Origin of the sequence: Fredinandcohnia onubensis (assembly GCF_002734285.1) — a bacterium.
Taxonomy (GTDB): domain Bacteria; phylum Bacillota; class Bacilli; order Bacillales; family Bacillaceae_L; genus Ferdinandcohnia; species Ferdinandcohnia onubensis_A.
This window is the reverse complement of sequence record NZ_NSEA01000023.1, coordinates 1-115,343: the sequence shown is the minus strand read 5'-3', so window position 1 is coordinate 115,343 and position 115,343 is coordinate 1. Positions and strand designations below refer to the sequence as shown.

95 protein-coding genes and 1 tRNA gene (1 of these 96 running past the window's edge) are annotated in these 115,343 nt (G+C 36.5%); 25 read left to right on the top strand and 71 right to left on the bottom strand.

The annotated features are described in order from the left end of the window. The 3 genes from parE to ytvI form a co-directional block, all read left to right on the top strand. On the top strand, positions 1-837 hold the final stretch of the coding sequence (gene parE / locus CKJ95_RS20230) for a DNA topoisomerase IV subunit B (protein WP_180271614.1). It extends 1,146 nt beyond the left edge of the window; only the last 837 of its 1,983 coding nucleotides appear in the window; its start codon lies beyond the left edge, outside the window; it ends in the stop codon at positions 835-837. 6 nt (positions 838-843) lie between these two features. After that, entirely contained in the window at positions 844-3,288 is a 2,445-nt protein-coding gene (parC, locus tag CKJ95_RS20225) for a DNA topoisomerase IV subunit A (RefSeq protein ID WP_099355264.1), read from the top strand. A gap of 156 nt (positions 3,289-3,444) precedes the next feature. Beyond that, positions 3,445-4,500, top strand: a complete 1,056-nt coding sequence (gene ytvI, locus CKJ95_RS20220; RefSeq protein ID WP_099355263.1) for a sporulation integral membrane protein YtvI — start codon at positions 3,445-3,447, stop codon at positions 4,498-4,500. A 30-nt stretch (positions 4,501-4,530) separates the two neighbouring features. On the opposite strand, the gene CKJ95_RS20215 is transcribed toward ytvI, so the two are convergent. Further along, the gene (locus CKJ95_RS20215) at positions 4,531-5,712 is read right to left on the bottom strand and encodes an alanyl-tRNA editing protein (protein ID WP_099355262.1); all 1,182 of its coding nucleotides are present in this window, start codon (positions 5,710-5,712) and stop codon (positions 4,531-4,533) included. A gap of 135 nt (positions 5,713-5,847) precedes the next feature. Here CKJ95_RS20215 and CKJ95_RS20210 point away from each other — a divergent pair, with 135 nt between their 5' ends. Next, positions 5,848-6,105 (top strand): hypothetical protein, encoded by a 258-nt coding sequence (locus CKJ95_RS20210; protein WP_099355261.1) that lies wholly within the window; start codon positions 5,848-5,850, stop codon positions 6,103-6,105. 95 nt (positions 6,106-6,200) lie between these two features. Here the strand turns inward: CKJ95_RS20210 and CKJ95_RS20205 are convergent, their stop codons facing one another. Further along, positions 6,201-6,545, bottom strand: coding sequence for a hypothetical protein (locus CKJ95_RS20205; RefSeq protein WP_099355260.1), 345 nt, complete (start codon positions 6,543-6,545; stop codon positions 6,201-6,203). 364 nt (positions 6,546-6,909) lie between these two features. Between CKJ95_RS20205 and CKJ95_RS24100 the strand changes: the two genes are divergently transcribed. Beyond that, positions 6,910-7,170, top strand: a complete 261-nt coding sequence (locus CKJ95_RS24100; protein ID WP_099355259.1) for a site-specific integrase — start codon at positions 6,910-6,912, stop codon at positions 7,168-7,170. Here the strand turns inward: CKJ95_RS24100 and CKJ95_RS20195 are convergent. Continuing rightward, positions 7,121-8,389, bottom strand: a complete 1,269-nt coding sequence (locus tag CKJ95_RS20195; protein WP_099355258.1) for a hypothetical protein — start codon at positions 8,387-8,389, stop codon at positions 7,121-7,123. The genes CKJ95_RS24100 and CKJ95_RS20195 overlap by 50 nt on opposite strands. A 598-nt stretch (positions 8,390-8,987) precedes the next feature. Here CKJ95_RS20195 and CKJ95_RS20190 point away from each other — a divergent pair. Continuing rightward, positions 8,988-9,464, top strand: a complete 477-nt coding sequence (locus CKJ95_RS20190; RefSeq protein ID WP_099355257.1) for a YkyB family protein — start codon at positions 8,988-8,990, stop codon at positions 9,462-9,464. 260 nt (positions 9,465-9,724) lie between these two features. Here CKJ95_RS20190 and CKJ95_RS23955 read toward each other — a convergent pair whose 3' ends face one another. The 23 genes from CKJ95_RS23955 to CKJ95_RS20070 form a co-directional block, all read right to left on the bottom strand. Beyond that, positions 9,725-10,129: a hypothetical protein gene (locus tag CKJ95_RS23955; protein WP_257215879.1), complete on the bottom strand. Its 405-nt coding sequence runs from the start codon at positions 10,127-10,129 to the stop codon at positions 9,725-9,727. A 57-nt stretch (positions 10,130-10,186) separates the two neighbouring features. Continuing rightward, positions 10,187-10,423, bottom strand: a complete 237-nt coding sequence (locus tag CKJ95_RS20180) for a hypothetical protein (protein ID WP_099355256.1) — start codon at positions 10,421-10,423, stop codon at positions 10,187-10,189. Between the two features lie 458 nt (positions 10,424-10,881). Then, a complete protein-coding gene (locus CKJ95_RS20170) occupies positions 10,882-11,859 on the bottom strand; it encodes an acetylxylan esterase (protein ID WP_099355254.1) in 978 nt (325 codons plus the stop codon). Between the two features lie 254 nt (positions 11,860-12,113). Beyond that, complete coding sequence (locus CKJ95_RS20165; protein ID WP_099355253.1) at positions 12,114-13,574, bottom strand: CoA-acylating methylmalonate-semialdehyde dehydrogenase; 1,461 nt, start codon at positions 13,572-13,574, stop codon at positions 12,114-12,116. A 165-nt stretch (positions 13,575-13,739) separates the two neighbouring features. Beyond that, on the bottom strand, positions 13,740-14,669 hold the full coding sequence (locus CKJ95_RS20160; RefSeq protein WP_099355252.1) for a carbohydrate ABC transporter permease: 930 nt from the start codon (positions 14,667-14,669) through the stop codon (positions 13,740-13,742). Between the two features lie 64 nt (positions 14,670-14,733). Beyond that, complete coding sequence (locus tag CKJ95_RS20155; protein ID WP_099355251.1) at positions 14,734-16,065, bottom strand: ABC transporter substrate-binding protein; 1,332 nt, start codon at positions 16,063-16,065, stop codon at positions 14,734-14,736. Positions 16,066-16,113: 48 nt separating this feature from the next. Next, on the bottom strand, positions 16,114-16,947 hold the full coding sequence (locus tag CKJ95_RS20150) for a carbohydrate ABC transporter permease (RefSeq protein WP_099355250.1): 834 nt from the start codon (positions 16,945-16,947) through the stop codon (positions 16,114-16,116). A gap of 17 nt (positions 16,948-16,964) precedes the next feature. After that, a complete protein-coding gene (locus CKJ95_RS20145) occupies positions 16,965-18,005 on the bottom strand; it encodes a zinc-dependent alcohol dehydrogenase (protein ID WP_099355249.1) in 1,041 nt (346 codons plus the stop codon). A gap of 24 nt (positions 18,006-18,029) precedes the next feature. Next, a complete protein-coding gene (locus CKJ95_RS20140; protein ID WP_099355248.1) occupies positions 18,030-18,686 on the bottom strand; it encodes an orotidine 5'-phosphate decarboxylase / HUMPS family protein in 657 nt (218 codons plus the stop codon). Positions 18,687-18,699: 13 nt separating this feature from the next. After that, a complete protein-coding gene (locus tag CKJ95_RS20135) occupies positions 18,700-19,518 on the bottom strand; it encodes a BtpA/SgcQ family protein (RefSeq protein ID WP_099355247.1) in 819 nt (272 codons plus the stop codon). A gap of 46 nt (positions 19,519-19,564) precedes the next feature. Beyond that, complete coding sequence (locus tag CKJ95_RS20130) at positions 19,565-20,662, bottom strand: M42 family metallopeptidase (RefSeq protein ID WP_099355246.1); 1,098 nt, start codon at positions 20,660-20,662, stop codon at positions 19,565-19,567. A 23-nt stretch (positions 20,663-20,685) separates the two neighbouring features. Next, positions 20,686-22,212, bottom strand: a complete 1,527-nt coding sequence (locus CKJ95_RS20125) for an FGGY-family carbohydrate kinase (RefSeq protein ID WP_180271613.1) — start codon at positions 22,210-22,212, stop codon at positions 20,686-20,688. Positions 22,213-22,273: 61 nt separating this feature from the next. Further along, complete coding sequence (locus tag CKJ95_RS20120; protein WP_099355244.1) at positions 22,274-23,020, bottom strand: DeoR/GlpR family DNA-binding transcription regulator; 747 nt, start codon at positions 23,018-23,020, stop codon at positions 22,274-22,276. Positions 23,021-23,946: 926 nt separating this feature from the next. Beyond that, positions 23,947-25,083 (bottom strand): M20 peptidase aminoacylase family protein, encoded by a 1,137-nt coding sequence (locus CKJ95_RS20115; RefSeq protein WP_257215878.1) that lies wholly within the window; start codon positions 25,081-25,083, stop codon positions 23,947-23,949. After that, the gene (locus CKJ95_RS20110) at positions 25,061-25,906 is read right to left on the bottom strand and encodes a GNAT family N-acetyltransferase (RefSeq protein ID WP_099355242.1); all 846 of its coding nucleotides are present in this window, start codon (positions 25,904-25,906) and stop codon (positions 25,061-25,063) included. Before CKJ95_RS20110 ends, CKJ95_RS20115 begins: the two co-directional genes overlap by 23 nt. Continuing rightward, entirely contained in the window at positions 25,884-27,491 is a 1,608-nt protein-coding gene (locus tag CKJ95_RS20105) for an N-acyl-D-amino-acid deacylase family protein (protein WP_099355241.1), read from the bottom strand. The genes CKJ95_RS20110 and CKJ95_RS20105 overlap by 23 nt, the downstream gene beginning before the upstream one ends. Before the next feature lie 64 nt (positions 27,492-27,555). Continuing rightward, positions 27,556-29,043, bottom strand: a complete 1,488-nt coding sequence (locus tag CKJ95_RS20100) for a M81 family metallopeptidase (protein ID WP_099355240.1) — start codon at positions 29,041-29,043, stop codon at positions 27,556-27,558. A 187-nt stretch (positions 29,044-29,230) separates the two neighbouring features. Then, complete coding sequence (locus CKJ95_RS20095) at positions 29,231-30,370, bottom strand: sugar ABC transporter substrate-binding protein (RefSeq protein WP_180271611.1); 1,140 nt, start codon at positions 30,368-30,370, stop codon at positions 29,231-29,233. Positions 30,371-30,375: 5 nt separating this feature from the next. Further along, entirely contained in the window at positions 30,376-31,386 is a 1,011-nt protein-coding gene (locus CKJ95_RS20090; protein ID WP_099355238.1) for an ABC transporter permease, read from the bottom strand. A gap of 27 nt (positions 31,387-31,413) precedes the next feature. After that, a complete protein-coding gene (locus CKJ95_RS20085) occupies positions 31,414-32,928 on the bottom strand; it encodes a sugar ABC transporter ATP-binding protein (RefSeq protein ID WP_099355237.1) in 1,515 nt (504 codons plus the stop codon). Between the two features lie 26 nt (positions 32,929-32,954). After that, complete coding sequence (locus CKJ95_RS20080; RefSeq protein ID WP_099355236.1) at positions 32,955-33,803, bottom strand: serine hydrolase; 849 nt, start codon at positions 33,801-33,803, stop codon at positions 32,955-32,957. A 119-nt stretch (positions 33,804-33,922) separates the two neighbouring features. Continuing rightward, positions 33,923-35,053, bottom strand: coding sequence for an o-succinylbenzoate synthase (gene menC, locus CKJ95_RS20075; RefSeq protein ID WP_099355235.1), 1,131 nt, complete (start codon positions 35,051-35,053; stop codon positions 33,923-33,925). A 29-nt stretch (positions 35,054-35,082) separates the two neighbouring features. After that, positions 35,083-35,943 (bottom strand): MurR/RpiR family transcriptional regulator, encoded by an 861-nt coding sequence (locus CKJ95_RS20070; RefSeq protein WP_099355234.1) that lies wholly within the window; start codon positions 35,941-35,943, stop codon positions 35,083-35,085. Between the two features lie 241 nt (positions 35,944-36,184). On the opposite strand from CKJ95_RS20070, the gene CKJ95_RS23590 reads away from it, so the two are divergent. After that, complete coding sequence (locus CKJ95_RS23590) at positions 36,185-36,331, top strand: hypothetical protein (protein WP_180271609.1); 147 nt, start codon at positions 36,185-36,187, stop codon at positions 36,329-36,331. Positions 36,332-37,511: 1,180 nt separating this feature from the next. Here the strand turns inward: CKJ95_RS23590 and CKJ95_RS20060 are convergent. Continuing rightward, entirely contained in the window at positions 37,512-39,311 is a 1,800-nt protein-coding gene (locus tag CKJ95_RS20060; RefSeq protein ID WP_099355232.1) for a hypothetical protein, read from the bottom strand. A 1,122-nt stretch (positions 39,312-40,433) separates the two neighbouring features. Here CKJ95_RS20060 and CKJ95_RS23585 point away from each other — a divergent pair. The 3 genes from CKJ95_RS23585 (at position 40,434) to CKJ95_RS20050 (ending at position 44,633) form a co-directional block, all read left to right on the top strand. Continuing rightward, the gene (locus CKJ95_RS23585) at positions 40,434-40,571 is read left to right on the top strand and encodes a hypothetical protein (RefSeq protein ID WP_180271607.1); all 138 of its coding nucleotides are present in this window, start codon (positions 40,434-40,436) and stop codon (positions 40,569-40,571) included. A 1,699-nt stretch (positions 40,572-42,270) separates the two neighbouring features. Beyond that, positions 42,271-43,152 (top strand): NAD(P)-dependent oxidoreductase, encoded by an 882-nt coding sequence (locus tag CKJ95_RS20055; protein ID WP_099355231.1) that lies wholly within the window; start codon positions 42,271-42,273, stop codon positions 43,150-43,152. Between the two features lie 29 nt (positions 43,153-43,181). Next, positions 43,182-44,633 carry an aldehyde dehydrogenase gene (locus CKJ95_RS20050; RefSeq protein ID WP_218962767.1) on the top strand — a complete coding sequence of 484 codons (1,452 nt, stop codon included), beginning with the start codon at positions 43,182-43,184 and terminating at the stop codon, positions 44,631-44,633. Between the two features lie 246 nt (positions 44,634-44,879). On the opposite strand, the gene CKJ95_RS20045 is transcribed toward CKJ95_RS20050, so the two are convergent. The 6 genes from CKJ95_RS20045 to CKJ95_RS20020 form a co-directional block, all read right to left on the bottom strand. Then, entirely contained in the window at positions 44,880-45,683 is an 804-nt protein-coding gene (locus CKJ95_RS20045; protein ID WP_099355229.1) for an SDR family NAD(P)-dependent oxidoreductase, read from the bottom strand. After that, positions 45,667-46,713: a hydroxyacid dehydrogenase gene (locus CKJ95_RS20040; RefSeq protein ID WP_099355228.1), complete on the bottom strand. Its 1,047-nt coding sequence runs from the start codon at positions 46,711-46,713 to the stop codon at positions 45,667-45,669. Before CKJ95_RS20040 ends, CKJ95_RS20045 begins: the two co-directional genes overlap by 17 nt. A gap of 271 nt (positions 46,714-46,984) precedes the next feature. Then, positions 46,985-47,746 carry an SDR family NAD(P)-dependent oxidoreductase gene (locus CKJ95_RS20035; protein WP_099355227.1) on the bottom strand — a complete coding sequence of 254 codons (762 nt, stop codon included), beginning with the start codon at positions 47,744-47,746 and terminating at the stop codon, positions 46,985-46,987. Positions 47,747-47,763: 17 nt separating this feature from the next. Next, complete coding sequence (locus CKJ95_RS20030; protein WP_099355226.1) at positions 47,764-48,966, bottom strand: homocitrate synthase/isopropylmalate synthase family protein; 1,203 nt, start codon at positions 48,964-48,966, stop codon at positions 47,764-47,766. A gap of 196 nt (positions 48,967-49,162) precedes the next feature. After that, entirely contained in the window at positions 49,163-51,088 is a 1,926-nt protein-coding gene (locus CKJ95_RS20025; protein ID WP_099355225.1) for a TRAP transporter permease, read from the bottom strand. A 39-nt stretch (positions 51,089-51,127) separates the two neighbouring features. Next, positions 51,128-52,147 carry a TAXI family TRAP transporter solute-binding subunit gene (locus CKJ95_RS20020; RefSeq protein WP_180271605.1) on the bottom strand — a complete coding sequence of 340 codons (1,020 nt, stop codon included), beginning with the start codon at positions 52,145-52,147 and terminating at the stop codon, positions 51,128-51,130. A 348-nt stretch (positions 52,148-52,495) separates the two neighbouring features. Between CKJ95_RS20020 and CKJ95_RS20015 the strand changes: the two genes are divergently transcribed. After that, positions 52,496-53,371 (top strand): LysR family transcriptional regulator, encoded by an 876-nt coding sequence (locus tag CKJ95_RS20015; protein WP_099355223.1) that lies wholly within the window; start codon positions 52,496-52,498, stop codon positions 53,369-53,371. Between the two features lie 451 nt (positions 53,372-53,822). On the opposite strand, the gene CKJ95_RS20010 is transcribed toward CKJ95_RS20015, so the two are convergent. The 3 genes from CKJ95_RS20010 to CKJ95_RS20000 all read right to left on the bottom strand — a co-directional run bounded on the left by CKJ95_RS20010 (position 53,823) and on the right by CKJ95_RS20000 (position 57,457). After that, positions 53,823-54,812, bottom strand: a complete 990-nt coding sequence (locus CKJ95_RS20010; RefSeq protein ID WP_099355222.1) for an LAGLIDADG family homing endonuclease — start codon at positions 54,810-54,812, stop codon at positions 53,823-53,825. A 157-nt stretch (positions 54,813-54,969) separates the two neighbouring features. After that, complete coding sequence (locus tag CKJ95_RS20005) at positions 54,970-57,078, bottom strand: fibronectin type III domain-containing protein (RefSeq protein ID WP_099355221.1); 2,109 nt, start codon at positions 57,076-57,078, stop codon at positions 54,970-54,972. Then, positions 57,062-57,457 carry a fibronectin type III domain-containing protein gene (locus CKJ95_RS20000; protein ID WP_099355220.1) on the bottom strand — a complete coding sequence of 132 codons (396 nt, stop codon included), beginning with the start codon at positions 57,455-57,457 and terminating at the stop codon, positions 57,062-57,064. Before CKJ95_RS20000 ends, CKJ95_RS20005 begins: the two co-directional genes overlap by 17 nt. A 575-nt stretch (positions 57,458-58,032) precedes the next feature. Between CKJ95_RS20000 and CKJ95_RS19995 the strand changes: the two genes are divergently transcribed. Then, the gene (locus CKJ95_RS19995) at positions 58,033-59,259 is read left to right on the top strand and encodes a Bcr/CflA family multidrug efflux MFS transporter (protein WP_099355219.1); all 1,227 of its coding nucleotides are present in this window, start codon (positions 58,033-58,035) and stop codon (positions 59,257-59,259) included. Positions 59,260-59,464: 205 nt separating this feature from the next. On the opposite strand, the gene CKJ95_RS19990 is transcribed toward CKJ95_RS19995, so the two are convergent. The 12 genes from CKJ95_RS19990 to CKJ95_RS19935 all read right to left on the bottom strand — a co-directional run bounded on the left by CKJ95_RS19990 (position 59,465) and on the right by CKJ95_RS19935 (position 75,076). Next, the gene (locus tag CKJ95_RS19990) at positions 59,465-60,619 is read right to left on the bottom strand and encodes a Na+/H+ antiporter NhaC family protein (protein ID WP_257215877.1); all 1,155 of its coding nucleotides are present in this window, start codon (positions 60,617-60,619) and stop codon (positions 59,465-59,467) included. A 173-nt stretch (positions 60,620-60,792) separates the two neighbouring features. Beyond that, positions 60,793-62,328 carry a carboxypeptidase M32 gene (locus tag CKJ95_RS19985; RefSeq protein ID WP_099355218.1) on the bottom strand — a complete coding sequence of 512 codons (1,536 nt, stop codon included), beginning with the start codon at positions 62,326-62,328 and terminating at the stop codon, positions 60,793-60,795. Between the two features lie 295 nt (positions 62,329-62,623). After that, complete coding sequence (locus tag CKJ95_RS19980; RefSeq protein WP_099355217.1) at positions 62,624-63,448, bottom strand: TPM domain-containing protein; 825 nt, start codon at positions 63,446-63,448, stop codon at positions 62,624-62,626. Next, positions 63,442-64,521: a hypothetical protein gene (locus CKJ95_RS19975; RefSeq protein ID WP_099355216.1), complete on the bottom strand. Its 1,080-nt coding sequence runs from the start codon at positions 64,519-64,521 to the stop codon at positions 63,442-63,444. The genes CKJ95_RS19980 and CKJ95_RS19975 overlap by 7 nt, the downstream gene beginning before the upstream one ends. A gap of 35 nt (positions 64,522-64,556) precedes the next feature. Then, entirely contained in the window at positions 64,557-65,846 is a 1,290-nt protein-coding gene (locus CKJ95_RS19970) for an SPFH domain-containing protein (RefSeq protein ID WP_099355215.1), read from the bottom strand. Positions 65,847-66,068: 222 nt separating this feature from the next. Further along, positions 66,069-67,226: a pyridoxal-phosphate-dependent aminotransferase family protein gene (locus tag CKJ95_RS19965; protein ID WP_099355214.1), complete on the bottom strand. Its 1,158-nt coding sequence runs from the start codon at positions 67,224-67,226 to the stop codon at positions 66,069-66,071. A gap of 176 nt (positions 67,227-67,402) precedes the next feature. Beyond that, complete coding sequence (locus tag CKJ95_RS19960; protein ID WP_099355213.1) at positions 67,403-68,077, bottom strand: serine/threonine protein kinase; 675 nt, start codon at positions 68,075-68,077, stop codon at positions 67,403-67,405. Between the two features lie 157 nt (positions 68,078-68,234). Continuing rightward, positions 68,235-69,050 carry an alpha/beta hydrolase gene (locus tag CKJ95_RS19955; RefSeq protein WP_099355335.1) on the bottom strand — a complete coding sequence of 272 codons (816 nt, stop codon included), beginning with the start codon at positions 69,048-69,050 and terminating at the stop codon, positions 68,235-68,237. A 111-nt stretch (positions 69,051-69,161) separates the two neighbouring features. Further along, positions 69,162-70,373 (bottom strand): ABC transporter permease, encoded by a 1,212-nt coding sequence (locus tag CKJ95_RS19950; protein ID WP_099355212.1) that lies wholly within the window; start codon positions 70,371-70,373, stop codon positions 69,162-69,164. Then, positions 70,370-71,050 carry an ABC transporter ATP-binding protein gene (locus CKJ95_RS19945; RefSeq protein ID WP_099355211.1) on the bottom strand — a complete coding sequence of 227 codons (681 nt, stop codon included), beginning with the start codon at positions 71,048-71,050 and terminating at the stop codon, positions 70,370-70,372. Before CKJ95_RS19945 ends, CKJ95_RS19950 begins: the two co-directional genes overlap by 4 nt. After that, a complete protein-coding gene (locus CKJ95_RS19940; RefSeq protein ID WP_257215875.1) occupies positions 71,034-72,311 on the bottom strand; it encodes an efflux RND transporter periplasmic adaptor subunit in 1,278 nt (425 codons plus the stop codon). The genes CKJ95_RS19945 and CKJ95_RS19940 overlap by 17 nt, the downstream gene beginning before the upstream one ends. Before the next feature lie 269 nt (positions 72,312-72,580). Then, a complete protein-coding gene (locus CKJ95_RS19935) occupies positions 72,581-75,076 on the bottom strand; it encodes a DEAD/DEAH box helicase (RefSeq protein ID WP_099355209.1) in 2,496 nt (831 codons plus the stop codon). Positions 75,077-75,217: 141 nt separating this feature from the next. Here CKJ95_RS19935 and CKJ95_RS19930 point away from each other — a divergent pair, with 141 nt between their 5' ends. The 3 genes from CKJ95_RS19930 to CKJ95_RS23580 all read left to right on the top strand — a co-directional run bounded on the left by CKJ95_RS19930 (position 75,218) and on the right by CKJ95_RS23580 (position 76,761). Next, positions 75,218-76,369, top strand: a complete 1,152-nt coding sequence (locus tag CKJ95_RS19930) for a glycosyl hydrolase family 18 protein (RefSeq protein WP_180271601.1) — start codon at positions 75,218-75,220, stop codon at positions 76,367-76,369. A 55-nt stretch (positions 76,370-76,424) separates the two neighbouring features. Then, on the top strand, positions 76,425-76,559 hold the full coding sequence (locus CKJ95_RS23950) for a hypothetical protein (protein ID WP_257215874.1): 135 nt from the start codon (positions 76,425-76,427) through the stop codon (positions 76,557-76,559). Positions 76,560-76,623: 64 nt separating this feature from the next. After that, on the top strand, positions 76,624-76,761 hold the full coding sequence (locus tag CKJ95_RS23580) for a hypothetical protein (RefSeq protein WP_180271600.1): 138 nt from the start codon (positions 76,624-76,626) through the stop codon (positions 76,759-76,761). A 34-nt stretch (positions 76,762-76,795) separates the two neighbouring features. On the opposite strand, the gene glgA is transcribed toward CKJ95_RS23580, so the two are convergent. The 15 genes from glgA to gndA all read right to left on the bottom strand — a co-directional run bounded on the left by glgA (position 76,796) and on the right by gndA (position 94,584). Continuing rightward, on the bottom strand, positions 76,796-78,232 hold the full coding sequence (gene glgA / locus CKJ95_RS19925) for a glycogen synthase GlgA (RefSeq protein ID WP_099355208.1): 1,437 nt from the start codon (positions 78,230-78,232) through the stop codon (positions 76,796-76,798). A gap of 12 nt (positions 78,233-78,244) precedes the next feature. Beyond that, positions 78,245-79,351: a glucose-1-phosphate adenylyltransferase subunit GlgD gene (gene glgD, locus CKJ95_RS19920; protein ID WP_099355207.1), complete on the bottom strand. Its 1,107-nt coding sequence runs from the start codon at positions 79,349-79,351 to the stop codon at positions 78,245-78,247. Positions 79,352-79,375: 24 nt separating this feature from the next. Further along, the gene (locus tag CKJ95_RS19915; protein WP_099355206.1) at positions 79,376-80,530 is read right to left on the bottom strand and encodes a glucose-1-phosphate adenylyltransferase; all 1,155 of its coding nucleotides are present in this window, start codon (positions 80,528-80,530) and stop codon (positions 79,376-79,378) included. Continuing rightward, entirely contained in the window at positions 80,527-82,470 is a 1,944-nt protein-coding gene (gene glgB, locus CKJ95_RS19910) for a 1,4-alpha-glucan branching protein GlgB (RefSeq protein ID WP_099355205.1), read from the bottom strand. Before glgB ends, CKJ95_RS19915 begins: the two co-directional genes overlap by 4 nt. Before the next feature lie 460 nt (positions 82,471-82,930). Beyond that, positions 82,931-83,944 carry a glycoside hydrolase family 15 protein gene (locus CKJ95_RS19905; RefSeq protein WP_099355204.1) on the bottom strand — a complete coding sequence of 338 codons (1,014 nt, stop codon included), beginning with the start codon at positions 83,942-83,944 and terminating at the stop codon, positions 82,931-82,933. A 293-nt stretch (positions 83,945-84,237) separates the two neighbouring features. Then, positions 84,238-84,759 carry a hypothetical protein gene (locus CKJ95_RS19900; RefSeq protein ID WP_099355203.1) on the bottom strand — a complete coding sequence of 174 codons (522 nt, stop codon included), beginning with the start codon at positions 84,757-84,759 and terminating at the stop codon, positions 84,238-84,240. Next, complete coding sequence (locus tag CKJ95_RS19895) at positions 84,749-85,132, bottom strand: hypothetical protein (protein WP_099355202.1); 384 nt, start codon at positions 85,130-85,132, stop codon at positions 84,749-84,751. Before CKJ95_RS19895 ends, CKJ95_RS19900 begins: the two co-directional genes overlap by 11 nt. Before the next feature lie 263 nt (positions 85,133-85,395). Then, positions 85,396-86,373 carry a ring-cleaving dioxygenase gene (locus tag CKJ95_RS19890; protein ID WP_099355201.1) on the bottom strand — a complete coding sequence of 326 codons (978 nt, stop codon included), beginning with the start codon at positions 86,371-86,373 and terminating at the stop codon, positions 85,396-85,398. A 201-nt stretch (positions 86,374-86,574) separates the two neighbouring features. Further along, positions 86,575-87,549: a LarC family nickel insertion protein gene (locus CKJ95_RS19885; RefSeq protein WP_099355200.1), complete on the bottom strand. Its 975-nt coding sequence runs from the start codon at positions 87,547-87,549 to the stop codon at positions 86,575-86,577. Next, the gene (larB, locus tag CKJ95_RS19880; protein ID WP_099355199.1) at positions 87,550-88,305 is read right to left on the bottom strand and encodes a nickel pincer cofactor biosynthesis protein LarB; all 756 of its coding nucleotides are present in this window, start codon (positions 88,303-88,305) and stop codon (positions 87,550-87,552) included. It lies immediately after the preceding gene. A gap of 87 nt (positions 88,306-88,392) precedes the next feature. Then, positions 88,393-89,865, bottom strand: a complete 1,473-nt coding sequence (locus CKJ95_RS19875; RefSeq protein WP_099355198.1) for a gluconokinase — start codon at positions 89,863-89,865, stop codon at positions 88,393-88,395. A gap of 114 nt (positions 89,866-89,979) precedes the next feature. Next, positions 89,980-90,780: an ATP-dependent sacrificial sulfur transferase LarE gene (gene larE, locus CKJ95_RS19870; RefSeq protein ID WP_099355197.1), complete on the bottom strand. Its 801-nt coding sequence runs from the start codon at positions 90,778-90,780 to the stop codon at positions 89,980-89,982. An 81-nt stretch (positions 90,781-90,861) separates the two neighbouring features. Then, the gene (locus CKJ95_RS19865) at positions 90,862-91,632 is read right to left on the bottom strand and encodes an SDR family oxidoreductase (RefSeq protein WP_099355196.1); all 771 of its coding nucleotides are present in this window, start codon (positions 91,630-91,632) and stop codon (positions 90,862-90,864) included. Positions 91,633-91,703: 71 nt separating this feature from the next. After that, positions 91,704-92,972, bottom strand: coding sequence for a lactate racemase domain-containing protein (locus CKJ95_RS19860; RefSeq protein WP_099355195.1), 1,269 nt, complete (start codon positions 92,970-92,972; stop codon positions 91,704-91,706). A gap of 199 nt (positions 92,973-93,171) precedes the next feature. Further along, positions 93,172-94,584: an NADP-dependent phosphogluconate dehydrogenase gene (gndA, locus tag CKJ95_RS19855; RefSeq protein ID WP_099355194.1), complete on the bottom strand. Its 1,413-nt coding sequence runs from the start codon at positions 94,582-94,584 to the stop codon at positions 93,172-93,174. 337 nt (positions 94,585-94,921) lie between these two features. On the opposite strand from gndA, the gene ilvD reads away from it, so the two are divergent. Beyond that, on the top strand, positions 94,922-96,601 hold the full coding sequence (ilvD, locus tag CKJ95_RS19850) for a dihydroxy-acid dehydratase (RefSeq protein WP_099355193.1): 1,680 nt from the start codon (positions 94,922-94,924) through the stop codon (positions 96,599-96,601). Between the two features lie 173 nt (positions 96,602-96,774). Continuing rightward, positions 96,775-97,317: a transcription repressor NadR gene (locus tag CKJ95_RS19845; protein WP_099355192.1), complete on the top strand. Its 543-nt coding sequence runs from the start codon at positions 96,775-96,777 to the stop codon at positions 97,315-97,317. A 381-nt stretch (positions 97,318-97,698) separates the two neighbouring features. Here the strand turns inward: CKJ95_RS19845 and htpG are convergent, their stop codons facing one another. The 3 genes from htpG to selB form a co-directional block, all read right to left on the bottom strand. Then, the gene (gene htpG, locus CKJ95_RS19840) at positions 97,699-99,579 is read right to left on the bottom strand and encodes a molecular chaperone HtpG (RefSeq protein WP_099355191.1); all 1,881 of its coding nucleotides are present in this window, start codon (positions 99,577-99,579) and stop codon (positions 97,699-97,701) included. Positions 99,580-99,702: 123 nt separating this feature from the next. After that, positions 99,703-100,617: a CBASS cGAMP-activated phospholipase gene (locus CKJ95_RS19835; protein ID WP_099355190.1), complete on the bottom strand. Its 915-nt coding sequence runs from the start codon at positions 100,615-100,617 to the stop codon at positions 99,703-99,705. A 103-nt stretch (positions 100,618-100,720) separates the two neighbouring features. Further along, positions 100,721-102,592, bottom strand: a complete 1,872-nt coding sequence (gene selB / locus CKJ95_RS19830; RefSeq protein ID WP_099355189.1) for a selenocysteine-specific translation elongation factor — start codon at positions 102,590-102,592, stop codon at positions 100,721-100,723. Positions 102,593-102,728: 136 nt separating this feature from the next. Here selB and CKJ95_RS23575 point away from each other — a divergent pair. Further along, positions 102,729-102,825: transfer RNA gene (locus tag CKJ95_RS23575), tRNA-Sec, on the top strand. A 98-nt stretch (positions 102,826-102,923) separates the two neighbouring features. Here CKJ95_RS23575 and CKJ95_RS19825 read toward each other — a convergent pair. Next, positions 102,924-103,949: a PTS transporter subunit IIC gene (locus tag CKJ95_RS19825; RefSeq protein WP_099355188.1), complete on the bottom strand. Its 1,026-nt coding sequence runs from the start codon at positions 103,947-103,949 to the stop codon at positions 102,924-102,926. Positions 103,950-104,348: 399 nt separating this feature from the next. Here CKJ95_RS19825 and selD point away from each other — a divergent pair, with 399 nt between their 5' ends. From selD to CKJ95_RS19800, 5 genes are all read left to right on the top strand, one after another. Next, on the top strand, positions 104,349-105,401 hold the full coding sequence (gene selD / locus CKJ95_RS19820) for a selenide, water dikinase SelD (RefSeq protein WP_099355187.1): 1,053 nt from the start codon (positions 104,349-104,351) through the stop codon (positions 105,399-105,401). A gap of 78 nt (positions 105,402-105,479) precedes the next feature. Continuing rightward, on the top strand, positions 105,480-106,373 hold the full coding sequence (gene phnD, locus CKJ95_RS19815; protein ID WP_099355186.1) for a phosphate/phosphite/phosphonate ABC transporter substrate-binding protein: 894 nt from the start codon (positions 105,480-105,482) through the stop codon (positions 106,371-106,373). 11 nt (positions 106,374-106,384) lie between these two features. Beyond that, entirely contained in the window at positions 106,385-107,140 is a 756-nt protein-coding gene (gene phnE / locus CKJ95_RS19810) for a phosphonate ABC transporter, permease protein PhnE (RefSeq protein WP_099355185.1), read from the top strand. Between the two features lie 55 nt (positions 107,141-107,195). Beyond that, entirely contained in the window at positions 107,196-107,933 is a 738-nt protein-coding gene (gene phnC, locus CKJ95_RS19805; RefSeq protein ID WP_099355184.1) for a phosphonate ABC transporter ATP-binding protein, read from the top strand. An 85-nt stretch (positions 107,934-108,018) separates the two neighbouring features. Further along, on the top strand, positions 108,019-109,119 hold the full coding sequence (locus tag CKJ95_RS19800) for an AI-2E family transporter (protein WP_099355183.1): 1,101 nt from the start codon (positions 108,019-108,021) through the stop codon (positions 109,117-109,119). A gap of 46 nt (positions 109,120-109,165) precedes the next feature. On the opposite strand, the gene CKJ95_RS19795 is transcribed toward CKJ95_RS19800, so the two are convergent. Genes CKJ95_RS19795 through CKJ95_RS19785 form a run of 3 tightly spaced genes read right to left on the bottom strand, consistent with a single transcriptional unit; the run spans position 109,166 to position 111,077 of the window. After that, complete coding sequence (locus CKJ95_RS19795; RefSeq protein ID WP_099355182.1) at positions 109,166-110,173, bottom strand: LLM class flavin-dependent oxidoreductase; 1,008 nt, start codon at positions 110,171-110,173, stop codon at positions 109,166-109,168. Positions 110,174-110,187: 14 nt separating this feature from the next. Then, complete coding sequence (locus CKJ95_RS19790; protein WP_099355181.1) at positions 110,188-110,472, bottom strand: DUF3219 family protein; 285 nt, start codon at positions 110,470-110,472, stop codon at positions 110,188-110,190. Positions 110,473-110,474: 2 nt separating this feature from the next. After that, entirely contained in the window at positions 110,475-111,077 is a 603-nt protein-coding gene (locus CKJ95_RS19785; protein ID WP_099355180.1) for a class I SAM-dependent methyltransferase, read from the bottom strand. Positions 111,078-111,215: 138 nt separating this feature from the next. Between CKJ95_RS19785 and CKJ95_RS19780 the strand changes: the two genes are divergently transcribed. Continuing rightward, a complete protein-coding gene (locus tag CKJ95_RS19780) occupies positions 111,216-111,539 on the top strand; it encodes a LapA family protein (RefSeq protein WP_099355179.1) in 324 nt (107 codons plus the stop codon). 29 nt (positions 111,540-111,568) lie between these two features. Here CKJ95_RS19780 and CKJ95_RS19775 read toward each other — a convergent pair whose 3' ends face one another. Continuing rightward, complete coding sequence (locus CKJ95_RS19775; RefSeq protein WP_099355178.1) at positions 111,569-113,767, bottom strand: ATP-dependent helicase; 2,199 nt, start codon at positions 113,765-113,767, stop codon at positions 111,569-111,571. Between the two features lie 145 nt (positions 113,768-113,912). On the opposite strand from CKJ95_RS19775, the gene fumC reads away from it, so the two are divergent. Next, positions 113,913-115,301, top strand: a complete 1,389-nt coding sequence (gene fumC / locus CKJ95_RS19770) for a class II fumarate hydratase (protein ID WP_099355333.1) — start codon at positions 113,913-113,915, stop codon at positions 115,299-115,301. The last annotated feature ends 42 nt before the right edge of the window (positions 115,302-115,343 follow it).

The following is a 115,343-nucleotide window of genomic DNA, read 5'->3' as shown; positions in this document are numbered from 1 at the left end:
TCGGTAAAAGCTGCTCAAGCAAGAGAAGCAGCAAGAAAAGCAAGAGAAGAAGCAAGAAGCGGAAAGAAACGAAAGAAATCAGAAGCGTTATTAAGTGGTAAACTAACTCCTGCCCAGTCTAAAAATCCCGATAAAAATGAACTTTATCTTGTCGAAGGGGATTCTGCTGGAGGGTCTGCCAAACAAGGACGTGACCGTCGTTTCCAAGCAGTTCTTCCGTTAAGAGGTAAAGTTATTAATACAGAAAAAGCAAAGCTTGCCGATATCTTTAAAAATGAAGAGATCAATACAATCATTCATACAATTGGCGGTGGCGTTGGAGCTGATTTTACTATTGCTGATATCAATTATGATAAGATTGTTATCATGACAGACGCAGATACCGACGGTGCACATATTCAAGTACTGCTTTTAACCTTCTTTTATCGATATATGAAGCCATTAATTGAAGCGGGTAAGATATATATTGCGTTACCACCGCTTTATAAGGTAAGTAAAGGAACAGGTAAGAAAGAAGTCATTGAGTATGCATGGAATGATAATGAATTAAAGCATGCCATCGCTAAAGTCGGAAAAGGGTATATGATTCAACGCTATAAAGGTTTAGGAGAAATGAATGCCGACCAGCTTTGGGATACAACAATGAACCCTGAAACGAGAACGCTAATTCGAGTCCGTATCGATGACGTAGCAAGGGCTGAACGAAGAGTAACAACACTAATGGGCGATAAGGTTGAACCGCGCCGTAAGTGGATTGAATCAAATGTTGCCTTTGGTCTTGAAGATGATTCGAATATTTTGGACAATGAAAATTTATCGGTCGTAGAAGGGGAGTAACAATAAATGGTACAAACAGAACAATACCGTGATCTACCTCTAGAGGAGGTAATTGGAGATCGCTTCGGTAGATATAGTAAATATATTATTCAAGATCGTGCTTTACCAGATGCAAGGGATGGTCTTAAACCCGTTCAAAGGCGAATCCTTTATGCCATGCATGTTGAAGGTAATACAGCTGAAAAAGGTTTTCGTAAGTCGGCTAAAACGGTTGGTAATGTAATTGGTAACTACCATCCTCACGGTGACACATCTGTATATGATGCGATGGTTCGTCTAAGTCAGGATTGGAAGGTTCGGAATGTCCTGGTGGAAATGCACGGAAATAATGGTAGTAATGATGGTGATCCACCAGCAGCTATGCGTTATACGGAGGCACGTCTTTCAAGTCTTGCTTCCGAGCTTTTACGTGATATTGAAAAAAACACAGTTGAATTTATTCCGAACTTTGATGATACAAGCAAAGAACCAGTCGTATTACCAGCGATGTTCCCAAACTTACTTGTAAATGGTTCTACTGGAATTTCAGCAGGTTATGCTACAGATATTCCGCCTCATCATCTTGGAGAAGTTATAGATGGTGTCATCAAGCGTATAGACAATCCAGACTCAACTGTTGATGAACTCATGGAAGTGATTAAGGGCCCTGATTTCCCAACAGGTGGTATTATTCAAGGGATTGAAGGGATAAAGAAAGCCTATGAAACAGGAAAAGGTAAAATCATTGTCCGTGGAAAAGTAGAGATTGAGGATCTTCGCGGTGGAAAACAACAAATCGTTGTCACTGAAATACCATATGAAGTGAATAAAGCAAATATGGTTAAAAAAATTGACGAGATTCGTTTAGACCGTAAAGTAGAAGGTATAAATGAGGTACGTGATGAAACTGACCGAACAGGTCTAAGAATCGTGATTGAATTGAAAAAAGAGGCAGACGCACAAGGAGTGCTAAACTTCCTCTATAAAAATACTGATCTTCAAATAACCTATAACTTTAACATGGTTGCTATCATGGACAGACGACCAGTATTGATGAGCCTGCCAAAAATATTGGATGCGTACATTGCACATCAAAAAGAGGTTATTACCAATCGGTCGCATTATGAACTAGAAAAAGCACGTGAACGTCAGCATGTTGTAGAAGGTCTTATTAAGGCATTATCCATCTTAGATGAGGTTATTGCGACAATTCGTGCTTCAAAGGATAAAAAGGACGCGAAAAATAATTTAATCGATAAATTCGGATTTACAGAGCCGCAATCTGAAGCAATCGTTTCCTTGCAATTATATCGCTTAACAAACACTGATATCACAGCACTTCAGCAAGAGTATGATGAGTTAAATAAAAAGATAAGTGAATTAGTAGAAATTCTACAAAATGAACGCAAGCTTTTTCAGGTCATAAAAAATGACCTGAAGCGAGTTAAAAAAACCTATGCAGATAATCGTCGTTCAAAAATAGAAGACGAGATTGAAGAAATAAAGATTAATCTTGAGGTTTTAATCCCATCTGAGGATGTAATTGTAACTGTCACCCAGGACGGCTATGTTAAACGGACAAGCCCTCGATCATATGCTGCATCAAACGGCCAAGATTTTGGTATGAAGGATACAGATCGACTGTTACACAAATTTGAAATCAATACAACCGATACATTATTGCTCTTTACAAACAAAGGGAATTATTTATATATTCCAGTTCACGAATTACCCGATATAAGGTGGAAAGATCTAGGACAACACGTTGCCAATATCATAAGTATTGATCGTGATGAATTCATTATAGAGGCATTACCTGTTACGAACTTCGAGTTGCCAGAATATCTACTCTTTATCACCAAAAACGGTATGGTGAAAAAGTCAGAGTTAACTATGTATAAAGCACAACGTTATTCAAAACCACTCGTTGCAATTAATCTGAAAAACGATGATGAAGTTGTATCTGTTCATATCACAAACGGCAATATGGATGTCTTCTTAGTTACGCATCTAGGGTATGGACTCTGGTTTGGAGAAGAAGAAGTCAACGTTGTTGGTGCAAGAGCAGCAGGTGTTAAAGGTATCAACTTAAAGGATGGCGATTATGTTGTTGCCGGTTCGGTAGTACCACCATCAACGCCAGCTGAGATAAGTATTGTTACACAACGTGGAGCAGTCAAGAAGATGAAAATCACAGAATTCGAAAAAGCAACAAGAGCAAAACGTGGATTAGTTATGCTTCGTGAGTTGAAAAATCATCCACATCGTATTTCAGGCGCACATTTAGTAACAAATCAAGATGAACTTTTCCTTAAGACACAAAACGGAAAAATCGAATCAGTCGAAATAAAATCCTTACGTCCAAATGATCGTTATAGCAACGGTTCATTTGTAGTTGATACAGATGAAGCGGGAGAAGTAATTGATACATGGATTGTCACAAATGAGGAAAATTCTGACGAAATAAAATAATGATCGAAAAGCAGCTACTTAAGGGTAGCTGTTTTTGATTATGAAATAATATTGTTAACTAGAAGTATCTATTTTGAAAAATATTTATATTTTAAATATCCCTGCTTTACTGTACAATAATTTTATAAGGATTAGAGAGTAGGTAATTTTGCGAAAATGGTAAAAAAATATATTAATAAAAGAAATATTCTCCTTCTCATAGTAGCAATTGTTTTATTGTATTTATTACCAATGTCAATTTCATTGATTTTGGCCTTTCTAACTGCTCTGTTATTAGAGCCATTAGTAAATTTATTAATCACAAAATACCGATTTAAACGGATTTATTCGGTTACAGTAACGTTTGTTATTTTTATGGTGTTCGTTTTATTTTTGGGATACTTATTAGTCAATGTCATCATTAATCAAATGATTACAGTCGTAAAAAATATACCGTTTTATGTTTCAAGTATTGATACAGACCAAATTATTGCAACCTTTGAAAAGTTTGAAACTTATTTTGAGGATTTACCTAAGGAAGTCTTGGATTCTATTATGAATACCCTGTATTCCTTCCAGGATTTATTAATCGTTGCAGCAAGGAATTTAACAGAGGGGACGTTTAGTTTCGTTTCAAGTCTTCCTCAGCTATTATTAGAGCTAATTGTTTATTTAGTGGCAGCTTTTCTTTTCATGAATGATCTACCTGGAATTAAAAACAGGCTTAAAGATATGCTGCAAGAAAGCTCTATTGAAAAAATGAAGATTGTAATAACCCAATTAAAAAAGATATTTGTAGGCTTTTTAAAGGCTCAGATAGTTCTTAGTGGAGTAACTTTTGTTGTTACATATATTGGGCTTTGGATCTTAGAAGTTAAGTATCTTCTAATTGTATCCTTGCTCATTGTACTGGTCGATTTACTACCTATATTAGGTACAGGATCGTTTATCGTTCCATGGGCCATTTTCGTATTAATCAACGGAAATACGAAGCTTGGAATTGGATTATTTATTCTTTTTGTACTTATAACCGTGATTCGAAAAATTATTGAGCCGAAGGTTTATTCGCAAAGTTTCGGTATCAGTGCTTTAGCAGCACTCATCAGTATGTACCTAGGGTTTAAAATAATCGGCATTGTTGGATTACTACTTGGTCCACTATTAGTGATTCTTTATGATTCTTTAACAAAAGCTGGTGTCATTAATCTAAACTTTAAATCAGATAAACTATAGAAAAAGCTACCATTGCAGGTAGCTTTTTTCTTATAAAGATTCTTTTATTTTTATTTCTAAAAAGCTTTTAAATGCCTTCATATCTTCTAAGTTATCGAATGCGGCTTGTGCGGTTGTGTTATTGCCGCCACCTTTTCCATTAAAATTTCCAAGCTCTTGTTTAAATAACTTTCCACACTCAATGGGAAGCGTTCCATTATGGGAGATAAGTAGTTTATTTTCTAGTGTAGATGTAAAAATCACACATTGATTGGACGCTTCATTAATTTGTTTTGCAATTCCTTGAAGTTCTTTTAAAGCTTTTTCATCGAATGATTGGCTAATGATTGAATCATTATGAGATTGAATAAGTTCTTGAGCTAGGTACTGATTAAGTTTCCCTTTTAACTCCTCGATTTCTCTCTGGAATTGTTTGTTATCTGTTTCTATTTTAGTAATTTTTTCGATTAGCCCTTCGCGATTCGTGCTATGTTTGTTTGCTAAGGTTGTCAAAACACTATGTGTTGCTTGATAATCCTCTAAAGCACGGCTACCGAAAATAAAGTATACACGTGTATTTCCTTTGCTTTTTTCCGTTTTTAAAAGCTTCATAAGTCCTAACTCGCCAGTTCTTGACACATGTGTGCCTGCGCATGCAGATGTATCGATACCATCAATTTCAACAATGCGCATTTCATCACCTTCAACGTCAGGTGTTTTTCGAAGGGGAAGGGTACTCACTTGTTCTTTAGAAACAAAATATGTTCTAATTTCGCGGTTTTCATAGATAGCTTTATTAACCTGCTTTTCAATATGTAGGAGCTGATCAGCATTAAATTCTGGGATACTTAAATCAATTGAAACGGTGTCTTTCCCTAAATGGAAGCTTGATGTGTGTGCATCATATTCTTCAATACAGATGGCTGATAACAAATGCTGGCCTGTATGTTGTTGCATATGGTCATATCGTAGTTTCCAGTCAATTTGACACTTTACAGTCCGGTTTTCAGGGGGATGGGAGAGTTTGTGGTATACCTCTCCGGCTTCTTGATAGACATCTAATACTTGAATATGATCAATCTTTCCAGAATCAGATGGCTGCCCACCACCTTCAGGATAAAAAGCAGTTTCCTCAAGTGTTACAAGACAGAAGTCATCTTTTTTTATAATATTTGTTACTGTGGTTGTCCAATTTGTTAAGTATGGATTTTCATAATATAGCTTTTTGGTCATCAAATTCTCGATCCTTTCAATATAGATAATTAAAACATACAAGAAAAGAAATAAAGATTCAATGATTAAAGCTGTTAGTTGTTATAAAGAAGAGGGATGAAGAGCAATTTAATGATAAGAAAGGTGGAACAATGAATGGATGAGAATAAATTGATTATGGGAGAAATTGAAGAAGAAGCATTTGTGTTAACGCAATTCAAGCATATGACTACCCAATCTGTAATAAGCAAGGAGAGGCTAGGAGCGATTTGTGATTACTTATCAAGAAAAGTAGATAGTGGGGAAAACGAGCATTATATTACGTTAAATGATCAGATGCCGATTAGGCTTAATCAAGCTGAGATGAAGGAGTTATTAGATGAATTTATAGAAATTCGTGGGAAGTTAAATTAAAAGACGGGAAGATAAGGATTAGCAGAAAAGTTAAAAGTTTAACATAATAATATTATGTAAACTAAAATCCAAGGAAATACGAGGGAGGGCTGGAATTAATCATTATGATATTTTTTAATGATAAATTCCATTCCGATTTCAATTAATGTGTTTGCATGTGTATGAAGTCTACGTGCACGATCTTTTAGTTGTTCATATTGTGAATTACTAAATGTTGTGCCCATTTTGATGCGATCTTTAGGTTTAACTGGGGATTTATATTCTTTAGGTTTCTTATAAGTATCTAATACGTAATCAATTCCTTCAGTTAGTAATTGATTGAACGGAACTTGTTTATGGTTTGCTATTTCTTTAATTTGTTCAAGTAAACTGCGGCTAACAGTAGTATTTTTGGTAACACGATCGGCATTATGGTGTCTAATTTTGCTTTCATAAGGCATTTGTAGATCAGCTCCTGAGTGAAATTATATATGTAGTTAGATATGTAAGTTAATGAAGAACGCAATTAATAAAGCTTATGGAATTTGTGTTAACTTGATTATATCATGGATTTGCTGTTAAATTTACGGTTTTATCTAAGTTCCTAGAATAGATATTATGTCTACTAGCTACAATCTGCATCAGAACAATAACAAATGACTTAACTTCTTATAATAATGGATATTGTGAAGTTGGCTCCCCCTAACTTGACGATAATATGTTGGAGTGTCCGGATAACTTCCGGTACCGCTCTGATAACTCCTAGGGTCGGGATTTAATGATACGGTGCGTCCAAATAATTTACTTTTTTGGAGGTCGATCCCTATGGATTTGCAACAAGCTGTCGATGAATTTCTGCTGTATTTAAAAGTGGAACAAAATTATTCAGAATTAACCATTCTTAGTTACGATTATGATTTGACACTGTTTCACCAATTTTTGAAGCGTCACAACCGTTCTTGCAATTTGCAAGAGCTCAATCGTTCTATTGTGAGACGATTTATCCAGGACCAGACGATGAACGCAAAAATGAAGCCTAGAACCATGCAGCGTAGGATTTCTGCCTTAAAATTGCTAAGTAAGTAAATTGTCTAATATACTTTATATTGTTCAGTGAAAGCCAAACAGCAATCCTTTCTTCACCAACAGATTGTGGAGAACAAGATAAGCAGCCAAATCCGTTCTTAGCACTCTTATAAGTTTTATAACCTACATAATTACATTCCTGACATTGATACCTTAGTGGACTGTTACCATTCTTATATTCAAAATCCAATAAAGTCAAATTTAGCTTTAAAAATATTGATTGCCGTTCTTCTAATGTTGGTGATTCAAGACCTGAACATTTACGACACCTTTTACCACTTTTAAAGTTATTAAATTTCATAAAAACTGTGTGATTTTCAGGACACCTTAAATGAAGTTTTTCACTTGCTTTTTCATAAGTTGTAGAGACTAATCTCCACCCTTTAGATTCTATAAATTCTTTTACTTCTTTATATGGCAATCTTTGATTTTCGGATATTTGATTATCAGCACAACCCCTACATCCTTTACCTGCTTTAAGGTTTGAAACAGTTTTGTCTCCCATATAGCCACATAATAAACAAATATACTTCATGGACGTATGTGCATTGATATATGCTTTTTCGTTTAAAAGTAAATTATTTTCAGCAAACAATTCTTTTACTTCTTCAAACTCTAAGGGTAAAATTCCAGCACATTTTGGACAGCCCTTTCCACTTTTCGCATTTGCTAGACTTTTATTATTTTTATATCCGCACTCAATACATTCATATAACAATTCTTCATGAAAAGATTTGTATTCTTTCTCCGTTAAATCTAAACCAACTTCTAAGAAGATCTTTTTCGCATCTTTTATAGTATATTTAATAAGATTTTTACGCTTCTGTATTTCTCCACAATCTAAGCAGCCAAACTCACTTTTTATTATGGATGCATACGTCCTTTCGTCTTCTTTTTTACATAAATTACATTCAAATTTAATTGGTAAAGTGCGTTTAACATAATCAGTCGATAGTAACCTTACTTTCCTTTTTAATAATTCTTCTTTTACTGTTTCAATAGAAAGCCTTTTAGAAACACCTGCTTTTTTCTTTCCACACTTTGGACATCCTTGTTTTCTGTATACTACTTTACCCAAGGTTTTCTTGTCAGTATGACCACATATATTACATAGATAATCCATCTCAGTGCTAGTATTTTTAAATTTTGTTGCTAATAGTGTAAGACTCAGTTTTTCAAATTCTTCTTTTGCTAGTTCTAAGTTCCATTGTTTTGCCATAACGTTCTCCCAAACTATTTATTTCACAAAAATCGCCTAATTTTAAACAAAAAAATAGGCGATTTTGTGTTTTTAGGAAATAGCATTAATTTATTAAAGCACTACACTACATTTAAGTGAATTTCCCCACATTATAGAGTATTATTCAAAAAAGTTTCTTATAAATCCTCTTTATTGTAATATGATTAGGTACTCAGAATCGGTGTTCTTAGTACTTTCCATTAACTTTTATTATGAAGACTATCTCTATGAGCGGGTTATAAAAGATTTTGTGTTTTTAAGAAGACAGCTCCTGATAAGTTGATACCTGCTTAACTTTTATTTGATTTTTAAGTTAACCCTTATTATAAATTCGTTAAATAAAATGGCCACCATATTATCAGTAATCTGCTAAATTTTATCGATTGTCAGCCTTATCCTAATTCCCATCTCTTTTTATCGCATATTCCGACAATTATTTACTTATATTGTGAAGAACTTAACAGAATGGTTAACTGTATTGATGTATATTGTTGAATATAAAGCTTTATTGAATATCCACATCCTCAGATTACCTCGTTGTAAAACTCATTAATAACCTCAAGGGAGATCGTTGCCCATGTTATTCTCAGTAGAACAAATCGCAGAATCAATCCACGTCATTAACAAATATGCAAAAAAAGATGGTGAATTTTACGATTTTTATCATCTAAAAGATGAGATTCTAAAAAAATTAATTAGTAAAGGACAAGCCAAAAAAATAGGATTGGATAATTACAATGTGCGAAATGGTGAAAGTCACGTCCTTACTCCTGTTCAGGTCGGCTCTTTTTACTTTCACACAACCCCAACAGATGAAGATTTAAAAAAACTACAATTCTTAAAGCTTAGAAAAAGGCTCCGGAACCCGAATGTACATATGGATATTAAAGTTGCGAGATATATAATCCTCACTTATCTTAAAAACAATCATTCCCATAATGAGTTTAATAATAGTTATAAACCAACACAAAAAATTCAACCTTTTCAGACTGCACCTGCCAACAAAAGTAGAGTTTCCAATGAAATGCGGTCAACTTCTCAATGGTTTCTATAAGTAAAATTTGTTCCTGAATCCAACTTTAATCTACTTACTACTTGTTTTTTAAACTACTGTCTTTTCGACTCTATATATTCAATCTTGCTCTTCTAACATGGAGTTCGCTAGATTTACATACCCGCTCCTCTGTTTAAAATAGCGGAGCGGGATGTTTAGTTAACTTATTTCTAGGTAAGCTTATTCTTAAGTCGGTATTACAGTATGTATTGATTTTTGCATTTAGTATCAACAGGTTCAACATCCATACTAATCATATCCTATTTTTCTTTGTGTTCTTCGATGATCTGAAGTGTTCTGTTTATTCCTACATTGTATATCAACAGTTTTAAAAGATTTTCCCGCTCCGAATCTTCAACAAAAAATTTTCCATTGTAAACTTCCATTTGTACGGGAGACAAATTACTGTATAAGTTGTAATCAACTAATTGCCCCTCTTCTTTAAATTTTAAATCAGTATGCACCTGGTCCCCCTTCCTTTTCTTAGGTCGCATATTTGCAATCCTTTGGATTTTTTCTATGCTTTCTCCTGTTTCTTTTGAAATTATTTTTATTTCTTTATCTTCATTTAGCATATCGAAAACTTTTACAATCAATTCTAAAGTTTCTCTTCTGATTTTTTCATCGCGCTCACGATAGAACTTTTCAAAAGGTGAAGCACCCATTCTAATAACCTCCTTAGTAGTTTTTGTCCCAATAGGGTTTTTATTTGAAGGTTTTTATCAAAATTTGGTGTAATCGTAATACCAAACCCTATCCGAAATTTTTCTAATCCAGCCCTTCTCTACAGCTTTTTCCCAACGTCTTATAGCTATTTGATTTAAAGCCTCAATTTCGCCTACACTTCGAGCTCTTGAGCGCTTTCTTCTCCTTCTCAAATGTTGAGCAATGATTTGTTTAGCATTTTTTCTTTCAGCTTCAATAACCTTCTCAATTTCTTCTAATCTAATCGTTCTCATTAAATTCATTCCTCTTCATTTTCCACTTCTTATAAACTCCTTTACAAGTATTCTCCAGTTCTTTTGATATCATTATATACTTTTTTAAATGCTATTAAATAAGTTCAGTTCTAGAAAACTTGTGCCTGTAGAGTTAATCATGAGTACCATTAAAACATACCATTGTAATAATTTTGGGAAATTGGGATTATCATTGACAAAAGATTTATTCATGCTTTCGAAGGTTCTTGATTTCGATCTTAACTATATTTGGATTTTTAAAGGGGATATTAAAAGTTTGTTTCAAAGAAAGAAAGTGCTTGTTGCAATGTTAAGTTTGAGGAATTGGAAAAGGTCGTAAAAAAAAGTGGATAGGAATAAAAAGTCAGAACGAAACGAAAAATCATTCTATCACAGAAAAAAGATACCATTAATTGAAAACAATTTGGTATCTTTTCTTTATATTCCTGATATCGATATCAACAATATTTTTCTACTTTACTTAGGAAAGCTAATTTTTTCTCTTCATGGAATGGAATTGCTTCATGGGCAAATTGCGGATAAATTTCGATATGCTTTTCTTGTGATGCCAAATGATTATATGCTGCATATACAGTAGAAGGAGGTGTAATCGAATCCTCCAATGCAACGGCCATTAAAACTGGACATCTAATTAATGGACAAAAATGAACACTGTCGATATATCCTAAAGTCTTAACCACTTGTTCATATGTCTGATATTGAGGATCATTTAGTTTAAAGTATTTGATAATTTCCAAATATGGGCCAGTTAAAGCCACTTCCAAGGCCCTTTCAAAATTGGATAGAAAAGGGTAATCAACTATGGCAAAATCGATGGTTGGATTTAATCCTGCTGTCGCTAATGCTAGTCCTCCCCCCTGCGAAGCACCCATCACTCCAAGGATACTTGGTTCTACTGGGAATTCATCCGACCTCAACCAGTTTAGTTGTATCAAACAATCCCGGTAAACATTAGTATAGTAATAGTTTTCTGCTTCTAAAATTCCCTGTAGCATCCACCCTTGTACCCTGCTTCCATTTGTGTATTTGGCATAATCCGGAGAATCTCCTTGACCACGAACATCAAAGGCAACGACCGCGTATCCAAGTGTGGTCCATTTTAAATGATTTACCACCTCCCCACGGTATCCCGTATACCCATGGAAACACAATACTACTGGACAATTATCTACACCTTTTGGTTTTATTAACACCCCTTTTAATGGAGTCTCATCAAAACTAGTCAAACAAAGATCAAATACATCCACCGTTTTCGCTGAATAGTCACGCTCACTTATAGTTACAGATGGGTGAAAATTATTTAATCGCTCTTTCTGTTTCCGCCAAAACCAATCAAAAGATTCTGGCTTATTCGTTAATTCTGGTTTATAATTCTTTAACTCTTCTAAAGAAAAATCTACAATGTTTCTCCCCATTTTCTCACCTCTATAAATATTTTTTTGGAAAGGTGTGGAAAGTTCCGATTTACACAATTTTGCAGAACCTGTTCTTCTATTAAATTAATTGCTTCACCTAATTCCCCATGGAATTGTCAGGAGCTAGTTTGAAAGAAAAAATATATAAAAAAGGTGCAACAGACAGAATAATTCCGTAGTTGCGCCCTTTTCCATGCGAAAAATTTCTATTTGTTCTCTTTTTAAGAAGCGGTTCCAAAATTATCTCTTAGATTTTACACCCATTTAGTTGTAATTACTTTTTTTCGTGTGTAAAACTGTAGCCCATCTTTTCCATTAGCGTGAAGATCACCATAGAAGGAATCCTTCCATCCAGAAAACGGAAAAAATGCCATTGGTGCTGGAACCCCGATATTAACTCCTAGCATACCTGCATCGATTGTTTCACGGAATTTACGTACACTCCCACCATCTTTTGTAAAAATACAAGCACCATTAGCAAAGCGTGATTGATTTGTTAATTTAACTGCATCTTCTAAATCTTTTACACGAGCAACAGATAAAACTGGTGCAAATATCTCTTCCTGCCAAATTTTCATTTGCGAAGTAACGTTATCAAAAATTGTTGGTCCAACAAAATAACCTTTTTGTTTTGCCTCTTTATCATTTCGTCCATCACGGACTAATTTTGCCCCCTCATTTTCTCCAATTTCAATATAGTTAAGTGTCCGTTCTTTATGTTGTTCACGAATTACTGGCCCTAGGAACACTCCCTCATCTAATCCATTTCCAATTTCTATTTCATTTGCTTTTTGTATCAATAATTCAATAAGCTCATCAGCAATAGCTTCTTCTACAGCAACGACAGATGCCGCCATACAACGTTCTCCAGCAGAGCCAAATGCAGCATTGATAATTTGCGTAGTTGCATTATCTAAATTTGCATCTCTTAAAACAACAGAATGATTTTTCGCTCCTGCAAGTGCCTGAACTCGTTTTAAATTATCTGTCCCTCGTTTATAAACATATTCCGCAACTGGTTGAGATCCTACGAAGGAAATGGCTGCTACTTGTTTATGATCTAGCAATCCATTCACCACATCATGAGCTCCATGGATGATATTAAATACTCCCTTCGGCAAACCTGCTTTTTCAAATAACTCAGCCAAACGATTAGCAAGAAGCGGAGTACGTTCCGATGGCTTCAAAACAAAAGTATTACCCGTTGCGATTGCCATTGGAAACATCCAACAAGGTACCATCATTGGAAAGTTAAACGGTGTTATTCCACCAATCACTCCAATTGGATATCTATATACACCAGATTCTAAATCGGTAGCTATAGATGGAAGCTGTTCTCCCATCATGAGTGATGGAGCACCTGCAGCAAACTCAACATTTTCAATACCACGTTGCACTTCCCCATATGCTTCTATAAAATTCTTCCCGTTCTCAATTGTTATTAATCTTGCAAGTTCATCCCAGTTATCTACCAATAATTGCTGATATCTAAATAGGATACGAGCTCTTTTAGGTACCGGTACATCTTTCCATATCTCGAATGCCTCTGCAGCTACTTTTACCGCATGATCTAAATCCTCCTTTGTAGAAATTGGAACCTGAGCAATCACTTCACCTGTTGCAGGATTATATACTGGCTCCCATATATCAGTCTTTGATTCGATCCATTCTCCGCCTATATAGTTCTTAATCGTTTTTACTGTTGTTTGTATCACCTTATACACTCCTATGAAATAAGTTATCTTAATTCATTAACATCGTAACTACCTTACAAGTAATTAAGCCTATAATAGGTCAATAAAATTGAGTCAATATTCTATTGATTGCATAGCCATTATTTCTACTGACCCACTATATTATGGCTTTCAAATTTTGAAATCTTATAATTGATCCTGTTGAACTTTACGTAATATAACCATAGATGATGTAAAAATAATGATAAGCATTAACACTGATAATGCGGAACTATATCCGATTTCTAAATACTTAAATGCATGAAAGTATGCATGTAAGTTTAGTGTCTCAGTACTATTTCCCGGACCTCCAGCGGTCATTACAAATATCGTTTCGAACCTTCTAATTGCGTCCATTGTTCTAAATAATACAGCAAGCCAAATAATTGGTTTTAACAGTGGCAATATTATATGATAGAAAATTTGGAATGTTGTTGCCCCATCAATCTTTGCAGCCTCTATCGGTTCTTTTGGTAAGGATTGTAGTCCTGCAATAAGTATCACTGCAACAAATGGCGTTGATAACCATAAATCTGTCAAAATAATACTTGGCATGGCATATGTAGAACTGCCCAACCAGTTAATTGGACTAATTCCAATTAACGATAGAAAATAATTAATAATCCCCATATCTGTATTAAAAAGCATTCTCCAAGTCATCCCTACAACGATTGGGGTTGTCATCATTGGAATCAAATATAAAGACCTGAGTAATTGTACACCCTTAAATTCTCTTGATAGTAATAAGGCTATCCCTATACCCAATATTAATTGACCAATTACGGTTGCTCCTACTTGGTAGATTGTTAGAAGAATTGCGTTCCAAAAATTCATATCAACAATCATATTCATAAAATTGCCAAGACCAATAAAATCAATATCAGTAGGTTTAGCCAAGTTCCAATCTAGTAAACTCATAAATACTGATACGATAAGAGGACCCGCAGTTAAGGAAAATAGTATGAGAAACGGTGGACCAATTAAAAGATAGTATACAGAGGCTGAGTCACTACGAAATGCATCGGTCCACTTTCTCCATATATTTGTTTTCTCTATCAAAGTATTTGCTTTTTCCATCAATCCTCAACTCCTACTTTATATCAACCGAGGAAGGCTATAAACCAATCTCTAATCATGCATTCTAATCTTTAATAATTTTCTTTACTTCTTCATTTGCTTCAATCATTGCTTTTTCAGGTTCGGCTTCATCAGCTATTATTTTGGACAAAGCAATAGATAATGCGTTCCTAATTTCAGGTCCTTCTGGAATAAGTGGAGTATATTCTGTAATAGCATGTTCAGAAGCTTTCAATAAAGCTTTAGTGAAATTTGGGTTGAATGCTTCTGCTATTTTTTCATCTAATAGTACGTCAGAACGTGTTGGCGAGCCATTTGTTCCTGAGAGAGCTTGCTCTAACACAACTTCTTTACTAGTAATATATTTCATTAATTCCCATGCAGCTTCTTTATTTTGTGCATTTTTAGCCATAACAAAAGACCAAATTGAACCTACCGTATATTCATCTGATGTACCTTCCATAACATGGTAACCAACATTACCAGCAATTTTAGATTTTTCAGGGTCTTCTAATGGAGGTCCTAGTACAGCTCCATCCATCCACATGGCAGCTTTACCTTGTTGCATTGCTTGTTGTGCTTCAGCAAAAGAATAATTACTTATGCCAGATGGGGTATATTTCATTAACTCATCATAATACTTTGCGGTTTTAATAGCCGGTTCCGCATCTAATACTGCATAGTCATCTTTTCCTTCTACGTCAGTCCATTTACCGCCGCTTAAGAACCACAGCATTAACCAAGGAAAACCATTATCTCCACCTTCACGAGTACCACGTATAACAAAACCAGCTTGATCTTTTTCTGGTTTATGCAGCTTTTTTGCATACTCCAGTAACTCATCCATATTTTCTGGTCCTTTATTTGGATCTAAACCCGCTTCCTCAAACATCTTTTTATTATAAAACAACATATTTGTACCAATTTGATATGGTACTCCATAAAGCTTATCATCAAAACGAAGTGCATTTAGAGTTTTATCTGAAAAACCGCTTTTATATTCTTCGGACGTTGTTTCAGGGTTATTCATTAAGTCATCTAATGGATTTAGCCAACCTGCGGAGGTAATCTGACTCCAATTACGGGAACTTACCATAAATACATCATAGTCTGCAGTTCCGCTTGATAAGGTTAAGATTGTTTTTTGCTCCATACCTGATTCAGGTAATATATCGACGTTTACCTTAATACCAGTTTTTTCTTCAAACTCAGGAATAAATCTTTGTTGTAAATCTTCTGTTGAATCTGACTTGGATAATAGAATGTTAACTGTGCTACCTGATAGGTCTTTACTTCCTGATTCAGTTGAATTTGAGTCTGTACTTGAGCAGGCAACTAAAAATACTAACAAAAGAAGTAAAAACAATGTACTAAATTTTCCAAAAACTTCTTTCATATAACTTCCTCCCTTTTTTATCAAAATTTGCTGATTACCCTAATTTAACTATTTAGAGGATCCCTGTGTGAGTCCACTAATTAGTCCTTTTTGTGCAAACATAGTGAATATTAGAACTGGCAAAATAACTAATATACTTGCAGCAGCTAACTCTCCCCAGTTAATTCCCTCAAAACTTATAAAACCTTGTATTTCTACAGAAGCTGGCCTAGTTTCCCTACCTGAAATTATCAGAGCATAAAAGAATTCATTCCATGACATGATAAAAGAGAATATTGCACAAGTTGCTATACCAGGTAAACTTGAGGGAATAACCACTCTGAATAATGTCTGTATTCGAGTACAACCATCTATTCTAGCCGCTTCCTCAATCTCGATTGGAATTCGTTTAAAGAAACCCATCATTAACCAAGTTATAAATGGGAGTGTAATTGTCATGTAAACTAATATCAAAGCAATATGGGTATTTAATAATCCTATTTGCCTTAATATAATATAAAGTGGTAAAGCAAATCCCATCGGTGGTGCCATTCTAGCTAGAATGATCCATAGTCCCATAAAATTACCTATCTTAGTATTATTTCTTGCCAAAGAATATCCACTTGTAATACCAAAAAATAGAGAAAAGAATGTTGTTCCAAGGACGACTATTAAACTATTTAGATAACTTTTAACAAAAGTAGGCTGTGATAAAACCTTTTGGAAATTCTCAAAAGTGGGCTCGAAAAACCAAACTGGTGGATAGGCAAATGCATCTGCTCCAGTTTTTAATGCTGTCATTAATAGCCATACTAGAGGAAAAAGCGCACCGATTACAATTACGTAGGTAATAGTATTTAAACCATAATGAACGCTTCTTTTTTTTATTGCACCTATACTCATTAATTATCTACCTCCTTTTATGGCATAATCATAACTTTAACTGCATTTTGATTTTCGTCTGTTAAAATATCGAATCCTTGTCGAGTTTCTTGCAGTGGTAGTTTGTGTGTAATGATAGGGCTTACATTTATTTTTCCAGATGAAATTAAATCAACAGCTGTTTGTGCCTCCCAATCTGCCCCTGTACATCCAATTAACTGTAGCTCTTTATGTAATACAGGTAACAAATCAATTCCAACTGTTTTTTGTACAGCGCCAAAAAACATAACTGCACCTTTTCTTTTCACCATTTCAATTGCCTGTCTATAAGTAGGTTCAATTCCCACCGCTTCTACAACCACATCAGCTCCTATGCTACCTGTAACATCTAAGACCTCTGAAACAGGATTAAGATCAGTTACATTAATGGTTATATCTGCCCCTAACTCCTCGGCAATTTTTAGTCTAAACTCACTCTTATCCGTAATAATTACCTTCCCAGCTCCAGCCAACTTCGCGGCCTGTAGGATACACAGGCCTAAAGTACCCGCACCTAACACAACTACTGTACTTCCTAAATCGAACTTAATCCTATTCATAACATGAAGTGCATTTGAAACTGGCTCTACCATAGCCCCTTCTTCCAAGCTTACGTGTTTAGGAAGAACAAATACCTGACTTGCATTAACTGCAACGTATTCTGCCATAGCCCCTTGTAAAAAACCTCTCAATGATGATCCTATTATACTTTTATTCTGGCAAACGGTGTACCAACCTCGTTTACATTGATAACAAGTACCACATACTTTTTGAGGATCAATTGCAACTCTGTCACCTTTCTTTAGACCTACAACATTTCCACCAACTTCTTCAACAATACCGGCCGCTTCATGCCCCATTATTAGGCCGGGAATTCTGCCTTTGTGATCGGGATCAAAGAATCCATGTACATCAGAACCACAAATACCAACAGCTTTTACATTTACTAATACTTGATGATCTTCAATATGGGGGCGTTTAAGTTCTTCAATCTTAATCGTTTTCTTTCCTTCTACTTCTCTAATAATTGCTGCTTCCATCAACTTGTACTCCCTTCGGTTACATCATAAAATGATATTACGTGATGCCTCTTTTGTTTGTACGATAAATTTTTTTAATGCTTCTGTTGGATTTGGAGTCGAAAGTAATGGATAACCTTGAACGATTACCTTTGCCCCAGCCTTTACTGCTTGAATACTTTCCTCAAGGTCATATGTTGCATAAGAAACTGGAATATCCACCAACTCTACTACTCTCTTTAGGTCTTCTATTGGTGCAACTTCTAAATTCTTTTTCTGATCTACACCAAAGTGTACCATCAAGTAATCTGCACCCATTTCTTTGTATTTTATAGCATCATCCGCTATATTTTGAACATTGAATAAATCGATTGTAGTTTCAATCTGACTTTCTTTGCCATATGAAATTGCCTCAGAAATTGTTGTATCCGGTACTAGCCCAGTAACTGTAATATTATGGGCACCCAGTTTCTTTGCTATATCGATATACCGTTTTGAACCAGCCATTACCATAAAATCTACTAAGATATAGTGTTCAGGAAATTCTTTTGCAAGAACCTCTATCGACCTTACACCTTCAAACTTAATTAATGGGTTTCCAACTTCTAACCAATCAGCTCCGGCTTCTACTGCACAGTGTGCTAACCTAAGAGCGTCATCCATTATTGTAGTATCTATAGCTATTTGAACAATTGGTTCCATATATATCAATCCTTTATCCTACAGTTTGGAATCGTATTTGTTTCACTTTGTCCATAAATTCTTTTACTCGATTAACATCTACATGGTTTTCAAATACACCATCATATTTAAAGGTTGTTGCAGTAATTGCACCATCGGCAATTGATAATTGTTCTTCGAGGTTACTTAGTTTAACTCCAGTGTTTGCAAAGATGACAGTATTAGGTACAGTTTCTTTTACGCGTTTTAACAATTGCGAATCTGTCTCAGCTCCAGCTGTTAGGCCAGAAACACATAATGCATCTGGTCTATTATTAAAGACCGTTGATTTCGCAATACTTTCAATATCTCGATCCGCAAGATATCTAGCTGCTTCAGGGACAATATTAAAAAGTAATTTTACATCTTGTGCGCCTATTCTATGTTGATGTCTAATCGTTTCCCCGACATTTGTATTCCATATACCAAAGTCACTAGCATAAACCCCTGTAAAGATTTCCCTAACAAACTTTGCCCCAGTTGCCACAGCCAAATCCAGTGATTTCTTAGCATCCCATAATACGTTTACTCCAAATGGTATACTTATTTCTGTTTTTAACTCCCCAATAACTCGTGCCATCGATGCAACCGTTTCCGTTTTTACATCTGTTAAATAAGGGAGACTAAATTCATTTGAAAACATCACTGCATCAACTCCACCTGCTTGAAGTGCATGTAGATCTTTTCTAGCCATTTCAACTACATGTTCCATCCCTTTTTCTTTATCAAAATGTGGATCTCCTGGTAAAGGTAACAAATGACACATTGCAATAATAGGCTTTTCCGTTCCAATTACATCTTTTAACCAACTCATAATTTTCTTCTCCTTTTTTAAAGAAATATTATTAATAAAACAAATATTACCCACGACTTAAATCAACTGTGTTTACTGAAAAAACAAGCTTTTCGAGTAGTTGAATTAACTGGTCAACATCCCTCAAATCTACAGATTCAATTGGTGCATGAGAATACCTAGCTGGGAAACCTAAGTCAACTACCGGAATTCCTCGGTTCTCTAACTGTGTAAATGAGGCATCGGTAAGTATGCCTATCATTGCTGATTGTTGCAATAGAATGTTATTCTCATTTGAAATAGTTTTAATATGTTCAACTAATTTTGGATTTGGTATCACCCCTCCCAATGTCCCTCTACCATGAAAAGTATACATTCCTATGGTAGGACCTCCACCCATTTGGATATCCCATTCTCCAGCAAACTCTGGGGTGTCACTTGCTATCGAAATGTCCACAGTAATTGCAAGATGTGGATCAATCTCTCGAACCATAGGAAGAACACCTCGTAAATTAAATTCTTCTTGTACAGAAAAGACAATATATAATTCACATGGAATATCTTTTGTTACAATCCGTTCAGCTAACTCTATTAGAGTTAGGCAGCCTACTCGGTTATCTAAAGAATTACTAAAAACAATAGTGTCATTATTAAAAAATTGTCTTGAATATGCTACAGGTGTCCCTACACTAATTCCAGCATCTAATACTTCTTGTTTAGAGCGAAAACCAAAGTCAGCATAAATCTCATTCACAGGCAATACACGGTACTTTTCCTCTTGTTTAGTAACATGGTGTGACTTTGTTCCGATTAGACCTTGCAATCTACTATTACCGACTTCAATAAGTACTGATTGACCAGCAAGACTTTTTTCTGGTATTCCTCCTAGTCGCTCTAGTCTTAAAAAACCTGAATCCTCTACTTTTTTTACTATTAGTCCTAATTCATCCATGTGAGCAAAAATCATAACTCGAAAAGGATTCTCACTTTTAGCGTTATTCATTTTTATGGATACGTTTCCTAAACTGTCTACCGAAGAATCCAATGATAATTGGGAGAATTGCTCTCGAACATATCGAATGACTGAATCTTCGTAGCCAGATAAGGCCACTATTGATGTTAATTCTTTTAATCTATGTATCATTCTTTGCATATTTTGAACCATATTTACAACCTCCAAGAGTATGTTTAAAGCGCTTCCATTAAATCTTTATTTTTTACATAAAGGGCCTTATAAATATCATAGTAGTGCTGATAGAGTCCTAGATTTGCATCATCGGGATTTATTACAGAATCAATACTTACCCATTCAACTACATCTTCAATATTTTTATACCATCCCATAGCAAGTGCACATAAAAATGCATTTCCATATGAAGCACCGATAGTGACTTTTGGTATAACCTGCTTAATCCCACAAATATCACTTACGGTTTTTAACCACAGTTTACTTTTTACACCTCCCCCAACAGCAACAATACGTTTAATATTTAAGTTTAGCGCTTTCATTTCATCAAAATTATGACGAATTGAAAATCCAATGCCTTCCAATATTGAACGGTACATGTCTGATTTGGTGTGGTATAAGGAAAGACCAAACATTATTCCTTTTGCATTAGCATGATGTATAGGTGTACGTTCTCCGCTAAAATAAGGGAGAGTTACTAACCCATTGGAGCCTGGTGGGCTTGTTTCTGCTGCTTGTGTTAATTGTGTATATGCTTTATCGATATTTTTTTTATCCCTATTTAATTGAGTTTCACCCATCAATTGGTCTATAAACCATCTGGTAATAGAACCTGCTGTTGAAGTTCCTCCTGTAACAGTATTTAAATTAGGGACTGCATGTAAACTAGGCCATAACTTCTTTGTTATAGACAATGAATCGGAAACTAGAGTAAAAAACGTGGAGCTGCCATACATTAACATCAAGTCTCCCTTATTAACCGCTCCGACGCTAATTGATTCTGATAATGCATCCGCAGTTCCAGCAATCACCTTTGTCCCGATTGCTAGGCCTGTTTCTTCAGCTGCTTTTTCTGTAATACTACCGACTATTTCATGACTCCATACTATTTTCGGAAGTTTAGGTAAATCTGTGACATACTTTGATGTTTCATGATCCCATTTCATGTTGTGAATATTGAATAGAGGAGAGTAAGAGGCTGCAGTATAATAATCTATGGTGTATTCATTTGTAAGTTTGTAAGCAATGTAACCCGTTCCACTTAAAAACTTATACGTCTGTTCGTATGTATTTGGTTCATTATTACGAATCCACAATATTTTAGGTCCTGCTGATTGAGAGCTGAGTGATTGGTTAGAGGTAGCAAAAACCTTCTCCTCACCAATTTTTTTGTTAAGATATTTAATCTCATCTTCTGACCTTGTATCTACACCGTATAATATTGCTTTCCTTAGAGGTTGACCTTTGGAGTTAACTGGTAATACTGCTGGAGCGATAGAACTAGCACCAACAGCATTTATTTCTGAAGGGTGAATGGAAAATTTTCCACGAGCATCATTAATAATTATCTGACATATTGTCTTGAAATCATGCCACCATATATTCTCAGCATCATGTTCAGCCCATCCTGGTTTCGGAACTTCCATTTTATGCGGGATCGATGTTTGAGTTATTATGTTTCCAGATCGATCTACAAGTACACCTTTTGATTCATAGGTGCCAATATCTATTCCTAAAACATATGACATTTCATAATTACCCCCCATCAAATAAAATACTTTCATTTCTTATCTTTATACTGATGTGTATCTATACAAATGTTAATTTTCCATTAAAATCCAAATCAATTTGTGCACCATTTTCAACTTTATTGGTAACGATTTCATCTATTTCGTTAATATCACAAATATTTACTAGAGATGACTTCCCTACTTTGGATTTATCAACTAGTGCTATTACTTTATTCGAACGTTCAATAAAAGCACGTTTAACTTCGGCTTCCTCAACACTATAGTCTGTAGGACCTGCTTCGTTACTTAAACCGGCTAAACCTAAATAGAATTTATCAAAGTTAAATTTTTTGATTGTATCCAGTGCAATACTACCAATCATAGACATTTCTGACTTTCTCATTAGTCCTCCAATCATGTAAACTTCATGACTACTTTTAGAAAGAATAGCAGCTTCTTGAAATGATGATGTAAAAATAGTTAGTCTTTTCTTATTCAAAAGTTCTTTAGCCAATTCAACTGCGGTTGTACCTATATCGAGCGCAATAACTTCGCCTTCATTTATTTGTTCAGCAGCGTATTTCGCTAACTTCTTTTTCTCTTCAATGTTATGATCAATTCTATGGCTATACATTGGTTCCATACCCAATATCGGTAAAGATGCTTCACCTCTGTTTCTAGCAATTAATCCCTTTTCATTTAAAATGGCTAGGTCTCGCCTAATAGTTACTTCTGTAACATTAAATTTTTCCGCAAATTCTTCTACAGAAACTGGAGATTTTTTGTTTAAATATTCTAATATTTGATTTTGCCTTGAAGATACCATTGCTTACTAACTCCTGACATGAATTATTTATTTTAAATTGTTTGAATATATTATCTATTTTAAAAATTACCATATCGAACAATTAAAGTCAATTAATAATCGAAAAAAAACATAAAAAAATCATATACCGAACAATTAAGAACATTTTTAAAAAAATATTGTTTCTTAAAACAAATACTATCCGTTTGTAGGAAAATATATTTCTTACCTAATATGTAAGTAAAACTCTATATTTGGTGGTAAATCGAATGTTCTCTTCTAATTTACTGTTATCTGGTGTTGTTTCGAACAAAGATGCTTTTCTTGATCATTTATTTGATTAAAATGTTCAAATGTAATTTATTTCGAAAGGATATGGTCATAATCTTATTTTATAACAAATACAAGCTCGTATAATCTTATAAATTATAGAGTGCCGATATAATTTTGAAATCGAGAGTAAAGAAAACGTTCGTTTAACAGTTAATATATAAGTAATAGTGCTTTATTTGTCTGTTATAAAAAAATAAACGTTAATCCTTCTTTAGGATTAACACTAGATAAACAAGTTCATATATCCTCTGTTCTAGGAACTTTCAACCTTCTTAAATGGTTGCTTATAAATGATTGTAAATTGTATTCAATAGTAAAGCGGCATGTAAACCCCCTGCTGGTACTAAAGCATTCCCTTTCGTTTTTCTCATCATTTTCTTCCTCTTCCTATGCGTTCCCTTTCATTCCATAAGGAAACCCCCCTCCTCTATGGTCCATAGCAGGAGTGGGTCAATGATATAGAATGATAATGCACTTACAATATTAGATTCACTAACCACAGTATTTTAATTTTTCTGTCACATTAAATGTTAATTAGGTTTGGTGAAACTTGCCCCTGGCGTTGAAAAAATAATAGACTGATTCTCTGTTCGTTGTGTTGCTGAGTAAATGTCTCACTTTTCATATAATTTGAGGAGCGATATTGCAAGGATTGCGGTACCGTTTTTAAGAGCATCTAGATTGAATGACATATTGGGGTGGTGGAGTCCTGGCTGAAGGTCGGTGCCTAGTCCTACCATGGATGCTTTTATTTTTGGTAATTTTGTGGTAAAGAAGTGGAAGTCTTCGCCTCCAGGAGTTACAGGAGGCGGAACGAGACCTTCATCTCCTAGCACTTCAATGATTGCAGATTGTATCACATCCTCCATTTCTTGATTGCGGTTTGCCGCCGCCATTTTTGCTTTAATTTCGTAGCTTACTTTAGCCCCATTTGCCTGTCCGGCATAATCAATGGCTGTATATAGTTTCTGCAAAAGTTCCTCCATTGCTTCATTTGTTTGGGAACGAATGTCTATACTGAATTCAGCATCATCAGGGATAATGTTAATATTAGATCCGCCAGCATTTACCTGGGTTACCTTAACAGAGCTTGGAGTGGTTGGATCTACCTTTATCGAATTGACCGCGATGATAATTGCTCCTAAGGAATCTACCACGTTAATTCCGTGATTTGGCCTTGCCCCGTGTGCCTGAATCCCTTTGATATACCCTTTTATTAATGTAGCAGCACCGTGGTATATGGCAGGCGAAGCTTGATTAAAATCCATCTCGATCTTTGGACGGACATGAATGCCCAATAGGTAATCAACATTGTCCAATGCGCCTTCTTTTACTAGAGTCAACGCCCCTTTACCCGTCTCCTCAGCTGGTTGGAAAATGAATTTTACTGTTCCTTTTTTTGGCTTAAATCCGATTTCTCTTAAACATCGAGCAGCAGCCAGCACCATTGTCATATGTGCATCATGGCCACAGGAATGATTCGCCTGCCATTCACCGTTCACCTTTTGCCAAAGTGCATCCATATCTGCTCGTAAAGCAATTGTTTTACCTGGCTCTTCCCCAACCCAATTCAACACGACTGCAGGATGTTCCTCAAATGTTTCAATTTGAAAATCATAATCCTTTGTTTGCTCTATAATATAATCCTTTGTTAGGTTCTCATGCCAACTTATCTCAGGATTACCATGAAAATGTTTGTATGTTTCTAAAATGTATGCCTCATGCTCATTAACCCATTGTTGTATTTTCATAGTTATCCCTTCTTTTTTCTAAGACGTAGTATCCCATATGCTCATCTATTAATACACCTATGATTATATATTGTTCGGAAAATAAATGTGTCATCGATTCTCGAACCTTCATTCTCCATTGTAAGGCAATTGTTGGGTTCTCAGCTTTGATTTGTTGAACGTTCTTTGGAATGGGAATTAAAACCTCATTTTTAACATCGGTGCAATATTTTTGATCCGGAATGGAGACTTTACCAACCGAAGAATAAGCATAATATAGAGGATAGTTGGACCAATGTGGATGAGAATTTTTACTACCTTTTGATGCCTCTATAACCACAGATGACTGTAGGTTCCACTCTAATAGCAGTCGGTCAGATGGTATCCCTTTATTAATTCGATCGTCCATATTTCCATAGTAAGATTTAATATATTTTCCAACCATTCCACCGAGTTTCGTTAAGTTTAGATACCCATTTTTAATTTCAAGAGGGTCAAATGTCCAAATGATTTTCTCATACCCTTTTTTTAATGCCCATTCTCTTTGTTTGAATTTTAATATTTCCCCCAAACGTTGATTTCGATATCCATTAGTGACACCCATCATATGTGAAACTAAGTAAGGTCTTTCATTGATATTTTCAAATCCTGGGAAACCGTAACAAAACCCAATCACTTGGTTATCGTTGAGTACACCGATAACAGAGCCTCCATTATGAATTGCGGCTACAAGCTGAGGGACGGAGGAAATTACTCCATCCCCCCATATTTCTTTTTGAAGATTTACTATTTGTTGAAGTTGATCTACCTCCGTTATGTGCTTATAGTGTAACACTTGCGGCATAAGAATCTTCCCTTCTTAACACTTTGCCAGCTGTAGTTCCTAAAAATTTACCGTTTTCAGCAGCGAGTTTACCGTTTACAAAAACAAAGTGAATTCCTGTTGGTTCCTGTAATGGATCATTATACGTTGCCTGATCACGAATTTCCCCTGGAGCGAAAATAACAATATCCGCCGCATAACCTTCTCTTAGTAATCCTCTATTTTTGAGTCGCAAAAGCTGTGCAGGTGCTCCTGTCATTTTTCGAATCGCTTGTTCAAGAGAAAGAGCTTGCTTTTCTCTTACAAAGTGTCCTAGTACCCTTGGGTATGTACCATATAAACGTGGGTGTGGCTTACCTCCAAAGATACTATCAGAACCTACAATTTGTAGAGAATGCTTCATTCCCTCAGTAATAAGCTCTTCATCTCCCCAGTGCACGAGCATAGTTATCCCAGCGTTTTCTTCAAGGAGAAGCTTAATGGCTGCATCTGCTGGATCCAGATCTAATTTATATGCAATGTCTACCATATTTTTACCTTCAACCCACTTATTTGCTTCCGTAGATACTGATGTTAAGGTAATATTTTCCCAGCCACAATTTAGTACCCAGTTTTCATAATCTGCATTGTTTTCTAGTTCATCCTTAATTTTTATTTGAATGTCTGGGTCTTGCAGCTTTTCTAGTAACTCTACTGTACCCCCCATATGCATAAAAGGAGGTAAAATGGCATGGAAAACGGTTGATCCAGCTGCATAAGGGTATTGGTCAAATGTAACTTCAATTCCTTCTATCCGGGCTTCCACCATTTTATCTAACGCCTTGGTATAATTTGCTCTGTTCAATTTTCCAGCAACCTTAAAATGAGAGATATGAAGTCTTACACCAGATTGTCTTGCTACATCAATTACTTCATCTAATGCTTCTAGTGATTTATTACTTTCGTTACGGATATGAACAACAAAACAACCTTTATATTTAGCAGCACCTTTACAAATTTCTATTAATTCGTCCTTACAAGAATACAAATTAGGAGGATAGACAAGTCCAGAAGATAAACCAAACGCACCTTGTCTCATCCCTTCTTCCACAAGTTCTCTCATTTGGACCATCTCTTCTGGAGTAGCCTTGCGTCCCTCAAATCCCATAACTAAGGTCCGAACAGCTCCGTGAGGTACTAGATAAGTAGTATTACCTGCTATCTTAGATTCTTCTAGAAATCCTAAGTACTCAGTGATTGAATTCCATGGCCAATCTCCAATATCTCCGTTTAACCCTTTTAATTGTTTTTGCCAGAGTGGTTTTGTTGTCCTCGAAACAGGTGCCACAGAAATACCATCCTGTCCTAATAATTCCGTTGTAATACCTTGGAGAACTTTTATCTTATGAATCTCTGGTCTTGTAATTAGAAGATCAGAGTGTACATGGGTATCTATAAAGCCTGGAGTTACAGCCATATTGCTTGCATCAACAACCCGTTTCGCTTTCTTACCGCCTAAATCCCCAATTTCAGATATGACCCCATCCTTGATTCCAATGTCTGTTTTTGTCCAGGGGTTTCCTGTACCGTCATACATTTTTCCATTTTTTATTATAAAATCAAACATGAATAACCCTCCTAGTTAACATTTTATTTTTATTTCAAGCACATGCACTAAAAATGAATATTTTCTAAGCAGTCGGTAACCCAGCAGCAGCGTTTTTTACTTCATCAATTGGATAAACTGGCCGTTGAATATTTTTATATTTAAAGCTAGTAAAATCCATTGTGGTCAAACCAGGTGAATCAACCGTTATAATCTTTTTACTAATTGGCTCAAATGCTGCTCTGAAATGCTGGCTAGACTTGAGTGCAACGATTTTATAAGTGGAAACATCTATCCCATGCAAAAGGAAAATTTGTTCATCTAACACCTGTGATTTTACTGAACAAACAATAATGTCAACACCATTCACTTGAAGTCTTGCAGATTTCCCTAGATTTACTTGTAACCCTCCCCACATTGGAGATGATTGAGTAAATTGACCATCTGTGACACTTTTCACATAGGCTATTATTTGTAACGGCTTCCCATGAAGTGAGTCTGTTTTTCCACCAAGCTCTACTTCAATAAATGATCCCACTCCGGCTTTATGAGCGGCTAGGGCAACTTCCTGATCAAAAACATATCCAAAGCATGCCTTTTCTAAATTCATAGACAGCATCGCTTCCAATAGATAGGTGCCATCTCCTGGAGTTCCGCCGCCCGGATTATCAGAGGTTTCATTGATTACAACAGGGTACCCATTAAAAGCTAATGCCTGTTCTATCCCTTCTCTCGGAGACGGTATATCTAAAAAAAAATGTTCTCTCATTTCCCAAACTTTCTGAGAAACATCCTTTGTGATTTGATTCGCAAGGTCACAATTGTTATTGGTAATCGTTAAAACTGAAACACCATTTATGGACGTATCGGTGTATGGAAATCCATGAAAGAATGTACAGTCGATTACTACAGGTTGAGCTTCCCAATTCCAGCATATCTGATTAATATCTTTAACAGGAGATAAGTTAGAAGTTGATGTAGGAATGATAAGTGGTAATTTCTTCATACTCATAACCGGTTTAATTTCTTTCTTAACAATCTTAACAGCAATATCAATTGCCTCATTGCCACGTTCATAAGAATCAATATGTGGATAAAAATTCACTCCTAATAAAGCATCAGCTTCCTTTACCATTGTTTCAGTCAAATTTGCATGTAGATCTAATGTGCAAATGATTGGGATTGAGTATCCAACCACTTTACGCACCTCGCACAATAGATCTCCTTCCATATCTTCAATTCCTTCTACAACACCCGCTCCATGAAGGTTTAAACATATGGCATCAGCTTCTTCATTTATAATTCGTTGGATAAGTTCTTCTTTTAGTTCTTTATAAGTTTCTTGAGTAATTAGGCCAGATGGATATGCCATCGCCGAGAGAGTTGGAATGATTTCAATATTTAATTCTTCTGCTCGATCAATCATTCCACCTAAATAATCCCTTACCCTACGATGACTATCAATTATTTCCTGTCCTGATTTCCATTCCCAAAGTTGAAATGTATGCTTCGTTGTTTTATCAACTGCGAAGGTATTTGTCTCATGTGAAATTTGCCCGATAATGAACTTCATTTCATCCTACCCCTTATATAGACTTGGTTATCATTATTTAAAAAGAAATTTATTAAAATGCGGCTAATCTCTTTCCATTCTATTAAAAATACTACTGGGAATATGAACAACGTCATACTCCCATTATCTGATTCAAATTATATGTGCATTTCCCTATAAAAAATCTGTCATATATAGATGTTCTAATTTATTCAAGTCCCTGTATATTACCAAACAATTGTAATACCTCTGCATCTTTTAAGTAACTATTGTCCTCAACTAGTGGTGGTAATGTCTCAGCCTTCGGTCCGTTTGGATAATACTCATCTACATTTTCCTTTGTTAAAACAACTTGTGGTGCTGGAGTTAGTTCTGGTGGCTCTGCGCCATTCACAATGGCGACTCCCATTGCGATTAGGTATTGGCCCCATTCTGACATGAAGATACTACCTTCCGCCACCCAGTTTGGATTATCCCTTAACTGCTTTAAGGCCTCTTCACTTCCACCAAGTCCTGCAACAATGGTATTGTCTTCTCTACCTGCCTCTTCGATTGCACGTAGTCCACCAATTGTGGAATCATCATTTACAGTATAAAATAAAATATTACGATCTTTTGGTACTGTTTGAAGCACATTTTTCACAGATGTGTAGGTTGCTTCTAGTTCTGACTTGCCATCAACTTGAATAAGATGGTCTCCCACTGTTGTAGTAGTTGGTACAATTGATTCTGGTTTAACCTGTTCTAAGCCAAGCTCATCAGCAACTGTTACATAAAAATAACGAACACTGTTATTTACTTCATATCCTGCAGTAGCACTCTGAGCAATGATTACCGTCGTATTTTTTGCGTTCCAGCCTCTTTCTTTAGCGGCTTCTGCTACAATTTTACCTGTATCAATACCTAATTGCTGGTTACTTAAGTTAAACCAATGACTCCCTGGTACGGGAATATTTACCGCTATACTTGGAATTCCAGACTCATCAAATACTTGTTGAATTGATTTACCTACACCTTCAACTCCATTGTATTCAATAATTAAATCTGGCTTATCTTGAACCATTAATTTTGCGTTGTTAAGAGCAGTTGGACCATCAAAGTTATTATTATACGTTTTAAGTTTGATACCAGCTTTTTCAGCTGCTGCTTTAACACCATTTCCTAACTCAACGAACATTGGACCAGCTTCTGTTACGTTAGCAAACGTAAAGTAAAGCTCATCATCACTTCCAGCACTTTTTGTATCTCCTTCATTTTCTGAAGATGTAGATTCCTCTGAAGAACACGCAGCCGTAAATAGTAACGAGAAAATAACCATGGACACTAACAGGAATTTTATCTTTTTCAAAAACATTACCCCCTATTAAACTTTATTTTTGTATTTAGAAAATCTCTTAAATTATTAAAATTGATAGCTAATAGAAGTACAATACCAGTTACGATTTCTTGATAAAAAGCTTGAATTTGCAAAATTGCCATTCCGTTTGTTAGTGTCCCTAAGATAAGAACCCCAACTAACGTTCCGATAATTCCACCTCGGCCTCCTGCAAGAGAGGCTCCGCCTAAAATAACTGCGGTAATTGACTTAAGATTTGTTTCAACTCCCATTGTTCCAGAACCAGCCATTAATTGACTTGCAAGAACAATTCCAGCAAATGCGGCCAGAAAGCCACAAATGATAAAAACAATATTGATATTTAAATTAACTCGGATCCCCGCCAATCTACTAGCTTCCTGATTTCCACCAATGGCATAAAGGGATCTTCCAAAAGACGTATATCGTAAAATAAAGAATCCAACTGCACTAAAGACGATAAGGATTATAACGTGAATTGGAATACCAAACACCTTATCTGCTATCACTGAAGCATTAGGGTTTTCTAGGATTGTCGTTAAACCTCCAGTTATTACTTTTGCTAATCCTGCAGTGATAGAAAGCGTTCCTAGGGTTGTGATTAATGGATTAATTTTAAACTTAGTAACAAATACCCCATTGATTAGTCCTACCAAGCCTCCAACAATAACTACAAGTAATATTGCTGTTATCGTATCAAGCCCAGCATTAGATAGAGATACAAAGAGCACCCCTCCTAAAGGGACAATCCCACCAACGGATAAGTCAAATCCCCCTGTGATTAGAACAAAAACTTGACCAATTGCAACAATTCCTAGTACTGCAATGTTGTCTAAGATGTTAAGAGCATTTGATGTACTAAAGAAATTTTCAGTTGTAATACTAAAGAAAAGTATAATAAAAAAATAAAAAGCAAATAATCCAATCGCCTCAATACCTATACTACTCGATAATAACTTTTTACCATTCCCAGGGTTATTGGTACGTATCTTAGTAACATCTGTATTCATGCTTTTCTCCTCTCCTCTAACGCTTGATTAATCTCCTGCTGCTAGTCTTAGCGCTTCCTCTTCTGTTTTTCTTTCACCCTTTAGTTCCCCCACTAACTTTCCGTCTCGCATGATAATAAGTCGGTCGCAGACAATAATTGCTTCCTCTAAATCTGAGGTAACTAATAGTGTAGCCGTACCATCTGCTGCTATTTCACGAAGTCGTCTATGAATCTCTAATCTTGCTCCAATATCTACACCACGAGTAGGTTCCTGTAACACCAAAATTTTAGGATTCATCGCTAATCTACTTGATAAAAGCACCTTTTGTTGATTTCCTCCACTCAGTTCTCCTACGTTTTGCCATAGACCAACTGTACGAACATTAAATCGCTTAGAAAGAGATCCTGATACCTCATTCTCTTTTTGGAAATTTACAATACCAAATTTAGATAACACATTTAGTATAAGAAGGGAAATATTCTTTTTAATTGACATACCTAATACTAGCCCTTGTTTCTTTCGATCCGGTGGTACATATGCAATTTTTTTACTCTTCGCTTCGATTGGAGTTTTAATAAGTTTTCTTTTGTTACCTTCAATTTCAATTTCACCTTTAATATCAGGTCTTAATCCGACAATCCCCTCGGCAATTACTTCAGCTCCACAGCCTCTAACTCCAAATATTCCGACAATTTCGCCCTTTGATACGCTAAAATTTATATCTTTAAGTTTAGGTAATCCTTCCCAATTCCATTTATTTACTGAAAAAACGTGGTTTACATCTTGTTCATCCATAAATTGAGTGGTCTCTAATTCTTCCTTTTGCTGACCTAACATATGGAAAATGAGCGTTTGATGATCTGACATTTTTGTTTGTTCCGAAGCCACAAACTTTCCGTTTCGAAATACATCAATTCGATCACTATAGCGGAACACTTCATCCATTCGATGAGATATATAAACAACCCCTACTCCTTTTTCCTTTGCTAGCGTACCAACCATCTTAAAAAGATTATTACTCTCATTTTCCGTTAACGAGGCTGTAGGCTCATCCAATAAAAGTATTTTGGCATCCTTGGATAAAGCTTTTAAAATCTCAACCAGTTGTTTATCAGCCAGTTTTAATTCTGACATTTTCTTCTCTACATCTATCTCAATTCCGAACCTCTTAGCTTCTTCTTTTGTTTTCCTAATAATTTCCTTGTGTGATACAAATCCACTTTTTTTCGGCCACCTTCCAAGCAAAATGTTTTCAGCAACCGTCAATTCTGGAACATATGCCAATTCCTGCGGTATAAATGCAACACCGTGCTTTAAGGCATTTCTAGGAGGAAACAATATAACCTCCTCACCATTCATGACAATCTTTGCACCTTGATCAGGCTCAATTACACCTGCTACAATTTTTGAAAAGGTAGATTTGCCTGCACCATTCTGTCCAATCACAGCTACAGTTTCCCCAGCCTTTAATGTAAAAGAGACATTTGAAAGCACAGTTGTAGGACCGTATGTTTTGGATGCATTTCGTATTTCTAGTAAATTATCACTACCTGAAGCCATTCTATTACTCCCTTCTGATTTCTTGGCTACTGGCGACTCAAGTAAGAGAAAATCTCTTTTCCTAGCTTACCTATCAACACCGCAGCTTCATTTTCAGGATTAAAAGCTCGATCAGCACAATTCTTTGAAAATACTGTAAAAACGTATTGTTTATTTTTAATAAATATATAGCCTACATCACAACGTACTCCCATGAAAAATCCCGTTTTGTTTGCGATTTGGATATCTTGCGTAACACCTAATTCCTTAGCGTACGGATTGTAAGGGATATATCTAGGAAATAAGTCCAAATATTGCTGTCTAGCCATAATATCAATCATGACATCTTTGATTTCCGGTTTGAGGATTTTATTATTCAATATCTTTTCAAGATAATCTACAAATTCAGCAGATGTCGAAACAGCAAGGTTTTCAACGTCTTCCCCTATCGCTTGAAAGTCAATTATATTTCGGAGCTCTGTATAAGTATATCCATACTTTTTGATATGAGTGTTTACAACGTCAATTCCACCAACTAATTCCAATATCATATTTGTTGCGGTATTATCACTTAGAATGATCATGGCAGTTGCAACATCTCTAATTGGATATTTAGAGCCAGGGGTAAATTCCTTTATAACACCTGATCCACCAACTTGATCTCCTGCTCTCATCTCAATCAAATCGGTTAGAGAGTATTGGTCATTTTGTACTTGCTCAAGCATCGCTCCTAAGATAAATACCTTAATTGTACTGGCGGTCGGAAATACTTCATTTTCATTATACGAAATAATCTTGTCACCTTGTCTACTTCGTACTTCCAAAGATATTGATCCACTAAAATCTTCAAGCAGTGAGTCAATGGACAGTCTTAAATTTTCAAATTGCTCAATCATTATTATCGCAACCTTTCTTTTTGTAGAGTATTTAAATTTATCGTCGTGGAATATCAAGGTGAAACATTTTATAGTCTTACTTATGGAGTATTCGTAATTAGTTAATAAGAGGCAATATTCTAGAAGATGGATTTCTCTCTCGTGATAGTTTCTTTTGCTGTTACATACGATTCAAAAGATTCTGAATTTATTTGGTAGCCAATTCCTGGAGATTCTGGTACTGCTAATGTTCCTGGTTTCGAGAACGTAACTTCAGGATCAACAATATCTTTATACCAGTATCGATTTGATGCCGATGTATCGCCTGGTATTGTAAAATTACTTAAAGAAGAAATTGCAATATTATGCGCTCTACCAATTCCCGCCTCAAGCATTCCACCACACCATACCGGTATATTATAAGTTTGGCATAGGTCATGAATTTTCCTAGCCTCAGTCAAACCTCCAACGCGCCCAACTTTTATATTGATTATTTTACATGCACCCACCTCAATTGCCTTTCTAGCATCCTCAAAAGTATGGATACTTTCATCTAAACAGATTGGAGTCGTTACTTTCTCTTGTAATTTGATATGGTCAATAATGTCGTCATGAGCTAAAGGTTGTTCAATCATAAGTAATTCGAACTGATCTAATTCTTTTAATATATCAATATCCTGTAACGAATAAGCAGAATTAGCGTCTGCCATTAATGGAACATCAGGACCAAATCTTTCCCTAATGGCTCGTATCGGTTCCACATCATAGCCTGGTTTAATTTTTACTTTAATTTTTTTATATCCATTTTGTATAAAACTCTCAACCTGGTCTAATAATACTGAAATGCTTGGTTCAATTCCAATGCTAACTCCTGAATCAATTTCCTTTTTTGTTCCACCTAATGCTTCAGAAAGAGAAATTCCCTGTTGTTTGCTATACAGGTCCCAAATGGCACCTTCTAGCACAGCTTTCGCCATTTGATTCCTTCGAATCGATTTAAACAAATCATGCAATTCAGCCGGATGAGTAAGATTTTTCAACTTTAAAACTTTTGGAATGAGAAATTCTTTTAGCATATATAGAACAGTGTCTGTTGTTTCCTCATTATAAATCGGATAAGGTAAGGTAACACTTTCCCCATAACCAATATTTTTATCACCGTAAACGCTCAGGACAATAAAATCCTTAAATCGCAATGTACCAAAACTTGTTGTAAACGGTAATTTTAATGGCATTTTCAGTCGATTAATTTCGATTTTTTTTATTTCCACACATTTCATCCTTTCTAAATGTTTTATTGTTAATCTACATCTACAAAAAAGCCCTGACTAAATTGCTCGTACTGGTATAATCTCTTCTGAACATTTTCCTTATCCATTACAGCAACCCCACTAATAAGTACATTAAGTAGAGAAAAAATGGCCGACATTCCCTTTAATGCACTTGGAGTTGGTGTTACTACCTTCAAAATATGATCAGCATAAATGGCAACCGGTGAAAGTTCATTATCAGTAACAACAATAATTACAGCTCCTTGTTCTTTTGCTGCTTTTACGAACCGCAATGTTTCCTGCGAATACCTTGGTAGGGAAATGGCAATAACAACACTTTTTTCTTTAAACTGCGAGATCAATTGAACGGTATTGTCCGTTTCACCCCTATACAGATAGGCATCTCCCAAAATAATATTTAGTGAGTAAGCCAACCAACCCGCAGGTGCATGAGAACTTCTAAAGCCCACTATAAATCTTTTCTCTGCTCCTATGATATTTGTAATAACTGTTTGTAAGCATTCCTCATCAACTAGATTAAGAGTTTGCTGTATAAACGTAATATCTTCAGTCATGGTGTCCTTGATTAATTGGTTACTCTTACTAAGCGCGTCAGTAGAGCTAAGAAAGTTCTCTATTGGCCTCTTTTGACTATTAAGAAAAACAGATTCCTGAACTACTTTTTGCATTTCACTAAAACCAGAGTAGCCTAATGAGTAACTAAAACGAATGACAGTTGCCTCACTCGTCCCCGTCAAATCACCTAATTCCTTAGTTGTAACAAATGCTACCTTTTCCAAATTTTCAATTATGTATTTCGCAACAATCTGCTGCCTTTTTGTCAAGTTGTCAAAATTCTTTCTAATGTTATCTTTTAAATCAGTCATCATATAAAAAGGTTCCTCTCTGCCATGTCAGTTAAATCATTAAACTGATTATTGAAGTCAACACTTCACTATAAAATAAATTTTGGAGTATTTATTTCATTTTTTTTAGTATACAACTGTATATTTAACAAAGTCAATAAGAAAATTTATAATTATCAAAAAATTAGCACGATCGAATAAGTAAGTATGGTCTAGGTATTACCAAAATGTTAGATTGCGCTAAGCTTTTTTAGTAAGAGATTATATGAATATGTTAAAGGACGAGAAAATTGCTGCCAAACAAAAGAATAGCAAACTGTTAGTGATGACACTTTCTATACAGGGAAAAACTATTGAAGAAACCGTTCATAATATTAAAAAGAAAGTAAAGAAATCGAAGTTTGTTCGATAAGGTGAATGAGGAGATGTTATTGGATAACCTAATAAAATAAAACATTTGTAATAACTTTTTTAACCTTTTATTCAACAATAGTTTCATAAAATATAATGAATGTATAAAAATAAGCGATACCTTTTAGTTATCGCTTTTTCATACTCTTTATAACTATATAAAGGTGCTATCTTCCAAACCATTAAATTCTATTTTTCCATCTATCCCATAGTTCTCGAAACAATATATTATGTTTTATCATAACAGCATATCCAAAAGCCAAGACGACTATTGATACAGGTTGAATCGTAATCCCGACAATAATATTTATTACCATTATATATGTAAGTGCTATCGGAAAACAGATTCCCAAAATATTTATGCATAAAATTAATTTTTGTAAATCCATATGTATCCCTCATTTTTTTCAATAACCTTTACTAATAATTTTTTCTCAAAATCACGAAAAATATACTATATGTTTATTCTTAAACCTTAAGAATGTAAATGTATTCAAGTTTACTGTAATTCCATATTAATACAAAAAAGCAAAAAGAAGAGGTAGGGCATTTGCCCTCCTCCCTGTCAATCCTGATAATAGCTGTAAAGCTCTTCTAAGGTAATGCTAATTCCACCTTTGATAAGTCTTTCCCTCCTACTATTAAATAGGCTTTCTAAAATCTCTTTCTTATCCTTAAACATTCCAAAATTTATTTTCTTGTGACAAACTAAGCAGATTGAAACTATATTAGCATGGATGTCTAGACTGTTTTCAAACCGATCCTGATACTGCATTGGTATTAGATGATGTGCCTCTACAAAATTATTTCCATTAAACTTAGAAATAAAATGCTTATGCTGATTGTCAAACTCTCATGCACTTTTAACTTTAAAAAAGTAAATGCTTTATTATACTAGTAGGTCACATAAGGAAAGTTATAAGAACTCCCCGATTTATATTGTGAAATGCAAAATCTAAGAACTGCTTATATTGGACCAAGAAGATGATATGAAAGTCGCTCTACGCCATAGTTATCGACCTAGAATGGTTTTTGAGATTAACGGTGTGTAGCGGGTTTTGAAAAGATTCAATAAAACAATGTGTTTTGTGTTGGATGTAAAACTAAAGGATGATAGAAAAACTCAAGTGAGGGATATTAATATGCCTCGCTTGAGTTTTTAATATTGTTATAGAGAATTTTCACTTAGGGTAGAATCCTGACCAAGGTGTATCTGCACCTTTATAGCCATCGCATCCTTCACTAGCCTCAACTTTTATTCCATCGTTCTCTAACGTAAAGTCAATTTCACAACCATTAGAATCCGTAGGGTAAACGGCGTGTTTTCCTTCTGTGAATTTAGCTGTTCCTTCTAGTAAGCCTGCGCGTTGTCCTGAATTAACATTTAAGATAAAATCAATAGTTCCTGTCTCTTGGTTGATAATTTCTAAACGTCTATTGCCTTCTTCGTTCTTTAATCTATAATCCCCTATCCATTCACTAGAAGATTGGACGACTTTCTCCTTGGGCTTTTCAGCCATCACAACTGGTGCTCCATCTTTTACTTTCGAAATATTAATGTGTCCATAAGGAGTCGGAGGATCTATGTCCAAAGCAACCCAAAAACCTAGGTCGAATGATGTATTTGTATTTCCCCAACTCTTACTAGTTCCTAAATCCTCCGTGCTGGTATTGTTGGTAGGATCATAATCTTGAATTACTAATTGATATAGTTCCTCAAATCCATCTTTTACTAATTCGATGTTATCGAAATCATCAATATTGCATTCTTGATTTACATTAAAAGTATGGAAAATATTTTCTAGTTTATTATTTTTAAAATAGAGGTTTAAAATATCACCCTTTATACAAGGGGTTGTGCTATAGAAGTTAACCTCTTGAGATAGATTTATTCCTCCCCATTGGTCTTTCTCTTCTTTGAAATTAGGAAATATTGATTTTACTTCATTAAAGCTCATGCCCCAATGTATTTTAAGCAAAGAGTCTTTTACATTCTGTGAAGTTGAGGTTTGTGTTCCTTTTGCTAATTCTTCAATAGCGCGCCCAAAGTTTTTCAACATTGTTTTTTCTGTTTCCTCATAACTACTTACTAAAGTTTTAGCATATTCAGGATAATACACTGGTTCTTTATCATCGAGTACAAGATAGATATCATAGGCTAATTCCCTTACTCTATCAGTAATAATGCCCATCCCTTCAAATTCTTCGTTGGCTAAATCTGGCCCGTTGATATTTCCGAAAGCTCGAGGAATTTGTCCTTTTGTAAATTGAAATGTAGAATACGTTCTAGCGTATAACGTGTTTTTATTTGTTTTGCGGCCATAGAATATAAGTTCATCATTCTCTATTTCCACTGAGATAGGTATCTTGGTGCCATTAATAAACCCACTCCACACTCCATAGGGAATCTCTTCGTATTCATTTTTCATAAAAGCATATGACATAATTTTAATGGTTCTGTATGATTTTTCCTCATCTGCTGAAACTAAGTATAAAGGGTCAAGAATTAGATTTTCTATGGTTTCTCCTTTTTCCATTCCATCCGCAATGTATTTCATAAAATCAGCGTATTTTTTATTATCTTTTAATAACTTGCTAAGAGTTTCTTCTGGAGTCATTCTAATCCCCAAATACGTCCCCTCTTTAATAGCTTCAGATAAAATAGCTAAGTCATCTAGTCCATACCAAACGTCTACTATAAGACCTCCTAAGGGAAGGTTTTTAATTGCATTCGTTATAGAGATTTCTGTCTTGTTAACTTGTTCAATTGACCAGGAATCTCTTCCAAAGTAATTAGGATAAGGTTTAACAGCGATGTTGGCTTCATTTAATAATTCCTCAATTGATATTTCTTCTTTCTTGTCTACTGCCTTTTCTTCTTTCTTCTCATCGTTTTTGACTTCAGATTTGTTTGAGCAGCCGGAAATCACTAAAATTAAAACGATTGCTAATAGTAATAAACATGATACTTTAGTCCTCATTTGAATCCCCCTGATAGAATGATAGTTATTTATATAAAAATATTCCATGCTGTAATTGGAAATACCTTCTTACAAAGATTAAATATGGAAATAATATTTAATGAAAAAAGGGGGTAATTATCCTACCTTCTTAAATGTTAGCCTACATATTTATATATATATATAATCTGATGTAATTCTTTTTTTTGAGACTTTCTCATATTCTACTGAATCCTCTGAAGGAAATTCACTGGTAAAATGACTTATAAAGGACTAAATTTTCGTCCAGTACTTCATTCCGGCACTTTTTAAAGCGGTCTCCCACCTAGGGGATGTGTCCATTGGCTAGGATTGATTTTACACTTGTTAGAGGTGTTACACCGTAAAAAGTCATAGCGCCAAATTACCATAATTATTTCTGTTTTTGATTACACTTTTTGGAGGCCCCAGTTTGCCCGCGGAAACCAACAATCCATTATTATCAGACTTAATAAATAAAAAAATAAATAAATGGGCGAGTTCAAATTACTTTTCAAGGACTTTTCGGACAGCCTCTTAATAAGAATATAGTTCACAAGGCACTTATATTTGTACCTCAAAAGTAAACAAACTTTTATTTCTCCTCCAAATATTTTATATAAGCTACTATATAACCTGGCCCTAAGGCAGTTCGGTTAATAGTTAATAAGATAGTTTTTGAGGTGGATCGGTTTAAGTTTCAATTGATTTTCATTATAGAGATAGAGTAAGCATTGTTTTCGATATTTCGCTTAAATTCAGCTTTTAATATTTTTTTATTATTAAAGGAAGTGTTTTTTTAACTCCAATAAAGATAATTTATTATGTATAAATCTCCTTCTGATTTATACCATTTCACAATACCCTTTCCAGAAAATAATAATGTACGCCTTACATTCAAAATGACATAATCATTTTCTTTATAAATAGTTCCCTTTGCTTCGTCAATCGGAAGTTCATTCAATCTTAATTTTATTTGGTTTATTATAAGTCCTGTTCTTATAACCCATTTTTTTCTAAGTAGCTAAAAGTAATGGGAATTTTACAACTTCCTTTAACAAAAAATATAACAAATTATTACATTATGTTTTATAATTATCACATATCTATTAGGAGGTGACGAATATGGGATGGTACGATGACTGTGAACGTTGCACTGGCGGAGATGAAATGAGATTTACAGAATGCGAATATCACCCTGGGTACAAAACAGTATGTAATGAATGTGGTTGGTGCCAAAAATGCGAACAATATGAGGAATGAATAAGAAATTTGATTATAGTGTTTTTTTACAGTTATCCGAGCAATCCTGATGCATCCACTGCTAAAAAAAGAGAATATACCAAAAATAAGTTTATAAGGGAAATTGAGTTTGTAAATAGGGTGTATTGTAATCTGTTAAATTAAGCAAAGATGTATACGTGTGAGTACATCTTTTATTTGCTGACGAATCTTGAGCCTTACCATATCATCAAATAATTCCCTGAAGGAAACTTTAGTTATTTTCTGCTATTGCCTATTAAATATGTAGACTATTATTTTTACGTGTATAAAATATAACTCTCAGTTTTTCTTCAACCAGGTAATCATTTTTATTTCTAGCAACGATAGGGAGGTCATACTCATTTTCGGTCGATCTTTGGTAGTTAATTGCTTTCACCCGTGTTCGATGGTAAAAAGTATTGATACGGTGCATGTCATCGCCCTAATTTGTTGAATTAAAAATGCGCTTGGTACTAATGACAAGCGTATTTTCTTTAGATTTATATTTTTAGCAAAACTTTTCTGCATAGGTTTTTCTTCAGCCTCAAATTATCTTTATAAGGTTCTACTCCTTGATTTTAGAACTGATTGAGTCAATTTTTACCGGGCTATACCAGGGGGTAAACCTTATAAAGAAATCAACAAAATCATATTCTTTCCATTTATATATAACTTTCTTTGTTCCCTTAACTTTCTCCTTTTTTGTCTAAAAATGCGATTCTCCTCCATACATATTCCTATACCAATATACAAAATTTCCTCATTAAAAAGCGACACAATTAATGTCGCTTAAGTCGATATAATGTTGATTATGTAATTAGCGCTTTATTTTAACCTTTTATACCTGAAGAATTTTACAAGCTTTAGTATGTATTTATTATCTACTGGCATTAGCGAGTAACAAAAGAATGGGAAAACCCCACTCTTCTCCTTTCTTTTTCTTTTGAGTAGAGTACAAACGATTCGACTCTTCATGATAATATTTCGCTTCATTAAAAATCTCCTCAATTGATCCTATCTCATTAGCATAGTTGCAATAAGCAACTCCGTTTGCATGCTATTTAGATTGCTAATCTAAGGTGAGCCGTGTCAATCTGATTGTCATTCGTTCTTCACTCTCTGTGGTTTTATCAAATCGGTTCTTGTCTAATTCTTCTAATTCGCATCCTCAAAAATACATAATCGATATATTCTGTAACTGCTATCAATGACAAATTGTTAAATTAGTTTTTTCTTTATTATGCATTTACTTGTCTCTTTCTTTACAGAATAGTATATAACCTCTTCGTACTAAATCAAATAAGACATCTTGTAAATTCGGGTTCGAAACAGAGTCCATAAGTATTGATTGTGTAATCATTACTGAAAGGGCATATAATCAACTTTGATAATTCACTGTTAAGGATATCGTTAATAGAAAAAATGTTAGAAGTTTCTACTTCATTTGTCTCATTTTACTGTAATTAATAATACTGTTCTATTTGAATTTAAATTTGTGGATTAGAATGGCTTCTTTTAGTTGGCTGTTTTGCTCTACAGGTAGAAGCTCCCCCCTAGTCCCTTTTTCCCCGCATTGTATAAGATTCTTTTATATCATAATATAAAAACTCTAAAATTTTAATTATTAGAAAACTCAGGTAAAATTATAGTAATTCCAATATCTATTTTCTAATTTGAAATCTTTGGGGGTTTATTTTATATGACAAAAATCGTTGGAGTTGTTGGGTTAGGCAATATGGGTGGTGCCATTGCTGAAAGACTTTCTACGTCATTCTCGGTAATTGGATTTGATATTGATATAAAAAAAAGGACTGAAATGGAAGAAGTAGGAGTACATACCGTGGATTCACTTGAAGAACTTGCTCCTAAAGTGGATGTCCTAATTTTGTCTATGCCTCGAGCCGACATTTCTAGTAAAATTGTATCAACTGCCAGCCCAATTATGAAAGTTAATTCAATTATCGTTGAGACAAGTACAGTACTGCCTAGTCAAGTCCAACAAATGAGGAAGGCTAGCTCTTCAAGTGGTATTAGAATAATAGATGCAGCCATTCTTGGTGGAGTAGAGCATATGAAAAACAAAAAAGCTGACTTGCTTGTTGGAGATTCTGACGATGTTTTTCCAGAAGTAAGCGATGTTTTGAAAGCGATATCGAAAGATGTTCAATTAATGGGTGGTCTTGGTGCGGGGGTGGCAGCAAAGATAATCAACAATGGTGTTGCCCATGCTGTTATGAGCGTGATTGTTGAATCAGCAGCTCTAGGAGTAAAGCTTGGTATTCAACCAGAAAAAATTTATGACCTACTCAGGGGTGAAACTGCATTGCTACGTCCATTAACACACCGTTACAAAGAACGAATTCGCAATTCTAAATATGAAGGTGGTATGTCAACAGCTAATGCAAGAAAGGATTCCACTCTTTACCTCAATCTTGCACAACAACTTAATGTTCCTTTATTTTCAGTCCAAGGTGCTCATACTGTTTACGAAATTGCTCAACAGGCTGGTTACGGTGACTTGGATTACGCAGCCATTGCAAAGCTATGGGAAAAATGGAATGACATTGATTTTACAAACTAAAGGAGGTTTTTTAAATAAAAACGTACAAAATGCTTATCAACGGGGAATGGAAGGAAAGCTCTGAACAAACAAGCCATCCTGTAATAAATCCATATAACAAAGAAATCTGGGGAACAATTCCACAGGCAAGTAGAATCGACATCAATTATGTAATTGACGCTGCAAATAAGGCTTTTCATACTGTATGGAAAAAGAAAAGTGGTTATGAAAGAGCAAAGCTAATGTTTAAGCTTGCAGACTTAATAGATGAAAATACAGATAGACTAGCGTTCCTAGAAACAAAGGATAATGGCAAAGTGCTACGAGAAACAAAAAAGCAAGTTCCTTTTGCAGCACGTATGCTCCGCTTTTATGCAGGTTACGCAGATAAAATTTACGGCGAGACAATTCCTGTTGATAATTTAAATTTATTCGACTACACGTTGCGTGAGCCAGTCGGAGTATGTGTTCTAATCACTGCTTGGAATTCACCACTCCAATTATTAATGAATAAATTAGCTCCCGCTTTAGCAGCGGGAAACTGTGCAATTGTTAAGCCTTCCGAGCACGCATCAGTCACGACATTATTGTTTGGCCAATTAGTAGAGCAGGCAGGGTTCCCTCCTGGTGTAATAAATATCGTAACGGGTGATGGACGTGTTGGTCAAATGCTTACTGAGTCTGGTAAGGTGCAAAAAATTAGTTTTACAGGAGGTACTACTGCTGGGCGTTTTATTGGAAAGAGTGCAGCAAACAACTTCATTCCATTAACATTAGAGCTAGGAGGAAAGTCTCCAAACATTATTTTTGAGGATGCCAATTTAGATAAAGCCGTACCTGGTGCAATGGCTGGGATTTTTGCATCAAGTGGTCAAACCTGTATCGCTGGTTCACGACTTCTTGTACAAGAGTCGATTTACGCTAAAGTTGCAAATCGACTTGCGGAACGTGCGAAAAAAATTCGCCTTGGTGATCCGTTAGATGATAGCACTGAAATGGGACCAGTTGCGAACGAAAACCAATACAACTCCATTACCAATATGCTTAAGGATGTTGAAGAAGAGGGTGCAAAGGTAATTGTAGGAAATGAGGGTTCTGTCCCTACTAATGGATACTTCATTAAACCTACGATTCTTGTAAATGTAGAAAATGACATGAAGGTAGCGAGGGAAGAAATATTTGGCCCAGTTTTATGTATGATTCCTTTTAAGGATGAGGCAGAAGCAATTGCAATCGCTAATAATTCAAATTACGGACTCGCCTCAGGAATTTGGACGACTGATTTATCAAGAGCTCACCGTGTTGCAAAACAACTCGAGGCAGGTACTGTATGGGTTAACACCTATCGTACAAGTGCAGCTCAAGCACCGTTTGGTGGCATGAAGCATAGTGGTTTTGGCCGTGAAAGAGGCTGGCATTCGCTCCAAGATTATACACGTGTGAAAAACGTTATGATTGACCTGTCAGATAATATCCAGGATCCATTTTCAATAAATGTATAAGGTTTTTTATCCCCTTACAGCTTCTATATTGGAGCTGTAGTTTTTTTTCTTTTAACACTTACTATTTTTCTCGTTATTTAACTTCCCCAATTCACAACTCAAAAATTTCCGTGATACTTTTCAAAAACATTAAAACCCCACAGGGATTCCTATGAGGTTCTGGCTCGATTCAAATATTATCTCAAGTTCTACCTTGCACTTATGTAGCATAATTAATTAATAATTCTATTTTTCTTTCGTGTTTTTTCAGATCTTCTCTCCAATCCGTTTTCGATTTGCATAGTAGTCCTGTATATTATACCACCCTAACATGCTTCCACCATCTACATCTAAAGATACTCCACAAATCATATCCGCTTCGGGAGATGCTAAGAATAGAACAGCATTTGAAATATCCTGTGGTGTACATAACCGACCATAAGGAATTGATTTTACTCTTTTTTCTAATGTTTGTTCGTCAGTGATAGATTCATATAAAGAAGTAAGTGTTCCTCCTGGACAGACACTATTTACGTTAATACCAAATGGCGCTAGTTCGTAAGCAAGATGACGCGTAAATCCAATCACACCTGCTTTTGATGCCGTGTATGCACTTCCACTTGCAAAGCCAATTCGTTTTCCAGCAACTGATGAAATGTTAACAATTTTTCCAGAACCTTTTTTCTTCATTTGCTTTGAAACCACTTGTGAGCATACAAACACTCCGTTAAGATTTACATCGACAATCCGCTTCCAATCTTGTACAGGTATATCCTCTGTTGTTTGTGGATTTGTGATTGCTGCATTATTAACTAAAATATCAATTGTACCCCAATATGTTACAACCTCAGTTACTGTGTCAGTCACTTGTTCATGGTCACTCACATCGACCTTATAAAACGAGATTTTTCCATCCTGATTGTGGATTTGTTTTACCAACTTCATACCATTTTCCTCGTCTGTATCAAATACCGCAACCTTTGCTCCTTCTTTGCAAAAATTTAATACAATGTCTTTACCGATTCCTTGTGAGCCACCAGTAATAATTACTACCTTATCTGTGAATTTCACCTAAACCACCACCATAAAAGGTTTTATCTATATGTTTTTTTTGCCATTTATTAAGTGCTGCTGGGTTTACCAAGAAATCTGGTTTCTCTCCCTTTAGAGCCGTTAAGCAGTTGATTGAGCTTTGAACAGAAATCCGATGTAATGATTCAAACGTATAACCGGCGACATGTGGAGTTAACACGACATTGCTCATGTGTAAAAGTGGACTATCAAGGCTGATTGGCTCTTTTTCGAATACATCCAATCCTACTCCTGCAATCACTCCTTTTTGCAATGCATCAATAAGTGATTTTTCATCAACAATTGGACCACGTGATGAATTAATTAATATCGCAGTCTTTTTCATTAATGCTAATTCATTATGACCAATTAACCCTCTTGTAGAATCCATTAAAGGAACATGCAATGAGACAACATCCGACTCTTTTAATAAAGTCTCTAAATCTACTAATGTAGCACCGAGTTTGGTTGTTACCTCCTCAGTTGCATAAGGGTCATACGCAAGAATTTGAACATCCCAACCACTTAACCTTTTTACAAGTTCTTTCCCAATTGCTCCAATACCTACAACCCCAACTGTTTTACGATATAATTCGCTACCCATTGTTGAAGCGTCTCTCCAGTTACCGGCTTTTAGGTAGTCAAAATTACGGGGTACCTTCCGTAACACAGAAAGAATCATCGTAAAAGCATATTCAGCTACAGTCATATTATGTACGGGTGCAGTTGTTACGAGAACACCATTATCCGTTGCAGCCTGAACATCAATATTGTCAACACCTGTACCATATTTACAGATGACACGTAGTTTTGGACTTGACTCTATGACTTTTCTTGTGATTTTTTCACGTGCCATCCCTAATACTGCATCAACATCCTTACAAAGTTCGATTAATTCTAATTCAGAATAACCACTATCAGCAGCAGACACAGGGGGACCAACAACTACATCATAACCCTCTGTCTTGAAAATATGATAAGTGTCTGCCATATCATCAATTGGTTCCATAATAAATACTTTTTTTGTCACTACTTTTTCTCCCTTTCTATGTAACAAAGAGATATTTTATTGACCCTCTGTTATTTGAAATTATTTTTTTCCTTTTTTACAAACCATAATTTGTGATCTGCAATTCTTCTAAGTCATTCATTTCTTATATGCCAATAACCTAGAGTTTACTGTTATGTTCATTTATTCTTTCGTTTTTTTAAAAATATTCAAAATTATGGGGTTCTTAAAGTAAAGGGTGAAAAATGGCCATTTCTGTACGCCATTCAACACCCTTTGTAAATAAAAAAAATTAGAAGCCCCCACCGTTTACATCCAAAACTACGCCAGTGATGTATGAAGCTTCATCTGAACTTAGAAAAAGTACTGCCGCAGCTTGTTCCTCTGGAGTGGATGTCCTTCTTAATGCTACATTTCGTAAAATTGATTTTGTATCTCGTGATTCCCAAATTTTCGCTATCCGTTCACCACTTTTGCAATAGCCTGGTGCTACCGCATTTACTCTAAACCCTAATGGACCAAATTCCTTTGACATATGCTTGGTTAAACCAATAACTCCCGCTTTTGCAGCACTATAATGTGGCCTCATTGACTCATTTGGAACGATGGCTGATTGAGAAGCCATGTTAACGATAACACCTGTCGAATCATTATGCATATGTTTACGCAAAAATGTCTGTGAACAAAAAAATACACTTTTCGCATTTAAGTCAAATACCTGGTCCCACATTTCTTCCGTAATATCGAGGAGATGAATCGAATGGTTCATACTGCCCCCAGCGTTATTTACTAAAATATCAACTTTTCCAAACTCATCCCAGGCTGAATTGATAAGCTCTGTCACCTGAGAACCTTTCGTAACATTACATACTCTCCCTATGCAGGAACCAGGATATATTTCATTTAGCTCATGGGTTACAGTTTTGAGGTAATCATCGTTTATGTCAATTGCAATTACTTTTGCACCTTCAGATAAAAATGTTTCAACAATTGATCTCCCAATTCCAGATCCTCCCCCTGTCACAATAGCAATTTTATCTTGCAGTCTACCCATCTTTCTACCCCCTAGGTTTAAAGATTATGTGAAAGCTGAACCTCATGATATAGGTCTAGTAGTTCTTCATTTGTTAATGCTCTTCGTTTCTCAATCGCAAAATTCTTTACTTTATTCAATAATACAGTACCGTTAACAGCAGTCTCATCTACTTGTAATTCTTTTAATTTATGTAGAAGAGATACAATACCGCTACCCTTTCCGACTACGATTTCGCGCTTTTGGCCAACCCTTTCAGGACGGATTGCCTCAGCAACAAAAGGTTCCTCTATAATCCCTGCGACAATCATACCGGATTCATGTCGGAAGGAGTTCTTCCCTACTACTGCTTTGTGTGGCTGCAATGAAATACCAGTAATGCTCTCAATTTTTTCTGAAACTTCCTTAAGCTTTGATAGATTCACCTTTGTATTTACTCCATATAACACGTCTAATGCAGTTACTACCTCTTCTAATGCAGTGTTTCCAGAACGTTCTCCAATACCGTTCATAGTTACAGATGCCACCTCTGCACCTGATGATAATGCAGCAATCGTGTTTGCAGTTCCCAATCCGAAGTCATCATGACAATGAACCTCAAGCTCAACATCATAAATATTTTTTATATAACGAGTTAGATAACGAAGTGATTCTGGATGAGCAGATCCTACTGTATCAACAATGCGAATTCTGTCAACTGTACCTTCCGATTTTAGGGCTTTCAAAAATCTTTCATAAAAGTTCAAATCAACACGCGTAGTATCATAAGGACTTAAAATAACATATAATCCTTGTTCCTTAGCATAGCTAGTCAAGGATAAACATATATCAATGTATTTCTCATCTGACCATTTTAGTTTATGTTTTCGTTGTAAATCACCTATTGGTAGGCTGATTGACACACCCCAAGCTCCCAAGTTGCGGACCTTATCAATATCTGTCTTCGTTGCTCGGGCTAATGCGGTTACCCTCGCATCTAAACTAGAGGAAGCAATTCTTTTTACAGCTTCCGCATCATCTTCTGAAACAGCAGGCATTCCGCTTTCTATTTCATTTACTCCTAATTCATCTAAAAGCTTTGCAATGCGAACTTTATCATCTAATGAAAATGCCAGCCCTGCCATTTGTTCCCCGTCTCGTAATATACAGTCAGATATTATGACCTCTTTTGGAAATAAGAAAGACTTTTCTACTTCTTTTAAGTGATTAATCGGGCTTATGGCTTTTAATAAATGTTCCATAATTAGTATCTTCCCCTCGTTTTATTTGGCATTGTATTACTGTGAACATATAGCGTATAATCGCAGCCTCTTTTTTGAAAATTGCAAAAGGAGCAAGTTTCCTTGCTCCAAATGTTATTGGTAGTGGAGCTTTTTAGAGTCTTATATCAACAGCAATACAATACCTAATTAATAGTTTTATTGATTAATTATTCTGTTACATTACAGATTTATTTTCATAGCTCACTAGTCTTTTTCTTCCATATATTTGTGATGCGAGTAGTCCTCCAAATAACAAATAACCAATTATATCTGTAAATACACCTGGATACATTAATGTTAAGCTAGCAATTCCGGCAATTATTCGTTCTAGGACATTTATTTCTTTTAAGAAATAAGCTTCAAATGTAACAGCTAGCATAAACATTCCCAAGAAGGAAGAAATCGCAACTGCAATGATTTCTACTGGACTACCTTGTAATAATAATTCAGGATGATATACAAATAAGAATGGAAGGATAAACCCTGGTAAACCGATTCGTATCGCCGTAATTCCGGTCTTGATATAATTTGAGTCTGCAATTTTTGATGCAACTAAAACTGCCGCACTTACAGGCGGAGTGATATTCGCTAATATTGCATAATAGAAAATGAATAAATGTACTGATAAAAGTGGGAATCCTAGTTCAGTTAATGCAGAAGCACCTATAACAGCTACTAAAATATAAGAAGCAGTTGTTGGTACTCCCATCCCGAAGAAGATCGAAATTAACATGGTTAAGACTAGCGCTAAAAGTCCCATACCACCAGAAAGGTCCTTGATAAAATACACAATTTTAAATGCAAGACCACTCATAATGAATGCCTGAGACACAACTCCCATTGCAGCGCACGCCGCTGCAACGCTCATTGCATTTTTCGCACCTGAAATCATACCTTCTTTAATAAAATTCCAAAATTCCTGGGTAAGAACATAATTTTTTGTTTCAATCGTTCTACGAATTACAACTACTGCTATTAGTATGATTACTCCCCAAAAACCTGCTCTCATGACAGACATACCTGATACCATGAAGTACACGATAGCAATCAATGGTATAAGGAAGTGAAAGCCCTCTTTTAAGGTTTCTTTCACACTAGGTATTTCACTATCATCTACTTTCTTAAAATCATGCTTTAATGCATGAAGGTGAATTGTTGTGCTCACTGTAAAATAATAGAGTAAAGCTGGTAAAATGGCCGCAATTGCTATTTGAATATATGGAATGCCAGTAATACCAGCCATTACGAATGCCCCAACACCCATGACAGGCGGTAAAATCATACCCCCTGTTGAGGCAACGGATTCAACTGACGCTGCCATTTTTGGAGAATATCCTGCTTTTTTCATCAATGGAATTGTAAATACACCAGTTGTAGCAACGTTTGATACGGCACTTCCGTTAATTGAACCTACTAAACCACTACTTATAACAGCTGCCTGTGCTGGGCCAGAACGGGATTTCCCTCCAATTGCCATTGATAATTTTATAAAGAAATTACCAGCACCACTTGCATCAAGCATACCGCCAAATATCATGAACAACACTATAAATGTAGCAGATACATCTAAAATTGAACCGAATACACCACTTAGGTTGGTCGTTAAAGATGTGATTAATCTTGGCCATTCTATACCAGCATGGTAAAAGAAGCCCGAGAAAAGGTATCCAAAACGGACATATAAAATACTAATGATAATTAGTATCGGTAACGCAATTCCAAAGGTTCTTCTTGTCGCTTCTAAGATAACAACAAGTAAGATTGTTCCAATTATCACATCAATCGTATTTATTATTCCCGCTTGAGTAATTAGTCGATCAAAATTAATCAGTATATAGATACAGGATATAACGCTTCCTGTTAATAAAAGTGCATCAATGATTTTAAATAAAGTGTTTTTCTTACTTGTTAACGCCCATATGAACACTAAAGTTAGTGCAAAAACTAAGTGAATGGCTTGGTGTTCGACGGGAGAAAATGTTGGTCTAATAACCGCTATGAGTTGGTATAAACTCATAGTGAAAGCTAATATTCCAAAAATGGTCATTAAAACTTTCTTATTCACATTATTGTCCACTTGCTCGATGTCAGAATTTAACACTAACAAACTCCCCCTTTCCTATGTTCTAGAACTGGATTATTACTTTCTTGCACCTTCTAAATAGCTTTCATTCCATATGCCTTTTTCCTTATAGTATTTAGCAGCACCTGGATGTACTGGAACCTCTTTTGGTAATCCCATTAATGCGTTTTCTAATTTCATTTTCTTAGCAAGGTTGTGATATGACCCAACTTCTTCCAAGTTTTCGTAAATATTTTTAACGATACGATATGCAACATCATCAGTCATTCTTGAATCAGCAAATTCAATTGAAAATGATGCTAGTGTATGGAAATCTTCGTCAATTTCAGAGAATGAGCCATCTGGAATTACTACTGGGCCGTAGTCAGGGTATTGGTCGAAAGCTTTTTGAAGGATTTCAGTATCCATCGGTAAAATTCTATAGTCGAAAGATTGATCAAGCTGTTCTAAAGATGGACTTGGAATTCCTAAACTACTAAAGTTTCCAATTGCATCAACTACACCGTCTTTTAATGCGTCTACTGCTTCGTTATATCCGAGATTTATTACTTCGATTTGATCAAATACTCCGTAAGCTTCTAAAGCTGCCTTTGACATTTGAGTAACCCCAGCACCTGGAGGTCCTGTTGATACCTTTTTCCCAACTAAATCTTCAACTGATTGTATTTCGCTATCCTCTGGAACGATAAATACTAATTCATTGGAGTACATTGTGAATAGACTCCAAAGCTCAACTGGATCTTCGCCTTCAAAAATATCAATACCCTTAGTTGCCTTATATGCATCTGTTACGTGAGCAATATCAACCTGTTCTTTTGAAATCAAGCGTGGGTTTTCTGAAGAACCGCCAGTTGCTTGAACAGAAATTTTAATATCTGATTCCTTACCACCAATTACGTTTGCAATTGCTGTTGCAATCATTTGAGCATTCGATCCTAGTGATGCAGCACCCCAAACAAGGTTTGTTGTACTACTAGAGTCTGATTCTCCTCCATTTACCTTATCCCCCGAACAAGCTGATAGAACCAATCCGATTAAAACTAATAAAATGAGATTAATTTTCGCAACCTTTTTCAATGTTTTTCCCCCTATTTTTTTAAACTATTTTTAATTCCTGTTTCCTTAATGTTGAAATCGTTTTCAATATTCACTAGAATTTATTCATTTTCCCTAATCTAGTTTTTTACCTAATATGTTAACCCCTCCTCCTTACAAAAAAGAAAATTATAACTTTTTTGATTATTCCCTCTGTTTATCATAGTATAATTGTCTTATAATTAAAAATAGATTATTTTTAATTGATTCTATAAAAATTTTTTATAGATTCCAAGTTTAAAAGTTTTTACACAAATACCTTTTCTGTCTTTTTTAAATTTGAGAAATACCCTTCTGGGTATGCAGTTTAGAGAAGTGAGGTGACAAGTAATGGAAATGAAAGACTGGCTTATTTTAAGTAAACTTGGAGAGAAAAGGACAATTTCCGAGGTTTCAAAGGAAGTATTTATGTCACAACCTGCACTAACATATCGTATAAATAATATCGAAAAGGAGCTCGAGCTTAAACTTTTTACGCGTAATAAAAAAGGTATTGTACCAAATAAACAAGGTGAGATTATCATCAACTATGCAAAAAAAATGATTAGTGAATGGGAAAATGTAAAGGCAAATATTTACTCCTCTGCAAAATTGGTGAAAGGTATTCTTAAAATTGGGGCATCCCCCGCTATCTCACAATTTATTTTACCTAAACTCTTATCTAGTTTTATTACAGATTACCCAGAAATTGAATTTAAATTAGTGACAGGGTTTAGTGATGATTTAACTGAAAAGTTCTCAACAAATGAAATTGATATCGCTTTTCTACGAGATAATATCTCCATTCAGAAAAAGAAGAAGCTTGTTTCAAAGGAGCATATTTACGTTGTTTCTTTAGGAGAAATTGATATTACGGATTTGCCTAATCTAACAAGAATTGAATACACTACCAATATCTCATTACGTATGTTAATTGATCGATGGTGGGAGGAGCGATACAACATTCCTCCTAAAAATACAATGAAGGTGGACGGGCTTGAAACGAGTTTAAAGTTTATAAGAGAAGGGCTCGGCTATGCGATTCTGCCCGGCCTATGTCTCAGCGAATCACCTGATCTTAATAAAGTAAAAATGCAATTTATAAATCGTACTTCACTCGAACGAAGCACCTGGCTTTATACCTCAGAAACATCCAGCCAAAAAGAAATTATCGAACTTTTTTTAGAGTACATGGACAACTTCGGTGCTTTCAAACAAACCTGGTAGTTAGCACAAGTGGCAAGGGTGCCTATTGGTCATAAAGGTCCCCTCATTCTGCAGTAATACTTTCAAACATTGTTTGTGAGTATTACAAGCAGAATTTTGTATATATAAGTAAAAATATGTCAATAATTGAAAGAGTTATGTCTTATCCAACCGTACCGCATAACTTTTAGAGGCGCACCGTATAATTCCCTATCCCGCACTGATAATTATAGGAAGTGGAGAATAATTCGATTTTCGTTGAAATCTAATAGATATTATGTCTACTGTGAAAATGATTAAGAAATCATGAGGATTTTGTAGAACAATAGAAAAACATCGCTTATTGCGATGTTTGGTTAAATACATATATTAATTTAAATACCTCTTCCTTTTAAATCTAAACATGTTCAATCATAGTATTGAACGGTTGCAACTAATATGCATAGCGCATGGGCGAAATAATGTTTTAAATCTAGTAATCACCCTCATTTTCAATTTGTTTGATTAATTCCCTAAACTCATTATCTTTTTTTATCCACTGATGAAATGTAGCCATACTTATTCCTACCTCATCGCATGTGAATTCTTTAGAGTTATTCGAGGCAAAGGTATTAATAAATTGTAATTTTCTTTCTTTAACAGCCACCTTCGTGGATTTAAGTTTGGAGTTTTCTAACTCGCTAGCACTTACATCTTTATCTGGAAAGCTATCATATTTTCTTTTTAAGTAAATTTCCTCATCCTTATATATCCAATTGTAAAATTCTTTAACAGTTTTTCTACCGCTGATGTATAAGCGATAGAATTTGCCTTTTGCAACAATCCGAGGTTCAAAACTTTTTTGATCTAAGATTTTGTTTAATCCCTTCATAAATTCGAGAGAACCACCCACAAAACTTATTAAATATCCTCTTGAATAAATATTCCCATCCCCATCAAAATAACCTCGAACAAAATGATGAATGTATTCATCTGGAACATGAGGGAAAGGTACGGTTAACGATTTGTTTTGTGTTATTCCGTGGATATTGATTAAATCTTCTTTTAGAATTTTGCTATTTAAGTTTAAAAGAAATACACCAGTCTTTTTATTTTGTTGTAATGGATAATTAGATCCTAGTTCTATTTTTATTTTTTCAAGTATCTCAGGCTCTTTTTGCGATATTGTTACTGTTTGAGTTGCTCCGGATATGCAGCCGTCTGCTAGGATGAACCCTAAAATATAGGCCATATTATTTGACCATTTTTTAAAATAATGTTCATTAAGAGTGTATTGGCGTTTCCAACTACCAAATGGTCTTAATTCTACATGATGTTCCGATAGGATTTTTCTTATGTATCTAGGCGTCACGCTTGCAAGCTTTGCAATTTCAGAAGTCTCGCACCCCTCTTCATACAATTTGATTATCCCGTCATATTCTAAAGTTCTTTTAGTTTTTGGTCTTCTATTCATTTCACTCATTGCATCATCTCCTTAACTATAAGAAACATTTGTTCTATAATATAATTATAAGAACAAATGTTCTAAGATGCTACACTGAAATTATGAACTTTTTTGTCTACAAAAAAGCCAACGTCAATAAATATGACGTTGGCTAGCCAGAAATTTGCCACATGTACTAATTAGATTTAGCTTGCTCGTTCTTTGCTTTACCAGGAATGAGGTGAACATCTACACTTGGTCCGAATCCACTCCATCTATAACCTGAGACTTCGACAAGACCGTTCGGTAGCACATCTGAGAGTCTTTCTCTCTTAGAATATTTAATACCGCGGCCAACTGCTTCCACTTTAAAGGTGTAGCGTTTTCCTTGTTTTAGTCCTGTTACGGTATAGCTAGTATCAGATGTTGTCATTTCCGAATTAATCGGTGTGAATGTCGCGCCATCAGGTTTGATAGCTTGACTGTTCACATATACTCGGTATCCGATTACATCTTGATTTTTTGCTTCTGCTTCATTCCACGAAAGAGAAACACTTGTTCCATCTGTATTAATCTTTGCTTCTAAGTCCCCTTCAAATGAAGGTGCCCCTATTGGATAAGGTTTAGCAGTTTCAAACTCTAGAACACTATTATAAGGAGATTTGTTTCCAGCAAGATCTACTGCTTCAACCTTAATATTGTATGCTTCGCCAGGTTCAAGACCTGTTAGTGTGTATTTATTTGATGTTGCAAATCCATGTTTTTTTCCATTTGCGTAAATATTATAACCGGCTATACCAGTGTCGTCGCTAGCTGCATCCCAAGTGATAGAAGTCCAAGTAAACCCAGTATATACAACATCTACTGCTTTCCCACCAAAAGTATCACTAGAAGGAATCTTAGTAGTTGATTCTGAAATCTTTGTATTCTCAGGTAAAACTGGAGCTATTTGGTCAGCTTCACCACTTGTTTTCACCTTGACTTCCGGGCCATTAGAAGTTCGATTCCCAATAGCATCAGTAGCTTCAACTTTAAATGTATATTCTTTAGCAGGAGTTAGCCCATCAACAGTAAAACTTGTTTGATTAGTTGTTGTATAGTCTTCATTGAGTTTTTCACCATCTTTATAGATGGTGTACCCCGTAACTCCTGAATGATCAGTTGCTTCATCCCAAGTTAATGTAACACTTTTTCCGTCAGGAGAAGATTCGGCTTGAATACCTGCATTCTCAGACCATACGGGTTGTTGAGCTGCATCTGCTGGAGCATCTGTCGTATTCTCAAAAACAAGTCCAGTAGAGTTATTGATTCTCCATGGATTTCCACCATTATCTTTAACATTTGTAAAAGTTACATTAATAAATTTGAAGCCTTTTGCGTAATTCATATTAACAGAATAAACATTATCGAATTTCACATTTTTAAATGTAATATTTTCATGATAAACTTCACCAGCATCATTATTACCATTAACGAGAATAGATTGTTTTTTACTTCCGCCTTGATTTCGAACCGTTGTATCTACAATCTCCATATCTCTAAATTGCGAGATGATCTCCGCTGGTTCGTATAAGATTGAAGCATTTGCATCCGTATAGGAAGATGTGAAGACAAATGGACCATCTCCATCAATACCTTCTAAGGCATTGTTTCTAAAGAGGATATTTTTTGCCCCACCACCCATTGGTGTATTTGTTTTACTACGTAAACCAACATCCGTTTTATACATGATATTATCTTCTACTAAGAAATCCTGGATCCAACCACCTGTATGACTACCGGTAACAACCCCACCGTGCCCTTCGCGAATATAGTTATTAAATATCCAAGCATTTCCTGTAGGTTCACTATTGGATGCTGCTTGTCCCATACCTGATGCGAAATTAATAGCATCATCACCAGTATCAACAAAGTTATTGAATACCATGATATTTTGAGAGTCACCGAACTCGTAACCATCCGCATTATTTCCATCATATGTTTTAGAAATGGTTCCATTTATAACGATATTTTTACTATGAAGGTTTACAATCCCATGATTTGCAGGATTTAGCTGTGTAATGCCTTCATAGTACATGCCATCTACGCCACGTACAGTAATCAGATTTGAACGTGCAGCATAAGCAGATTTCACATTCATCCCTAATTCTTGTGCATCATATGATTGGTTTGCAGCTAAAATTCCAAAAGTATCATCAGACTCAAGATCTAATGGGCTCATTTTGCCATTTTCTACTTTTACATTCCCGGTTACTTTTGAATTATTCCCTGCAACGTAACGTGGTAATTCATTCCCTAAACTCATAGGATTTATTAGGTTTAAGATTATTAACCTGAAAATTATGGATTAGAATCTTCTCGTGAAAATTATCCTTATCAATATTCTCATAGAAATTATCAATATAGGCTTTCGCTGGTCCACTATTATCCTCTAAAGCGCTTCCAATTTTCTTCTTATTCATGTAGATATTAAAATCAACGATGTCATTGTAGTGCTCAGGCTTTTCCCAAACAAGAGTGATGCTTTCCTCATCATAAGCTAGGTTTGGAATCTGTAAATTGACAGGTGAAGAAGGTGCATTTGGAGATGCCCCCTTTTTTGAATCTGCTGCCACTACATTAAAGCTACTTGAAACGAATAAAAAAGTAAGAAATACAGATAAAATTACCTTAAAGCTCTTCAAATACTTTTCCACCTTCCCATATAATTAGTAAATAAAAACTTCCTGCCCTCCTTTTTTTAAAAAAAAATTTATATAAACTTTTTAAAATGCTGAATGCATTTAAAAGCTTATTAAAAGGGAATTTAGGATTTCACAACCATGTTAATCTCTTCCATATAAGTACGTATACAATCATTTTATTGAATATTTAGATAACTATGGTTATTTTCTCCTGTGCAAAAAGTCCTGTATGAGGAAATGATTACTACTAATGAAATGACTATTATTAACCTGTTGCATTGACATGGACTTCATGAAGGAGTATATTTGCTTTCACTTTCGCCTCGGCTACTTACCAGTAAACCGAACTAAATCGAGTCTATTTTAAAGTTTCCATGTCAAATTTCGGAACAAAAGTTTGTTCTAGTTTTCTTGGCACTCTTCCTAATACAATATTTAACAATTTATCTATTTAATTCTTGAAAGTTCCAAAAATTGACGTATGAATCAGTTGCTTGTTATTATTAGGAAATGTACATAGTGTACGGAAGGGACACTTTTCGAGTCCTAATAACTATACGAAAGGCGAGAACAACATGAACAAACCTACAGGAACGAAACGTTTGCAACTTGCATTACTTTTAGGGTCACTTGGACTTCTAGGACCATTCACGATTGATATGTATTTACCATCATTTCCTACGATTGTGGAGGATTATGAAACGACTGCATCATTAGTCCAAGTCAGTTTAACGACATGTTTGTTAGGACTAGGATTGGGACAATTAATTATTGGTCCAATGAGTGATGTACAAGGTCGACGAAAGCCATTGCTGATTTTTCTCATCATGTATTTGATTGCTTCCGTCATTTGTGCTTTTGCCCCATCTATTTATCTATTTATTGTAGGTCGTTTTCTACAAGGATTTGCAGCAGCGGGTGGTCTTGTAATTTCAAGAGCCATTGTCCGGGATATTTATAGTGGCAGAGAATTAACTAAGTTTTTCTCCTTATTAATGTTGGTTGGTAACCTTGGGCCAATTGTTGCCCCAATCGTTGGTGGTGGCGTTCTTTCAATCACTGACTGGAACGGTGTTTTTATTGTATTAGCAGTTGTGGGCTTTGTGTTATTTCTCGTAATCTCTTTTAATCTCGAAGAATCATTACCTGTGGAAAAGCGAGTGCCAAGTAATCTAACTCAAGTATTAAGTAATTTTGGTTCGTTATTTAAAGACCGAGAGTTTCTAGGTTATGCACTTACACAAGGCTTTATCATTGCTGGAATTTTCGCTTATGTGTCGGGTATTCCATTTGTTTATCAGAATATATATGGGGTATCTCCTCAGGTATTTAGTTTGCTATTTGGGGTTAATGGCCTGGCGCTAATTATTGGAACTCAGTCTGTTGGACGTTTATCAGATATTATCCCAGAAAAAACTTTCTTGAAATTCGGTTTATTTCTTTCCGCTTCAGCAGGTACTTGTTTGTTAATCGCTCTTTTGTTAGAAGCATCACTTTTAGCAGTTGCGATTCCGATATTCTTTTTGGTGTGTTCTATTGGTATGATCTCAACAACTTCCTTCGCGTTAGCTATTGAGTCCCAAGGACATATTGCTGGTAGTGCATCCGCCCTATTAGGTTTACTTCCATTTGTTCTTGGTTCAATAACCTCTCCACTTGTTGGCGTGGCGGGAGAACATTCAGCCATTCCTATGGGTGTCGTTATTTTATCAACAAGTTTACTAGCTCTATTTTCATATTTTGGGCTGGTACGACGCAGACCATCAGTACGCTTACAGACTTCTAAAAAGTATACTGGATAATAAGAAACGCAGAGATTCATAAACTCTGCGTTTTTTCTATGGGACTTTAGCTATTTTATATTAGGAGGCCTTTTGTACATGTTCTGTCCTTCTTTTGTTAGGAATAAGGTGTTTATAGATAGAAGCTACTATCGTAATAAAAGGTAAACTCCATAAAAATATGGCATAAGGAAGATAAGTAGTTACCGGTAATCCCAATACCGTACTACACATAATCGTTAGTACACTCCATGGAATCATACCTGGAAATAGCATGGTCGAGTCTGCAGATAACTCTTGCTAAGTCAGTTTTCGTTCGGTTATTTATCCAATGCGGCAGCAGCGTTCTTCCTGTAAGGATAATCGGTAATGTCTGATTGGCGGCAATTAGAGAGATCCCAAAGGTAGCAATGATTGTTTTTACGGAATCTTCAACTAATGTTTTTGATTTATTTAACCATCCATCGACTAATGGCTGGATGACACGATATTCTTCTAAAAGCCCATTATATGCGCCAGCCAATGCTAAAAAGATAAGAAGCATATACATATTGATAAGGCCCCCGCCCATTCCCTTTATGCCAAAAAATAGGGCATGAAAAAGTTGGTAAAAGGTAGTTCCATCGATGAGTGAAATGATACTCGCAACGATGATACTAGATAGAAATGCATAGACAATTCCTTTCCGAAATAATACGACTACTATTAAAATAAGTGGTGGTAATAACTTCATAAAGGATAATTCTTCCCAGCTAAATACTGTTATTTCACCTTGTTTCAGGTCATATTGGGAATCTAAATAACTGTAAAAAACGATACTAATTAATATTGCTGGAATAGTAGTTAGTGACAATGCACGAAATTGCTTCTTATTAGAAATCTCAACAGTGTGTGATAATAACTGAAAAGCGCTTGAAAAAGGTGAGGTTCGGTCCCCAACAAATGCTCCAGATAACAATGCTCCAGCTACTATATGAGGTGCCAAATCAATCGAAATTGCACTACTCATGATTGGAATCCCAACTGCACTTAGTGTTCCTATAGAAGTACCTAGCGTCATTGAAAAAAGCATAGCAATAATAAAGGAGAGCAAAAAGAAATGATCAGGTGTAACAATTTGTAGTGCAACAGAAACTAATACTTGAATTGTATCTGCTTCGTACCAAGAAGGAAGGATAAAACTAACTAGAAATAGAATGAGAATGACAGTCTGTGTTTTGCTTATTCCCTTTCTACATATCTTCCATATTTCACGAAGAGATCTTCCTTTCCCTCTTATTAATGAAATGAGAAATACAAATCCAGGTAAAAATCCAATAAATAATGGGATATGAAAGCTTACAGAAAATAAAACTCCTGCAAGTGTAATAATTATGAGCATACATATCTGAATTATTGTAAATCTATCGTTGTTCAGTTTTTTTCACTCCTATAGCTTTCTTACTTGTACTTTCCAAAAAGCATTATACCATTCATTCATTTCCGATAAAACTACAACTAAACCCCGTCCCAATAAAGGAACGAGGTTTAATATTTTTTCATACTTTTTGTAGCTTATAACTGGTAAACCTTTGAATATTTCTCTTCTAAGTAGTTCACTAGATAAGTAGCATTTAAGCTTTCTCCAGTGACTTTCTTAATTAATTCATCAGGTGTATAAATAGCACCGTATTGGTGTATTTTCTCTTTAAGCCAGTTTTGAATGACACTAAACTCTCCTCTTTCAATATGACCGTAAAAGTCAGGGAGTTCCTTCATAATGGTATTTAAAATTTGGGCCGCATATAAGTTTCCAAGTGAGTATGATGGGAAGTATCCCAAACCACCAAATGACCAATGAACATCTTGCAGTACTCCTAAAGTATCAGTTGGAGGTACAATACCTAAATAGTCCTTCATCTTCTCATACCATACATTCGGAAGGTCTTTAACGGCAATTTCTCCACTTATGAGACCTTTTTCTATTTCATAACGAAGCATGATATGTAGATTATAAGTTAATTCGTCTGCTTCAACTCGAATAAATGAAGGCTCAACAATATTAATTGCCCGATAAAAATCGTTCACATCCAGATTTCCTAATTGGTCAGGGAAATGATTTTGGAGATCTTGATAGAAGAACTTCCAAAACTCTTCACTACGTCCCACCATATTTTCTAAAAATCTTGATTGTGATTCATGAATTCCAAAGGATGCTCCATTGCAGATTGATGTTCCTTCTAGTTCAGGATTTACGTTTTGCTCATAAATACCATGTCCTGCTTCATGGATTGTCCCAAAGATCGCAGACCGAACATTATCCTCAAGATAGCGGGTTGTAATTCTGACATCCCCTGTATTAATCGATTGAGCGAATGGATGTACAGTTTCATCAAGTCTTCCTGCATTCATATCAAATCCAATTCGCGGTAATAAGAATTTATTAAACTCTTTTTGAATCTCGGGATTGTAAAGCTTTTCAAAAACCTCGCCACTTGGCTTAGAAGATGATAGATTGATTCGATTTAATAAATCAATACTGCTTTTTCGTAAATCTGTAAAGAGTGGGTCAAGCACTTCAACGGTTAATCCTGGCTCAAATTCATTTAATAATGCATTATATGGATGGCCTTCATACCCATAATACTTCGTAAATTCCTTTTTAATTTCCACAATTCGTTCAAGATATGGAAGATAAACTTCAAAATTATTTGTTTCTCTAGCTTCCTCCCATGCATCATTTGCATTTGAAGTCAACACGATATATTCATTATATAGTTCTGATGGAATGCTTTTTGACTGTTTATAGAAGTTATTTCTTTCACGTACAGTTGCTTTTGTTACGTCATCTAGTTGCGTATACAATTTATCATCTGTTAATACCTCTAATAGCTCACCCATTTCCTTCGAGATAGATAGCTTAAATATCTCAGTTGATAAGGTTCCAATGGAATTGGCAAAAAGAGAACGTCCTTTCTTCGGAGCCATTACTTTTTGATCCCAATCTGCTAGAGCAAGTACACTATTTAGATGTGTGATTTTTTCATCTAATTTTTTAAATTGATCTACCTTTTCTTGAAGTTCAGCATTTATTACTTGTTGGTTAGCCATACTATACCCCCATTTCGAGTTTCATCTCGAAAAAATAAAATCGACTGTTCAGTCTATTACCTATTATAAATAAAAATTTCGAAAATTAATAATAAAAAATAACTTTTTTGCAAAATCTACTCGCTGTTCGTTATTACAAACGGCCCACTTTTGCATTTCGACAAACCACCGGGAAATAAAATAGTAGGTGTTATATTGTAATAGTTTTTAAGTATCTTCACCATTATCCCACTAAATCAGACATTTACTATTAGAATAGAAAAAAGCATGAGGCTTATAATCTCCTCATGCTTACTTAAAACCCTCTTCCTCCTCCGCCAGATCTGCCGCCGCCGGAAAATGATGATCCTCCACCACTATTTGAATTTCTTTGAATCTTTTGTTGTGTTACTCGTGTATTGTAATGTCGGTCCATTTTATTGGTTACAGTGAATGAATTAGATTCTAAATACGTATGGGCTGTTGTCGTCGAGCGCCCTCTGTTATACATCGCCATTACCCCAACTGAAATAACGCCAGCCCCAATTGCAATAGCAAAATAGATTAAAAGTTCTTTAACTAATTCTCCTTGGGAGGTACTTGATGAATAGGGAGTAGAACTATCCGATTGCGCATATCCTCCAGAAGAAGATGATGGTCCTTCAGGAATTCCTACATTCATCGTAGTCTCAAGGTCAGACAAGAACGCTTTCGCACTTTCACCATACGCTTCCTCTGTTAAATAAGGATAGACATGGTCAAGAATTTCCTCTACAGTTACGTCTGGAAAATAATCAACAATTCGATCGCGTGTAAAGATATACACTTCTCGGTTATCCATGTCAATAAGATACAATATTCCATCATCTGTTCCTTCATAACCGAATCCATGAGTATCATAATAATCGCTGGCGTACTCTCTTGCTGATTTTCCTTCACTATCATCCGTTGTGACAATACGGATATCCATTTGAAATTGTTCACTTAATTCAATTGCTTGCTCCTGCAATTCTACTTTTTCAGTATCTGAGAACAAACTGGCCTGATCGAAAACATGTTCGCTGTCAGCAAATGCAACGGTCGCAAAAACTAACAACGTTAGGAGGAAAAATGGGATAAAGAGAACTTTTTTCTTTACCATATAAATAACCCTCCTAACGACAGCACTGCAAAGACACTGGCTGAAATCATACCAAACCATTTACTAGCTCTTCCAATGCTAATTGGCAAATCCCCTGCAATTTTTCCGGTTTGGCCATTCATTGCAAATATATAGGTCTTCCCCTTATATTGGTAGGTAAACATCCAAACGGGTAATAAAACATATTTTGCTTTAACATTCGAGAGCTTTACGTTTGCATTAAGGATAGAGACCGTACTATATCCATGAATGGTACCTTCGAGTAAAGTTCCTATATTATTACGAAGGACGTTGGAGATTCTTCCATATACATCATTTTGGTTCATATCATATTTTTCGGCAAAAAAGCCTGACAAATAGGACATTGAAAAATCGGTTAAATCGTTATAGTCATAAGGCTCGAGAATGGTCATGAGCTTATCATCCATTTTCTTCGAACCATCTGCTGGCACATCACGGAATATTGCTTTTCCTTCGCGCATCACCTTATAATATTTTGTTTCAGTATACCTGGTATCCCCCCTGGTATAGGTTCTAACTCTTCTAGCTTCACCCTCAATTTTTCCAGAAGTGTTACTATCAAACAACCAAAATGGAACATAAATTCCTGAAAGTTTTTCGAGCTCTGAATTTGAAGTGAAGAACTTGGGAAGTAGCGGCTTCCCTTTACACCAATTTTTAAATAATTCTTCTGCTTTTTTACGGTTAATTTTGAAAGGAATGACCATCTCTGGTCGATATTCTCCCTCTAATTGCCTTGGAATAATCGTAGGATTGTGGCAATAATAACAAAAAGTTGCGGCAGTGGTATCATCGGTTACAATTTCTGCTCCGCAACTGCTACACGTATAGCCTGTAGCTTTTTCATCAAATTCCTCATCTAATTCCTTTGCCTGATCTAGGGATTCTTTACTTGCTTCTGCTTCTTCCTCTGCTTTTTCATTATTGATAAAATTCTTCACGTCTTCTTCTGTAAATTCACTCAAACAATAATCACAGGTCCAATTCTGGGTTTCAGCTTTGAATGCTAATGGTCCCCCACAGTTAATACATTTATAGACTACAACCCCCAACCCATATCACCTCTTCTTCTGCTTGATTTGGCACATCATTTATGTTCAAAACGAGATCCACACTCCGGACAGAATTTTGCATGTTGATTTGCAGGTTTAAACCCACATTTTTGACATGTTAGTTCTTCAGGCTTTTTAGTGCCACAGTTTGAGCAGAACTTCCCGCTATTTTCTTTGCCACATTGACATTTCCACGTCTCTTTATTTGCTTGTTGTTTGGGTGACCCACATTCTGAGCAAAAATTACCTGTGTTTGTTTGACCACAAGAACATTTCCATTGATTAGGATTCTCCACTAGTTGATTTCGCTGTTTTTGCTCTTGCTGTTGCATTTGCTGACGATTCGATTCAGATGCAGCGCCCATAAATCCACTGCTACCTTGCATCCCCATTCCCATGCCTAAAAATCCTTGCATCGATCCCGCGTCATTGGAACCAGCGGCTTCTAAGCCTCTTGCAATGGCACCTTGGACATATCCTTCACGTACTGACGCGTCCTGAAGCATTGCACCTTGGTTTCTCATGTTTATCAGTTTTTGTGATTCATCATCATACGTAATACTGTTGATTCCCACAGATTCAACCTGCATTCCGCGCATCCGCGTCCAGTCTTCATCAAGGACTTCAGCCATATAATTTGCAAGTTCCATTCCTTTTGAAGTGACATGCGAAATTCGGATCCCATCTGCGGACATCTTATTGATTGCCGTTTGTAAAGCATTCATATATTCAGATAAGTATTGTCCATTAATGTCATTGATATCAACATTCGTTTTATTTCTTGGAATGGCTTCCATGAAAAATTTGAGTGGGTCAACAATTTTTATAGAATAGCTCCCGTGAGTTCGTAAAAATAATTCTGCATTATAAAAATTGTCAAAGTAGTTGATCGGGTTACGTGTACCAAATTTAATCCCTTTAATTTCTTGAAGATTAATGAAATACACTTTTTGGGATGAAGAAGGAACACCACCAAACTTAAAACGATTGAAGGTTTCGTATAAAGCTTCTTCAAATTGACCGTTAAATAAGGATGGTTGAGAAGAGTTTACAACTTGATAATAGCCCTCTTCTGCTGTGTAATCCACGATTTTTCCTCCATCAACTAAAAGCATAAATTGATTTGGATACACGTGGATGATTGACCCATTTGAAATCGTGGAATCTGTTCCTTTAAAATTTTGATTTCGACGATCTTTAGCCCGTACTTTTACACCAACCGACATAACGGTTGTATCGCTCATCTCCTGTGGTTCAATTACCTCAAGCCATTGATCTGCTAAGTTTCCTTTTACCGCACTAACTGCTGCTTTAATAATTCCCATTTAAACCCCTCCTTACAAAACTAAAACCTTACTAACGAATATGGAAAATCTGTTTTTACAATTTCCTCTGTTAGTAATGTACTACGATTTATTAGGCAATAAGTTTCATATTCAGTATAATTAAGAAATTTCCGACAAAAAAACAACTGAGTGGAAAAACCACTCAGTTTATCATTTCCTATACTAACAAATTACATCAATAGGGTCTGGCAATTAAATCGTTTATTTCCTTAATGAGGTCAAGAATACATTTTGTGCTGCATTTACTCCAGCACCAGGCTCAAAGCTATAGGAAAAGTCTTGTAAACCTGCTTCCATTAGGGAAACTGCTTGAAGGACATCACTAGGGAAGCAATAGCCCATATGTCCAAATCTGAAAATCTTGCCTTGGAGATGGCCAAGTCCCCCAGCAAAATCTAGGTGATATTCCTTCTTAAGATGTCCTAAATAGGCTGAAAGATCCAATCCTTCTGGGGCACGGATTGCCGTAATTGTAGGTGATGCATACTCATCACTCGTTAACAATTCTATTGATAAGGCTTTCATGGATTCCCTAACCATGTTTTTCATGATATCATGTCGTTCAACCGTTTTTGAGAACCCGCCTTCCTCTTCAATTAAATCGCACACAGCAGAAAGACCCATTATAAGCGAAATAGAAGGAGTATTAGGTGTCATTCCTTTTGCGGCCCACTCACGATAGCTTAATAGATTTAAATAATAAGCAGTGGTGTTATTGGCCTCTATTACTTCCCAGGCTCTTTCACTAACGGCTACAAGTGCAAGTCCAGGTGGAAGCATCATCGCTTTTTGTGAACCTGTTACTAATATATCAATTCCCCATTGATCCATTTCGGCAGGGGCTCCTCCAATACAGCTTACCCCATCAACTATAAACAGTGCGTCTGAGTGATTACGCACTACTTCAGCTAGTTGCTCAATTGGATTTAGTATTCCTGTAGAGGTTTCATTATACGTAGCAAAAACGGCCTTAATATTAGATAACGGTTTCAAAAATTCACTGAGGTCTTCTTTTGTACAAGCTTCACCCCAATTTTTTACTAGTTTATGTACAGTTAAGCCATATTTTTCACAAATAGAAACGAAATAATCTCCAAAGGCTCCTACTGTGATAACGACTACTTCATCTCCAGGGGAAACAGTATTTACCACAGCTGCTTCTAATGCTGCTGTTCCTCCTGAGGGAAGAAGTAAAATATCTTGCTTAGTTCCAAAGATAGGTTTCACACGTTGTGTGGCATCTTTGTATAACTTTACAAATTCTTCAGTACGATGACTAAACATATCCTGAGCCATTGCCAGTTCAACTTTTTTCGGAATTGGAGTAGGTCCAGGATGTCTTAGAATAAGTGGATACATATTGATAACCTCCATTTTGACTTCTACACTTATAATCGCTTTAGTTTAATGATGAAGCCAGACCCTGTATTGCTTTCCACATTATTCTAACACATTCGGTCGTGTTCCGGTGCTTTTTTAGACCTTACGAAAGCAACAAATCACAGACTAGTTGTATTTTTGTGAAAATTGACCTTCTACTTCCTATATAAAAGCTTCTGAACGATTTTCATAAAGTCATCTATTGACGGGAAATATGTGTTTTGTTGGTTATACCACTTACGAACTGTATCCACGACCCAAAACGGAACCGCTTTTCCGTCAATCATATGATAATACTCTTCATATCCTTTTTTAAGGTGTTCCCATCTAAAATCATTACCCGGCTGAATGTATTCGGAAACATCAAGTATTTTTGCTCGTCCATTTTGCAATAAAATATTTTTTAGATGGATGTCACGAGGGTTTAGCCCCTTGTTCCGAACATAATCTCTTGCCTCCTCCACATCCTCTACAACTTGTTTCGGAATATGGATTCCTTGAAGGATACAATCATATAGAGTTATCCCTTCTTCATAGGTTAAAACAAGGTAATGGTCTTCAGAAGCAAAACACTTTGAAAAGAATCGGGACTCCCCTAGGATCTGATAGACATTTGCCTCAGCCTTAACCTTGGCAACTTTATTCTTCGCATATTTCTTAAATGCATATTCTGGGGCATTAAGAGATTGAAAAACGGCAGCATCCGTACCGACACCGATACAGTTTAAATCATCAGCATCACCAATAATAGTGACTGGCTCGTTATTTGGGTTTGATAAAACAGTTATTTTAGATAGTGAATCAAACGCAATTTCCCAATTATGTTTCACATAATCTCTCCAATCGTTAGCTGAATAAATCATATTTATTTATATGAGTATTTGTTCATTTTACGCATTTAATAAAAGAGATTGCAAGGTATTGGTGTTATTCGTTGCAAATTAAAAAGAGGGCCACTAACGACCCTCTTTTGCACATATTAAATTTTTATAGCCCCTTTACCCATCTTGCAGCCATCTCAATCCAATTCTCTATTTCAGGCTGAATGTGATTGTCTCTTCCTTTTGACTGCGTTTCCTCTGTACCAAGTGATAGTCCATGAACACCTTCAGGATAAATATGCATTTCGAGAGGGACCCTCTGTTTTAATAGACTTTGCGCAAATAGCATGCTATTCTCAACGGGGACAGACGCATCCGATACCGTATGCCATAAAAATGTTGGTGGGGTTTCAGACGTTACTTGGTTTTCCAGGGATAGAAATTCTCGTAGCCCTTGGTCCTCAAACTTTTCTCCTAATAATGCCCGGAAGCTGCCCTCGTGAGCATGTGGACCAGAAGAAATGACAGGGTAACTTAGGACTAATCCATTCGGTTTTATTTCCTCTTTTGAAAAGGATAATTGTTCTGTTAAAAACTCCTTATCCCAGAATACTCCTAAGCTTGCAGTTAAATGGCCGCCTGCTGAAAATCCCATGACAATAATTTTGTTGGGGTCAACATTCCAGTCTTCTGCATTGTTACGAATCAAGCCGACTGCATTTGCCAACTGGCAAAGGGCTGTCGGGAATACAGATGGTTCCACACTATATCTTAGAACACTTGCATGATAACCTTTACTTAGCATTTGAATAGCAACTGGTTCTGCTTCACGGTCAGAAGTATGTACATAGCCACCGCCAGGGCAAATGACAATCATTGGTCGTTTACGGTCTGGGTCAATACTTTCCGAATTATCTAGAAGATACGTAAAAAATTCAGCTTTTTCGTTATTGTGTTTTAGTTCATGTTTTTCGTGAATCATGTTTTCCCACCTTTTAAAATTATTTCCACTTATATAAATTTTCGACATTTATTTTTGACTTCCTTCAGGCAAAGCAAAAAAGGAGGTCAGTCCCTCCTTTTTAGATTCATCCTATTCGTAACGTAATGCATCGATCGGACTAAGTTTTGAGGCTTTGTTTGCTGGTAAGATTCCAAAGATGATACCAATGAAAGCGGAGAAGCCTACGCCGATTATTACAATCATTGGACTTACGGTTGCTGTGATTGGTGCAAATTGAGATACAACAATGGTCCCTATCGTTGCAAGTCCGATTCCGAGCATACCTCCTAGTGAGGTTAATGTAGCTGATTCAATTAAAAATTGCAGTAAAATTCGCCCGCGCGTTGCTCCTAGGGCTTTTCGCAAACCAATTTCCCTCGTTCTTTCAGTAACGGAAACGAGCATGATGTTCATAACACCGATGCCGCCCACTAATAATGAAATTCCTGCAATACTTCCAATGACTAAAGTCATTATTGTAATGACAGTATCTACTTCTTGTTCATATTCAGAAAAATCGTTTACCGTATACATTCCATCCTCGAGTTTTTTGGCCATCGTTAGGGTATCAGCTGCAGAACGCCCGATTTCAGATATTCGTTCCGGATCGTCTGCAATTATAGCTAAACGTTCAATTTCTCGATTGCCAAACATCATTGAAATAACTCCTCGAGGCATGAGCATTTCTCCTGATTCATTATATCGATATTGCTCAGGGATAGGTGACTCGTAGACTCCGATTAACTTATAGGGGTTACCATTCAGATCGACGATTTCACCGATAATATTTTCTTTATCTTGAAAGAATTTTTCCCTCGCGACAGTATCGATCATCACTACTCGGTTTCTTCCATCGTTATCTCTCGCATTGGTTGGTCGTCCCTCAACTATTTGAATGTTTCGAGCTGTAAAGAACTCAGGTCCAACTCCGGTAATTTCCATTTCTCCCTGTTGGTCATTGTAAATCAACGGCCCCCAGCCTTGGTTTGTAGCGATAACCGCTTTTACTCCTGGAACTTCAGTAAGGGTTTCGACGTCGTCGGAAGTTAGTTCAGGTTCCATCCAGAACATCTCTGATTCTTCTTCACCTTCTTTTGGCATCGGCTGATACCAAATATCGACTGCATTTTTTTCGATACTAAATAATTCCTCTGTCATTTTCGTTTTGGCCCCTTGGCCTATTGCGACAATAATAATTACAGCCGCCACACCAATGATGATTCCCAGCATCGTCAAAATGGACCTAATCTTATGATTCCAGATCGAGGATAATGCTACTTTAAAGCTTTCTAATAGACTCATAGCCTTCTCCTTTGGTCATCCGTTATCAACCCATCTTTTAATGTGATAACCCTATTTGCGTATGCTGCAACTTCATCCTCATGCGTAACAATAATGACAGTTCTTCCTTCTTTATTTAGTTGAACCATTAGCTCCATGATTTGCTCACTCGTCTTAGAATCAAGAGCTCCAGTTGGCTCGTCCGCTAACACAATCGAAGGATTATTTACTAGGGCTCTTGCAATTGCAACCCTTTGTTTTTGTCCACCAGAGAGCTGATTTGGCAAGTGTTTGACTCGGTCTCCAAGTCCGACCTTGTCTAGCATTTGTTTGGCTCTGTCAATACGTTCCCGCTTCGGAACTCCTGCATAAATAAGTGGAGATTCAACATTTTTTAGTGCATTATGACGTGGTAAAAGAAAGAATTGCTGAAACACGAAACCGATATGCTCGTTACGCAATTTTGCTAACTTTCGATCCTTTACTAGTCCTATTTTTTCATCGTTTAATTCAAACGAGCCCGAAGTTGGGGAATCTAGGAAACCAATAATATTCATTAAAGTTGATTTTCCTGAACCAGATGGCCCCATGATGGCAATAAATTCCCCGTCCTCAATAGTTAAATCAATCCCGTGCAAAACGGGTACCTCAAGAGCCCCGTTTCCATATACCTTTGTAATCTTACTCAACTTCATCAAAGGAGGTCACTTCCATTCCATCGTACATTCCTTCATATGGTGTTAAAACCACGAGATCATCCTTATGAACACCTTCAGTGACTTGGATAAACTCATCATTCATTGAACCCGTTTGAACTTCGCGTCTTTGTAAGATACCGTCTACTAAGACATACACAACTGCTACTCCACCTTCATCCAAAATAGCCGTATGCGAAATCACGGGAAGAATCTCAGTTCCAGGAATTCTAACCTCTAATGAAACGTGGAACCCATGACGAAGATCAGTTGTGTCGTCGGTAATTCCCACTTTGAATGGATACATGGTAACATTGCCACCACCCATTCCAGGAAATTCTCCACCAGATCCTCCGTCATCATTTGGAAAATGAGAAACGGATTCGACAACTCCCTTCCATTCTCGGTCCTTGAATACCTTAGGACGGACAATTACTTCTTGTCCCTGTTGAATTTTGACTGCATCAAATTCACTCATTGTTCCAATTACTTTATATGGTTTATTTGAAATGATATGTATGACCGGTTCTGATGCGCCTGCTTCAGTTGTTGCGATATTTTTATTTACTTTTACAATGATTCCATCAATTTTACTAACAACTGTCATTTCTTTTTTCTGATTCGTAATTTCCGCGATTCGTTCATTTGCTGCTGTAATTTCTGATTTCGTATTTTCATATTGTAATTCCATTTGAACCTTTTCACTTGTAAGTTGATTTACATCTTCAACTGGTGGTTCCTCTACTTGTTGTGGTTCTGTACCTTCTTCAGTCTTTTCAGGTGTCTCAGCATCTTTTGTTTTTGGTTTGTTTTTTTGTGCAGCAAGTGCTTTTTTTGCTTCTTCAATCCGTTTATTTAGGGCTGCGATTTGATTTTGTTCTGTCTTTGCTCTAGCTTGAATTAAGTCTCTTTCCCTAGTAGCTCGAGTTAATTCTGTATCTAGCTTTGAAGAATCATAGACAAATAGCGGGTCTCCTGCTTTTACGGTTTTGTTTTCTTCTACCTTATATTCGCTAATCTCTCCTTGCTCTGGATTTAAGAATACTTTTTGCTCCCCTTCAGGAACGATTTCGCCTGTTACTAGGATCGTTTCTATTAATTCTTGCTCTTTTGCTTTTTGTACGGTTACATTTACTTCCTCAATTTGTTCTCCAACAGATGCCACACTCCTTTCTTTTATGAAAAAGGCAGCTACGCCACCCGCGATTACCAGGATTCCGATAATCGACAAGACCCATATTAAAACCTTCTTTTTCTTCAACATACTTCCCCCTATTGTTTTCATCTCATTAAATAGGTAAAATTTTGAATCTCTCTATCTCTGTATCCTTGTTTAATCTAGTAGATTGTGATTTTAAAAATATTCAAATTTTACCCTAACCATTAAGACGGCGAAGTTTGCTAAAAGGTTTCAATTTTTTACATATATTTTTAAATTTTTACAAAAAAACGATCACCCAGAGTAAATCTGGCTGATCGTTTGGATTATTTTCTATCTACGCGATATTTCTTAATCGCTTTTATGTCTATTGATTATCTAGGTTGTCCACGTCTTGGTCGTTCGAAGTAGCATTCATTACAGATCGCGAAGGAAAAGCCAATTGGTAGGTTCTTTCCACATCGTTTACATACTCTTTTAGTTGGCTGAATACCTGATTTTAAGTGTTCGTGTATTTTATCACTAATTTCTTCCCTTACTCGTTCCCAATACTGAGCTTCTGTCTGTTTTCCTAATTTATAAAGGAATAACAGATGGAGGCCGACCGCTTTATAGGAGAGCTCAAGTTCTTCTAGTCCAGAATCTTTAAGGATTGGATCTGGCAGCGGGAAACCATCGACAATCGCCTCGAGAGTTTTCTTCCATTGGGCACGTAGAGATGGTTCATTTGACGAAAAAGGTAGATGCAAAAAGCCATATAGGTCAGGTAACGATAGCTTTGCCTCAATAATTGTATCCTCAATTAACTCATAAAGCATCCGTTCCTCATATAGACTTGCTTTTTTCGTCCCCTCTGGACTCTTGAATTGATCCCATAGATAGAAAAACATTCTCATTTTTCGAGAATATTTTTGAAAACGTTCAAGAACTGCGTTTGTTGGAGCGATCGCGAAGCCTTGAAGCGGGGGATCTTCTTGTTCTAATAAACGTGTCATTGTTTTGATATCACTTGTAAAAGCGACTTTCCCAATATCATAAATTCCCCGTCTGCCCGCTCGTCCTGCTATCTGTTTTACTTCCTGAGAGGTTAGCAGCCTTCTTCTCGTTCCATCGAATTTATCATTTTCTAGAAACACAATCCGTCTAATTGGCAGATTTAAACCCATACCGATTGCATCTGTAGCCACAATAACCGTTGTCTCCCCATTATTAAAGCGTTGGATCTGCTTTTTTCGAGTTTCCGGTGGCATGCTCCCGTATATCATACTCACACGACGTCCACTTCGTTGTAACTCAGAAGCTGTCTCAAGAACCCTTCTTCTCGAAAAACAAACCAATGCATCTCCTTGTCGCGTTTGATTCAAACGAAAAGATTGCGGTTCCACCTCTAATGGTACATCCCGATGGTATTCATAAACTTCTACATTTGAATCACCAAGTAACTGTAAAATCATCCATTTTGCATGAAAGCTGCAAATGATATGAACCTCTTGTGCATTTGCATTTGTAATAGCTTTATACCAAGAAAAGCCACGGTCCTTATCGGAAATCATTTGAGCTTCATCAATTACAACTACATCGTAAAAATCCTTTTCTCTTAGCATTTCAACGGTTGCTGAGAGATGGTTAGCTCCTTCAACAAGCTTTTCTTCTTCTCCTGTTTTTAAATCACACGGCACCCCTTCCTCATTCAAGGTTTCATAAATTTCGAGTGCTAATAATCGTAATGGAGCTAAATAAACGCCGCTATTAGCTTCCTTCATTCGTTGGATTGCTTGATACGTCTTTCCGGTATTGGTTTCTCCTACATGTAGGACATATTGGATATTTCGGCCTGGTGATAAGTTATATGCACGTCCGAATATATCCTCGAGCATTCTTTGTTCTTCTTCTCTTTGTCGTCGTAATTCCTCTTTTTCCTTTTCGGTACGTTCTTTTCTCTCGGTAATGTCTTTTAAAAACAGCTGTCTATGTGCGTCCAACTCAAAAGGAATGTCAATAAGTTTAACTAGGTCTGACACATATTCCTCTAATATATCCTCAAATAAATCATCCCGAACATCGAGAAAATACTCATAGGCTATTTCCTGTAAAAATGCATCAGATAATGGTTCTTGAAAACTATTTTGGCAATCTGCGAATATTTGTTCCGGTAAGTGTGACTTTAACCAATTTGGCCCGAAATCCATGAGTTGATGTAAAATGAGATCCTCATATTCCTCAATCAAATTTTCCTGATAAAAATAGCGGTTATGCGCAAGTTCAGTTTCTTTGTAAAGATAAGAAGCAAATGTCACATCGTTGGATGATAAAATTATCCCTTTTTGCTCAATCTCAATCGCTAAATGACTCCCAAGTAAATAACGAATCCTTAGATAAAGTTCTTCGTAATGATCCCCAAGTATTTCGTTGAGGTAAAAGTTTAGCTTGAGAATAAATTTTCTCTTTGTTTCACGATCCTGTTGCTTCTTAATTCGAGCTTCATACTCGGCTCTTGCAGTTTGATACATTTGTCGCCAATCTTCTGGTTGTTTTGCGTATGTCTCTTCTAGCCAACCTATTAAATCATAAGGATGTATATTACGAATTTCAGTTCGAAATAGTTTATTCAGTAGTTTTTTACCAACATCCTCAACTTCAAATCCATGCTCCACTAGATAGGCTTTTTTCTCCGATATAGAAGCATGAACGGCTGTATTCAACCAAGCGTTGAGCCAAATTTGTTCGATAAACTGCCCTCGTTCGCGGACATACTGTTCAAATGAAGGAATCGTTTCTTTTGGCTCCATGTAATGATTGATATCATCCAAAACCATCTGTTTTGCTCGATCGACTGCTTGATTATAGTATTGTTCAAGTTGAATGCTCATTGAATTGCTCCTTGTCAAAGACGTATAGTAATTAGTTTATATAGGACTAAAAAAATATATGTATAGGATGATATTACCACATCTATATGTCACGACTATTTGATAAAATTTGAGGATAAACTTTAACAGGAGGACAACATCATGAAAAAACGATCTATCTTCCTTAGTATTTTGGTGATTGTGATCTTTGGTGGTGGCTTATTAACAGGTTTATGGCTATCAAACCAAAATCAACATGAAACCAAAATCGGTAATGAAACGCCACAATCGTCAAAAAATCCAGATCAAAAAGCAAAACCTAAACTGGATAAAAAAACGTCAAACGTTTTAGTCGGTTATATACAGGATTTTCGCGACCCCAATCAAATTGATTATTCTAAACTTACACATATTATCTTCTCCTTTGTTCATCCGACGAAGGATGGTCAACTCTTGTTTACAGGTGATCATGCAGTTAAAAACCTTAGAAATATGGTTGCCAATGCCCATAAACATGATACAAAGGCAATGCTTGCCGTTGGCGGTTGGTTCCATATGAATGGAGGGGAATCCTATGATTATTTTTCGGCAGCATTAGCAAACCCAACTTCACAGCAAAAGCTTGTGAATGAACTCATTGAAGTTGTTGAACAAGAAAATCTAGATGGTATAGATATTGATTTCGAACACCCTCGTACAGATGCTGATTCGAAACATCTACATCAATTTATTAAAACATTAGGTAACAAGCTACGTGATCAAAACAAGGAATTATCAATCGCAGTTCACTCAAAAATTCATGGCCAAACCTTAACCGAATTAGCTTATGTGAAATATGAGCCAGCTATGTTTCAATATGTAGACTATGTAAATATTATGGCATATGATGGCCAATGGGACGGTGGATATCATGCTGAGAATTTATCACCTTACCCCTTTACTGAAAGCATCGTAGGTTACTGGGCAGATTTATTTGATAGTCACAAGCTACCAAAAGAAAAGCTTGTCCTTGGTGTTCCGTTTTATGCGCAGCCAATAGACCCAAACATCAAGCAGGTTTCCTATGAAGCAATAGTGGAAAGCAATCCTGATAATGCTGTAAAGGATACCGTCAATATGAATGGTACAACCTACTATTATAACGGCCAAACGATGATGACAAGAAAAACAAAGCTTGCACTAAATCATGGTTTTGGTGGAATGATGATTTGGGAATTAGGCTTAGATGCAAAAGGGGCAAATAGTCTAACGAACACTCTTTATGAATCAATCGCATCGACGACTATAGATCATTACTACTCGATAAAGAAATAATTAGTTGTTATGTTATTTCATTTTCCATCCATCCTAACAGATGGAGGTGAAAAACATGGCAAATCGCAATCCAGTCGAATTTACAGGAAAAGTATTAGATAAAAGAAATACGTTAACAGGTCCAGATGACGAAGGTAAAAATGGACATCCGAAGAGACCTCAAAATGTTTCGATCAAAGAAAACAAATAAAATTAGAAAATAAATAACTCTCTTACGGGGAATATAACTCCATATAAGATTGGAGGATTTCCCTGTGATTGAGAATAATGATGAAAGATTAATCTCAAATGAAAACCCGATTCGTGAGCGGGTGAAAAAAAGAAATGCAACTGATTTTAGCAGTTCATCGCTAAGACGAATTGCACTCACACAATTAGGTCGTAAACGGTAAAAACGTTAGGGTGTGTCCCTAACGTTTTTTTAGCTTATACGATTGCAAATTGTAGTTCTTCATATAGTTTTACATATTCCTTTGAAGAGGCTCCCCAGCTGAAATCGAGCTTTAATGCTTTTTCAGAAAGCTCTCTCCATTTCTTTGGCTGGAATCGGTAGAACCAAATCGCACGTTCAATGGTATATAACATGTCATGTGCGTTGTAATTCGTAAAGCTGAAGCCATTTCCTTGGTCTGTAAATTCATTATATGGTTGGACTGTATCCTTGAGACCACCTGTTTCTCTTACAATTGGTAGTGTTCCATAGCGGAATGCAAGTAACTGACCAATCCCACAAGGCTCAAACTGTGACGGCATTAAAAACAGGTCTGAACCGGCATATATTTTTCGAGAAAGTCCCTCGTCAAAAAAGATATTCGTAGACACTTTTGTTGGATACCGGTTTGCCATTTCACGGAATGCATCCTCGTAATGGCTTTCACCGGTTCCGAGTAAAACAAATTGCACGTTTTGTTTTAGGATTTCTTCAAATACGTGTAAAACAAGGTCAATTCCCTTTTGATCTACAAGGCGTGTAATCATGGAAACAACAGGTACTTGTTCGTTCACTGGAAGCCCAAGATGCTCCTGTAAAGCTCTTTTATTTTTCATTTTTCCTTCATAAGAATCATAAGGGGTAAAAATTGCATTGTCTGTAGCGGGATCGTAAGCTTTATGATCAATTCCATTGACAATTCCATGCAATTCAAAATTCCGTTTTCGTAAATATCCATCCAATTCTTCCCCAAAATAAGGAGTTTGAATTTCATTTGCATAGGTTGGGCTAACGGTTGTAATCGTATCACTGTAGGCTAATCCTGCTTTCAGGTAGCTGACGTTACCGTAAAACTCCACTCCATCTATATGAAAATAGCGATCACTCACATCCAATAATTCACTTAAAACCGATTTTGGGAATACGCCCTGATAGCGTAAGTTATGAATCGTAAATACTGTTTTAATATCCTGATATTCTGGGTGATTCGAATAATGTGCTTTTAATAATAGTGGTATCGGTCCCGCTTGCCAGTCATGACAATGAATCACATCCGGCTTTTTGTCTAGATATGGGACTGCTTCAAGTACGGCTCTTGAAAAGAAAGCAAATCGTTCCCCATCATCATAAAAGCCGTAACTCCCATAGCGTTTAAAATAATATTCATTATCTAAAAAATAATAGCTTATTCCGTTGTGGACTAATTTTTCAATACCACAATATTGTCTACGCCAACCTAATGGAACCTCGATAATTCGCTCTAATACTAGCTGTTCCTTGTATTTTTCAGCTAAATCTCCATATTTCGGAAGGATAACACTTACATGTACACCTTCCTGTTGTAGTGCATTCGGTAAAGCCCCTATTACATCCCCTAGTCCGCCTGTTTTAATAAATGGAGCACACTCTGATGCTGCGAATAATACGTTCATGATTTTCCCCCATTAGATAATATCAGCTTTTTTAATTACAGTTGGAGAAAGCTCTCCAACGATTACTTTTTCCGATGTGATGTTTACTTGTTTATCCGTAATGACATTTTCAAGGTATGTACCTTCGTCAATGACACTTTTCTGCATGATAATACTATTTTTAACAGTCGCCCCTTTGCGTATTTTGACCCCACGGAAAATAATACTATTCTCAACTGTACCCTCAATATCACTACCGTTCGCAATTAACGAATTACTGACATTAGAAGTTGTCGAGTATTTGACAGGTGGCTCATGCTTTGTTTTTGTATAGATATCCCAGTTATCGAAAAAGAATTCCTTTGTCACTTGTGGGTTTAAGAAATCCATATTTGTTTTATAATAGCTTGAAATAGAATGAATAAATGGCATATAACCTTTAAAATGATAGCTGTTTACTATAAGACGTTGTAAATTGGCTTTAACCACATCTCGAATAAAATCATATTCCCCATTTTCATAACACTTCGTAATAAGTTCAATTAACAATTTCTTTGAAAAAACAAAGGTTTCGGTACAAACAGGATCTCCCTGTTTTGGAGTTGTATAGAGTTCTAGGTTTTTCACTTTGTCATCAGCATCCAGGATGCATTTATGATAAATTGGTTTATCGACGGGCTCGCCATCATAATCCTTATAAACGACTGTAATGTCTGCACCACTTTCTCTATGACTTTTGATGACATCATTAAAATTAATTTTATATACATGATGACCAGGAGATAAAATCACTGTGTCCTCATGGGATCGCTTGAAAAATTCAAGGTGATCATAAAATTGCTGGACATCACCAACTATACTTTTGTCCGGGTGGATTGGAGGTAAAATAAACAATCCCCCATTTCGTCTGTCGAGGTCCCATTCTTTCCCATTACCGAGATGATCCATGATTGAACGATATTTGTCCTTTGTGAATACGCCAACCTTTTTGATTTGAGCGTTAATAAAATTGGACATTGTAAAATCGATTAATCGATATCTTCCACCGAATGGTACTGCTGCCAAACAACGATGTTGTGTTAATTCTTTTAAATATTGTTTATCATTTACTAAGTTTATTACGCCAATTACTCGTTCCAATCCCAATCGCTCCTCATGTGATATTTAATTACTAACGGTTAAGGGTCTTACAGTATCTTCATCTCCAATTAATGTAATGGCAGCGTCCGGGGCATCAGACCCAATATGAGCTCCATCAGGAATACATAGATCACTTGCGATTATTGCTTTGTGAATCGTCACATTTTTGCCAATTTGAACATTTGGCATGATTACAGAGTCTTTAATAACTGAATTCTCTCCAACCTGTACGTTGTATGAGAGCACCGAGTGGTCAATCGTACCTTGGACGATACATCCCTCATTGATTAATGACTGAGAAATGTCTGCGGCTGCTGATATATATTGCGGTGGATGAGTCGCAATCCCCGTAAAGAATGGCCAGCTTGGATCATGTAGATCAAAGCCCGGAGCATCATCTAACAAGTCCATATGTGCTTCCCAAAGGCTTTCGATTGTCCCAACATCCTTCCAGTAACTATCAAACTGGTAGGCATATAACTGGTTGTTGTCAGCAAGTAACTTAGGAATAATGTCCTTCCCAAAATCATTAGAAGAATGAATATTTCCTTCATCTTCTTTTAAATACTGTTTTAAAAGTTTCCATTTGAATAAGTAAATTCCCATTGAAGCAAGATTGCTCTTTGGATTGGCTGGTTTTTCATCAAACTCAACAATTTGCTTTTCATCGTTTGTATTCATAATTCCAAAACGACTCGCTTCTGCCCAAGGGACTTCGATAACTGCAATTGTCGCAGCAGCATCTTTTTCAAGGTGAAAGCGAAGCATCTTACTATAGTCCATCTTGTAAATATGATCGCCAGATAAAATGAGTACATATTCAGGATCATACTGCTCGATGTAATGGATATTTTGGTAGACTGCGTTGGCAGTTCCTTTGTACCAATCTCCGCCGTGTTTTCCAAGGTATGGCGGAAGGACTGTTACTCCCCCATTGTTCCGGTCCAAATCCCAAGGACGTCCATTACTCACATAATTATTGAGTACATGTGGACGGTATTGGGTAATGACACCGACTGTATCAATACCTGAATGAGTACAATTACTTAAAGGAAAATCAATAATTCGGTATTTCCCACCAAACGGAACAGCGGGTTTGGCAAGAGTCGTTGTTAATTCCCCCAATCTTGACCCTTGACCACCTGCTAATACAACTGCAATCCACTTCTTTGACCTCATTTTTTGACGACACCTCTTTTTCTCTTTTTTGTCTCTTTTCTAAAGATACTAATTGCTAAAGGTGGAACTTTAATTGTCATGCTGTATGGTTGATTATGAGCTGGCGTCTTATCAACTGATAAAGTTTCTGCATTAATCTGACCAGAGCCTCCAAATTCCACTGAATCACTATTAAACAATTCTATATAACTCCCAGTTGATGGGACGCCAATACGATAATTTTCATAGACCTCTGTAGAGAAGTTGCAAACGATGATTGAATAATCACCCTTGCGCTTCCCATGTCTCATGAAGGTAATCACAGATTGGTCATTATTATCTGGGTCAATCCATTCAAACCCTTCTTGATCGTGATCCAGTCTCCAAAGGCTAGAATTCATGCGATAAAAATGCTGAAGCTCTTTAAAATAGGTCTGAAGCTTAGTATGAGAATCATAGTTTAGAAGCATCCAATCTAGTTCCTCAAGCTCCTTCCACTCAGAGAATTGACCGAACTCTCCTCCCATAAAGAGAAGTTTCTTTCCAGGATGGGTCATTAAGTACCCATATAATAGTCGCAAATTGGCAAACTTCTGCCAGTAGTCACCTGGCATCTTATCTAAAAGGGATTTTTTCCCGTGAACAACATCGTCATGTGAAAAAGGTAAAACAAAATTTTCTGAAAATGCATAGAAGAAGGAAAAAGTTAATAAATTATGATGATAACGTCTATCAGACGGATGCAGACGCATGTATTTAAGGACGTCATTCACCCAGCCCATATTCCATTTATAATTAAAGCCTAATCCACCCTCAGAAGTTGGTGCAGTTACAAGCGGATAATCGGTGGCTTCCTCTGCAATCATTAGCACACCTGGATATCGTTTAAAAATGGCTTCATTGGCTTTTTTAATAAATTCAATTGCCTCCAAATTTTCTTCGCCACCAAATTGATTAAATAGCTTTTCTTGTTGCGGGTTGTCGTGGTTAAGGAAAATTAATGAAGATACGGCATCGATTCGAAAGCCATCAATATGGTACATATCCATCCAAAAAGCAAGATTTGATAATAAGAAACTATGAATCTCCATTTTTGTAAAATCAAAGCTATACGTCCCCCATAATGGTCGGTCAGCTCGTTTTGATTCAGTTGACTCATAAAGAGGAGTTCCATCAAATTTGCCTAATCCGTGTTCGTCACGACAGAAATGTACAGGTACCCAATCGAGTATGACACCAATGCCTTTTTGATGACATTGATCAACAAAATACATAAAGTCTTCAGGACTACCATGCCTACTTGTTACCGAATAAAACCCTGTTATTTGGTAGCCCCATGACAAATCAAATGGATGCTCCATAATGGGCATTAATTCGATGTGTGTAAACCCGTGTTCAACAACATAGTCAATTACATCGTCAGCAAGTTCCCGATATGTATAAAAGCTGCCGTCTTCTTTCTTTTTCCAAGAACCCGTATGTAATTCATAAATAAGCATTGGATTATTGTACGAATCAGCTTTATCTCGATTCTTCAACCATTTCTTATCATTCCATTCGTACTGGTCAAGCTTTGTTACAACAGATGCAGTGTTCGGTCTTAGCTCAGAAGAGAATGCAAAAGGATCGGATTTTAACTTCTTTTCACCATTTGCATTTGTGATTTCGTATTTATAAAGATCACCTTCTTTTAATCCCGGAATAAATCCAATCCATACCCCTGAATTCCGAATCTTTTCAAGGGCATGCTTACTGCCCTCCCAGTTGTTGAAATCCCCAACAACTGATACGGATGTTGCATGAGGTGCCCATACTGAAAAGCGTACTCCATCTTCTCCTTTGTAGGACATGACGTGTGCGCCAAGCATGTTATAGGCTTCTAATAAAGTTCCTTCGTGAAATAAATACAGATCGAAGTCACTTGGAAAAAGTTCAACGTCTTTTTCAGCGATTGATTTCACTTTTGATTCCTCCTTTTGATATATGTATAGAGAACGCGTGTAATACCAAAAACTTATGTCATTTGTATGAAAATAAATTAAAAACAATAAAACCATAGTATAAAACTGAATAAACACAATTTTGGTATTATTTTTTCACTTTATTATATTAATTCGTTTCAAGGGTTGAATATTCCTTTAGCGAATAATGTTTTTTATTGTCGGATTAAGTAGAATTGAAATAAAAATATTATTTTCGTGAAGATAAAAAATCAACGAGATACTGAAACCGTTTACAATGGGCGTTGGTTTTTTGATAAATTTTTACATTTTTAAGTAAAATTTTGATATTGCAAAATAATGTAAACGTATATGCGGTTATCAGGGGTTTTGTTATTCTGAAATAGTGTTTATTGGTAGTTCAAACGGGGTAGTCAAATATATCTACAAATAAAGTAAAAAAAGCTGCAAACGCAGCTTTTTATGAAATCATTTGTTGGGACATATCTTCTATTTTTGTGAGGAAAATAAAGGACATCGCAACTGACCATGCTAATGGAGTGTTTCCATTCGGTCTATTCGTTCCTCCAACATAGAGTTCAGGAACCTCCCAATTATCAGGAACAACTCTCTTTGTTTTAGCTATATATTCACTTGCTTTATGAAATTGCCCTAATTCAAGATAGCAAAGTCCCAACCATGGGAATCCAAAGCACCACTCTGCTTCTTTGCCTTCATTATAATACTGATCGTTTTCATATCGAATGACACCATACGTACGCTCTAATTTTGAGGAAACGGTTTCAACAATCTTAATGGCAGTATCACGGTCAACCACTCGATATGGAAATACAAGGCTTAGCAATGCTAAATCAGTATCTTTTGTTTCGCTTTCACGAGGTAATAAATTTCGGAGAGCTTCCTCGCCTTTTTTAATAAGATCTTCATTTACGTTAACAAGTATTTTGACGGCATTAAGGCCAGCTACACAGGCTCCTATACTCGAGGCGTGGACTTCCATGTTTTCTTCCCACATACCATTATCCTTCGCTTGCCAATATTGCAAGCATTCTAGATAATCAACAAGTTTTTGAATAATCTCTATATCCTTTTTATCTCTGATTACTTTTTGTCCTAGACGGTACCCTTCTCCAATCCCCCATAGAAAGGCTCCAATTGCATCGTTTTGAGCATGCCCCCATTCCACAGGCATTTCTTTTAGATCGGTTGAATAACGTGAATGGATATATTCAAATAAATAAATTGGTTTCTTTTTCCGATGGATATCAATTTTCCACTCGTAGCTTTTAAACATATCTAATAAAGCATGATAGGCTTTTGCATATCTTTCCGATGGTTCATTGATAAACGGTAGAACTGTATATACTATGTCTCGAATCCACACATAGCTGTAATCATTCGATAAACTTGCTGTATAAGCACCATTTGATAATCGCATACGGTCAAGAACCTGAATTGCTTTATTGGTATACATTTCGTATCACCCCATTAGCTTATTTAATATACATTCATTCTTGACAGAAATCATATTTATAAAACACAACAAAGTCATTTTTGGGTTTTTTCATAAATTAATACTCAATATTAATTTATACTTTATAATATGTAAGCACAACCAAAATGATAACAAATGTCTACTTTTTGTGTGAAACGCCTACATTTTAGTGCATGTCATTCCCGTTTTTTCTTGTTTCACAGAAAATGTTTCACAAAACAGTAAAAGACCAAATCATGTTTAGGTGATTTGGTCTGTTCATGATGATCTATTTATTTGTTAAAAATTGTTGCAATAATCTCATCCGTTGTCATATTGCTGTTTATTTCGTGTGAGCCAAGCTTTAGGTATTTTGCAACTCCTTTTTTCTCAACAAGATTTGCAAAATCCCAGGCATCTCCGCTTATGATTTTAGCTGAAATAAGTGCTTTTCCAACCTCATAGCTAGTCATACCTTCGGAAACAGTGATGACTGTTTTATGGACAACCGGCTCAGCGGGCTCTTCTTTCTTCTCTTCCTTCACTTCTTCTTTGACTTCTTCTTTAGGTTGTTCCTTTGGTTGATCTTCGCCTTTTTCTGTGTTTTTCGCTCCAGCAATGGCATTGTTCCATTCATCTTCTGTATGAACAACGTAGCCTTCCGCAGCAAGTTGGCTTTTTAGCTCCTCGACAGTTGGATTTTCCTTAGAGCCTGAACTAGTTGCTTGTTGTGGTCCGGTAAAATATACAACGGCACAAACCGCTGAAGCAAGTAAAAGCCCAGAAGCAAAGCTAGTTAATGTTTTAGCGGTCATTTGCTGCTTTTCTCCCTTCTTTTTGTTTTGTAAAAGGAGACAGCATACCTTGTACTTCGATTTCATTTATGTTCTTTTCGTTTGCAATACTTGATACAGAGTATCCTCTTTTATATAAATCGAGTACATCACGAAGTAATTCGTGTTGTTCCATATCTGTTGTATCAATTCCTGCTTGGTTTTTAAGAATTTCATTATCTAATTCGAGGTTTCTGATTTGCTGCTGTAGCTTATTAATTTCCTCCATAAAACTAATCGAATATAATTCAAGCTCACGCTGTTCTGCCTTTTTTGCCTTCTTCGTAAGTGCATAAGATAAAATGAGCAATACCGCTGCTACACCGAATAATATGACTAACGCCCATTCCATCATTGGACATCATCCTTTCAACTTTTTGTCTTACAACAGTCAATTATACAATGAAATAAGACAAATTTCGATTGGTTTCGATAAAATACTTCCATAGTCAGTGCGAATGGAAGATTTTAACGAGGATTAAGCAGGGTTTTCGGACTTTGGACCTATGTACGACGGGGAATTGGAAATTGTTTGATTTTATATATAACCATTAATTACTAGCTGATAAAACAAATAGATGCCCCGTTCTATCGAACGAGGCATCCTATATGCTGGAGTTATTCTTTCACAAATTCTTTTGTACTTCTTACGGTATCAATAGGTCGAACATAGCTTTCAATAGCGTCACGCTTTGGCTCAAGGAATGGAGGTAATGATAACTTTTCCCCGAGTGTTTCATAAGGTTCATCCCCCATAAACCCTGGGCCATCAGTCGCAAACTCAAATAGTATTCCAGGAGCTACTCTAGAATAAAGAGAGCCGAAGAAGAAGCGATCAACAAAGCCTGAAGTTTGGAATCCGAAGCCGCGAAGATGTTTGTCCCATGCTTCAAGTACTGACTTATCCTCGACGCGAAAAGCAGCATGGTGGACTGTTCCAAAACCTTGTTGTCCTGCTGGTAGAATTGTGTTATTTTCAACGACAACTTGTGCCCCATTTCCACCTTCTCCTACCTCAAATAAGTGAAACGAGCCTTCTTGAGCAATTTCTTTAAATTGTAATACTTTTTCAAGCATTTCCTTAAAGAAATCAAAATGTGCAGTTCGTACAAATAACGGTCCCAAACCAGTGATCGCATAATCTAAAGGAATAGGTCCTTTTTGCCATGGAGTTCCTGCAGGTACACCATTATTGTTTTCATCTGAAACCAATTGATATTGTTGGTCATCAAAGTCAACGAAGGATAAAGTTTTCACTCCGAATTGCTCTTTTACACCGAAATGTTTAATATTTAAACGATTAAAGCGTTTTTCCCAATACTCAATCGCAGCGTCTGTTGGAACACGGAAAGATGTTTTTGAGATTTCATTTGTCCCATGAACTCCTTTTGGAATCCCTGGAAAATCGAAAAAGGTCATATCTGTGCCTGGGCTGCCTGTATCATCCGCAAAAAACAAGTGATATGTTTGGATATCATCTTGGTTTACTGTTTTTTTGACCAATCTCATTCCTAATACATAAGTGAAAAATTCATAGTTTTTCTCAGCGCTACTCGTAATTGCAGTGACGTGGTGTATTCCTTTTAAAGTGTTCATTCTATATGCCCCCATTAGTCTGTCTTAATACTAGTTTCTCCAATGAGCAATAAACTAATATAGTGAAAATAATCTCTTAAGTTAAAATATCTTAAATTCAAGATAATTATATAATGTAATTTAGTATGTGTCAATAAAAGCATTGCTATTTCCTTTGTAGACAGAAAAGTCCCCACCATTTTGTGGGGACTTTAAGTCACATTATTCTCCAATAATAACGCGGAGGACATTAGGTCGATCTTTAAATGTTTTTGTACCAGCTCCGTAGCCAATCGATGTTGCCTTCATTGAAGGAAAGCTACAAAATTCTTCGGTCAGGACGGAAACGATTCCCGCTCCTGTAGGAGTTGTGAGTTCAAAACGAATATCACTTTGTTCAATTGGAACTCCTTTTAGAATTTCAAGTGTGGCAGGTGCAGGGACTGGGTAGATACCATGATCAATATGGATTTTACCTGTTCCCACTGGTACGGATGATGATTTAATAGTTGTTATTTCAAGTTGGTGCAATAAGATTGCGGCGCCTACTATATCAATAATGGAATCAACAGCACCTACTTCATGAAAATGGACTTTGTCCAAAGGAAGCCCATGAATAAGTCCTTCTGCTTCGCCGATTTTTCTGAATATTTTAAGTGACGTTTCTTTTACTTCTGGTGCAAGTTCAGACTCGTCTATCATCTTCACAATATCCTTATAAGAACGATGTGAATGGTGATGATGACCATGGTCATGGCTGTGACTATGACTGTGATCGTGTTCATGATGATGGTCGTGGCTGTGCCCATGACTGTGATCGTGCTCATGATGATGGTCGTGGCTGTGACTATGACTGTGATCATGTTCATGATGATGGTCGTGGCTGTGCCCATGACTGTGATCATGTTCATGATGATGATCATGGTTGTGGTCATGAGTATGTTTATGATCATGGCTATGGTCGTGATGGAGATCATGCGTGTGATTACTGCCATCGTTTTTTAAAATGACATCAAATTTTGTTGAAGTGATCCCATTTTTCACGACTTTTTTCCATTCTAATTCGTATTCATCTTCAAATTGAAGTTTCTTTAATTCCTGAACTAGTATTTGTGGGTCCGCTCCTGCATCCAATAATGCACCAATTACCATATCCCCACTAATTCCGGAAAAACAGTCAAAATATAGTGTTTTCATCTATTTTAGGTTCTCCTTCTGAGCAAGTTGATCAATTAATACCGCGCTGTAGGCACCGCCGAAACCGTTGTCGATGTTCACAACACTGATTCCTGATGCACAAGAATTAAGCATCGTTAGCAGTGCTGACAGCCCTTGAAAATTAGCCCCATACCCAATGCTAGTTGGGACTGCAATAATTGGATGGGATACGAGCCCTCCAACTACACTTGGCAATGCGCCTTCCATTCCAGCGACAACAACGGAAACATTTGCGTTTCTAATTTCATCAATGTTATCGAATAAGCGGTGGATGCCAGCTACCCCCACATCGTAAAAACGTCGAACAGTACTACCTAATACTTCAGCGGTAATAGCAGCCTCTTCAGCAACTCTTAAATCAGATGTTCCCGCACAAACAATAGCTACATAGCCATCTCTTTGATTGTGATCTTGCGTAGTGTCCGTCCAATATAGAATTTGAGCTGTTTCATTATAAACAAACTCAGGATTTAATTGTAAAATAAAGTCCGCCTTGTCCTGTGAAATTCTTGTTACAAGGACATTGTCTCCACGTCCCTTAATCACATTGACAATGGTTTGAATTTGTTCTTTTGTCTTGCCCTCACCAAAAACAATTTCAGGGAAGCCCTGCCTGTTTTTTCGATGATGATCGATTTTTGCAAAACCTAAATTCTCATATGTTGCAAGCTGTTGCTTCGCATCATCAATACTTAAAGTTCCTTGTTTCACTTGCTTTAAAATTTCTTCTACCATGTTGTTTCACACACCTTAATCGATTTGTCGATCGATTTTAGAATCTATGTATATCCTAAAGCGCCAGTATCAATCTGACGCTCTCATTTAGAAATGTTTAATAATATCTTTTTCAATTGCTTCATATTTTGCGTATATATTTTTGTATTTTTCATGGTTTTCCATATTTGGTACAACAGGATTACCCATTGGAATATTGTTTTTGATATCTTCAAATGAGTTAGCTTTACCGATGCCAACTAGCGCTGTCCAAGCTGCACCCCATGCTGCACTATGGTGGCTTTCTGGAACATAAACCTCTTTACCAAATACATCAGCTAGCATTTGAAGCCATAATGAAGAACGTGCCATTCCACCATTAACGTATAGTTTTTCGGTCTCTCCAGCTTGTTTTTCTAATGCTTGGCCGATTTGATATAGATTAAACGTGATTCCTTCTAGAACGGCACGTACAAAGTGCTCTGTTTTATGAGTAACAGACATTCCGAAGAAATTTCCACGTGCTTGCTGGTTCCATAAAGGAGCGCGTTCCCCATTTATATAAGGATGAAAAAACAAACCATCAGCACCAGGTCCTACCTTAGCAGCCTCTGCTGTAAAATGATCAAAGCTTTCCTGATAATTAAGAAGTTCTTTTAACCATTGAAGAGCAATTCCACCATTGTTTGTAGGGCCACCAACAATAAAATATTCTTCCGAAAAAGCATAACAGAAGGTTTCATGCTTTGTATTGGATTGGAATCCTTTTGTAAATTGACGAATAGCTCCGCTTGTACCAACTGTTACTGCAACTTCACCAGGAGAAATTGCTCCAATTCCTAGGTTTGCAAACTGACCATCTGCCGCTCCGATGATAAATGGCATCTCACTTGATATCCCCATTTCATCAGCAATTGTTGGGTTCATTTCAGTTAATTTATAGGTCGGTGGTACAATTTTTGAAAGCATGTTCTCTGAAATACCTGCTTTTTTAAGAACCTCTTCATCCCATTGGAATGTGTTACCGTTAAACATTCCGGTTGCTGAAGCCATTGCATAATCAATCACACGTTGATTAAACCATTTTACAAGTAAATATTCTTTAATGGATAGAAAATAGCTTGCTTGGTTATATGGGATATAATCATTTTCCCTCATCCAAATGAGCTTTGCTAAAGGTGACATCGGATGAATCGGCATACCGGTTCTTGAAAAAATTTCAAGGCCGTCTGATTCCATAAGTTCATTTGCTTGTTGTGTACTTCTACCGTCTGCCCAAATCAGTGCTTGAGAAAGAGCCTCTCCATTATCTCCCATACAAATGAGAGAATGCATTGCGGCTGAAATGCCTAAGCTTATAATTTCATCTTTGTTAACATTTGCTTGCTGAATAGCCATATTAATCGCTTTTACAGCAGAGCGCTCAATTTCATCAGGGTCTTGCTCAACCCATCCTTGCTTCGGGTAGTAAGAGGTAACTAGATCCTCTGCTTCCGCAACTACCCTACCATCTAAGGTAAAGATTACTGCTTTTGCACTGGTTGTCCCAAGATCGAGACCAATAACGTACTCATGTGACATCCCTACATCTTCCTTCGTTCAATCGTATTTTCGTTAGTTTGCGACTTAATGTTACCATATTATTCTTTCAAAAGAAAAAGCTTTGGAAAGATTCCCAAAGCCTTTTCTTTCTACTTAAGAAAGTACTTTATTCATACTTCCACTCTTATAACCTACTAAATCAAGTGTAATATATTTATAGCCAATTTCATTTAACACTTTTGTAATGGCTACATGTTTTTCTAAGACAATTTTCATGTCGTTAGGTTCAACCTCAATCCGAGCAATATCTTGATGTGTGCGAACACGAACTTGGCGGATTTCAAGAGTTTTAAGGAATTCCTCTGCTCTTTCGACCTTTGTAAGTTTTTCCATTGTGATCTTTTCACCGTAAGCAATTCGAGAGGATAGACATGCGAAAGATGGTTTATTCCAAGTAGGTAAATCGAATTCACGGGATAATTCCCTAATTTCATCTTTAAATAGATTTGCCTCTTGTAATGGACCACGAATGCCTTTTTCCTTTGCTGCCTTCATTCCAGGTCGAAATTCATTCATATCATCTGCAATGACTCCATACACAACATTGTGATAGCCTTCACGTTCCATAACAGGAATGAGATGATCAAATAGACTGCTCTTACAGAAATAACAACGATTCTTGTCGTTTTCTGTGTAGCCTGGAATGGCAAGCTCTGATGTTTCGATCACTCGATGGTTGGCACCAATATGTTTTGCTAGAATTTGAGCTTCCTTAAGCTCAGTTGAGGGATATGTTTCTGAATCAGCAGTTACCGCCAACACATTTTCTTTCCCAAGTGTGTCGACAGCAACCTTAAGTAAAAAGGTACTGTCAACACCACCGGAAAATGCAACGACAACAGATTCCATCTCTCGGAGAATTGACACAAGCTTTTGATACTTTTCATCGATCATTGTCTTCTCCCCCTTCTCTCCCGGTTGTAAATTAGATTCTACTTTATATATATCGCCTCTTGACGCATAAAAGAAGTAGAATTAGATGGTCATGCTTCCAAATCCGCCATCAACGCGAAGGAATGTACCAGTTACAAAGCTTGAAGCGTTCTCTGAAGCTAAGAAGACAGCTGCTCCTTTTAGCTCATCTGGGTTACCGAAACGATTCATCGGAGTGTGACCCATGATGGATGCAACACGCTCTTCACTTAAGATTTTACGATTTTGCTCAGCTGGGAAGAATCCAGGAATAATTGCATTTACACGAATGCCGTGTGGCGCAAATTCTCTAGCTAAGAACTGAGTCATGCTGTTAACACCAGCTTTTGAAACTGAATAAGTAAATACTTTAGATAGAGGTGTTGTAGAAGAAACGGAAGAAATATTAATAATACTTCCTTTACGTTCTTGTTCAATCATTCTCTTTGCGAAAATTTGAGTCGCAACCACATAACCTTTTAGGTTAACGTCCATGATTTTGTCATACTCGTCCATGTCAAGTTCAAAGAATGGAGTAGGACTATTCATACCTGGTGCATTTAGGAGGATATCAATTCCACCTGACCAAGCTACAATTTCATTTGCAGCATTTTCAAGTGATTCACGTGAAAGAACGTCTGCTGCGAAAGCTTTCGCAACGCCACCTTCTGCTTCAATTTCTTTTACAACTGCTTCTGCTTTTTCAAGGTTACGTCCAACGATAGCAACTTTAGCGCCATGTTCAGCAAATCCTTTACAAATAGAAGAACCTAGGACACTATTTCCACCAATAGCTACAGCCGTTTTTCCAGTTAAGTCAAATAATTTAGTCATGTCTATTCCCCTTTTTCTTATGTAATAATACCGAAATCTGTTCATGGGGGCTTACCCCCCACATACAAGAATTACTGTAGGTTTCCGTTTTCATCAAAATCGAAATCGTAAAGATCTGAAGCCTGTTCCATGTTTGGATGTTGTTTAATGTAATCAAGTAACGCTTCCGATACTTCAATTTCGCTCACATGTAAGGTATCTTTAATACGAACCATTTTAACTGTTGTAAAATCTAAGATATTACATGTTTTGATTGCTGCTTGGATTGCTTCTTTATCGTTTGGTAATGTTGTTGCAATTTTCGTTGGTGCCACAACTGTTGAAGTAAGTCCATTCGCATAAGTGAAATCGCGGTCCATCTTATCCACAAGGCGTTGTGTCGTGAAGTCGGCAGTACCAACACCGTTTGCATTACCTTCTGTTTCTGGAGTGAGATCAAGAACAACCATTTTGTTCACTTCAGGACCACCGTGTGCATATGGAGTAGGGTAGCGACCTGTTATATTAGGATCCATACCGTCGCCGCTTATATTTTTACCAATTTGATCGATGACAAGGACATCGATTTGATCGAAGAATAACTTAGGTAGTAATTTTTTTGCTTGTGCTTGTAGTTCAGGTTCCTTTTCGACAATTTCATCTGGGAGCATAATATCAAGTACAGCAACTTTGTCAAATGCATTTTCGACTGTTGCCACACCAAAAAGAATAGGCGTTTTTTCCATGATCATCTGCGCCATTGCTGGAACATTTTCTGCCATGTATTTAAATCCTAATTGATGGCAAGCTTCTGCTCCTTTTTGTTTTCCAAGGCCGATACTGATCATCTTCTGAATACCACTTTCTACAGAACCACGGAAGGCTGTATGTGGTTTAACGCGGTTAATAACTACAATACCGTCAGCTTTTGAGGCGTATTTATCAATATAAACAGGTAACCCGTTTGCTAATTCGCCCAGCTTTATAACTTCCATTGAAGAGCGAATTTCACAGCCAACACTTTCTTCAGTCACACCAAGATGTTTTAAAACTTCACGTTGTCCTTCTCCTGTTGCACCACCATGGCTTCCCATACTAGGTACGATGAAAGGAGTACCACCTTGTTCTTTAATAAATTCAACTGTTGTTTTCGTAAGGTCAACTAAACGGTCAATTCCACGGCTACCTACTGCGATTGCAATTTCCATGCCTGGTTTAATCGTTTGTTTTACTTCTTCACGTTGTAGTTTATTTGTTAACTCTTCTACTAAGTTTTCGATTTTTGAATCATCGAAATTTTGTTTCACTTTGAGCATTTTTGGAACAGGAATATCCCGTAATAACTCTTGGAGAATACCCATGATAAAACTCCTCCTTATAAAAAACATCCATCTATAGAATTAGTTTACGCGTTTTCACAAAACTGTGTCTCGATTTAAACTAGGTTAAATGACAACAAAACAGTTAGTGGCTCAAAAAATATGTAATCCCTTACATCAGATGATGCAATTTTAACAAACAAAAGCCGGGGTTCCAATGTTGAAACCCCAACAATGTGTTTTATTCCATCCAGTTTGTATGGAAAGTTCCTTCTTTGTCTACACGTTGATATGTGTGAGCACCAAAGTAGTCACGTTGTGCTTGAAGAAGGTTTGCAGGTAATGTTTCAGTACGGTAGCTATCATAGTATGCAACTGCACTTGAGAAACTTGGAACAGGAATTCCGTTTTCAATAGCAAGTGAAATCACTTTACGTAATGAAGCTTGGTAACCTTCTGCAATTTCCTTGAAATATGGGTCTAATAATAAGTTTGGTAATTGGCCGTCACGGTCATATGCATCTTTAATCTTTTGTAGGAATTGTGCACGGATGATACATCCACCACGGAAGATCATTGCAATTTCACCATAGTTTAAATTCCAATTATATTCTTCAGAAGCTACACGCATTTGCGCGAAACCTTGTGCATAAGAAATGATTTTACTTAAGTAAAGTGCTTTACGTACTGCTTCAATAAGTTCTTGTTTGTCTCCATTAAATCCTTCAGCAGATGGGCCTGAAAGAACTTGACTTGCTTTTACACGCTCATCCTTCATTGCAGAGATAAAACGAGCAAATACAGATTCAGTGATAATTGGTAGTGGAACACCTAAATCTAGTGCGTTTTGGCTAGTCCATTTACCAGTACCTTTTTGACCTGCAGTATCAAGAATAACATCAACAAGTGGTTTACCTGTTTCTTCATCCTTTTTAGTGAAAATATCAGCAGTAATTTCAATTAGGTAGCTATCTAGTTCACATTTGTTCCATTCAGCAAATACTTCATGAAGTTCGTCTGTGCTTAATCCGAGAACATTTTTTAGAATGAAGTAAGCTTCACAAATTAATTGCATATCGCCGTATTCAATTCCGTTGTGAACCATTTTTACATAGTGTCCTGCACCGTTTGGTCCGATATATGTACAACATGGATCGCCTGATACTTTAGCAGAAATTGCTGTTAAGATAGGCTCAACAAGTTCATATGCTTCTTTTTGTCCACCAGGCATGATTGAAGGGCCTTTTAATGCTCCCTCTTCCCCACCAGAAACTCCAGTTCCGATGAAATGGATGCCAGTTGATTCTAATTCTTTGTTACGACGAATTGTATCTTGGAAGAATGTGTTACCACCATCAATTAGGATATCATTTTCTTCAAGATATGGTTTTAGTGAATCAATTGTTGCATCAGTTGCTGGGCCAGCTTTAACCATTAATAAAATCTTACGTGGTTTTTCTAAAGAATTTACAAATTCCTCAATCGTCTTTGCGCCAACAAAGTTTTTGCCAGTTGCTTCATTATTAAGAAACTCTTCTGTTTTTTCATATGAACGGTTAAAAACAGCAACAGAGTAACCTCTGCTTTCTATATTTAACGCTAAGTTTTTACCCATTACTGCTAATCCAACTACACCAATTTGTTGCTTAGACATTTAAATCATACCTTTCTACTTATGTATTCAATGATAGAAAACACATCATGATGTTATTTTGCGTATCTTTTAAAGTGATTATGACAAATTATTTTTAAAAGATTATGTGGTACCCAAATAATTAATTTGTTTCCTAAACTAATTATTTATATATAGAAGAATATACTGTTTGCATCAATTCGTCAACTGTTGAAATTTGTAGTTTCTATGAAGTTCTTAAACTACCTTTTTTATAAATCTCATAAATTTATTAATTGATTATCTTAAAAATAGTGTTACAATGAGTAATAATTTAAATTTTTTGATTTTACGCATCATTTATATGGAGGTAACTTAAATGGCAGAATTACGTAGTAACATGATTAAATCAGGGTTTGATCGAGCTCCTCATAGAAGCTTGCTTCGTGCAGCAGGAGTACAAGAAGAGGACTTTAACAAACCATTTATAGCAGTTGTAAACTCATATATCGATATTGTTCCAGGACATGTTCATTTACAAGAGTTTGGAAAAATTGTTAAGGAAGCAATTCGTGAAGCTGGTGGGGTTCCATTTGAAATGAACACAATTGGTGTTGACGATGGAATTGCAATGGGTCATATAGGTATGAGATATTCCCTACCAAGTCGTGAGATTATTGCCGACTCAGTTGAGACGGTTGTATCTGCACACTGGTTTGATGGAATGGTTTGTATTCCAAACTGTGACAAAATCACCCCAGGTATGATGATGGCAGCAATGCGTCTAAACATCCCTACTATCTTTGTTAGTGGTGGTCCAATGAAAGCAGGTCGTGACGCGGCAGGAAATCCACTTAACCTTAATTCTGTTTTTGAAGGTGTTGGAGCTTATCAATCTGGTAAAATTGATGAAGCTAGATTAACAGAGATTGAACAATTTGCTTGCCCTACTTGCGGATCTTGTTCTGGTATGTTCACAGCAAACTCAATGAACTGTCTAGCTGAAGGACTTGGTCTTGCTCTTCCAGGTAATGGAACTATTCTAGCAGTTTCCGAAGAAAGAAAAGAATTTGTTAAAAAATCTGCTAAACAATTAATGAATTTAATAGAAAAAGATATTAAACCACGTGATATTGTTACAGTTGATACAATCGACAATGCATTTGCTTTAGATATGGCAATGGGTGGGTCAACAAACACAGTACTTCACACTCTTGCGTTAGCAAATGAAGCTGAAATTGAGTATTCTTTAGAACGTATTAATGAAATCGCAGCTCGTGTACCACACTTAGCAAAAATTGCCCCTGCTTCTGACCATCATATTGAAGATGTACACAATGCGGGTGGCGTTAGTGCAATTATTAATGAATTGCTTAAAAAGCCTGGTGCCATTAATGGAGATTGCTTAACGGTTACAGGTAAAACATTACGTGAAAACGTGGAAGGCTGTGAGATTACCGATCACAATGTTATCCGTTCACTTGAAGATCCACATTCCGAACAAGGTGGATTAGCGATTTTATTTGGTAACCTAGCTCCTGAGGGTGCTGTCGTTAAGGTAGGAGCGGTTGATCCATCTGTTGGCGGATACCACAGAGGCCCTGCTGTTTGCTATGATTCTCAAGAAGATGCTCTTTCTGGAATCATTGTTGGTAAAGTAAAAGAAGGCGATGTTGTTGTCATCCGCTATGAAGGCCCTAAAGGTGGTCCAGGTATGCCAGAGATGCTAGCTCCTACATCTCAAATTGTTGGTAGAGGTCTTGGTGCAAAAGTTGGCTTAATAACAGATGGACGCTTCTCAGGTGCATCTAGAGGTATCTCAATCGGACATATCTCTCCAGAAGCTGCTGAAGGTGGCCCAATTGCATTCGTTCAAGATGGCGACATGATTGAGTTAGATTTAAATAATCGTAAAATCACATTAGAAATTTCTGATGAAGAGTTTGAAAGACGTAGAGCTGAGTGGAAAGGCTTTGAACCTAAAGTGAAAAAAGGCTATCTAGCTCGTTACTCAAAACTTGTAACAAATGCTAGCACTGGTGGGATAATGAAAATCTAATCTAATAATCTATTAACAAAAGCCTGGTTCAATCTGAATCAGGCTTTTTTCTTTGCGATACGTTGAGAATTGTGTAGGTAAGAACTTGCTGATAAAATAAGAAATATAATTATTTTTGTCTATCGATTTAGTGGTGACTCTGAAACAAAACCGCTTTAAATGGAGTGAATAAAATGAGTGGAGATAAAAAATTACTAGGCGAACAACGAAGAGAAACGATTATTAAATGGTTAAAGGAAAGCCCGACCCCAATCATTGGTGAGGAGTTATCAAGACGAGCAAATGTAAGCCGCCAGGTCATTGTTCAGGATATCTCGTTATTAAAGGCGAAAAATGAACCAATCGTTGCCACTAGCCAAGGCTATATTTATTTGCAAGAACAGCCCAAGGAAGAAAACTTTACTCGCATTATTGCGTGTAAACACACATCTGAGGAAACGGCGAAGGAACTGAATATTTTGGTTGACCATGGAGTGACCGTACGTGATGTAATTGTGGAACATCCTGTATATGGAGATATTACAGGCTCCTTGATGATTAAGAATCGATTCGAGGTAAAACGTTTTGTCGAAAGAGTAACTGAAACAAAGGCCACCCTTCTCTCGTTGTTGACAAATGGCGTTCATCTACATACGATTGAGGCGGATTCCATTGAAAAAATCAATGCAGCCTGTGAAGCCTTACGCGAAGAGAATATTTTATTTAGTGACCAGTAAGATGAATGAAGCAACAGCCTTGTGAGGACTGTTGCTTTTTTTGTTTCCGGATTAAAATGGATTAGGTTCATATAACATGAAGATGCTAGATGAGTCTAATCGTACCCTCATACATTGAACTGAGCTGAAGTGAAGGTACGAAAACAGTCTAAACGTACCCTCACTCATTGAACTGAGCCGAAGTGAGGGTACGAAAACAGCCTAATCGTGCCCTCACTCAAAGAACTGAGCTGAAGTGAAGGTACGAAAACAGCCTAATCGTACCCTCACTCATAGAACTAAGCTGAAGTGAAGGTAAGAAAACAGTTTAAACGTACCCTCACTTACTGAACAGAGTTCAAGTGAAGGTACGAATACAAAATAATCTTACCGTACCTTTGATCACACCATAATCTTACAGATATCATTTGTAAATTCTACCGGGTCTTGAATTGGTAGGCCTTCAATAAGAAGTGCTTGGTTGTACAATAAGTGAGTATATAAATCTAACTTCGTTTGATCGTTTTCAAATGCATTTTTCAATGATTGGAAGACTTCGTGTTGTACGTTGATCTCCAGCACTTTATCAGCTTTAATATTTTGGTTATCCGGCATGGCATTTAGCACTTTTTCCATTTCAATGGAGATTTCACCATCTGTTGATAAGCAGACTGGATGTGTTTTAAGACGTTTTGAAATTCTTACATCCGTTACCTTGCCAGCTAATGCATTTTTCATGTATTCAAATAGCTCTTTGTTCTCGTTTTGTTCTTCTTCCGTTGCTTTGTCGTTTTCATTTGGTTCAAAGCCTAGATCGCTGCTTGAGACAGATTTGAATTCTTTTTCCTTGTAATTCATGAGCATTTTAATCGCAAACTCATCAATATCCTCTGTGAAATAAAGGATTTCATAGCCCTTATCAGCCACTAATTCTGTTTGTGGTAGTTTATCGATTCGTTCTACTGAATCACCAGTTGCATAATAAATATACTTTTGATCTTCCGACATTCTAGATACATATTCATCTAATGTGACAAGCTTTTTCTCCTTGGAAGAATAGAAGAGTAACAAATCTTGTAGAGTTTCTTTATTGCTTCCGAAATCACTATACACACCAAATTTTAATTGGCGACCAAAGCTATCGTAGAACTTTTCATAGTTGTCGCGTTCATTCTTTAACATGCTTTGTAATTCGCTCTTTATTTTCTTATTGATGTTTTTCGCAATAAGCTTTAATTGACGATCCTGCTGCAGCATTTCTCTTGAAATATTAAGCGATAAATCCTCAGAATCTACCAACCCCTTAACAAAGCTAAAATAATCCGGAAGCAGGTCGGCGCATTTGTTCATTATTAAAACCCCGTTAGAGTAGAGCTCAAGCCCCTTTTCGTACTCCTTTGAATAATAGTCAAAAGGAATATTTTCAGGTATATATAATATGGCATTGTAACGGATCGTGCCATCAACACTAATATGAATATGTTTTAATGGCTTATCAAAACCATAGTGTTTTTCATTATAGAATTTTTCATAGTCTTCATCTGTTAGTTCGCTTTTGTTCTTTCTCCAAATAGGAACCATGCTGTTAATGACTTGTTCCTCTGTCACCTGCTCGTATTCAGATTCGCTTCCTTCTTTAAGTTTACTTGTTGTAACTTCCATCTTAATTGGGTAGCGAATGAAATCTGAATACTTTTTAATAATTGATTTTAAGCGGTATTCTTCTAAAAATTCATCATACGTTTCATCTTCTGTGTTTTCTTTGATTTTTAAAATGATATCAGTACCGACTGTATCTTTTTCCACAGTTTCAATTGTATATCCATCGGCACCCGTTGATTCCCATTTATATGCTTCTTCACTGCCCAGTGCTTTACTTACGACAGTGACAACATCTGCAACCATGAAAGCAGCATAAAATCCAACACCGAATTGACCAATGATATCGTGACCATCTTTAATTTCCGTTTCCTTTTTAAAAGCTAAGGAACCACTTTTTGCAATTGTCCCAAGATTCGTTTCGAGCTCTTCCTTTGTCATACCGATTCCGGTATCAGAAATGGTAAGAGTTCTGTTATCCTTGTCGGCGGTAATTTTGATGAAGTAGCTATCTTTATCAAATTGATAACGATCATCGGTTAACGCCTTATAATAGATTTTGTCAATCGCATCGCTTGAGTTTGAGATTAGTTCCCGTAAAAATACTTCTCTCTGTGAATAAATGGAGTTAATCATCATTTCTAATAACCTTTTAGATTCTGCTTTAAACTGTTTTTTTGCCATATTAAATCCCCTTTCCGTAAATAACTGTGACAATTATTTTGTTCTACGTTAGCACTCTCAATCCCGGAGTGCTAACACCCAATTTTTTAATAACATATATTTTTTTCTCTGTCAATCAAGTTGCTAGTTATCCTTTAAAAATGTGGTGATATTCTCTTTATGATTTTGAAAGGATTGTTCTCCAAGTCTTACGAGAAAATCAATATATTCTGGTGCATCAAATGGTACCTCCCGACCTAGGTCTTCATTAATGCGAACATAGTTATCACTTAGCAAATGCTGACAATGATAAGTTACCGATTCCGATGATAAATGCAGGGCGAGATCAAGTAGCTTTGGAGTCATTTTCATCGATGGAAGATTGAATGGCAGCCATTTATTTACGCCCCATTCTTTCTTTTTTTCAATCGAGAAATCAATTTTTTGTAGACCAGTCCCAATTGATAAAATTTGAATATCGGATAAATCCTTCTTAAAATAGTGCTGTGATTCGGTAATACAAACAAGCGAAGGATTATTAGCCCAGAGTCCCCCGTCAATGGCTAAATAGTGATTGTTAATATTATTTGGTGGGAAAAAGACGGGTGCTGAACATGAAGACAGAACGGCATCCCAAAGCTTAATGGAGTGATCGTTCTGTTCTGAATTCCCATAATTCGTTCGGTGGACAAAAGGTTTTCCATTGGTAATATCAACTGTTGGAATAAGCAAGGGTTTTTCTATATCAAATAGTGTAATTTCACCAAACGCCTCTTGTATATAGTGTCGTAAATATTGATCACTGTACACGCTTTTTAGAAAGCCTATTTTCGCCTGTCTGGTAAAAATCTTTTCCCCGTATTTGATATAGTTTTCCTGAACATCTTCCATATTTAGTTTCAGAGTTGCGGAAGCAGCAATGATTGAACCAGTACTTGTTCCTGCAACCATATCAAACATCTCGGAGATGGGTTTTTTATATTCTTTTTCTATTAAGCGTAAAATGGCAACAGCAAAGACTCCGCGAATTCCGCCCCCATCAATGCATAAGATTTTCATATTTTCACCTATCCCCCGTTTTTCCTACTAGTATTCCCTTGGGGGCACATAGGTATAAGCAGCAAAAAAGATGCCTGTAAAAAGGCATCTACGCTTGTTCTACCTATTTTTTTATCCATACCCGATTCCCCTCTTCACGAAATGTTAATTGCTGTTCATCGAGTAACTCTAAGAAAGGAATGAGATATTTACGAGAAAGTGAAAGGATTTCTTTTGCTTCTGATAAACTAAAACGATCACTTGTTTGAGCTTGTAGCCTAGCGACAGCTTTGTCAAAAGCATTTTTGTGAACCAATGTGTCTTCACCTAGTAAAAACGCTTGATTTGTTTTTAATAGATAAGCTTTAAGCTCATTTGATGCTTGATTCTTAATGGCAGATTCTTTTATATAATCTGCCCATTTTTTTGGTTCAATATCATCTTTAAGAAGTGATGCTACAATATTCTCCATTGGCCCTTTCGGTATGCTTGGGTAAAAAGTTGCAACTGATAAATATTGTTCATCCTTTTTAATGTTTCTGTTTTGTACTAGTTCATTTATACAGTATTCTATTAGATTTTTATCTTGTTTAATCTCTTGAAGAAGTTCAGCCTTACTCATTCCTATTCGTAAAGAATATTCTTCGTGATAATTCGTTAATTTTTTGAGGATCGCATCATTTAGTTCAGATACGGTTCGTTTCAAACAATAGCCTTTCTCATTAACTTTGATGTACTTTCCTGATGATAAAATCTCTTCAACTTCTTCCTCTTGTAAGGACGATAGCTGAATCAGCCGAAGTTTTGATAATAGCTTATGAGTATGAAGTAAATCATCAATGATTTCTGATGGTGAACGTTCCTTTTGTTTTTTGAGCATAGTAATGGTTTCTTCACCAAATCTGTATTTCTGAGCTTGTGGCTGAGTAATCCATCCACCACCAAGTGTTTCAACCGGGGTAGGTCTTCTCAATATGAACCTATCTCCGCGACGTACAACAATTTCTTCATCTAATCGAATCTGACAAAGTATCTCATTCGTTGATTCCTGAACCTCATTCCGATCAAAAAAGATAATTCTTCCGTAGGCTTCAGTGGTACCTACATGTAGCTTTACGGGTGAACGTTGCTTTAGTGGAATTGATAGTGATGAAACGAGCTGCAGTGATACATCAATCGTGTTTGTTACTTGATAGTTTTCTGAATCTACTAGCACATCGCCACGTTTAATCTCGTCTTTAGTTGCTCCGGTGATGTTTAGTGCTACCCGTTGCCCTGCCTGCGCCTGTTCTGTTTCTTGATTATGTACTTGAATTTGGCGTATTTTAATCTTTTTCTCTGATGGCAAAAGTGTTAATGGGCTGTCTTTTGTCACAATGCCTTCAAACACTGTTCCTCTAACAACCGTTCCATGACCTTGAACTGTAAAGGCTTGGTCAATTGGCAAACGAAAAGAGCCATTGCTATCTCTTTGGTTAAGATTATTGAGTTCCTTTTGAATAGCTTGCTTTAAATCGGGTATTCTGTTTCCTGATAAGCTATCAACATACAGGATTGGAGCATCCTTATAATCCGTATCGGAGAGTAATTCATTTATCTCATCGACAGCGAGTTCGAGCAACTCCTTCTCTACCCTTTCAATCTTTGAAACCACAATCATACATTTCTTAATGCTTAAATATTTTAATATTTGCAGGTGTTCTTTTGTTTGTGGCATGACCCCTTCGTCCGCTGCAATCACAAGCAACACAAGATCAATCCCGGCAACACCGGCAATCATTTGTCTAATGAATCGTTCATGTCCAGGTACATCCACGATTGATACGTAAATTCCGTTGTCCATTATAAGGGGTGCATATCCTGGTTCAATCGAAATATTACGCTCTTTTTCTTCTTTTAACCGATCAGTATCAACACCTGTTAATGCTTTCGTGAGGGTTGTTTTCCCGTGGTCAATATGTCCCGCCATTCCAATGGTGTAATATGCTTCAGTCATTATTTCCCTCCTCTCTTTTTATTTGCCGTAGTGTCTACCTTCTACTTTACTAGGAAGCCTGATGCAAATTCAAGCAGGATGATTATTATTTGCCTTGAAAATAGATTCCTGTTTATAATGAAAGGTGTTCCGTTTTGGGGTTGGCTGGGGTGCTGGTGTCCCCCTGGGTCTTCAAAACCCTGAGGGAGGCGCGTGTCGTCTCCGGTGGGTTCGATTCCCACACAGTCCCGCCAATAACTCTTTTCGTAAATATATGCTTCTAAAGAAGGATTACACAATAAAAGCAAAAAACTGGGTTGAAAAAGGAGTCTTCCTTTTCAACCCAGTTTATTTATTGCAATTCCATTTTTAAGTCCGTTGCTTTTGTCCATCCAATTACTTTTAAACCATGATAAATAGCAAGAGTAATTATAATTGGAAGGATTATTCCAACAGCGATGTAGATTGATAATACAATTGCACCCTGTTCAGCTAAGATATTGATAGGTGCGATTAAGGAGTTAAGACCAAGACCTGCTAGTTTATATGGAACTTGAAAATCAAAAATCAATGTTGCGATTGGTGCACAAATTACCGCAGCGACAAATGGCGGAATAGCAAGCCTTGGATTTTTGACCAAGTTCGGGAATTGTACCTTAGGTGTAATTAAGGATTGCGCAATGTTTGCTCCCGCATCATTTTGTTTAAACGACATTGCGGTGAATCCAGCAAATTGAACTGTACAACCAATTAAAGCGGCCGCACTTGAAACGGGATCAAGCTGTAATGCAATCGCAATTGCCGCGGAAGATGCAGGTGACATTAGGAAAATACTCCAAACGAGAGAGATGACCATAGGTCCAATAATAGGAGAACCAGCAACAGATGTTGCTATTTGTGCGCTTAACCATTCTAGTAATGGTGTGGTAATGATTGATAAAAATACACCCGCGATCCCTCCTACAAAAATAGCAGCAAATGGTATTGCCATCATATCAAGTTTTGTTTTTCCAGCAACACGCTTCCCTACCCAAGTTGCGACAACTGCAGCCATCACTGCACTAAGTGGTTGTCCTGTTACTAATGTAACTCCATTTTCAGTCATCTGAACAGCACTTGCTCCCACCGTTGAACAGGCCATTGCACTGAAAATGACGAGTGTATTACCTCCAAGCTGGTATGCAATACCTGCTCCAAGAGCTGGGGCTAACATGAGTTGTGCGGAAACTCCGATTATTGTAAAGCCTTCCCAACCAGTAAATGTTCCAAGTGATTCCATAAGGAGACCTATTCCAAGGGTAACTAAAACCGCATTTGCAAGTCCTTGTGAAGCTTTATACATTCGATCAATCAAATATTCTTTTGTTGCTCGTTTCATTGTGTAGTCCTCCTGGTGTAATAGTGTTTGAATTTTCAATCACATTAAAGCAAAAAATGTGCATTTTGCATCTGAGTTTTAGAACCCGTAACTATTAGGTGATTCTTGATTATGATATAAATTGTTATAATGATATAACTATTTTCAGATAGTGTCAACAATTTAATTTATTCTGAAAGTTTAAAAACGCTTTCATTTCAAATGTTATGTATGGTATATCTATTCCGTATTCAAGGGGAAAAGTCGGACACATCATCTTATTGTTATTTTGGTAGGATAATGATGTATGATAAAAAGTCAAATTAATTTCTAAACCTAAGTTTCTTATGCTAAAATAAATTTTGAAAATAGGTGCTAAAGTTAGGTACCAAAATACTTAGTGTGGAAGGAGTGAAGTTGATGTCTAAGAAGGAAGAAATCATTAAATTGACCTCCCTTTCAACAAAGGCTGGCTGAGGATGCAAAATCGGTCCTGAGGACCTGACGCAGGTTCTGCGTCATTTACCAAAAGCTACGCCAAATCCAAATTTATTAGTTGGTCTTGATACGCCTGATGATGCAGGAGTATATAAAATTAGTGACGGTCTTGCGCTTGTGCAAACACTGGACTTTTTCACCCCAATTGTGGACGACCCATATATGTTTGGGCAAATTGCTGCAGCAAATGCTTTAAGTGATGTCTACGCAATGGGAGGAAAACCGATTACGGTTATGAACATCGTCGCCTTCCCTATTAATACATTGGATAAAAGTATTTTAGCCGACATCCTCGCAGGTGCGGCGGAAAAAGTAAGCGAATCAGGAGCTTCCTTAGTTGGTGGACACTCCATCGATGACAAGGAGCCAAAATTCGGCTTATCTGTGACAGGTACTGTTCATCCTAATCGAATTCGTGCGAATGTCGGTGCAAAACCAGGTGACCGCCTTATTTTAACCAAGCCAATCGGCGTTGGGATCTTAACAACAGCTATTAAGAGAGACCTGCTAGAGGAAAAAGATATCAAAAAAGTAACTGAAGTCATGGCAACATTAAATAAAAATGCTGCCGAGGTGATGGAAAACTATCATGTCCATGCTTGTACAGATGTTACAGGGTTCGGTCTTCTCGGTCACGCCATGGAAATGGCTGAAGGAAGCCGAGTTGGAATGTCAATACATTATGAAAATGTCCCTATTTTGCCAAGAACAAAAGAACTCGCTGAACAAAACGTAGTTCCAGGGGGAACAAAGAAAAATCATGCTTGGTTAGCAGAACGAATTGAGTATAGTTCTGATCTTGATGAACTCGATCAACTCATTCTTTGTGATGCGATCACCTCAGGTGGACTACTTGTTTCTGTTCCAGAAGCTGAAGCTGAAAAAATGCTACAAAATCTACACGAAAACAATGTAGAAGCGAGCATAATTGGTGAAGTAACAAGCGAAAAACCTGGAATTATAAAGGTAATCTAAAGGACTCTCGTTTGAGTCCTTTTTAGGTTGATAGGAAATAATAACTTTAATGTAATTTACAAAAATGAGGTGTCAAATTTGAGAACGAAAACTATTTATGTTCTTTTCCTAGTTTTAACCCTCCTTCTTACGGCCTGTGGTTCAAATACTAGTGATGAAAACGAAAATGAGAAAGAAGAATCCTTTACAATTGGTATCATTCCAGTCCAAACGGTTGGTGAAATGGAGACAGCAATGGATAAGCTCCAGACTCTATTAACGGAAAAATTAAACCGCGACGTTACAGTTGAAGTGTATCCTGACTATAATGGTGTGGTAGAAGCGATGAATTATGACAAAATTGATATGGCCTATTTTGGTCCATTAACATATGTTGTGGCCCATGAAAAAAGTGGTGCAAAAGCGATCATCACGCAATTGATTGACGGTGAGCCGTTTTATCATTCTTACATCATTACTCATAAAGATAGTCCATTAAATTCCATCGCAGATTTGGTCGCTAACTCAAAAGAAATCGATTTTGCTTTTGGCGATATTAACTCAACATCAGGCTCTCTCATTCCATCTATCGAATTACAAGATCAAGGTGTGTTCGCATCTGAAGATGAGCACAGTTTTAAAACAGTTCGATATACAGGTTCCCATGATGCCACAGCCTTAGCGGTACAAAATCAACAAGTCGGTGCCGGAGCTATTGATAGTGCAATCTATAATCAGTTAGTTGAATCTGAAAAAGTAGATGGTTCGTTAATTAAAACGATTTGGCAATCTGAAAAATTGTTTCAATATCCATGGGCTGTACATAAGGATACTGATGACGAAACCATTCAAAAACTTAAAGATGCCTTTTTAGCAATTGAAGATGAAGAAATATTAGCAGCGTTTGGTGCGAGTGGTTTTACAGAAGCAACGGATGAGGACTATGAAAGCATCCGGAAAGCTGCAATCAAACAGGGAATTATTAATGAATAGAGCTGATTCATATGTGGTTTAAACGAACTACTTTCCTAACTGTAGTTCTGTTGGGTATTGCGACTTTTGTTAGTATGAGACTAACCGAATTCGACTTATCAAAATTTCGTGATTTTCGAAATATGATTGATTTTCTTTCGCAATGGTTTCCTATGGATTACTCCGCATTACCCCGATTGCTATGGGATAGTGCTGAGACCCTTGCGATGGCATTTCTAGGAAGTTTTTTTGGGTTAATTATTGCTTTGCCCATCAGTTTTCTTGCGGCAAAAAACACTTCGCCATCTGGAATTATTTACAATTTAGTACGAATTCTAATGAGCTTGGTCCGTTCTATTCCGGAGATTGTGTTCGGATTGATTTTATTAACGGCACTGGGGCTTGGTCCCTTCCCTGCTGTATTAGCCATTATGTTTCATAATATAGGTGTTCTTGGAAAATTAATTTCCGAACTGATAGAATCGGCCGAACAGGGCCCACAGGAAGCTATGAGAGCAATTGGATCAAAAAACTGGTTGGCATCTCTTTTTAGCATCCTTCCACAAATTTGGCCGAATGTCTTGTCACAATATTTTTATCGGTTTGAGGTCGCGATTCGTACCTCCCTCATACTCGGATTTATTGGAGGTGGCGGGATTGGACAGCGACTATTTAATGATTTTAAAAGCTTTCAATATTCATCTGTGTCTTTGGACGTTTTACTAATCATGTTAATCGTCATTATTGTGGATTCGTTTGGAAGCTACGTTCGGAATAAGGTGATATAAAGTTTAAAAGCCGGAACAAATAGCGATGATGCTTTTAAATGGGGGTATATATGTAATGATTGAATTGAAGGATGTAACGGTTTACTATCCAAATACAAATAGACCTGCATTGAAAACAGTGAATCTTCACCTAACTGAGGGAGAATTTGTCTGTGTGCTCGGTAAAAGCGGTGCGGGGAAATCAACGCTCATCCGCTGTATGAACGGGCTTCAACAGCCAACAAGTGGTGAAGTATTCTTAGATGGGGAGCTTTTTACAAATAAAAATAGTGAAGAACAGCGACTCGTAAGGAGAGAAATCGGAATGATCTTTCAGCATTTTAACCTTATCCCCCGCTTGACCGTGTTGCAAAATACATTAACAGGCATGTTTGGCTATCGGAGTTCGTTGAAGAATTTATTTGGGATTTTTTCTAAGGAAGAAATTGACCATGCAAAACGTGTGTTAGGAGTTGTCGGTCTTTCTGAATTTGAAAGTCGTCGGATTGAACATTTAAGCGGTGGTCAGAAGCAGAGAGTTGGAATTGCACGTGCATTGTTACAAAAACCTCGTGTGTTTCTAGGAGATGAACCGGTAGCAAGTTTAGACCCAGGGACAGCTAATCGTATTCTTTCCTTACTAAAGGAATTGCATGAGCGCCATAAACTCCTTTCTGTGATGAATCTTCATGATGTTGAACTAGCAAAACAATTTGCTACAAGAATTATTGCATTAAAAAGCGGTGAAATCATTTTTGATGGAAATTCTAAAGAATTTACTGATGAGATTTATGAACAAACATATCATTCATGAAAAATATCCCTTCATAGGAAGTAATTGTTTTCTTTTTCGTGAATTGATATAATTTTTTATATTAATAGAAAAGAAGGTACATACTTTGACGAAAAAGAAATTTCAATACTGGCTTATTCAGATTCTTTTAATTTTAACGATTGTCTATGTTTCAACGAAAATTACCTTTTTATTTGAACCAATTGGTGTGTTTTTTTCTACCATCTTTTTTCCCATTTTGATTACAGGCTTTCTTTATTTTTTATTAAATCCTGTTGTCAAATTTCTTCATCGCCATAAGGTTCCGAGGAGTTTAGGGATTATCATTATTTATATTGCGTTTTTTGGATTAATCGTGTTGGCAGTTGGAAATTTAGTCCCGATTATTACAAAACAATTTGCAGCCCTAGGAAATGCCCTGCCTGGCTATGCCAACCAAGTGATGGACTTTTTTGAGAATTTCTCAAAGTCCTCGGAATTTAAGTGGATACAGGATGAACAACAGGAGCTTCTGAATACGATTGAAGAAAAACTAATTGCATTTGCAAATACTCTTCCAAACCGTATTACAGGTGGTATTACGCAAATTATTGGGTTTGTGACAAATATTGCAATCATTCTTGTGACTGTGCCTTTCCTCTTATTTTATATGTTCAAGGATGGCGACCGTTTTCCACAGGCTATTGCAAGATTTTTTCCTACCGACTACAGAGACGAAGCTTTAACTATTTTAAAAGAAACTGGAGAGACGCTCTCTGCTTATATTCAAGGGCAGGTAACGGTAGCATTAGCAGTTGGAACCTTATCGTTTATCGGGTATTTAATTATTGATTTACCGTTTGCGCTCGTCATGGCATTGATTGTTGCTGTAACGAATATTATTCCGTATGTTGGACCATTTCTTGGTGGTGCTCCTGCAGTCATTGTCGCTTTATTTGACTCGCCAACGAAGGCATTGTTAGTCGTCCTAGTGATTGTCATTGCCCAGCAAATTGAAGGGAATGTCCTTTCCCCTCTAATTCTCGGGAAGACGCTCGATACGCATCCGGCTACAATTATTATTCTTTTACTTGCTGCAGGAAATCTAGCAGGGGTATTAGGGATGATACTAGCGATTCCAACCTATGCGGTTATCAAAACGATTGTCATCAATATTGTGAAATTCCTAAAAGCCAAGAAAAAGGCCGAACTAACAACAGACGTGTAACTAAAAACCACGGGACCTAAGTTCCGTGGTTTTTAGTTCGATAAATTTAATTACTGTTAAGGCCTATCTCTTTAGCTATTAATTCATAGGATTTGAGTCGATCCTCAGGAGAATGCGTAATGGTTACGATCATTAGTTCATCAGCTTGATATGCTTGTTGAAGCTCAAAGAGTCTATTCTTCACTTCTTTTGGGTCTCCAATGATGACTTTTTGTTTCATTTTCTCAAAACCCTCGTAAAGATTCTCTTTTTCTAGGTATTCCTTCGCTTCTGAAATGGAGGGAACTCCCTCGCTACCTTCTTTCTTTTCTCTTTGCTTACCCCAGATATAAGAACTTAACGCAATATCCTCGGCTCTTTCCTTTGTTTCGGCACAAATGGCAGAAACAGTAACAATTACTTGTGGCTGGTCCCCTTTATTTCGCGCTACAAAATTTTTAAGATATTCTTTTACAATGCCTTCACCATCATTGTCGCTCATAAATAACCCAAAGGTGTAAGATAGCCCTTTTTCGGCAGCGAGAATTGCGCTCTTTTTGCTTGTTCCCAAAAGCCATGGGTCTGGCGCTGTTGGTGGAATTGGAGCAGCTTTTAAGTTAGCAAATTCATGGTCAGGTGGAAAATCATGATGTATGAAATGTAATAGCATATCTATTAATTCTGGCATTTTCCAAACCTGTTGCAGGAAATTGTCCGACAAGGCATTCGTTGCTTCAGCAGAACCACCTGGAGCCCTGCCAATTCCGATGTCAATACGATTAGGAAATAACGTAGCAAGCATATTATAGATCTCAGCCACTTTAAATGGCTTATAATGTGGCAATAGAACCGCTCCCGAACCAATTCGAATTGATTTTGTATGAGCTCCAATATAACCGAGCATTACCTCAGGCGCAGGACAGGCTAGTCCTGATAAGTCGTGATGCTCAGCAATCCAATATCTAGTGTATCCTAATCGTTCCCCCGCTTGGGCTAGTTTCATTGATTCCACCAATGCTTCTTGTGGTGTTTGATTTGCAGAAATGGGAGCTTGATCTAAAATACTTAATCGCATCTTTTTGACTCCCTCTATTCTTCTATTTTACGAAGAGTCAGTCTGAAGAGTCCTACCTGGTCTTTTTCATAAAGATTCGTGATAGAAGTTGAGTATTCCTGGATAGTCACTTTACAATCTAAATCTCGATCTGGCACTTTTAAGTTAAAAATTCCTTTGTATAATAATGTTGTTACATCATGATATTCTTCGGTTGTTACTTTGAAATCGACTTTCACTAACAATAACTCATCATTTAGCTCTTCATGGTAATCTGTAATATTTAATTTATAATCGTCTAAGTATATTTCGGTAACCATTGTCAGCACTCCTTTTTATCATTTTTTATTTCCATCACGATGAATAATCCTCTATAAAATTCTTTACGATTACTAATTTTTAATCCATTATTATTAACGAGTTTTTCAGTTTCCCGATTTAAACAACAGCCATCACAAACTTTATTCCAAGCAGGAGTAAGCCAATCCTGTAATTTTGATAGAAATGGATTTCTCATCTTCACATGCTCAAACATGAGGATTGTTCCATTTGGTTTGCAAACCCTTTTCATTTCAAGTATCGCTTTTTTAGCGTCAGGGATCGTGCAAAACACAAGCGTGGCTACAACAGTATCAAATGTATCATCTTCAAAAGGTAAGTTTTCGGCACCCGCTTGGACAATTTCAATCGGCACCGTAGCATGTGATTTATTTTTAATAGCTCTGCTCGACATTTGTGGATTAGGTTCGATTGCTGTTACACTGTGAACGTCCCGGTAAAGCGGGAAATTAATCCCTGTTCCTGAACCAAGTTCAAGTACTTTTCCAGTTGCTTTGTTGAGCAAATGGCGACGAATCGAGCTGAACTTTCTTTTTTCAAGTGGTTTCATAAAAAAATCGTATAGCGTTGGAAATAGCGTACTCATTCTTTCAACTCCATTGGCCTTCAATACTTTAATTATATAATAATTGGGTTACGGATTTCGAATTATTGATATGCGCTAGGAACATGTAATGCTAAAATGGGTAAGATAAAAATAAGATTGGTTAAGGAGTTGTATGTTTTGAGATTCCAGTGGAATTTAATTTTAGGACTTTTATTTGCACTTATTGTAGCAATTTTTGCGGTTGTGAACGTGGATTCTGTTCGAGTTAATTATGTATTTGGTTATACAGAAATCCCGCTTATATTAATTATTTTGGGTTCAGCTTTACTTGGTGGCTTAATTGTGGGCATGTTTGGTATCCTTCGTCAATATAGGCAGCAACGTCAAATCAAAAAGTTAGAGAAAGAAGTTGAGCAACTTAAGAGTGCAAAGGTTGAGGAAACACCAGTAGAGACAAAAACGGAAATAGAAACAATTGAAAAAGCAGAAAGTGAAAAATAAGGAAAGGTGCTTACCCTTTCCTTTTTTCGTTATTTTACCCGCACTACATCTGCCGGCTCCAATAACCCCATTTCTAAGCAAGTTTCAAGGAGCAGTGCTTTTCGTTCTTTCTGAAATTGAATTTCAACTCTTTCACTAGTTACCGAAATAATCGTTCCGTGACCAAATACACGATGCTTTACAGCCATTCCCTCTTGGATTTCGTCTCCCTTTTTAATCGCATTTGGATTATATGGAACCACCGTCTTTTCACGTACCCGCTTTTTCTTTTGTTCTGCATGCTCTACTCTAACCGGTGGAGAGATGATATTTTTTACATTTACTACAAATCGTGAAACTGTAACGTCTTTTCCATTTTGTTTTTTATAAGATAAAAGCTCGAGTTCCTGTTCCGCGCGCGTCATTCCAACATAAAACAACCGGACTGCTTCTTCCATTAGATCACGATTACCATCTTTATATTTGTTAATCTCATCATGTGAAGGAATTACTCCTTCGATCAAATCAATCATATACACTTTTTTAAACTCAAGCCCCTTTGAACTATGAAAGGTAGATAGGGTGATGGCATCTTTATTTTTATTAAACTTCGATGCTTTTAATAGATTTTCAAGATGTTTTAGTCGTTCTGCGAATTGTTCCATGGTTTCAAGCGTATCAGCGATTTCCTCGAGTGTTTGAAGCACACTGAATAAATAATCCGTTTTAAATCCAAGCTTCTTACTCATTTCTTTTAGTGTTTTATCATAGCCAAGTTGATTTCTTATTAGCTTAATCGCCTTAAGCGGCTTTTCCCCCTTCATTTGTTGAAAGGTTTTCTGGCATGCTTGAATTTGTTTTATTTGATAGTCTTTTAACCCTTTATTTTGTAAGAGTTTATCGAAAATGGATTCCGTTGGCTTCTTTTTCGTTAACTCGAACAAATGTTCTCTTGATAGAAAAAAACCACATTTCGTATATATTTGTTCAAAAATATCGATTCTTTTATCTGTAAACGTCATCCTCATAAAATTCAATATATCTTTAACGACCCAATGAGAGAAAAAACGATTAACTGAATCCTTGATATAAAAAGGAATTTGATTCCGATCAAGCTCATTGATTAACATGATTGAAGATGAATTATTCCGATATAGTACAGCGACATCCTTCTTCTTGTCTACACGATCAATTTCTTGGACAATGTATTTTGATTGAAAACGATAATCCTCAAATTGTTTAATCTCAATTGGCTTATGATTGGGATTTTCTGTGAACATATTCTTATCGTAGCGGTCTTTATTTCGCTTGATAAAACGATTAGCAACATGAACAATATCCTTAGACGAACGGTAGTTCTGTTCCATTTTAAGAATAACTGCGTTTGGATAAACTTTTTTAAAATCAAGTAAATACTTCGGCTCCGCTCCCCGCCATGAATAGATCGATTGATCATCGTCCGCCACAACATATAAGTTTTGGTGAGGCTTCACTAGCTTTTCAATAATCGCATGCTGAACAAGTGAGGTATCCTGGCTTTCATCTGTTAGTAGGTAATCATAACGATTTTGATATTTACGTAGAATCGTTTCATCATTTGAAAATGCATCATTTGCAATCGTAAGCATATCATCATAATCAAGTAAAAGAGATTTTAGATCTGCATTTTTTATCTTTTCATATTCCTCAAAAATGGCTTCGACAAATGGAATATCACATTCAATCTTATCCCACTCATCACGAGGAAGTAGCTTGTTTTTAATATAACTAATATAGGTGGTTAACTCTTCAAGCTGTTCTTCCGTAATGTTCTCACCATTTAACGATTTAAAAATTTGCCGTAACAGTCGTTTTTTATTAGGTCCACCATCTTGATTTCCCTCAATTAATTGATATGAAATTTGTTGTTTATACACATAATCCCGTACAACCTGGAAGGCCAAACTATGAATGGTTGAAAAATCCACTGAAACTAGCGGGTGATCCGGGAAGAAGCGTGCAAATCTATCTTTCATGTCAGCTGCTGACGCACGGCTAAAGGTTACGGCCTTAATTCGTGAAGGCTGTACTCCTTCTTCTTCAATTAAATATCCGATTCTCATAATTGTTGTGGTCGTTTTACCTGAACCAGGTGACGCTAATAAGAGCAAAGGTCCCCTTGTATGTAGGACAGCCTGTTTTTGTACATCATTTAATTGGACACCGAGCTGTTCCTTCTTTCGATGAAAAAAACTTTCCCCTTTATTCATGTTAGCCCACCTCCTTTTTACTCAAAATACAATTATAAAGTCTATTAATTTTATTGACAAGGATGATGAAATCCAAACAAGCTATGACATAAAACAAGGGAATAATTGGTACTTTATAGAGAGAAGAAAATTTGAGGTGATTATCTTGGATTATAGAATTGAAAAAGATACCATGGGCGAAATAAAGGTTCCAGCTGATGCATACTGGGCTGCCCAAACCCAACGAAGCAAGGAGAACTTTCGAATTGGGACGGAAAAAATGCCGCAAGAAGTGATTGAAGCCTTTGCGATTTTAAAACGGAGTGCCGCTATTGCAAATGAGAAGTTAGGAAAGTTAAATGCCAATAAAACAAAAGCGATTATGAACGCGTGTGAAGAAATTTTATCAGGAAATATGTATGACCATTTTCCACTCGTTGTATGGCAAACAGGCAGCGGTACACAAAGTAATATGAATGTAAATGAAGTCGTTGCTAACCGTGCTAACCAATGGTTAAAGGATAACGGTATTGATGAACGAATTCACCCAAATGATGACGTCAATATGAGTCAAAGCTCCAATGATACCTTCCCGACCGCAATGCATATTGCTGGTGTGAAAGCCATTCATGAACGCATTCTTCCTGTTATTAAAAAGTTACAAACAACATTAGAAGCCAAGGAAAAAGAATTTGCTAACATTGTAAAAATCGGTAGAACCCACCTTCAAGATGCTACACCATTAACTCTCGGACAGGAAATAAGTGGCTGGGTTCACATGTTGAAACGTTCTAAGGAAATGATTAAGGAGTCTACTGAAAAAATGCTCGCTCTTGCCATAGGTGGGACGGCAGTAGGTACGGGAATTAATGCTCATCCTATGTTTGGGGAGAAAGTAGCAAAGGAAATTGCGGAACATACGAAGCTTGGCTTTTATTCATCCGAAAATAAATTCCATGCGTTAACCAGTCATGATGAAATCGTATTTACTCACGGAGCTTTAAAAGGCTTGGCAGCTAACTTGATGAAAATCGCCAATGATGTCAGATGGCTAGCAAGTGGGCCACGTTGTGGCATCGGTGAAATAACAATTCCGGAAAATGAGCCCGGTAGTTCGATTATGCCAGGGAAAGTAAACCCGACCCAAAGTGAGGCACTTACAATGGTTGCGGTTCAAGTTATGGGAAATGATGCTACGATCGGAATCGCAGCGAGTCAAGGAAATTTTGAGCTTAATGTGTTTAAACCAGTGATTATTTATAATTTCCTTCAGTCCGTTAGACTTCTTGCTGATTCGATGGAATCGTTTAATACCAACTGTGCCGTTGGAATTCAGGCAAATGAGGCAGTTATCTCTAAATACCTGCAAGAATCTTTGATGCTTGTTACGGCTTTAAATCCACATATCGGCTATGAAAAAGCAGCCGCAATTGCAAAGCATGCGCATAAAAATGAAATCTCTTTGAAAGAGGCTGCCTTACAGTTAGGAATTCTAACAGAAACTGAGTTTGATCAATATGTAAAACCCGAAGAAATGGTACGTCCAAAGGAATAAAAAATAGCCTTCCACTATCAAAACACAACTATAATTAGGGAT

Excerpts from the sequence above, each read along its gene's own strand:
- parC (WP_099355264.1), top strand. The coding sequence starts at position 844 with ATGGTACAAACAGAACAATACCGTGATCTACCTCTAGAGGAGGTAATT.
- ytvI (WP_099355263.1), top strand. The coding sequence starts at position 3,445 with ATGGTAAAAAAATATATTAATAAAAGAAATATTCTCCTTCTCATAGTA.
- CKJ95_RS20215 (WP_099355262.1), bottom strand. The coding sequence starts at position 5,712 with ATGACCAAAAAGCTATATTATGAAAATCCATACTTAACAAATTGGACA.
- CKJ95_RS20210 (WP_099355261.1), top strand. The coding sequence starts at position 5,848 with ATGGATGAGAATAAATTGATTATGGGAGAAATTGAAGAAGAAGCATTT.
- CKJ95_RS20205 (WP_099355260.1), bottom strand. The coding sequence starts at position 6,545 with ATGCCTTATGAAAGCAAAATTAGACACCATAATGCCGATCGTGTTACC.
- CKJ95_RS24100 (WP_099355259.1), top strand. The coding sequence starts at position 6,910 with ATGGATTTGCAACAAGCTGTCGATGAATTTCTGCTGTATTTAAAAGTG.
- CKJ95_RS20195 (WP_099355258.1), bottom strand. The coding sequence starts at position 8,389 with ATGGCAAAACAATGGAACTTAGAACTAGCAAAAGAAGAATTTGAAAAA.
- CKJ95_RS20190 (WP_099355257.1), top strand. The coding sequence starts at position 8,988 with ATGTTATTCTCAGTAGAACAAATCGCAGAATCAATCCACGTCATTAAC.
- CKJ95_RS23955 (WP_257215879.1), bottom strand. The coding sequence starts at position 10,129 with ATGGGTGCTTCACCTTTTGAAAAGTTCTATCGTGAGCGCGATGAAAAA.
- CKJ95_RS20180 (WP_099355256.1), bottom strand. The coding sequence starts at position 10,423 with ATGAGAACGATTAGATTAGAAGAAATTGAGAAGGTTATTGAAGCTGAA.
- CKJ95_RS20170 (WP_099355254.1), bottom strand. The coding sequence starts at position 11,859 with ATGGGGAGAAACATTGTAGATTTTTCTTTAGAAGAGTTAAAGAATTAT.
- CKJ95_RS20160 (WP_099355252.1), bottom strand. The coding sequence starts at position 14,669 with ATGGAAAAAGCAAATACTTTGATAGAGAAAACAAATATATGGAGAAAG.
- CKJ95_RS20155 (WP_099355251.1), bottom strand. The coding sequence starts at position 16,065 with ATGAAAGAAGTTTTTGGAAAATTTAGTACATTGTTTTTACTTCTTTTG.
- CKJ95_RS20150 (WP_099355250.1), bottom strand. The coding sequence starts at position 16,947 with ATGAGTATAGGTGCAATAAAAAAAAGAAGCGTTCATTATGGTTTAAAT.
- CKJ95_RS20145 (WP_099355249.1), bottom strand. The coding sequence starts at position 18,005 with ATGGAAGCAGCAATTATTAGAGAAGTAGAAGGAAAGAAAACGATTAAG.
- CKJ95_RS20140 (WP_099355248.1), bottom strand. The coding sequence starts at position 18,686 with ATGGAACCAATTGTTCAAATAGCTATAGATACTACAATAATGGATGAC.
- CKJ95_RS20135 (WP_099355247.1), bottom strand. The coding sequence starts at position 19,518 with ATGAGTTGGTTAAAAGATGTAATTGGAACGGAAAAGCCTATTATTGCA.
- CKJ95_RS20130 (WP_099355246.1), bottom strand. The coding sequence starts at position 20,662 with ATGGTTCAAAATATGCAAAGAATGATACATAGATTAAAAGAATTAACA.
- CKJ95_RS20125 (WP_180271613.1), bottom strand. The coding sequence starts at position 22,212 with ATGTCATATGTTTTAGGAATAGATATTGGCACCTATGAATCAAAAGGT.
- CKJ95_RS20120 (WP_099355244.1), bottom strand. The coding sequence starts at position 23,020 with ATGGTATCTTCAAGGCAAAATCAAATATTAGAATATTTAAACAAAAAA.
- CKJ95_RS20115 (WP_257215878.1), bottom strand. The coding sequence starts at position 25,083 with ATGAAAATACAACAATGGGTTAATGAGCATGAGGCATACATTTTAGAA.
- CKJ95_RS20110 (WP_099355242.1), bottom strand. The coding sequence starts at position 25,906 with ATGCCGCAAGTGTTACACTATAAGCACATAACGGAGGTAGATCAACTT.
- CKJ95_RS20105 (WP_099355241.1), bottom strand. The coding sequence starts at position 27,491 with ATGTTTGATTTTATAATAAAAAATGGAAAAATGTATGACGGTACAGGA.
- CKJ95_RS20100 (WP_099355240.1), bottom strand. The coding sequence starts at position 29,043 with ATGAAGTTCATTATCGGGCAAATTTCACATGAGACAAATACCTTCGCA.
- CKJ95_RS20090 (WP_099355238.1), bottom strand. The coding sequence starts at position 31,386 with ATGAATACAGATGTTACTAAGATACGTACCAATAACCCTGGGAATGGT.
- CKJ95_RS20085 (WP_099355237.1), bottom strand. The coding sequence starts at position 32,928 with ATGGCTTCAGGTAGTGATAATTTACTAGAAATACGAAATGCATCCAAA.
- CKJ95_RS20080 (WP_099355236.1), bottom strand. The coding sequence starts at position 33,803 with ATGATTGAGCAATTTGAAAATTTAAGACTGTCCATTGACTCACTGCTT.
- CKJ95_RS20070 (WP_099355234.1), bottom strand. The coding sequence starts at position 35,943 with ATGATGACTGATTTAAAAGATAACATTAGAAAGAATTTTGACAACTTG.
- CKJ95_RS23590 (WP_180271609.1), top strand. The coding sequence starts at position 36,185 with ATGAATATGTTAAAGGACGAGAAAATTGCTGCCAAACAAAAGAATAGC.
- CKJ95_RS20060 (WP_099355232.1), bottom strand. The coding sequence starts at position 39,311 with ATGAGGACTAAAGTATCATGTTTATTACTATTAGCAATCGTTTTAATT.
- CKJ95_RS23585 (WP_180271607.1), top strand. The coding sequence starts at position 40,434 with ATGGGATGGTACGATGACTGTGAACGTTGCACTGGCGGAGATGAAATG.
- CKJ95_RS20055 (WP_099355231.1), top strand. The coding sequence starts at position 42,271 with ATGACAAAAATCGTTGGAGTTGTTGGGTTAGGCAATATGGGTGGTGCC.
- CKJ95_RS20050 (WP_218962767.1), top strand. The coding sequence starts at position 43,182 with ATGCTTATCAACGGGGAATGGAAGGAAAGCTCTGAACAAACAAGCCAT.
- CKJ95_RS20035 (WP_099355227.1), bottom strand. The coding sequence starts at position 47,746 with ATGGGTAGACTGCAAGATAAAATTGCTATTGTGACAGGGGGAGGATCT.
- CKJ95_RS20030 (WP_099355226.1), bottom strand. The coding sequence starts at position 48,966 with ATGGAACATTTATTAAAAGCCATAAGCCCGATTAATCACTTAAAAGAA.
- CKJ95_RS20015 (WP_099355223.1), top strand. The coding sequence starts at position 52,496 with ATGGAAATGAAAGACTGGCTTATTTTAAGTAAACTTGGAGAGAAAAGG.
- CKJ95_RS20010 (WP_099355222.1), bottom strand. The coding sequence starts at position 54,812 with ATGAGTGAAATGAATAGAAGACCAAAAACTAAAAGAACTTTAGAATAT.
- CKJ95_RS20005 (WP_099355221.1), bottom strand. The coding sequence starts at position 57,078 with ATGAGTTTAGGGAATGAATTACCACGTTACGTTGCAGGGAATAATTCA.
- CKJ95_RS19995 (WP_099355219.1), top strand. The coding sequence starts at position 58,033 with ATGAACAAACCTACAGGAACGAAACGTTTGCAACTTGCATTACTTTTA.
- CKJ95_RS19990 (WP_257215877.1), bottom strand. The coding sequence starts at position 60,619 with ATGCTCATAATTATTACACTTGCAGGAGTTTTATTTTCTGTAAGCTTT.
- CKJ95_RS19985 (WP_099355218.1), bottom strand. The coding sequence starts at position 62,328 with ATGGCTAACCAACAAGTAATAAATGCTGAACTTCAAGAAAAGGTAGAT.
- CKJ95_RS19980 (WP_099355217.1), bottom strand. The coding sequence starts at position 63,448 with ATGGTAAAGAAAAAAGTTCTCTTTATCCCATTTTTCCTCCTAACGTTG.
- CKJ95_RS19970 (WP_099355215.1), bottom strand. The coding sequence starts at position 65,846 with ATGGGAATTATTAAAGCAGCAGTTAGTGCGGTAAAAGGAAACTTAGCA.
- CKJ95_RS19965 (WP_099355214.1), bottom strand. The coding sequence starts at position 67,226 with ATGTATCCACTTATTCTAAGACATCCTGGACCTACTCCAATTCCGAAA.
- CKJ95_RS19955 (WP_099355335.1), bottom strand. The coding sequence starts at position 69,050 with ATGATTCACGAAAAACATGAACTAAAACACAATAACGAAAAAGCTGAA.
- CKJ95_RS19950 (WP_099355212.1), bottom strand. The coding sequence starts at position 70,373 with ATGAGTCTATTAGAAAGCTTTAAAGTAGCATTATCCTCGATCTGGAAT.
- CKJ95_RS19940 (WP_257215875.1), bottom strand. The coding sequence starts at position 72,311 with ATGTTGAAGAAAAAGAAGGTTTTAATATGGGTCTTGTCGATTATCGGA.
- CKJ95_RS19935 (WP_099355209.1), bottom strand. The coding sequence starts at position 75,076 with ATGAGCATTCAACTTGAACAATACTATAATCAAGCAGTCGATCGAGCA.
- CKJ95_RS19930 (WP_180271601.1), top strand. The coding sequence starts at position 75,218 with ATGAAAAAACGATCTATCTTCCTTAGTATTTTGGTGATTGTGATCTTT.
- CKJ95_RS23950 (WP_257215874.1), top strand. The coding sequence starts at position 76,425 with ATGGCAAATCGCAATCCAGTCGAATTTACAGGAAAAGTATTAGATAAA.
- glgA (WP_099355208.1), bottom strand. The coding sequence starts at position 78,232 with ATGAACGTATTATTCGCAGCATCAGAGTGTGCTCCATTTATTAAAACA.
- CKJ95_RS19915 (WP_099355206.1), bottom strand. The coding sequence starts at position 80,530 with ATGAGGTCAAAGAAGTGGATTGCAGTTGTATTAGCAGGTGGTCAAGGG.
- CKJ95_RS19905 (WP_099355204.1), bottom strand. The coding sequence starts at position 83,944 with ATGTATACCAATAAAGCAATTCAGGTTCTTGACCGTATGCGATTATCA.
- CKJ95_RS19900 (WP_099355203.1), bottom strand. The coding sequence starts at position 84,759 with ATGACCGCTAAAACATTAACTAGCTTTGCTTCTGGGCTTTTACTTGCT.
- CKJ95_RS19895 (WP_099355202.1), bottom strand. The coding sequence starts at position 85,132 with ATGATGGAATGGGCGTTAGTCATATTATTCGGTGTAGCAGCGGTATTG.
- CKJ95_RS19890 (WP_099355201.1), bottom strand. The coding sequence starts at position 86,373 with ATGAACACTTTAAAAGGAATACACCACGTCACTGCAATTACGAGTAGC.
- CKJ95_RS19885 (WP_099355200.1), bottom strand. The coding sequence starts at position 87,549 with ATGAAAACACTATATTTTGACTGTTTTTCCGGAATTAGTGGGGATATG.
- larB (WP_099355199.1), bottom strand. The coding sequence starts at position 88,305 with ATGGTAGAAGAAATTTTAAAGCAAGTGAAACAAGGAACTTTAAGTATT.
- CKJ95_RS19875 (WP_099355198.1), bottom strand. The coding sequence starts at position 89,865 with ATGTCACATGAGTACGTTATTGGTCTCGATCTTGGGACAACCAGTGCA.
- larE (WP_099355197.1), bottom strand. The coding sequence starts at position 90,780 with ATGATCGATGAAAAGTATCAAAAGCTTGTGTCAATTCTCCGAGAGATG.
- CKJ95_RS19865 (WP_099355196.1), bottom strand. The coding sequence starts at position 91,632 with ATGACTAAATTATTTGACTTAACTGGAAAAACGGCTGTAGCTATTGGT.
- CKJ95_RS19860 (WP_099355195.1), bottom strand. The coding sequence starts at position 92,972 with ATGGGTATTCTCCAAGAGTTATTACGGGATATTCCTGTTCCAAAAATG.
- gndA (WP_099355194.1), bottom strand. The coding sequence starts at position 94,584 with ATGTCTAAGCAACAAATTGGTGTAGTTGGATTAGCAGTAATGGGTAAA.
- ilvD (WP_099355193.1), top strand. The coding sequence starts at position 94,922 with ATGGCAGAATTACGTAGTAACATGATTAAATCAGGGTTTGATCGAGCT.
- CKJ95_RS19845 (WP_099355192.1), top strand. The coding sequence starts at position 96,775 with ATGAGTGGAGATAAAAAATTACTAGGCGAACAACGAAGAGAAACGATT.
- htpG (WP_099355191.1), bottom strand. The coding sequence starts at position 99,579 with ATGGCAAAAAAACAGTTTAAAGCAGAATCTAAAAGGTTATTAGAAATG.
- CKJ95_RS19835 (WP_099355190.1), bottom strand. The coding sequence starts at position 100,617 with ATGAAAATCTTATGCATTGATGGGGGCGGAATTCGCGGAGTCTTTGCT.
- selB (WP_099355189.1), bottom strand. The coding sequence starts at position 102,592 with ATGACTGAAGCATATTACACCATTGGAATGGCGGGACATATTGACCAC.
- CKJ95_RS19825 (WP_099355188.1), bottom strand. The coding sequence starts at position 103,949 with ATGAAACGAGCAACAAAAGAATATTTGATTGATCGAATGTATAAAGCT.
- phnE (WP_099355185.1), top strand. The coding sequence starts at position 106,385 with ATGTGGTTTAAACGAACTACTTTCCTAACTGTAGTTCTGTTGGGTATT.
- phnC (WP_099355184.1), top strand. The coding sequence starts at position 107,196 with ATGATTGAATTGAAGGATGTAACGGTTTACTATCCAAATACAAATAGA.
- CKJ95_RS19795 (WP_099355182.1), bottom strand. The coding sequence starts at position 110,173 with ATGCGATTAAGTATTTTAGATCAAGCTCCCATTTCTGCAAATCAAACA.
- CKJ95_RS19790 (WP_099355181.1), bottom strand. The coding sequence starts at position 110,472 with ATGGTTACCGAAATATACTTAGACGATTATAAATTAAATATTACAGAT.
- CKJ95_RS19785 (WP_099355180.1), bottom strand. The coding sequence starts at position 111,077 with ATGAGTACGCTATTTCCAACGCTATACGATTTTTTTATGAAACCACTT.
- CKJ95_RS19775 (WP_099355178.1), bottom strand. The coding sequence starts at position 113,767 with ATGAATAAAGGGGAAAGTTTTTTTCATCGAAAGAAGGAACAGCTCGGT.